The organism is Sphingobium sp. B11D3B (assembly GCF_025961735.1).
GTDB lineage: Bacteria > Pseudomonadota > Alphaproteobacteria > Sphingomonadales > Sphingomonadaceae > Sphingobium.
This window is the reverse complement of record NZ_JAOQOF010000001.1, coordinates 2338876-2454218: the sequence shown is the minus strand read 5'-3', so window position 1 is coordinate 2454218 and position 115343 is coordinate 2338876. Positions and strand designations below refer to the sequence as shown.

Annotated in this window: 88 protein-coding genes, 1 tRNA gene, 2 pseudogenes and 1 riboswitch (2 of these 92 only partly in view); of the genes and pseudogenes, 66 read left to right on the top strand and 25 right to left on the bottom strand. The window is 64.0% G+C overall.

The features are described 5' to 3' along the window. The 8 genes from M2333_RS11455 to M2333_RS11420 form a co-directional block, all read left to right on the top strand. On the top strand, positions 1 to 156 hold the 3' end of the coding sequence (locus M2333_RS11455; RefSeq protein WP_264611837.1) for an NAD(P)/FAD-dependent oxidoreductase. 747 nt of this gene lie to the left of the window's left edge; 156 of the gene's 903 nt are visible here — the last part of the coding sequence; its start codon lies off the left edge, out of view; its stop codon occupies positions 154 to 156. Between the two features lie 739 nt (positions 157 to 895). After that, a complete protein-coding gene (locus M2333_RS11450) occupies positions 896 to 2035 on the top strand; it encodes an MHYT domain-containing protein (protein WP_264611836.1) in 1140 nt (379 codons plus the stop codon). 238 nt (positions 2036 to 2273) lie between these two features. Next, on the top strand, positions 2274 to 2792 hold the full coding sequence (locus M2333_RS11445; protein WP_264611835.1) for a spore coat U domain-containing protein: 519 nt from the start codon (positions 2274 to 2276) through the stop codon (positions 2790 to 2792). A 36-nt stretch (positions 2793 to 2828) separates the two neighbouring features. Further along, a complete protein-coding gene (locus tag M2333_RS11440; protein ID WP_264584170.1) occupies positions 2829 to 3368 on the top strand; it encodes a spore coat U domain-containing protein in 540 nt (179 codons plus the stop codon). Positions 3369 to 3392: 24 nt separating this feature from the next. Then, positions 3393 to 4145: a molecular chaperone gene (locus M2333_RS11435; protein WP_264584171.1), complete on the top strand. Its 753-nt coding sequence runs from the start codon at positions 3393 to 3395 to the stop codon at positions 4143 to 4145. 96 nt (positions 4146 to 4241) lie between these two features. Next, entirely contained in the window at positions 4242 to 4805 is a 564-nt protein-coding gene (locus tag M2333_RS11430; RefSeq protein ID WP_264611834.1) for a hypothetical protein, read from the top strand. 168 nt (positions 4806 to 4973) lie between these two features. Next, positions 4974 to 6503, top strand: coding sequence for a fimbria/pilus outer membrane usher protein (locus M2333_RS11425; RefSeq protein ID WP_264611833.1), 1530 nt, complete (start codon positions 4974 to 4976; stop codon positions 6501 to 6503). After that, entirely contained in the window at positions 6494 to 7486 is a 993-nt protein-coding gene (locus tag M2333_RS11420) for a spore coat U domain-containing protein (protein WP_264611832.1), read from the top strand. Before M2333_RS11425 ends, M2333_RS11420 begins: the two co-directional genes overlap by 10 nt. A 436-nt stretch (positions 7487 to 7922) precedes the next feature. Here the strand turns inward: M2333_RS11420 and M2333_RS11415 are convergent, their stop codons facing one another. Further along, a complete protein-coding gene (locus tag M2333_RS11415) occupies positions 7923 to 10358 on the bottom strand; it encodes a sulfite reductase flavoprotein subunit alpha (RefSeq protein WP_264611831.1) in 2436 nt (811 codons plus the stop codon). 147 nt (positions 10359 to 10505) lie between these two features. Between M2333_RS11415 and M2333_RS11410 the strand changes: the two genes are divergently transcribed. The 3 genes from M2333_RS11410 to M2333_RS11400 all read left to right on the top strand — a co-directional run bounded on the left by M2333_RS11410 (position 10506) and on the right by M2333_RS11400 (position 18279). Continuing rightward, positions 10506 to 12701: a TonB-dependent receptor gene (locus M2333_RS11410; protein ID WP_264584175.1), complete on the top strand. Its 2196-nt coding sequence runs from the start codon at positions 10506 to 10508 to the stop codon at positions 12699 to 12701. A 422-nt stretch (positions 12702 to 13123) separates the two neighbouring features. Next, positions 13124 to 16303: an alpha-L-rhamnosidase gene (locus M2333_RS11405; RefSeq protein ID WP_264611830.1), complete on the top strand. Its 3180-nt coding sequence runs from the start codon at positions 13124 to 13126 to the stop codon at positions 16301 to 16303. Between the two features lie 563 nt (positions 16304 to 16866). Then, positions 16867 to 18279, top strand: coding sequence for a DUF1593 domain-containing protein (locus M2333_RS11400; RefSeq protein ID WP_264611829.1), 1413 nt, complete (start codon positions 16867 to 16869; stop codon positions 18277 to 18279). Between the two features lie 255 nt (positions 18280 to 18534). Here M2333_RS11400 and M2333_RS11395 read toward each other — a convergent pair whose 3' ends face one another. The 4 genes from M2333_RS11395 to uxaC are packed head-to-tail and all read right to left on the bottom strand — an operon-like array spanning position 18535 to position 24551. Beyond that, positions 18535 to 20406 (bottom strand): sulfatase-like hydrolase/transferase, encoded by a 1872-nt coding sequence (locus M2333_RS11395; protein ID WP_264611828.1) that lies wholly within the window; start codon positions 20404 to 20406, stop codon positions 18535 to 18537. Between the two features lie 17 nt (positions 20407 to 20423). Then, positions 20424 to 21707, bottom strand: coding sequence for an MFS transporter (locus tag M2333_RS11390; RefSeq protein WP_264605871.1), 1284 nt, complete (start codon positions 21705 to 21707; stop codon positions 20424 to 20426). Between the two features lie 31 nt (positions 21708 to 21738). Further along, positions 21739 to 23145: a mannitol dehydrogenase family protein gene (locus M2333_RS11385; RefSeq protein ID WP_264611827.1), complete on the bottom strand. Its 1407-nt coding sequence runs from the start codon at positions 23143 to 23145 to the stop codon at positions 21739 to 21741. Further along, complete coding sequence (gene uxaC / locus M2333_RS11380; RefSeq protein WP_264611826.1) at positions 23142 to 24551, bottom strand: glucuronate isomerase; 1410 nt, start codon at positions 24549 to 24551, stop codon at positions 23142 to 23144. The genes M2333_RS11385 and uxaC overlap by 4 nt, the downstream gene beginning before the upstream one ends. 111 nt (positions 24552 to 24662) lie before the next feature. Between uxaC and manD the strand changes: the two genes are divergently transcribed. From manD to M2333_RS11365, 3 genes are all read left to right on the top strand, one after another. After that, the gene (gene manD / locus M2333_RS11375) at positions 24663 to 25871 is read left to right on the top strand and encodes a D-mannonate dehydratase ManD (protein WP_264611825.1); all 1209 of its coding nucleotides are present in this window, start codon (positions 24663 to 24665) and stop codon (positions 25869 to 25871) included. Beyond that, positions 25871 to 26800 (top strand): sugar kinase, encoded by a 930-nt coding sequence (locus M2333_RS11370; RefSeq protein WP_264611824.1) that lies wholly within the window; start codon positions 25871 to 25873, stop codon positions 26798 to 26800. The genes manD and M2333_RS11370 overlap by 1 nt, the downstream gene beginning before the upstream one ends. Before the next feature lie 76 nt (positions 26801 to 26876). Then, positions 26877 to 29201 (top strand): glycoside hydrolase family 3 protein, encoded by a 2325-nt coding sequence (locus tag M2333_RS11365; RefSeq protein WP_264611823.1) that lies wholly within the window; start codon positions 26877 to 26879, stop codon positions 29199 to 29201. Positions 29202 to 29232: 31 nt separating this feature from the next. Here M2333_RS11365 and M2333_RS11360 read toward each other — a convergent pair whose 3' ends face one another. Further along, positions 29233 to 29991, bottom strand: coding sequence for a FadR/GntR family transcriptional regulator (locus M2333_RS11360; protein ID WP_181558593.1), 759 nt, complete (start codon positions 29989 to 29991; stop codon positions 29233 to 29235). 265 nt (positions 29992 to 30256) lie between these two features. Here M2333_RS11360 and M2333_RS11355 point away from each other — a divergent pair, with 265 nt between their 5' ends. The 20 genes and pseudogenes from M2333_RS11355 (at position 30257) to M2333_RS11260 (ending at position 56564) form a co-directional block, all read left to right on the top strand. Continuing rightward, entirely contained in the window at positions 30257 to 32521 is a 2265-nt protein-coding gene (locus M2333_RS11355) for a TonB-dependent receptor (RefSeq protein ID WP_264611822.1), read from the top strand. 50 nt (positions 32522 to 32571) lie between these two features. Next, complete coding sequence (locus M2333_RS11350) at positions 32572 to 34221, top strand: carboxylesterase/lipase family protein (protein WP_264611821.1); 1650 nt, start codon at positions 32572 to 32574, stop codon at positions 34219 to 34221. A 55-nt stretch (positions 34222 to 34276) separates the two neighbouring features. After that, positions 34277 to 36982: a glycoside hydrolase family 2 TIM barrel-domain containing protein gene (locus M2333_RS11345; RefSeq protein ID WP_264611820.1), complete on the top strand. Its 2706-nt coding sequence runs from the start codon at positions 34277 to 34279 to the stop codon at positions 36980 to 36982. Then, positions 36972 to 37886, top strand: a complete 915-nt coding sequence (locus M2333_RS11340; protein ID WP_264611819.1) for a sugar phosphate isomerase/epimerase family protein — start codon at positions 36972 to 36974, stop codon at positions 37884 to 37886. The genes M2333_RS11345 and M2333_RS11340 overlap by 11 nt, the downstream gene beginning before the upstream one ends. Positions 37887 to 37916: 30 nt before the next feature. Then, positions 37917 to 39329 carry a neutral/alkaline non-lysosomal ceramidase N-terminal domain-containing protein gene (locus M2333_RS11335; RefSeq protein ID WP_264611818.1) on the top strand — a complete coding sequence of 471 codons (1413 nt, stop codon included), beginning with the start codon at positions 37917 to 37919 and terminating at the stop codon, positions 39327 to 39329. Between the two features lie 259 nt (positions 39330 to 39588). Next, complete coding sequence (locus tag M2333_RS11330) at positions 39589 to 42516, top strand: TonB-dependent receptor plug domain-containing protein (protein WP_264611817.1); 2928 nt, start codon at positions 39589 to 39591, stop codon at positions 42514 to 42516. A 35-nt stretch (positions 42517 to 42551) separates the two neighbouring features. Next, the gene (locus M2333_RS11325; protein WP_264611816.1) at positions 42552 to 44114 is read left to right on the top strand and encodes a carboxylesterase/lipase family protein; all 1563 of its coding nucleotides are present in this window, start codon (positions 42552 to 42554) and stop codon (positions 44112 to 44114) included. Positions 44115 to 44141: 27 nt separating this feature from the next. Continuing rightward, positions 44142 to 45125, top strand: coding sequence for a creatininase family protein (locus tag M2333_RS11320; protein WP_264611815.1), 984 nt, complete (start codon positions 44142 to 44144; stop codon positions 45123 to 45125). 120 nt (positions 45126 to 45245) lie between these two features. Beyond that, on the top strand, positions 45246 to 46151 hold the full coding sequence (locus M2333_RS11315; RefSeq protein ID WP_264611814.1) for a LysR family transcriptional regulator: 906 nt from the start codon (positions 45246 to 45248) through the stop codon (positions 46149 to 46151). A gap of 198 nt (positions 46152 to 46349) precedes the next feature. After that, entirely contained in the window at positions 46350 to 47465 is a 1116-nt protein-coding gene (locus tag M2333_RS11310) for an FAD-dependent oxidoreductase (protein ID WP_264611813.1), read from the top strand. A 12-nt stretch (positions 47466 to 47477) separates the two neighbouring features. Continuing rightward, positions 47478 to 48380, top strand: coding sequence for a VOC family protein (locus tag M2333_RS11305; RefSeq protein WP_264586491.1), 903 nt, complete (start codon positions 47478 to 47480; stop codon positions 48378 to 48380). A gap of 3 nt (positions 48381 to 48383) precedes the next feature. Next, positions 48384 to 49544 carry an alpha/beta hydrolase family protein gene (locus tag M2333_RS11300; RefSeq protein WP_264611812.1) on the top strand — a complete coding sequence of 387 codons (1161 nt, stop codon included), beginning with the start codon at positions 48384 to 48386 and terminating at the stop codon, positions 49542 to 49544. Between the two features lie 356 nt (positions 49545 to 49900). Then, positions 49901 to 50092: a hypothetical protein gene (locus tag M2333_RS11295; protein ID WP_181558605.1), complete on the top strand. Its 192-nt coding sequence runs from the start codon at positions 49901 to 49903 to the stop codon at positions 50090 to 50092. A 57-nt stretch (positions 50093 to 50149) separates the two neighbouring features. Further along, positions 50150 to 50415 (top strand): annotated as a pseudogene (locus tag M2333_RS11290) (DksA/TraR family C4-type zinc finger protein). A 335-nt stretch (positions 50416 to 50750) separates the two neighbouring features. Further along, positions 50751 to 51845, top strand: a complete 1095-nt coding sequence (locus M2333_RS11285) for a helix-turn-helix transcriptional regulator (RefSeq protein ID WP_264611811.1) — start codon at positions 50751 to 50753, stop codon at positions 51843 to 51845. Between the two features lie 240 nt (positions 51846 to 52085). Further along, complete coding sequence (locus M2333_RS11280) at positions 52086 to 53354, top strand: hypothetical protein (RefSeq protein WP_264611810.1); 1269 nt, start codon at positions 52086 to 52088, stop codon at positions 53352 to 53354. Between the two features lie 67 nt (positions 53355 to 53421). After that, a complete protein-coding gene (locus M2333_RS11275; RefSeq protein WP_264584195.1) occupies positions 53422 to 53769 on the top strand; it encodes a hypothetical protein in 348 nt (115 codons plus the stop codon). Continuing rightward, a complete protein-coding gene (locus tag M2333_RS11270; RefSeq protein ID WP_264611809.1) occupies positions 53769 to 54464 on the top strand; it encodes a C39 family peptidase in 696 nt (231 codons plus the stop codon). Before M2333_RS11275 ends, M2333_RS11270 begins: the two co-directional genes overlap by 1 nt. 2 nt (positions 54465 to 54466) lie before the next feature. Further along, positions 54467 to 55207: a hypothetical protein gene (locus tag M2333_RS11265; RefSeq protein WP_264611808.1), complete on the top strand. Its 741-nt coding sequence runs from the start codon at positions 54467 to 54469 to the stop codon at positions 55205 to 55207. A gap of 13 nt (positions 55208 to 55220) precedes the next feature. Beyond that, on the top strand, positions 55221 to 56564 hold the full coding sequence (locus M2333_RS11260) for a transporter (protein WP_264611807.1): 1344 nt from the start codon (positions 55221 to 55223) through the stop codon (positions 56562 to 56564). A 29-nt stretch (positions 56565 to 56593) separates the two neighbouring features. Here the strand turns inward: M2333_RS11260 and M2333_RS16935 are convergent. Then, positions 56594 to 56812, bottom strand: a pseudogene (locus tag M2333_RS16935) (integrase); the annotation flags it as partial. Positions 56813 to 57211: 399 nt separating this feature from the next. Here M2333_RS16935 and M2333_RS11255 point away from each other — a divergent pair. Next, positions 57212 to 58630, top strand: a complete 1419-nt coding sequence (locus M2333_RS11255) for a recombinase family protein (protein ID WP_264611806.1) — start codon at positions 57212 to 57214, stop codon at positions 58628 to 58630. Between the two features lie 255 nt (positions 58631 to 58885). Here the strand turns inward: M2333_RS11255 and M2333_RS11250 are convergent. Then, positions 58886 to 58972: transfer RNA gene (locus M2333_RS11250), tRNA-Leu, on the bottom strand. Positions 58973 to 59126: 154 nt separating this feature from the next. Beyond that, the gene (locus tag M2333_RS11245) at positions 59127 to 60881 is read right to left on the bottom strand and encodes a PAS domain-containing protein (RefSeq protein WP_264611805.1); all 1755 of its coding nucleotides are present in this window, start codon (positions 60879 to 60881) and stop codon (positions 59127 to 59129) included. Positions 60882 to 61094: 213 nt separating this feature from the next. Between M2333_RS11245 and M2333_RS11240 the strand changes: the two genes are divergently transcribed. Then, positions 61095 to 62660, top strand: a complete 1566-nt coding sequence (locus M2333_RS11240; RefSeq protein WP_264574361.1) for a carbon-nitrogen hydrolase family protein — start codon at positions 61095 to 61097, stop codon at positions 62658 to 62660. A 24-nt stretch (positions 62661 to 62684) separates the two neighbouring features. On the opposite strand, the gene M2333_RS11235 is transcribed toward M2333_RS11240, so the two are convergent. The 5 genes from M2333_RS11235 to M2333_RS11215 form a co-directional block, all read right to left on the bottom strand. Next, positions 62685 to 64286: a GMC family oxidoreductase gene (locus tag M2333_RS11235; RefSeq protein ID WP_264611804.1), complete on the bottom strand. Its 1602-nt coding sequence runs from the start codon at positions 64284 to 64286 to the stop codon at positions 62685 to 62687. Between the two features lie 32 nt (positions 64287 to 64318). Continuing rightward, positions 64319 to 64831 (bottom strand): nuclear transport factor 2 family protein, encoded by a 513-nt coding sequence (locus tag M2333_RS11230; protein ID WP_264611803.1) that lies wholly within the window; start codon positions 64829 to 64831, stop codon positions 64319 to 64321. A gap of 3 nt (positions 64832 to 64834) precedes the next feature. Next, positions 64835 to 65305 carry a DUF3237 family protein gene (locus tag M2333_RS11225; RefSeq protein WP_264611802.1) on the bottom strand — a complete coding sequence of 157 codons (471 nt, stop codon included), beginning with the start codon at positions 65303 to 65305 and terminating at the stop codon, positions 64835 to 64837. A gap of 116 nt (positions 65306 to 65421) precedes the next feature. Beyond that, positions 65422 to 67026, bottom strand: coding sequence for a ShlB/FhaC/HecB family hemolysin secretion/activation protein (locus tag M2333_RS11220; RefSeq protein WP_264611801.1), 1605 nt, complete (start codon positions 67024 to 67026; stop codon positions 65422 to 65424). 110 nt (positions 67027 to 67136) lie between these two features. Continuing rightward, positions 67137 to 68246, bottom strand: coding sequence for a hypothetical protein (locus tag M2333_RS11215; RefSeq protein ID WP_264611800.1), 1110 nt, complete (start codon positions 68244 to 68246; stop codon positions 67137 to 67139). 203 nt (positions 68247 to 68449) lie between these two features. After that, positions 68450 to 68527, bottom strand: a riboswitch (cyclic di-GMP riboswitch). Between the two features lie 171 nt (positions 68528 to 68698). Between M2333_RS11215 and M2333_RS11210 the strand changes: the two genes are divergently transcribed. From M2333_RS11210 to M2333_RS11185, 6 genes are all read left to right on the top strand, one after another. Then, entirely contained in the window at positions 68699 to 69301 is a 603-nt protein-coding gene (locus M2333_RS11210; RefSeq protein ID WP_264574370.1) for a TetR/AcrR family transcriptional regulator, read from the top strand. Positions 69302 to 69626: 325 nt separating this feature from the next. Next, positions 69627 to 70031 carry a hypothetical protein gene (locus M2333_RS11205; RefSeq protein ID WP_264611799.1) on the top strand — a complete coding sequence of 135 codons (405 nt, stop codon included), beginning with the start codon at positions 69627 to 69629 and terminating at the stop codon, positions 70029 to 70031. Beyond that, positions 70028 to 71287, top strand: coding sequence for an efflux RND transporter periplasmic adaptor subunit (locus M2333_RS11200; protein ID WP_413716490.1), 1260 nt, complete (start codon positions 70028 to 70030; stop codon positions 71285 to 71287). Before M2333_RS11205 ends, M2333_RS11200 begins: the two co-directional genes overlap by 4 nt. 126 nt (positions 71288 to 71413) lie before the next feature. Beyond that, on the top strand, positions 71414 to 74590 hold the full coding sequence (locus M2333_RS11195) for an efflux RND transporter permease subunit (protein ID WP_264578095.1): 3177 nt from the start codon (positions 71414 to 71416) through the stop codon (positions 74588 to 74590). A 17-nt stretch (positions 74591 to 74607) separates the two neighbouring features. Further along, a complete protein-coding gene (locus M2333_RS11190) occupies positions 74608 to 76014 on the top strand; it encodes an efflux transporter outer membrane subunit (RefSeq protein WP_264611798.1) in 1407 nt (468 codons plus the stop codon). A 117-nt stretch (positions 76015 to 76131) separates the two neighbouring features. After that, on the top strand, positions 76132 to 77370 hold the full coding sequence (locus M2333_RS11185) for a GGDEF domain-containing protein (RefSeq protein WP_264611797.1): 1239 nt from the start codon (positions 76132 to 76134) through the stop codon (positions 77368 to 77370). Positions 77371 to 77428: 58 nt separating this feature from the next. Here M2333_RS11185 and M2333_RS11180 read toward each other — a convergent pair whose 3' ends face one another. Next, entirely contained in the window at positions 77429 to 79654 is a 2226-nt protein-coding gene (locus M2333_RS11180; RefSeq protein ID WP_264611796.1) for a TonB-dependent receptor, read from the bottom strand. Positions 79655 to 80071: 417 nt separating this feature from the next. Here M2333_RS11180 and M2333_RS11175 point away from each other — a divergent pair, with 417 nt between their 5' ends. After that, positions 80072 to 81850, top strand: a complete 1779-nt coding sequence (locus M2333_RS11175; RefSeq protein WP_264611795.1) for a tannase/feruloyl esterase family alpha/beta hydrolase — start codon at positions 80072 to 80074, stop codon at positions 81848 to 81850. 562 nt (positions 81851 to 82412) lie between these two features. Continuing rightward, positions 82413 to 82793 (top strand): hypothetical protein, encoded by a 381-nt coding sequence (locus M2333_RS11170; protein WP_264611794.1) that lies wholly within the window; start codon positions 82413 to 82415, stop codon positions 82791 to 82793. 126 nt (positions 82794 to 82919) lie between these two features. Here M2333_RS11170 and M2333_RS11165 read toward each other — a convergent pair whose 3' ends face one another. The 4 genes from M2333_RS11165 to M2333_RS11150 form a co-directional block, all read right to left on the bottom strand. Then, on the bottom strand, positions 82920 to 83390 hold the full coding sequence (locus tag M2333_RS11165) for a DUF4126 domain-containing protein (protein ID WP_264611793.1): 471 nt from the start codon (positions 83388 to 83390) through the stop codon (positions 82920 to 82922). Between the two features lie 108 nt (positions 83391 to 83498). After that, on the bottom strand, positions 83499 to 84320 hold the full coding sequence (locus M2333_RS11160; RefSeq protein ID WP_264611792.1) for a hypothetical protein: 822 nt from the start codon (positions 84318 to 84320) through the stop codon (positions 83499 to 83501). Beyond that, the gene (locus tag M2333_RS11155; protein ID WP_264611791.1) at positions 84320 to 86935 is read right to left on the bottom strand and encodes a TonB-dependent receptor; all 2616 of its coding nucleotides are present in this window, start codon (positions 86933 to 86935) and stop codon (positions 84320 to 84322) included. Before M2333_RS11155 ends, M2333_RS11160 begins: the two co-directional genes overlap by 1 nt. Before the next feature lie 155 nt (positions 86936 to 87090). Further along, positions 87091 to 87558 carry an SRPBCC family protein gene (locus tag M2333_RS11150; RefSeq protein WP_264611790.1) on the bottom strand — a complete coding sequence of 156 codons (468 nt, stop codon included), beginning with the start codon at positions 87556 to 87558 and terminating at the stop codon, positions 87091 to 87093. 70 nt (positions 87559 to 87628) lie between these two features. Between M2333_RS11150 and M2333_RS11145 the strand changes: the two genes are divergently transcribed. The 11 genes from M2333_RS11145 to M2333_RS11095 all read left to right on the top strand — a co-directional run bounded on the left by M2333_RS11145 (position 87629) and on the right by M2333_RS11095 (position 97397). After that, positions 87629 to 87970 carry an ArsR/SmtB family transcription factor gene (locus M2333_RS11145; protein ID WP_264611789.1) on the top strand — a complete coding sequence of 114 codons (342 nt, stop codon included), beginning with the start codon at positions 87629 to 87631 and terminating at the stop codon, positions 87968 to 87970. A 281-nt stretch (positions 87971 to 88251) separates the two neighbouring features. Further along, positions 88252 to 90258, top strand: coding sequence for a threonine--tRNA ligase (gene thrS, locus M2333_RS11140; RefSeq protein ID WP_264611788.1), 2007 nt, complete (start codon positions 88252 to 88254; stop codon positions 90256 to 90258). Positions 90259 to 90298: 40 nt separating this feature from the next. Further along, positions 90299 to 90742 (top strand): acetyltransferase, encoded by a 444-nt coding sequence (locus M2333_RS11135; RefSeq protein WP_264584216.1) that lies wholly within the window; start codon positions 90299 to 90301, stop codon positions 90740 to 90742. A 223-nt stretch (positions 90743 to 90965) separates the two neighbouring features. Continuing rightward, a complete protein-coding gene (gene infC / locus M2333_RS11130; protein WP_181558636.1) occupies positions 90966 to 91502 on the top strand; it encodes a translation initiation factor IF-3 in 537 nt (178 codons plus the stop codon). 125 nt (positions 91503 to 91627) lie between these two features. After that, complete coding sequence (cysS, locus tag M2333_RS11125; protein ID WP_264611787.1) at positions 91628 to 93103, top strand: cysteine--tRNA ligase; 1476 nt, start codon at positions 91628 to 91630, stop codon at positions 93101 to 93103. Beyond that, a complete protein-coding gene (locus M2333_RS11120) occupies positions 93093 to 94058 on the top strand; it encodes an NAD(P)-dependent oxidoreductase (RefSeq protein ID WP_264611786.1) in 966 nt (321 codons plus the stop codon). Before cysS ends, M2333_RS11120 begins: the two co-directional genes overlap by 11 nt. A gap of 9 nt (positions 94059 to 94067) precedes the next feature. Beyond that, a complete protein-coding gene (locus M2333_RS11115) occupies positions 94068 to 94706 on the top strand; it encodes a YoaK family protein (RefSeq protein ID WP_264611785.1) in 639 nt (212 codons plus the stop codon). Positions 94707 to 94816: 110 nt separating this feature from the next. After that, a complete protein-coding gene (locus tag M2333_RS11110) occupies positions 94817 to 96190 on the top strand; it encodes a class II 3-deoxy-7-phosphoheptulonate synthase (RefSeq protein ID WP_264611784.1) in 1374 nt (457 codons plus the stop codon). Positions 96191 to 96310: 120 nt separating this feature from the next. Beyond that, positions 96311 to 96745 (top strand): RrF2 family transcriptional regulator, encoded by a 435-nt coding sequence (locus M2333_RS11105; protein ID WP_181558641.1) that lies wholly within the window; start codon positions 96311 to 96313, stop codon positions 96743 to 96745. A gap of 32 nt (positions 96746 to 96777) precedes the next feature. Continuing rightward, positions 96778 to 97128: an arsenate reductase gene (locus M2333_RS11100; RefSeq protein WP_264611783.1), complete on the top strand. Its 351-nt coding sequence runs from the start codon at positions 96778 to 96780 to the stop codon at positions 97126 to 97128. Positions 97129 to 97208: 80 nt separating this feature from the next. Continuing rightward, complete coding sequence (locus M2333_RS11095) at positions 97209 to 97397, top strand: YMGG-like glycine zipper-containing protein (protein WP_181558643.1); 189 nt, start codon at positions 97209 to 97211, stop codon at positions 97395 to 97397. Between the two features lie 18 nt (positions 97398 to 97415). On the opposite strand, the gene M2333_RS11090 is transcribed toward M2333_RS11095, so the two are convergent. After that, positions 97416 to 98213, bottom strand: coding sequence for an inositol monophosphatase family protein (locus tag M2333_RS11090; protein ID WP_264611782.1), 798 nt, complete (start codon positions 98211 to 98213; stop codon positions 97416 to 97418). Between the two features lie 114 nt (positions 98214 to 98327). Here M2333_RS11090 and M2333_RS11085 point away from each other — a divergent pair, with 114 nt between their 5' ends. The 4 genes from M2333_RS11085 to M2333_RS11070 all read left to right on the top strand — a co-directional run bounded on the left by M2333_RS11085 (position 98328) and on the right by M2333_RS11070 (position 101775). Next, positions 98328 to 98588 (top strand): hypothetical protein, encoded by a 261-nt coding sequence (locus M2333_RS11085; RefSeq protein WP_264611781.1) that lies wholly within the window; start codon positions 98328 to 98330, stop codon positions 98586 to 98588. Between the two features lie 42 nt (positions 98589 to 98630). Then, positions 98631 to 99440: a bifunctional DNA-formamidopyrimidine glycosylase/DNA-(apurinic or apyrimidinic site) lyase gene (mutM, locus tag M2333_RS11080; protein WP_264611780.1), complete on the top strand. Its 810-nt coding sequence runs from the start codon at positions 98631 to 98633 to the stop codon at positions 99438 to 99440. Between the two features lie 8 nt (positions 99441 to 99448). After that, the gene (locus M2333_RS11075; protein WP_184117289.1) at positions 99449 to 100069 is read left to right on the top strand and encodes a Pr6Pr family membrane protein; all 621 of its coding nucleotides are present in this window, start codon (positions 99449 to 99451) and stop codon (positions 100067 to 100069) included. A 200-nt stretch (positions 100070 to 100269) separates the two neighbouring features. Further along, positions 100270 to 101775, top strand: coding sequence for a sensor histidine kinase (locus M2333_RS11070; RefSeq protein ID WP_264611779.1), 1506 nt, complete (start codon positions 100270 to 100272; stop codon positions 101773 to 101775). Between the two features lie 6 nt (positions 101776 to 101781). Here M2333_RS11070 and M2333_RS11065 read toward each other — a convergent pair whose 3' ends face one another. Beyond that, a complete protein-coding gene (locus tag M2333_RS11065) occupies positions 101782 to 103572 on the bottom strand; it encodes an aminopeptidase P family protein (protein ID WP_264611778.1) in 1791 nt (596 codons plus the stop codon). Between the two features lie 168 nt (positions 103573 to 103740). Here M2333_RS11065 and M2333_RS11060 point away from each other — a divergent pair, with 168 nt between their 5' ends. From M2333_RS11060 to M2333_RS11045, 4 genes are all read left to right on the top strand, one after another. Continuing rightward, positions 103741 to 104187, top strand: a complete 447-nt coding sequence (locus M2333_RS11060) for a PAS domain-containing protein (protein ID WP_181558649.1) — start codon at positions 103741 to 103743, stop codon at positions 104185 to 104187. Positions 104188 to 104278: 91 nt separating this feature from the next. After that, on the top strand, positions 104279 to 106051 hold the full coding sequence (locus M2333_RS11055) for an SLC13 family permease (RefSeq protein ID WP_264611777.1): 1773 nt from the start codon (positions 104279 to 104281) through the stop codon (positions 106049 to 106051). A gap of 40 nt (positions 106052 to 106091) precedes the next feature. Beyond that, positions 106092 to 108203, top strand: coding sequence for a S9 family peptidase (locus M2333_RS11050; RefSeq protein ID WP_264611776.1), 2112 nt, complete (start codon positions 106092 to 106094; stop codon positions 108201 to 108203). Next, complete coding sequence (locus M2333_RS11045; protein ID WP_264611775.1) at positions 108196 to 108591, top strand: acyl-CoA thioesterase; 396 nt, start codon at positions 108196 to 108198, stop codon at positions 108589 to 108591. The genes M2333_RS11050 and M2333_RS11045 overlap by 8 nt, the downstream gene beginning before the upstream one ends. A 15-nt stretch (positions 108592 to 108606) precedes the next feature. On the opposite strand, the gene M2333_RS11040 is transcribed toward M2333_RS11045, so the two are convergent. From M2333_RS11040 to hemC, 3 genes are read right to left on the bottom strand one after another with little or no spacing between them, the layout of a single operon-like run. Beyond that, positions 108607 to 109527, bottom strand: coding sequence for a hypothetical protein (locus M2333_RS11040; protein ID WP_264611774.1), 921 nt, complete (start codon positions 109525 to 109527; stop codon positions 108607 to 108609). 17 nt (positions 109528 to 109544) lie between these two features. Continuing rightward, entirely contained in the window at positions 109545 to 110228 is a 684-nt protein-coding gene (locus M2333_RS11035) for a uroporphyrinogen-III synthase (RefSeq protein ID WP_264611773.1), read from the bottom strand. Next, a complete protein-coding gene (gene hemC, locus M2333_RS11030; protein ID WP_264612612.1) occupies positions 110225 to 111163 on the bottom strand; it encodes a hydroxymethylbilane synthase in 939 nt (312 codons plus the stop codon). Before hemC ends, M2333_RS11035 begins: the two co-directional genes overlap by 4 nt. Before the next feature lie 52 nt (positions 111164 to 111215). Here hemC and tsaD point away from each other — a divergent pair, with 52 nt between their 5' ends. From tsaD to M2333_RS11015, 3 genes are all read left to right on the top strand, one after another. Then, positions 111216 to 112253, top strand: a complete 1038-nt coding sequence (tsaD, locus tag M2333_RS11025) for a tRNA (adenosine(37)-N6)-threonylcarbamoyltransferase complex transferase subunit TsaD (protein WP_264576601.1) — start codon at positions 111216 to 111218, stop codon at positions 112251 to 112253. Then, the gene (locus M2333_RS11020) at positions 112250 to 113236 is read left to right on the top strand and encodes an NAD(P)H-dependent glycerol-3-phosphate dehydrogenase (RefSeq protein ID WP_264611772.1); all 987 of its coding nucleotides are present in this window, start codon (positions 112250 to 112252) and stop codon (positions 113234 to 113236) included. The genes tsaD and M2333_RS11020 overlap by 4 nt, the downstream gene beginning before the upstream one ends. An 85-nt stretch (positions 113237 to 113321) precedes the next feature. After that, entirely contained in the window at positions 113322 to 114848 is a 1527-nt protein-coding gene (locus tag M2333_RS11015; protein ID WP_264611771.1) for a lipopolysaccharide biosynthesis protein, read from the top strand. 67 nt (positions 114849 to 114915) lie between these two features. Here M2333_RS11015 and M2333_RS11010 read toward each other — a convergent pair whose 3' ends face one another. Next, positions 114916 to 115343, bottom strand: partial view of a DUF4136 domain-containing protein gene (locus M2333_RS11010; RefSeq protein WP_181558658.1) — the 3' portion only. It continues 217 nt past the right edge of the window; the window shows 428 of its 645 coding nt (coding positions 218-645); its start codon lies beyond the right edge, outside the window — the gene reads right to left on this strand; the stop codon is at positions 114916 to 114918.

The following is a 115343-nucleotide window of genomic DNA, read 5'->3' as shown; positions in this document are numbered from 1 at the left end:
GAGGGACGCGTGGTAACCGCTTCTGACATGCAGACCTCTGTCCCGGGTTGTTTCGCTGCAGGCGATGTCCGCTCCGGTTTCGAGGGTCTGATCGCAACTGCTCTAGGAGACGGCGCAAAAGCAGCGCAGTCAGCCTCGCACTTCATCAAGATATAAAGCGCAGCATGTGTTCGGATATGAGTTTGTAAACGCGCCGTGAGGTCCTGACTGGACTGCGCGCCATGATCTGCAACATCTCTTCCACTAGGGCTGACTGTCGCTCCGGTGTCTCGTTTGCAGAGACGCCCGGCGTCCCTGAATGAGATCATGGCGGACGCTTCCATTTCGACCTTCGAGGGCGATGTCCAGCGCGCGCTTAGCAGTTGATGAGCAGGGGGCTTTCGCCGCCATCTCGGACGTTCAAATCGTTGAACGAGCATCACGAAAGCGGCCATTCGTTCAGTTCCGTTTTAATGACGCGAACTGGCACTCACCTGCCTTCGTGGGTTAGCAGTCGAATGGTAGGTTCGGCTAAAAGCGGAGGACAATTCGCAAGCCTCCGATGGCCTCAATTACGACGATCTGAAAGGCAAATTATCGCCGCAAAAATGGAGTAGCAGAAACTCGGATAAACGGTGTCGTCTTACGGGTTCGACCCTAGTAACTTTGGCTAGTGGAAGTCGACTTAACGAATGCGGCGGATGGTCTGTGGTGGTGTATGTCGACAAGAGGTCACCGGAAGTCGTCTCTAGCAAACATAATTCGATCTCAGTTAGGCGGCGCACACTCGCCAACGTCACTCGCCGAAAAATTATGAAGAAATTTAATTAGGCTTGTCCTGCAGTATTCGGTCTCGTGGTCGAATTTACCACATATAAACCCGATCATGCCTTTTTTTGCGACGTAAGGGGGGCGTATGTTTCAGGTAATCGAGTGCATCTGGACAGAGCATGATCATCTAGTCATCGGAGTGGCCGCCGGGATCTGGATAATCGGAAGTCTCGCGTTCTTTCTCGCGCTCGAACGCGCGCAGGAGTGCCAGCAACAACGGCGTGCAGTTTGGCTATTAATAGAAGCCATCGCTGGAGGACTGGGTGTTTGGGCGACACACTTTGTTGCGATGCTTGCATACAGGGGTCGGTTGCCAATTGGGTATGCCTCCGCCCCGACGATAATATCTGCGGCGATTGCCGTCGCTGGATGCTGGATCGCGCTCATGGTTCTGGGAACGTTTTCTCTAAGTCGGTGCGTCGTGGCGGGCATGACACTCACCGCTGCTGTAGGCGTCGTGCATTTCACAGGCATGGCGGGAATTCAGGTTCAGGCGAACATCCAGTATGACTGGACGACAGTTGGCGTGAGTGCCGCTGTAGCAATGGCGCTCTTCACACTCGCATTTTTTGCCTTCAGCCGCATGCCTCGATTTTGGCATATTCTAGGCGCTGCCACTGCATCGATTGTCGGCGTTTGCGCCCTTCACTTCACGGGAATGTCCGCGACGACGCTCATATTCGATCCGACTCTCCCGTCGGTCGAGGTTGGCTCAAGTCGGGCCTGGCTGATTGGAGCGACGGCAGGCTCAACCTTAATCGTTATCCTGTTTACGGGTTTCGCAACACTGATCGATCGCTATCTGACCGATCTAAAAGGCTTCGCCGATGCGACACTCGAAGGCATTGTGATCATGCGCGAAGGCAGGGTCGTCGAGGCCAATCACCGCTTTGCAGAATGGGTAGGGGTAAGCGTTGAGGATTTGTTTAACCTCGACCCCGATAGATTGATGGTGGCGGAGGACGGTTGCCCGGTAAGCGAACTCAGAGAAAGTCCCGTTGAGGCTGTGCTGCGGGGGCAGGGTTCAAACAGGGTGTTCGAGGTTGGAGTTCATGAAATTGAGTATAGAGGACGCCCGTCGAAAGTTCTGGCCGTCCGGGATCTGACTCACGCCAAGGCAGCGCAGCGCCAGATCGAACACATCGCGCGTCACGATAGCCTCACTGGATTGCCCAACCGTACATTGTTGAGTGAACGCCTGGACCATGCAATTGCATGTCTCTAACTCTTGCCGGGCTCAGATCGAGTAAGCGTCGTGAGAATATGAGCTTGACCATGTATTAATGCCGACGCAGAAAATATCAGACGGAAGCCGCCTTTCGATTTCTCCCTATTTTTTAGCCGCTTAACTGATAATTTACCTATTACTCTGACAATAGGCGCTAGGAGAAACCGCTAGCTGAGAACGGCGCGGCCCTTTGTTAGGGAGAAGGCAGATGTGGAGACGTTGCTTTCACGGTTTGATGTCCGCAGGTCTTATCGGCGCGGTTGCTGCGCCGTCCTTGGCGAACATCAACGGCACGATCGATGCAAATATCACGCTTGAAGCCGGGTGCGTCATCAATGGCCAAAGCCATGATGACGGATCGAGCGCCGCAGATTTTGGATCGCTCAACTTCGGTTCGCACAATACGCTGTTCACACAGGCTGACGGACAGGTGATGAACGGCGGCAGCGCCTTTGAAATTCAATGCAGCTCGGGCATCGCACCGGTTCTGACTTTCAATGCCGGTCAGAATGATGGCGAGGGCGCTGGCGCGGGTCTCCGAGCGATGGCCAATCAGGCGCAGGCCGGGCAATATGTGACCTACAACCTCTATTCAGATGCGGGACGCAGCACGGTCATCCCCATCGGCGACTCGATCACGCTTGCGAGTACCGGGGCACTGCAAACTGTGAACGTCTACGGCCGGGCCTTCGGGGAGGCGGGACTTCTTCCGGGTGCCTATTCCGATGTGATCACGGTCACGCTGGAACTGTAACGGTTCAGTCAGCGAGCGGAGATGGAGTGAAAGCCCATGCAACGCCAGCCGATCAGAATCGCTCTATCCCTCCTCGGGGCCGCGCCATGCTGGTTTCAGCCTGCGACGGCTGAAACCACTGCCCAGTTTCAGGTGGCCGCTACAATCACGGCAGGATGTCTCGTCAGCGGTCTTGGCGGCAGCGGGTCTGCGAGTGCTGTTGGCCTGCTCGATTTCGGCGAGGATTCAACCTTCTCGATGGCGACACACACAGCCAGCCTGGGGGGTAGCCAGTCCATTACCTTGCGCTGCACGCCGGGCGCAAATGTCACCATGTCGATTGACGGGGGGCATCATGCTGCAGCGGGTTCGCGGCACCTTCAGCTCGGCGGCAACAACGCTGCGCGCATCGCTTACGTCGTTTGTTCCGACGCCACTTGCAATCAACCCGTCGCCATTGGTGCAGGCACCGCGATGGTCGTGACGAGCGGAAACAGCAATGACGTTCACTTGCCCGTTTACGGGCGGCTCATGCTCCCAGGCGGACTGCCCGCAGGAGACTACACTGACACATTGACGGTCACCTTGCAGTGGTGACCCGCGTTTCAGGAACGATTGATCATGATCAGGACATTATCGGCTTTTGCCCTGGCAGCGGTTTCGCTTCCCGCGATCGCTCAGCAGCCTTCATCGGTCCTGCTGTGGCCGGTCAATCCAGTGATCGAGCCAGACAAACAGGCTGCAGCGCTCTGGTTCGAGAACCGAGGTGATGCCCCGGTGACGCTACAGGTTCGCGTTTTCGCATGGGCCCAGCAGCAAGGTCGCAATGTCTACGCGGCGCAAGATGATGTGATCGGCACGCCCCCCATCGTCACGATTGCACCGGGGCAGCGACAGCTTGTGCGGCTGACGCGGACCACGCCGCCCCCTGCCCAGCCCGAAGCATCCTACCGCGTGATTGTGGATGAAATCCCTGTCGTCCTGTCAATCGGGACGCAGCACGTCGGGCAATCTCTCAGTTTCCGGATGCGCTATTCACTCCCGCTTTTCTCCTATGCGTCAGCGACGAAGGTCCTTCCGGTCACGGAAACGAGGTCGCCGGAGACTATGCCGGATTTGCATTGGCGGGTCGGGCAGGACGACGACGGCCGCTTTCTGGAAGTCACGAACCGGGGTGACATCCACGCCCGCCTGCTCGACGTGGCATTCGTGCACGGGGCGCTCCCCTCCTCGGTGTCGAAAGGCCTGCTAGGCTACGTGTTGCCGCGTTCGACCGTCCGGTGGCCCTTGGATGAGACGATCGAAGTGTCCGACACACTGGTGGCATCCCTGAACGGCAGATCGCCCACGCAACTCGCGCTTGCGGACGATTAGAAACTTCATAGGCTCATGCTTTTCCTAACCCCCCGGAGCAGACGCGGCCCGTGGCACACATGTCTGTTAACCATGTTTGCCTGGGAGGGCGCAGGTATGGCCGAGCCGGCTCAGACCTTCGGCGATTTGCCACCGCCCCCAACCGCCAGGATTGTTCCGGATGATCAGACGCTGCTGCTGGAACTCGTCATCAACGGCCGGGCAAGCGGTGTGGTCGTACCCGTTTTGCAAAGTGGAATGCGCTATGCGGTGAGGACGGATGACCTGCGGCAGCTTGGCCTGCCCGTTACCGACAAAATCGAACCGCGGATGTTCCTGGACGCACTTCCCGACGTGACTGTGCACTATGATGCAGCGCAGCAGCGCCTGAGCATAAACGTTCCGCCCGGATATCTCCCGGAGCAAAAACTCTTTGGCCGCGCGCCGGCTCATCAACCGGCAAGCAGTGGGACCGGCGCGCTCTTCAATTACGAGATCTTTGCCGCCGACGGCGCGCGCACCGCACCGCACGCTTCGCTCTGGCACGAGGCCAGAGTGTTTGGACCTTTTGGAACCGTTTCGACCACGGGTGTGGCGCGCAGCGAGGGCAAACCGTATATTCGATATGACAGCCGCTGGGCGACCTCCAGCGAACAGCACATGACAACCTTGGAGGTTTGAGATTTCATCACGCGCGGTCTTCCCTGGGCATCGGCGGTCAGGCTCGGTGGCGTTCAGTACTCGCGCGATTTCCTTGTTAGACCGGACGTAATCACCTACCCGGTTCCCGGTTTTTCCGGGTCTGCCGCGCTCCCTTCCACCATAGACCTGTTCGTCAACGACCAGAGGGTGGCCGGCGGGGCTGTTAACCCCGGACCGTTCTCTCTCGAAACTCTGCCTCCGATCAGCGGCCAGGGAGAGGCAAATCTGGTCGTGACGGACATGCTCGGTCGCAGCATCGCGACCACGATGCCCTTTTACGTGAGCAGCGCCCTTCTCCGGCCCGGATTGACTGACTACGCAGGTGCCCTTGGCCTTTTCCGGCGCAATTACGGCTTCAGCAATTTTGACTATGGCGGCATGGCGGCGACCGCTGCCGTGCGCCACGGGCTGAGTGATGCCCTCACGCTCGAAGGGCGTGCCGAGGCAACAGCCGGGTTCGTCTTGGGAGGCTTGGGCGGTGTGCTGCGCGCCGGCCGCTTCGGCATTCTGAGCGCATCCTACAGCCTGAGTGATCGGGGCGGCACCCGCGGCAGCGAGATAAGTCTGGGTTATGAATATCAGGCGCGAAGCTTTTCAATCGGCGTCAGACATAGTCGCCGCGATGCAGACTTCGCTGACCTTGGCTCGCTCGAACATCCCATCTCATCACATGCTCGCCAGCTGTTCTCCGCAACATCCAGCGCGTCGCTCGGGCGGGCCGGCAGCCTCGGCTTCGCTTATATCGATGTGAAGTCAGGCTCCGTCCGCCATGCGCGGCTCGCGAACGTCTCCTGGTCGGTTCCGCTTGTCCAAAGCAGCCGACTCCACGCGACGCTTTCAAGAGAAATTGGTGCGAGAGGTTGGTCCGGCGGTGTAACTCTCTCGTTCAACTTAGGCGGCCAGCGAGGAAACATGGCCGCAAGTCTCGCGAAAGACATGAGCGGGCCGGAAAGCTGGCAAATCGACTACGCGCGACCGATCATGAGCCAAGGAGGTCTTGGCTGGAGTGGGAGCGCAACCGGACGACCGGGCGCGAGACCCTATCTGCGGGGAGACCTGACGTGGCGCGCATCAATGGCAGAACTTCGTGGCGGCATTTATGGCGCCGATGCCGTGAGGGCATGGCTGGGAATAAGCGGCACCGTGGTCGTGATGGACGGCGCGTTCTTTCCTGCAAACCGCATCGCCGATTCATTTGTGCTTGTAAGCACGGAAGGCGAACCCGATGTGCCGGTGCGGTATGAAAACCAGCTTGTTGGCCATACCGATAGCCAGGGCCGTCTCCTGATCCCGTGGGTCAGCGCCTATTATCAGGCGCAGTACGAGATCGACCCTCTCTCCCTGCCTGGCAACATGCGGACCCCGACGGTGTCACAGCGCGTCTCGGTCGCTCGGGGTAGTGGCACGGTGATCACCTTCCCTATCCGCCAAGTGCGGCCCCTCTTGGCGAAGCTGACCAATGCTCGGGGGCTCCCTGTTCCGGCAGGCTCTGTCGCCAGCATCAACGGTGCAACGACCAGCTATATCGGCTGGGATGGTTTGCTGTTCATCGAGGACGCCGCCGACCAGAACCGCATCGTCATCACACAAGCAGGCGGTGAAACATGCACGCTCGACATCCGTGCCGGCGCGCACACTCAGAGCATTGCCGACGCGGGAGTGCATGTATGTCGATGATCAAAAGGCTTTGCTGCTTTGCGATTCCGGCTTGTGCGGCGGTCACGGCGATACCAGCGCAGGCCTGCACGGTCGGGGCGACCACAACGAACCTCGGCAGCCGGTCTTCTTATACCATTGCCGCTTCATCGCTGACGGGTAGCGGCGCGGCGGGCCTTTCTTGCGACGTTGTGCTCGCGGCACTGACCACCCATTATGTTGGCCTCAATATCACCGCATCGAGTTTCCAGTTGACCGGCCCGGGGAACAGTTCGATATCGTTCTCGGTATCGAGCACGTCGGGCGGAGTCGCCCTTGGTGTGGGAACATTCTACAATCTTTCCTCGCTCAGCCTCGTCAGCCTGTTTTCCGGTGTAAACAGTTCCATCCCGCTATACTTCCGCACTACCCCGACCGCAGGCTTGCGGGCTGGCCTTTACAAAGGTTCGCTCAATCTGCGCTGGTACTATTCGGTCTGCTCGCTCGGAGTCGCTCTCTGCCTCGACTATTCGAACAGCCCAGGCTTCATACGCCCTGGCCCATTTGCTTCGCTCAACTGGGGCAGTGGTACAGCGGTCACGGTGAACATCGAGCTGACTGTCGAAAATGACTGCATCATCAATGCCCCCAGCGTCGATTTCGGCTCTGCCCCGATCGTCAGCGCCTTCAATCCTGTCACGCGCACCATCCAGATTCGCTGCAGCGCCGGGTCTGCCTACTCCGTCGGCCTTAACAACGGCGGCAACCCGGATAATGGCGTGCGCCGCATGAAATCCGGCAACAACTTTCTCCGCTACGAAATCTACAAGTCGGCATCATCCGCGGACCGCTGGGGAGACCAAGGAAGCGCGAGACGCAGTAGCAGCCAAGCCGATGCTAATGCAGGAACTTACGATTCATTGACATCACAGAGCTTCACCTATCGCGCCGAAATCGAAACGTCGCAGACGGCGGTGCCAGTCGGCACCTATGAGGACACGATCACGATCGACGTCGCCTTCTAGACCAGAGAGTGAAGACGACAGTCACCTGAATTAACGGCCAAGTAGTGCCTTCCTTCAACTTTACTGTGACGATCCGATTTTTCAGGGCGACAAACGATAACTCAATACAAGTGGGCGTGAATGGATGCCGCGCGGAATAGCCGTCGATAGCGGCAGGCCCCCGCACTGTTCGTGCGCATCATCGCCGACCAGCGTTCGTCCCATCGCCGCTGGGATTGGAGAACGATCACGGAGATGCCTGAAGCCGAAACCGCCCTTACCAAGCGCCAAGCCTGGAATGCCGGACGAACCATGGGCGCGAAGCGGGCCGAGCTGCCACTGAATGGCCCCTTTCGTGGCCATAGGAGACCCGTTGGAACTACCCTCGTAATTTGCCATATACTCATCCGTTCCGACTGAGCTGGGAATGGCCAGTATGAGAAGTCGCCCCGGTTCTCTAATAAATGTCGCGGCGATATCGGCCTGAATCTGCCATTGCTTCCAGCACGTCGTCGCCCACGATCTCGACAAGCGCTTCATGCACAGCCGGCGCCATGCCCTTTATGCTGCCGCAAACGTATATGGCGGCGCCACCTGTGATGAATGCCCTTAGAGCAGCCCCTCGAGCAGCAAGCCTATCCTGCACATAGGCCCGTTCGGATTCTTGGCGCGACCACGCGAATTCGGCATGCGCGATAACGCCCAACGCCTTAAGGCGGTCGAGCTCTTCGCGGTGGAATGCATCATGGTCCGGATGTCGTTCACCCCAGAACAACCAGATGGGAGCGCCGCCTTCCGCCTCACGGGCGCGCAGATGTGCCAGCAAGCCGGCCAGGCCGGTGCCATTGCCGATCAGCAGCAGCGGCGTCGAGGGATCCGCCTGCGGATGGAAGCCGGGATTTGTCCGCACGCGCGCCTCGATGACGTCGCCGATCGCCGCACCGGCAGTCAGCCAGCCTGATCCAAGGCCGGGCAGGCCATCCTCAGCCACGCATTCGCGCACGATCAGTTCCACTCGGTCCGAAGCGGCGATTGAAGCAATCGAATATTCGCGGTGGGGCAGCGGCCGCAGCGCCTCGACGGCGGTTGCACCTTCCGTGCGGGGCGACAAGATGCGCGTGGAGAGGAACGCGGTCAGTGTTTCCGTCAGATCCAGGCCGGCGCATTCGGCGTAGCGCATAATGCGATGCGAATTCTGTCGCGGCACGATCTCCAGAATATCCCCCGCCTGCCAGCGGGATACACCGGGCACAGGTGGGGCAAGCGCGATATGCCAGGCCGGGGCGCCGTGGCTGCCGGGATTGAGCACCCGCCGTTCGATCAGTCGCCAGGGTTCCATTGGCGCTGGTGCCCAATCCGGTTGATCGACGCGCGCTCCGAGCCCGCCGAGTTGTTGCTGCCACTGGCGTTGCGCGTCCTCGTCCTGCCCGTCCATCTCCACCAGATCGAACAGCCGCGCGGCCTTCCCGTCATGCAGCCATCGGTCGACATGATGGCCAAACGCACAGAAATCGGGGTATTCGCGATCGCCCAGCGCCAGAACGGCATAACGCAGATGCGATAGATCCCGCGCCGGCCGGCGCATCCAGCGGGCGAAGCTGCGCGCCGGATCAGGCGGTTCCCCTTCGCCATAGGTGGCGGCGACCACCAGAAGCGTTTCTGTGCGAGCAAGCCTTACCGCATTGAGAGAACGGATGGGCAGGACGGAAGCACCAGGGAGCGCGCTGGCGGTGAGCCGCGCGAGCCGTTCCGCCGTGCCTGTCTGGCTGGCGAAGGCGACGATGGTGGACGAGCCCTCCGCACCCGGCAGAGCAGGTGCGCCGTTCTCGGTTCCAGTCACGTCCTGAATCGTTGACCATAGCGCGCGCTTGCGCCGTCGCCGCGTGAAATAGAGCAGGAAGCCGGTGATCGTGAACAGCGGCATCAGAAGGCTGGAGATCGTCAGGCCGATCCGCCCGATCAGCCCGAAATAAGCGCCGCGATGAATCTCGTAGATGCTCACGATGATGTCCTGCCCCCATGATCGCTGGGCATAGGGGACATCGCTGATGACGGCGCCGGTGACGCCGTCGATCACCAGTTCGTCAGACACGCGATGATGCCGCGCGTCATGGTGCCTCGCGCGGAACTGCACTGTCCCATTCGAGCGCAGGCTGGCGGTGACCGTGGCATAGGAGGCACCTTGCGTCGCCCGTTCGAACCCGCGCCAGGCGAGAGCGATATCGGGCTCGGCGTGGTCCGATCGGGACTGAGGCAACGATTGTGCCTGTTCAGGCCCCGCCAGCAGCCGCGTCAGTCCGTCGCTGTACCAGCCATAGGACCACCACAGTCCCGAAAGCGCCGACACCAGATAGAACAGGATCAGCCAGCTTCCGACCACGGCATGAAGAGCGCGATAGAGATTTCGCCCTGACATGCGCAGGTCCAATACCAGCCACGCGCGCCAGTCCACGGGACGCTTCGGCCAGCGTAGGTAGAGGCCTGAAAGGGCGAAGAAGACCAGCGAGAGCGCTGCGAATCCGGTAATCTGGCGTCCCCAGCCCTTGCCTCCGTCGGGCAGAGCCATATAGCGATGGATGTCAGTCACCGCTTCAAAGAAGCCGTCGCACCGGCCAGACCCGAGTAGCCTGCCGGTAGTGGGTTCGACATAGTTGGTCTGTCGTTCGCCCCCTTCAGTAAAGCTGATCCACGCGGCCCTGCTTGGATCATCATGCACGATGATGCGGCCGATCTCAGCGCTTGGCCGCTGGCTCAGAACCTTTTTGGCCAACGCCGGGGCCGGCAGCAGCGGCCGACCATCCGGCACCAGGGTGACCACGCCGGGGCTCAGCAAATCGACGATCTCATCCCGGAAACTGAGCGTGGCGCCCGTGATGCCCATGATGGCCAGCACAATCCCGGCCGTGATGCCCAGGAACCAGTGCAGTTGAAAAATGATCGAGCGGGCCACGGCGAACGCACTTCCTCTACAGAGGGGTTGTTATTGATAATTATTCGCGTTAACGGCGCGCCCTGTCCTGGTCAAATGACAAAAAGGGGAATGATCATACGTACCGCTCTTGCCAAAGGCGTCAGCCTTTTCGCGCTTATCGCTGCGCCTGCAGGTTCGGCACTGGCGCAGAATGACAGCGCGCCGGCCCATGCGGATATGGCAGCCAGCGACCAGATCGTCGTAACCGCCGCGCGCACCATATTGCCGCCTAATGCCCTGCCGCTCACCATTGACGTGATCGACAAGCAGGCACTGGACCAGCAACTCGCCATGTCCGGCTCGGTCACTGATGCCGTCGCGGTTCTGACTCCCAGCTTCTCGCCCACGCGCGGCAAATTGTCGGGCGCAGGCGAAACGCTGCGTGGGCGTTCGCCGCTCTATGCCATTAACGGCATCCCGCAATCCACGCCGCTGCGCGACGGCAGCCGTGACGGCTTCACGATCGATGGCTTCTTCATCGATCGGGTGGAGCTGATCTACGGATCGAACGCTCTGCAGGGCATCGGCGGCACTGGCGGCATCGTCAATCAGGTGACCGTCGGCGCACCGAAGCAGCAGGGCTGGTCGGGCCGCGCCTTGCTTCAAGGCACGTCAGCGGACGGCTTTGAACACGCAGGGATAGGCGGCAAGGTCGCCGCGCTGGTGCAGAACAAGTCCGGCATCTTCGACATCACGCTCGGCGTTTCCTTCGAAAAGCGCGGCGTGTTCTATGATGCGCAGGATCGCCCGATCGGCGTCAACGTTACGCAGGGTGAAACCCAGGATTCCAAAACGCTGAACCTGTTCGCGCGCATTGGCATGGAAGTGGGCGATACCGGCAGGCTCGACCTCACCGCCAACCGCTATGAATTGAACGGCTATGGCCGCTATGTGCCCGTGGTGGGGAATCGCGCGACCGGCGTACCCACCAGCGCGACACGCGGTAATCCCCCGGGCAAGCCCGCCGCAAATCGAACTGAAAGCGTCGCTTTGTCATACACCGACAGCGATATGTGGGGCGGCAATCTGGTGACGCAGATTTTCTTCAATCGCACCTATGATACATTCGGCGGTGATCCCAATCCGATCGCGTCGTTTCAGGATCCCGCTCTTGCGCCAATCGGCACGCTGTTCGACCAGTCGGAGAATCGCTCGCGCAAACTGGGTGCCAAGTTCAGCTATGAACGCGCTTTCCCGGGCTTCGAGGCGCTTACAGCCACGGTCGGCGTCGACGCGTTGTATGACAAGACAGAACAGCGGTTGATCGCCACCAATCGCATCTGGGTGCCGCCCAGCGAATTTCAGGGCATCGCTCCCTTTGGGCAGGCAAACCTGAAGTTGCTCGACGGCAAGCTGCGCCTCGCGGGCGGCCTGCGTTGGGAAAATGCAAAGGTGAAGATCAGCGATTATCACACGCTCGCCGCCAACACATATGATGGTTTGAACCCTGCCACATATGGCGGTGTCGATGTGGCAGGGGGCAGCCCGAGCTTCAGCGAGATGCTGTTCAATGGCGGTGTGATCGTGGAGCCGGTGCCCGGTATCCGCGCTTATGCCAGCTACGCCGAGGGCTACACCATGGCAGATATCGGGCGCATCACGCGATCGGTGGACGAGCCTGGCTTTGATGTGAATGGCCTCGACATCAGCCCGGTGATCTCAAACAACCGCGAGATCGGCGCGGAGGTGAAGCGCGGGCCGCTCGATGCGAGCGTCGCCTATTTCTGGTCGTCCAGCAATAAGGGGCAGGTGCTGATTGCGGCGGGGAATGGCATCTTCGAAGTTCAACGCCAGCGCGTCGAGATCCAGGGTCTGGAGATCAACATGGGTATCCAGACTCCGATCGACGGGTTGAAGCTGTCGACAGGTTACGCCCATCTCATCGGCCGCTACGACAGCGACCGGGTGGACGGCATCGTCGATACCGATCTGGACGGAACCAACATCTCCCCCGATCGCATCAACGTGGCGATAAACTACGCCAAGGGGCCGCTGTCCGCGCGCGTACAGTCTCAATTCTATCTGTCGCGTAACTTTCATGGGAAGGCGAACCCAGATCAGCGCAACAATTTCGGCGGCTACAACGTCACCGACGCCAATGTCCGCTATCAGACCCGTTTGGGCGGGCTGAGCCTGAGCGTCCAGAATCTGTTCGATAAATTCTACATCGACTATAGCTCTGACACCCGCCTCCCCAATGACAATTTCGCGTTCTTCGCCGGCCGCGGGCGAACCTTCACTCTCGGATGGGACTTCCGCTTCTGACGAGACGCACATCCCGCGCCGGTAACCACAAGGCTATCGGTGCGGTGAGTCATGCTACGGTTTTGGACTGCTACTTATTGTAGCGAAATCATAGCAGCGCTTTCACGGCTGCAGCGATGTGACCAAATGGTGTGTCCGCCATGTGTCGTGTTGCATCGCTGCGATTTGAGCTTCTAGCTTTAACAAGAACTTAAGTGCATCATGTGGCGATGTGCGTATTAATGAACGCACGACTGAGGCGGAAAAGCGTCACGGGGGGAAGTGGCGTTTTTGGGGGCGTCGACCAATAGCTAACTTTTGCTGTGGCGGGCGGCTGGTTTCATGCCAGTGCCTATTCGAGCCGTTGAGGTTCATCTTTTCCAATGACGCTGTCATGGTTAGCGCAAATTGGACGGCTGCGTGCCGCAAATAAGGACGTCCCTATGACGATTGTTAACCGACGTGGATTTCTTGGTTGTTCTGTTGCAGGTGCCGCCGCCTTGGGATCGTTGGAACTGGCCGCAAAGACCCAGGAACTCTTAACGGTCACAGCCTTGCGTGCAGCCCAATTACCGAATCCGATCGGCTTGACGGATGCAGCGCCGAGCTTATCGTGGCAAATCGTTGGCAGCCGCCGGGGAGTAACCCAGCAGGCTTACCGCATTCAGGTTGCCACCAGCCTCGCTGCGCTCAAAGCCGGCAAAGCCGACCTATGGGACAGCGGCAGAGTGTCTTCCGCAGAATCGATCGGCATTCGTTATGGCGGCTTACCTCTTGCCTCCCGCCAACGGGCTTGGTGGACCGTGAGCATCTGGGACGACAGCGGTGCAAGAGCGACGGCCGTCGAAAACGCCTATTGGGAAATGGCGCTGTTAGAGCCGACCGATTGGTCGGCAACCTGGCTGGCTGCAGAGCGGGTCGTCGACAAGGCGGATCGAGAGGCTGGACTGCCGTCCTACGGCGCGCCAGTCCCTCCAGAAGGGCAGCCCCGCCTCTTTCGATTGCCTTTCGCGACTGAAAATGCCGGAGACGTGGTCATCACCTTGCTCTCATCGGGTTTTCTCTCCGAGGTGACGATCGACGGCAAGGCATTGGAGATGCCAGCCCATCCTAGAAGTTCCTTCGGTCCGCCAGGCGCCGCCCGCTTTGTTGTCTCGTTGGAAGCCGGGGCTCACATGCTCGCCATGCATGCGCTGCCCCCGCGCGATTTTACGCCGGCAAAGGAGATCAGTGTCGCTGCGCAGATAAGGGTGCCTCGCTCTGAAAGCACCTTGTCTCGGATAACCGCCGGCTGGGAGACAGCGCTCGGTGCTCCCGATGGCTGGCGGCTTCCCGGATCGTCTAACGGATGGGATGCGCCGATCTTGCTGTCGCCACAGCCTCACGCGGCATGGCCAGCCACGCCAGCCATTCAGATGCGGCATATGTTCAAGGCCACGCGCAAACCAAAAGTTGCCCGGCTCTATGTGGCCGCCCTGGGCGCTTACGAGATGCGGTTGAATGGCCATGCTGTCAGCGAAGATCGCCTGCAGTCTGAAAGCAGCGATTACCGCAAGACGATCCTTTACCGCTGTTATGATGTGACGGACCTGATCGGGCGGGGCGAGAACGTTCTGGGCGCGCTGATAGGCGACGGCTGGTATGCGAGCTATATGGCACCTGCCGGGCGTTATGCCTTTGGCCCTGCACCACGGCGGTTGATCGCTCAGTTGGAGATTGATGGTGTAGTCGCGGCCCAGACAGGTCCGGGCTGGAGCATGGCGCCGTCTCCCATAATCGCGTCGGATCTCTATGACGGGGAAAGCTATGACGCTCGTCTGGAGCAGCCGGGTTGGGACCGGCCTGGCTTCAATGACGCGACCTGGACCAGATGCTGGGAGGCGGAGGCGCCTCAAGGCAAGCTGGTCGCACAATCCAGTCCCGCGATACGCATTACGAATATCCTTCAGCCAAAAGCATCTGTCATTTTGCCGACAGGTGCGACCGTCATAGATTTCGGCCAAAATTTTGCGGGCCTGGCTCGTCTGAAGTTGCGGGGCAAAGCCGGGCAAACTGTCACGATGCGCTTTGCCGAAATCCTCTACGACGACGGGAGCGTTGACCAGCGTAACTTGCGAGGGGCAGACGCCACAGATCGATACACGCTGCGGGGTGATGCGAAAGGCGAGGTCTATTTACCGCACTTCACCTTCCATGGCTTCCGATACGTACAAGTTGAAGGTGCGCCCGTTGAGTGGTCAATCGAGGGCATAGTCATGCGCAGCGAGTTGGCCGAAACGGGCATGATGAAGATCGACAATCCTGTCGTGCAGAAGCTCTGGCTGAACACGCTCTGGAGCCAGCGATCGAACTTTCTCGCGATCCCGACCGATTGCCCGCAACGCGACGAGCGACTGGGCTGGACGGGCGACGCTCAAGTCTTCTGGGATACCGCCGCCTTCAATATGGATGTGGCCGCCTTTACACGCCGCTTTTTGCGCGATCTGCGCGATGCTCAGACGCCCAAGGGCGCTTTCCCGATCTTCGCGCCCACCGTGAGTAGCGCGCCGGGTGCTTCACCGGGCTGGGCGGATGCTGGCGTGATGCTCCCTTGGATTTGCTGGCGCCGATATGGCGACACCACGATGGTGACAGAGCACTGGGATGCCATGTGTCGATACGTCGATGGCGTAATTGCCGACAACCCCGACCTTATCTGGCGCAAAGTGCTTGGCGCCAATTTTGGCGACTGGCTGTCGCTCGATGCCGATCAGCCCGCAGATGAGACGACGCCAAGAGCATTGGTCGCCACCGCGATGCTCAAACGATCGTTGGATCAGATGGTGGACATGGGTTTAGCGATCGGCAAGACCAAAAAGGCAGAACATTATCGCGCTCAGGCGCTTGCGGCAGCGCGCGCGTTTCAAAAGACTTTCGTGGAGGCGAACGGCCGCATCGGAAACGGTAGCCATGCGAGTTATATCCTCGCCATTCGGATGAGCATGCTGACGGCGGAACAGAAGGTCGCGGCCGGCGCCAGGCTCGTCGAAGATATCAGGCGGCGTGGCACATTACTGTCGACCGGCTTCCTCGCGACACCGGTGAGCCTGGATGCGATCGCCGACATCGGTGCTGTCGACCTCGTTTATGATCTGCTGTTGCGCACGGCATTTCCCTCTTGGGGCTATATGGTCAGCAAGGGCGCAACCACGATATGGGAACGGTGGAACGGCGACACCGGCGACGTGGCGATGAACAGCTACAACCATTATGCGCTCGGGGCGGTCGTGGCCTTCTTCTATCGCCGGATTGCGGGCATTGATGAGCTGGAGCCGGGCTTCCGAACAGTTCGCATTGCGCCCCTGATGGATCCACGGGTGCCCAGTGTCGGAGCCGAATATCGCAGCGCGCGAGGCCCTATTAGCGTGAACTGGACGCAGCGCCCCGATGGAAGTTTTCGCTTGGATGCCTCGATCCCCGCCAACATGCGGGCTGAGATACATCTGCCGCTTGCCGCGGGGCGCCGCGTCCTGAGCGACGGGCGAGATGTTGCCCTAGACCGGTCGATACGCATCAAGTCCGGGCAAGAGCCCATAGCAGTATTGGAAACGGGCAGCGGACGCTATCGCTTGGACGTCGCTTGACCTGGGGGACCACCTAAACAGGGTGGCATTGGATTTTGATGTTGCCTCCGATCCACCGACTGATTTTGGCTCTATCGAGGCTCGGTCGGCGGCGCCCAGCGCTTTCGCGCAAGACAAGTGACATGAGAAAGGCATCTATGTCGATTAGCCGGCGAACGGGACCGGGCATCTCAACCTGGTCACTTCTCGGAGTGCTAATGTGGGACCGATCACGGGCCGCGCGCAGTGGTCGCGGCGCGGCGGTTCCCCGATTCCATACAATGCGCTGCATCCCGTGCGGAATCCTAGGACATCGTCGATCTTTACTTCACTTGGGATTGAAGGGCCTCTCCTTCGCTAAGCAGACGCAACTCACTTCGAACGTGGATAATGTGTCCGATCAGGGTTCTCCCTACCTGACCACTGGCAATGGCTATGGTAACGGGAATACGCTCGGAAGGCTGGTTCAGCCCGGCATTCGTACGCGCTTCTGATCCGCCGGGTCGCCCGTCCGCCAACGGCGCCATCATAGCGGACGGGGCATCGATATTGAGGTAGGAGAACTGATGGTCACTCGATTTAGCATGGTGCTCGCCGCCGCTGCGGCGCTGGCAGTTTCGGTTCCGGCGACCTCTGCCGAACCTTTGCATACAACGAAGTCGCGTGTCCTGATCTTGTCCGACATCGGAAATGAACCCGACGATTCTGAGTCTCTTGTGCGCTTGTTGCTTTATGCAAACGAGTTCGATGTCGAAGGCCTTGTTGCGACGACCTCCACCTGGCAGCGTACCAGGGTTCAGCCACAGCTTATGCGCGAGCAGGTGGAAGCTTATGGGAAGGTGCTTCCCAATCTCCGGAAACATGCCCGCGGCTATCCGGATGCCAGCACGCTGATGGCCGCAATCGTCAGCGGCACGCCGGTTTATGGCATGGCTGCGGTGGGCGAGGGCAAGGATACCGAAGCCTCGCGCCGGATCATCGAAGTAGTCGATCGCCCCGATGACCGACCGGTTTACATCCCCGTATGGGGCGGCAGCGCGGATCTTGCGCAAGCCCTGTGGACCGTTCGCGAAACGCGCACGCCCGAACAGGTGAAGGCCTTCGTTTCCAAGCTTCGGATCTATTCCATTTCGGATCAGGACGATACCGGCGCTTGGGCGCGACGGACCTTCCCGGACCTGTTCTGGATCGCCAGCGTCCATGGCTGGGGCCAATATGGCCTCGCCGCATGGATCGGCATTGCTGGTGACCTTTTCCGCCGTGACGACAAGTGGCCGAATGCGGACATGGTCACCAATGAGTGGCTGGAGGCCAATATTAGGCGCGGGCCGCTGGGCGCATTATATCCCCCGCATGAGTTCATCATGGAAGGAGACACACCGTCCTTTTTGGGCTTGATTCCTAATGGCCTGAATAATCCCGAGCGTCCCGAATGGGGTGGCTGGGGAGGGCGCTATCTGCCGATCTACAAAGGTGCCGGCCACCGGGCCGACGCATCTGACAGGTTTGTGGACGCAAATGGCAAGGTCTGGGTCAGCAATCAGGCGACGGTGTTTCGTTGGCGCGAGGCTTTTCAGAACGATTTTGCCGGACGGATGGCCTGGACTCTTTCGCCCGACATGCGCCGCGCCAATCACCATCCCGAGCTGGTGTTGAACGGGGTCGCCGGAAAGGCGCCCGTCACCTTGTCGGCGAAGGTCGGCGCAACCGTGCGCCTCTCCGCCGCCGGCACGCATGATCGGGATGGCGACAAGCTGACCTATCGCTGGTGGCAATATGCAGAGCCAAGCCAGGCGCCCGGCGTCATGGTGCCGCCCCTTGAGATTACCGGCGCGGACAGCACGGAGGTGAGTTTCACTCTGCCGATGTACCGGATGACGAACACGAACGTCCCTGTGCCCGAGGACACCGCCTATCACATTATTTTGGAGGTCACGGATTCGGGATCTCCGCCCCTGACCAGCTACCGGCGGGCCGTGGTGACTTTGGAACCATGACGGGGCTGTGCCGCAATGGTCGATCGGGCCTGCATTCGATCGGCCATTGATGTTTTCTGGAAGGGCCTGTGGCAAATGGCGTGCTGGAGAGCAATGTAGCGGACTTTCACAGACAAGCGATCGCGAAAGTAGACGTTCCCGATCATCGAGCGAAGCGGATGGCTGCGTGGACCAGTGCAGCTTACGCTAAACAACCAGCCCTAACTGATATCTCGCGGAACGTTTGACTGGCTCCCCGCACTTACCTTTGACTCTTCACATGCCTCGTGGGGGCAGAAGCGAAACTGAAGGATCGTAAATGCCCTCACTCACGCGTGTGAGATAGCGTGTCGCGCGCCCGACATAGCCGGGATCGGTCTTCCATCTCGCGAGCATGTCCATGGGCCGATAGACCGGCTCGATATAAGTAAGAGCATTAAGAGTCTGCAGTGCGACCATTTCCGGAGGATTTGCGGCGAGCAACTCGGCCAAAATCTGCTTGGCCTGCTCCCCTTCACTCAGATGCGTGAGGGCTTCCGCCATGACCACGCGGACCTGCGCCGACGTTTCGCGCTTGCTTGCGCTGAGTAACGTCTCTCGCGCCGGCGCGGCCTGTGCTTTGCGGATCAGCAGACCCGTTGCTGCCCAGTAGCGCATCACTTCGTTATCGTGTGTCAGGGCCCGGGTGAGATCCGGCAGTGCTGACGGGTCTCCGGTCGCCGCCTGCGTGGCCAGAGCCATAATGTCCGTCAGCGGATAGGCATGGGGCTCGCGGCTGGCTTCATAGCCCTCTAGCGGCGAGCCTTCGGGGATGAAGCCGTTATCGTTTATATCCAGCATGTGCTGGTCGAGCGCTGTACGTAAAGCGCTCAGACGGCGGCTCTGCTGCGGCTCGGCGGCAAGGTTTTGAAGCTGATCAGGATCAGCTTCGAGGTCGTACAGTTCCTCATAGGGCCGGGGCTCGAAGAAGCGCGATTGCACGGCGTTAAGCTCTCCGGCGGCATGGCGGCGATACCAGTCCTGATAGCTGCGCAACATCATAGGGAAGGCATTGACCTGACCCATGGGGCGGTGCGGCATGTAGTTGCGAATGTAGCGGTAATGGCCGTCCGCGACGGTGCGGACGAAGTCGTAACGCTCATCCATGCGATTGCGCATGCCAAAGGCATAGGATTTTGGTTTTGCGATCTTCCGGCCAAGGAAGGCCGTGCCCGGCATGGTCGGGGGCTGGGGAATGCCCGCGATGGACAGTAGCGTGGGTACGAAATCGATGAAGCTGACCGGCGCCGCGATCTCGTCGCCCATCGCGGCCGGCGCATAGTCCGCCCATTTGTCGGGCACATGGACCACCAGCGCGCAACGCAGCCCTTCCTCATGGCAATGCCGTTTGGAGCGGGGCATGCAGCCGCCATTGTCCGAAAAGTAGAAGATAATTGTGTCCTCGGCCAGCCCGGCATCTTCCAACTCGGCCAGCTTTTCGCCGACCTGTGCGTCCATCCGCTCCATGAGGTTATAATAGCTGGCGAAATCCTGCCGCACGGCGGGGCTGTCGGGGAGATAGGGCGGGACGCGGACCTGTTCGGGCTTCACCTTGCCTTCGGTGATGCCGAATAGCCGCGATTCATGCGTGGTTTCAAAGTTGAAGACAGCCATGAACGGCGTGTTCGCCGGCCGGTTGCGGTAATGCGCCTTGGCGCTCGATTCATCCCAGATCGACGCTGGATTGACGGCGGCATTGTAATCGGTTTTCTCATTGTTCGTGCAGTAATAGCCCGCCGTGCGCAGGAGTTGCGGATAAGTCTTGAGGAAATCAGGCAGGCTTGCGTCGGCGCGCATGTGGTTCGCCGGCGCATTCGATTCCGGATAGATGCCGGTCAGAAGGCAGAAACGTGCCGGGGCGCAGACCGGCGCGTTTGCGTAGATCTTCCGGTAGAGCAGCCCTCGGTGCGCCAGCGCGTCGATATGTGGCGTATGGGCAATCGAGTCGCCATAAGCGCCGATGAAGGGATTATTGTCTTCGCTCACCAGCCACAGAATATTGGGCCTGCCTCTCGGGTCGGGCCGGCTTGTCTGCGCAGTTGTCGTGCAGCCGGTCGCGACGCTGGCCGCAGCCAGGCCCCCGAGCATATCCCTGCGACTGATCGCCATCTTCGCGTATCCTTATCTTAATTGAGGGCGGCCTTTGCCTTCCCGGACCGAAGCAATCCCCACAGCACCAGCGCGCCGATCAGGTCGAAGGCGGCGAGCATGACGAACAGCGGATTGTAGCCCACGATCTCCGCGAGCCCGCCGACGATCAGCGTGAAGATGGCGCCGCCGATCCATCCGATCGATCCAGCCATGCCGGTCGCGGTGCCGACCGCGCGCTTGTCGAACAGATCGGCCGAGAGGGTGAGCAGGGCGCCGGAAAGCATCTGGTGTGCGAAACCGCCGACGCAGAACAGCGCGATCGCCATGGCCGGGGATGTCGCCAGCCCGATGCAGGCCGGGCCGATCATCAGGGCTGCGCCCAGTGTGACGGTCAACTTGCGCGAGGTGAGCAGGTCAACGCCGAACCAGCGGATAAGCGCGGGAGCTGTGAGGCCGCCCAGCATGGAGCCCGCGTCCGCTGCCAGAAATGGCAGCCAGGCCCACAGAGCGAGATCTTTCAGATTAAAGTCCCACACCGTGACCAGATAGAGCGGGATGAAGAAATTGAAGGTCTGCCACGCCGGCTCCGCGAAGAAGCGAGGGATGGCGATGGACCAGAAGCCCTTGGTGCGGATCACCTCGCGCCAGTGCGCCGGGCGCGCGATGACCCCGGCATCGTCACCGGCGGTCTGGATATGGGCGAGTTCCGCTTGCGTCAGTCGCTTGCTCTGCTCGGGGCTGCGATAAACGAAATACCACAACAGGGCGAAGAGCAGGCTCAGGCCGCCGGTGATGAGGAAGGCCGACTGCCAGCCGAAATACAGGATGCAGAACGCGACGAGCGCGGGTGCGATCATGTTGCCGATGGAGGCGCCCATGTTGAACACGCCGGTCGCCACGGTGCGCTCGCGCGGCGGAAACCACTCGGACACGACTTTGAGGCCGCCGGGAATGGCGGCGGCTTCAAAGCTGCCCAGCAGCCCGCGCCAGAAGGCGAGGCTGAACCAGCCGGTGGCAAAGGCGTGGCACATATTGGCAAAGCCCCAGCCCACCACGAAGATGGCGAAGCCCAGGCGGGTGCCGAGCCAGTCCAGGATGGCGCCGCTGAACGTCTGCATCACCGTGTAGGTGGCCTGGAAGGAGAAGACGACCCAGCTATATTGCTGGGTGCTCATGCCGAACACTTCCATGAGCGTTGGCGCCGCAACGGAGAGCGACGAGCGCGCGAGATAATTGAGGATCGTGCCGATCGTGACGAGGCTGATGATCCACCATCTCAGGCCCATGAGGGGCATGCGCCGCTTGTCATTCACCGTCATTCTCTCCCTAGGCCTTTTTTGGTTGGCAAAGTCAGTCCGCCATCGTCTCCAGATGACGGGACAGCGCGGCCAGTTCATCGCTCGTCGGTTTCCACGAGGAGGCGATCAATCCGCCCTCCGCGAAAAGGGCGGTGGCAATCCCGTCTTGGCCCGCCTGCTTCCAGACCAGCGCCAGCGTTTCCGCGCGCGGGTCGCTGACATGGGGATTGTCGCCCCGCACATGCATGATCCACGCCGCGAGGGCTTTCAGGATCGCGGGCGAGGCTTTCCCCTGCGCCTGCCGGTCGGCGAGCGTCGCCAGCCAGCGCTGGGGTATTTTCTGCGATCCATCCATGGCGATCTGGGCGAGCCGGTGGGGCAAAGCGGGGTTGGCGAAGCGGGTTTCGAGCGAGGCTGCATACGCCTGCAGGTCTTGCCCTGCGGCCGGCTGGAAGCTGCCGGCGGCTTCGTCCCGCATCAGGCTGCGGACAAGCGCGCCAATGTCTGGGTCGGCCATGGCCTGGCTGACCAGCTCATGCCCCTTGGCAAGGCCGAGATAGGCGAGCGCCGAATGGGCGCCGTTGAGCATCCGCAGCTTCGCCGTCTCATAAGGGCGCACATCCGCTACGATCTCGGCGCCGGCAGCTTCCCATCGGGGGCGCGGGCCGGCAAAGTGATCCTCGATCACCCATTGGCGGAACGGCTCGGTGAACACTGCCGCCTCGTCGCGCACGCCGATCTCGTTCTGCAGCCCGTCGATGTCACCGGGCTGCGTCGCCGGGACGATGCGATCGACCATCGAGCAGGGGAAGGTGCAGTTATCCGCGCACCATTGGGCCAGTTGCGGGTCGGCGCCGGTCAGCACCGTGAGCAGCATGGCCCGCAAGCGGATGCCATTGTCCGCGAGATTGTCGCAGCTCAGGATTGTGAGGCCCGGCAGGCCCTGGTCCCGGCGCTGCTGCAGGCCCTGCGCGAGATAACCGTAGATGGTGCGCGGCGCCGGGTTCGCGGGATCGTCCTCCAGTAGCGGGTCGAGCGCGTCGTCCTGACTGCCAGAAAGGTGATAGCCTTTCTCGGTCACGGTCAGCGTCACGATATGGGTCTGGGGATCGGCGATGGCGGACACCAGACGGGCCGGGTCTTCCGGGGCGACAATGACATTGCTCAGGCAGCGCACCAGCCGCGTCGCAGGCGCGCCTTCGCCCTTGGTGGTCACGGTGAACAGGCAATCCTGCGGCGCGAGCTGATCGCGCACCGTGGCGCTGCGCATCGAGACGCCGATGATGCGCCAGACCTCGCCCGAGGCCGCAATGGCATCTTCGGTAAACACGGCCTGATGCGCCCGCGTGAAGGCGCCCAGGCCGAGATGGACGATCTGCTTGCTGCCGGCGGCGCGATCATAAGGCACGCGGGTGACGCGCGGATCGAGCGAGGCGAGGGTCTGCTCGGAGAGCCTCATAGTTTGTACGCTGCCTTGGCGAAATTATAGGCGAGATCCTGCGCGAGTTCGGCAGCTTCCCAGTCCTCCAGCCGATGCTCGGCGACCAGCCGCGCGAGAAAGGCGCAATCGACCCGGCGCGCGACATCGTGGCGCGCGGGAATGGACATGAAGGCGCGCGTATCGTCGTTGAAGCCAACCGTATTGTAGAAGCCCGCTGTCTCCGTAACATTCTCCCGGAAGCGCCACATGCCTTCCGGGCTATCGTGGAACCACCAGGCCGGGCCGAGCTTGAGTGCCGGATAGTGGCCGGCAAGCGGAGCCAGTTCCCGGCTGTAGGTCGTTTCATCCAGCGTGAAGACGATGAGGGACAGGCGCGGATCGCGGCCATATTTGGCGAGCAGTGGCCGCAGCGCGTGGACATATTCGGTGCGCACAGGAATGTCCGCGCCCTTGTCCCGCCCGAAATGCTTAAACAGCCAGGGATTGTGATTGCGGAAACAGCCAGGGTGGATTTGCATGACCAATCCATCCTCGATGCTCATGCCGGCCATGACCGTCAGCATGTGCGCGCGGAACAGTTCGGCATCCGCGGCGCTCACGTCCGGGGCAATGACGCGCGCGAAAAGAGCGCGGGCCTGCGCGTCGTCAAGGTCCGCCGTCGCAGCGGTTGGGTGGCCGTGATCGGTTGAAGTTGCGCCCATCCGGGCGAAAAACGCTCGGCGGTTGCGGTGCGCGGCGAGATAGCCCCCATAGGTGAAGCAATCTTCGCCGGCCAACTCGCCAAAGCGCACCAGATTGTCGCGAAATCCCTCGAATTCGGGATCGACCACCGGGTCCGGGCGATAAGCCGTAATCACCCGGCCGGACCATCCGCTGGCGGCAATCGTGCGGTGATGGTCGAGACTGTCGAGGGGGGACTCGGTGGTGGCGATCACTTCGATATTGAAGCGCTCGAACAGCGCGCGAGGGCGGAACGCCTCCTGCGCCAGCTGCTCTGCGATGGCATCGTAATATGCGTCGGCGCTGTTCGCATCCAGCCGCTGGGCGAGGCTGAATACTTCGGCGAACACCCAATCCAGCCAGAGCCGGGAAGGAGTGCCACGGAAAAGATGATAATGGGCTGCGAAGATGCGCCATGCCTCTCGCGGCGCCGTCTCCGCCGCTTCGCCGCGCCGCCGCACGCCCAGCTTCTCCATGGGAATGCCCTGGCTGTAGAGCATCCGCAGGAGATAATGGTCCGGAATCAGCAGCAGGTCTGCGGCATTGGTGAATGCCTGATTGTCCGCGAACCAGCGCGGGTCAGTATGGCCATGGGGGCTCACGATCGGCAGGTGCGCAACCTGCGCATAAAGGTGGCGAGCGATTGCGCGCGTGGTGGAGTCCGCAGGAAACAGCCGATCAGGATGCAGTTTCAGTGGACTCATGACCTTCTCCCTGACGACCGGAAATGACCCCTTGCCATACAATGCCTGACCAATCTAGTATTGATTGTCAGGCGAAAAATGCTTGGACACTCATCGGGAGCTTTGCCTGCAATGAAGATAACTGCCGCTCGGGTCATCGTCACCTGTCCCGGACGCAATTTCGTGACGCTCAAGATCGAGACCGATCAGGGCGTTTATGGAATCGGCGATGCCACGCTCAACGGGCGGGAGCTTTCGGTCGTGTCCTATTTGCAGGACCATGTGGCGCCCTGCCTCATCGGCATGGACCCGAGGCGGATCGAGGACATCTGGCAATATCTCTATCGCGGGGCCTATTGGCGGCGCGGACCGGTGACCATGCGGGCCATTGCGGCGGTGGATGTCGCGCTCTGGGACATCAAGGCCAAGATGGCCAATATGCCGCTATACCAGCTTCTGGGTGGGCGTAGCCGCGATGGGGTGATGGTTTACGGCCACGCCAATGGCTCGGACATCGAGGAGACCGTCGATGCGGTCGGCGAATATATCGACATGGGCTATCAGGCGATCCGCGCGCAGACGGGCATTCCCAATGTGAAGGACGCCTATGGCGTCGGGCGTGGCAAGCTCTATTATGAGCCGGCCGATGCCGCGCTGCCCTCCGTCACCGGCTGGGATACGCGCAAGGCGCTCAACCATGTGCCCAAGCTGTTCGACAAGCTGCGCCAGACCTACGGGTTCGACCATCATCTGCTGCATGATGGCCACCATCGCTACACGCCGCAGGAAGCCGCCAATCTCGGCAAGATGCTCGAGCCCTATCAACTGTTCTGGCTGGAAGACGTCACGCCTGCGGAGAATCAAGAAGCCTTCAAGCTGGTCCGCCAGCACACAGTCACCCCGCTGGCCGTTGGCGAGATCTTCAACACCATCTGGGATGCCAAAGATCTCATCCAGAACCAGCTGATCGACTATATCCGCACGACCATTGTGGGCGCGGGCGGTGTGTCGCATCTGCGGCGCATCGCCGATCTGGCCTCACTCTATCAGGTCCGCACGGGCTGCCACGGCGCGACCGATCTCTCGCCGGTGACTATGGGCTCGGCGCTGCATTTCGACACCTGGGTGCCGAATTTCGGCATTCAGGAATATATGCGCCACACCGAGGAGACGGACGCCGTCTTCCCCCATGATTACCATTTCGAGCGCGGTTTTCTCTACTGCGGCGAGACGCCCGGTCATGGTGTCGACATCGATGAAGCCCTGGCCGCCAAATATCCCTACAAGCCGGCCTATCTGCCGGTCGCGCGGCTGTCCGACGGCAGCATGTGGAACTGGTGATGCGCGTTCTCGCGATCGGCGAGGGCATGGTCGAGTTCCGGCGGGAGGATGCGTGCTGGCGGCAGGCCCATGGCGGCGATGTGGTCAACACGGCCATCCACCTCGCCCGCTTCGGTATCGAGACCGAGTTTGCGACGGCCATCGGTCGCGATGACTTCAGCGATTTTCTCGCGGCACAGTGGCAGGGCGAGGGGCTGGACCTTTCATGCGTGGCGCGCAGTCCGGCGCATGAGTGCGGCATCTATTTCATCGCGACCGACGAACGGGGCGAGCGCTCCTTCACCTATCGGCGCAGCGACAGCGCCGCTCGGCGGCTGGTGCCGCTCATTGGCAAGGATCGGCTCGCGGCGGCGGCACAGGCTGCGCAACTCATTTACACCTCGCTGGTGACGCTCGCGATCCTCCCGGATCAGGACCGGTCGAGCCTGCTGGACATTTTGCAGAACTGTCGCGAGGCGGGGGGGCAGGTCGCCTTCGACAGCAATTATCGGCCTGCGCTATGGGAATCCCCAGAGACTGCAAGGCGCTGGCATGAGGCGGCACTGGGCGTCGCAACGATTGGTCTGCCGACGCTGGAGGACGAAGCTGCGCTGACCGGCGTCGATCGTTGCGAGGATGTCGCGGCGCATTGGCGCGCGCGGGGCGTGACGGAAGTCGCTGTCAAGATGGGGGCGGCTGGGGCGATGATCGCCGGCGCTATGGTGCCGCCGCAGGTCGTCGTCAGCCGCCCGCTCGATACCTCGGGCGCCGGGGACGCCTTCAACGGCGCCTATCTCGCGCATCGGCTAGCAGGAGCATCGGCAGCAGAAGCCGCAGCAGCGGGCAATCGCCTCGCCGGATGGGTGGTCCAGCGGCGGGGCGCTATTCCCGCAGCGGAAGCGGAACCCTATGGTCGGACACAGCCGGACCGGGCTGGTTCGATCCTCTAAGAAACGATGTGGGAGTAAGGCGATGGGCGGGTCCGGAATCATGCTGCGTTCGGCATCTTTATGTGCACTCGCTGTCATGATGAGCGGCTGTACCGGTTTGCAAGCGGCGGTCGGTTCATCGTCGGCAAGCACGACGGCGCAACCGGATATCGCAGCGCGAACCAAGCCGATCCTGACCCTCAACGGCCTGCGGTTCAAGGATCTGAACGGGTCCGGCACGCTGGAGCCCTATGAGGACTGGCGCCTGCCCGCCAACATGCGTGCCAACGATCTGGTCAAGCGCATGACGCTGGCCGAGAAGGCCGGCACCATGCTCATCGCGACCCAGAATCCGGATTGCGACGGGTCGATCACGGCGGATGGCCGCGCGCTCATCCAGCAGGAGCATATGAGCCGGTTCATCCTGCGCGCCACGGTGGCGACAGAGCCGGCCGATTGCTCCGTCCGCCTGACCGGTTTTCGCCTGCGGGGCGGCTATCGGCAGACGCCGCTGCAGATGGCGCGGTTCACCAATGCGGTGCAGGAAATGCGTGAGGCAAGCCGGCTCGGCATCCCCGCGCTGTTCAAGGATAATGCGCGGAATCATGTCGAGGTCAGCCCGACGTTCGGCATTGGTCAGGGCGCCGGCGCTTTCACAGAGTTTCCGAAAGAGGCGGGGCTGGCGGCCGCAGCGCTCGGTGCCGCGGCGCCGCTCAGTGCGGCCGATGGCGCTCCGCCCGCCAATCTGCGGGGCGACATGTCCGTCATCGCCGGATTTACGCGTGTCATGGGCCAGGAGTGGCGGGCCATCGGCTTGCGCGGCATGTATGGCTATATGGCGGATCTCGGCACGGAGCCGCGCTGGTCACGCTTCCATGAGACGTTCAGCGAGGATGCCGATCTGGTCGGCGATATCGTGACGGCGCTCGTCAAAGGGCTGCAGGGCGAGAAAGGGCAGGGCGGCCTTGCGCTCTCACCAGCCACCGCAGTCAGCATGACGCTCAAGCACTTCCCCGGCGGTGGGCCGCAGCAGCTCGGGCTGGATGCGCATTACACATTCGGCAAGGACCAGTTCTACACCGATCCGAGCGGACGGTATGGGTTCGATTATCATCTGCGCCCCTTCCAGCGAGCCATCGACGTCGGCGTGGGTTCGATCATGCCTTATTATGGCGTGCCGGTGGATGCGCATCATGGCGGGCGGGCGGTCGAAAGTCTGGGCATGGCGTTCTCGCGGCATATCGTCACGGGTATTCTGCGGGATGAGCTGGGCTTTCGCGGCTATGTGAACTCGGACAGCGGCATCATCGAAGAGCGCGGATGGGGTCTGGAAGACAGTCGCACAAATCCGGCGACTGGTAAGGGGTACACCGTCGCGGATCGCACCGCGCTCGCCATTCGCGCTGGCACGGATATTCTCTCCGAGTTCCGCAGCAAGAGCACGATCGTCGATCTGGTTGCCCAGGGCGCGCTCAGTGAAGCAGGCGATATCGATCCGGCGGTCAAGCGGCTGCTGACCGAACAATTCGCGCTGGGCCTGTTTGAAAATCCCTATGTCGACGCCGAGGCAGCGCCGCAGATGATCGGCACGGCTGAGCATCGCGCGCTGGGGCTGGATGTTCAGCGGCGGTCGCTCGTGCTGCTGCACAATCAGAAGGTGTACGGCTCGGCTGTGTTGCCGCTCCGCCCGGGCAGTCGCATCTACACCATGGGCTTTGCCGGTGCTGATTTCGCCGCGCGGGGATTTGCCGCCACTGACGGCAATTATGACGTTAAAAAGGGGCAGGCCCGTCCGGCCGTGCCGGCGGGCACGGACTATGCCGTCATCAATGTCCGCGTGAGCATGGACGGGGCGCGGCGCTATTCCAGCAAGTCAACCGAAGCCGGCGGGCGCGCGGTCGATCCGGCTATCAGCATCGCCAACCGCGTGACGGGCAAGCGGCAGGCAAGCTGGGGTGAGCAGGACCCCTGCACGGCGCCCGGTGTCAGCAAGGACGTCACCTGCGTGGACGACAATCTGATTTTCGGCGGCGCGTTTCCCTGGGAAGCAGGGATGCTGTCCTTTTCCGCCATGGCGAAGGCGCAGAGCTGGTCGGTCTATCCATCGCTGGCGGACATTCAGGCGGTCATGCGCGAAATCGGCGATCCGCGCCGCGTGATCCTCAATATCTATTTCCGCCAGCCTTACGTGCTGGATGAAGCCAGCGGCCTGCGCAATGCCGGGGCGATCATCGCCAGCTTCGGGGCGAGCGATGCGGCCCAGATCGATGTGCTGACCGGCAAGCAGGCCCCGGCCGGGCGCCTGCCATTTGCCTTGCCTGCCTCACTCGATGCTGTCGACCGGCAGCATTCCGACGCGCCCGGCTATGCCGAGACGCCGGGCGGCACGCTCTATCCGTTCGGCTTTGGCCTGACCTACTGAGTGGGCATGCCGGGGGCGCCCGGCGCGTTGCTCAGGCAATCGCCCTTTCATAGCGGGCGCGCTTCGATGCCGATGCCTTGCGCGCTTCCTCGATTGCCTTTTCCTCGGTCGCGAAGAGCAGACTGTCCAGAACCGCGGTCAGATGCGCGCGCATGGCGGCGCGGGCCTTGGCGGGGTCGCGCGTCCGCAGCGCATCGAGAATGACCTGATGCTCGTCGATGACAGGTTTGACATTGGCCGATCGCGCCTTGGCATAGAGGAGCGCGGTCTCGGGGGATTTGGCGCGCAACGACCAGAGATTGTCGATGAGGTTCACGATCGCCGAATTGCGCGTCGCCCGCGCGATGGTCAGGTGGAACTGGTGGTCCGCGTCTTCCGTGCCGGCGTTGCGTTCATTCTCCGTCGCGATCTCGTCGATCAGCTGCGCCAGCGTGGCGAGCTCCTCGTCGGTGATCTGCGCCGCCGCAAGCGCGGCCGCCTCGCCTTCCAGCAGCAAGCGCGCTTCGGTCAGTTCGAAGGCGCTGACATTGAATGCCGCAGGATCGCCCGCGCTGGGCAGGCCTTTGAGATAGGCGCCGGAGCCGACGCGGACTTCGACGATGCCCTGAACCTCCAGCGCGATGATCGCCTCGCGGATGGTCGGGCGGCTGACATTATACTGGATCGCGAGTTCCCGCTCCGTGGGTAGCCGGTCGCCAGGCTTGTAGCGCCCGCTCCCGAACACCTCCAGCAACTGGTGCGCGATTGCCTGATAAAGTCGGTCTCTGCCGCTGATCGGTTCGGATGCCATGACCACCTGTTCTATGTCGACCCTCTGCCAGAGGAAAGCGGCGATGCTATCGCGGATTGAGCGGATTGGCCAGACACCTTTGCGCGGTTTCTTTACAACAGTCGAATGTGAAAGTGGCGGCTGAAATTAGCCGTTTTCGTTCAGCGTGCTGATTTTTCCCGTCACAACCATTTATATTCTGCCTACAATGTGGCATGACCAATTATCCGCAGTGACTTGGCCAAGTCCGGTTCGGTTCCGAGTTTTGGTAAGAGGATCTCCCTAAATGCGTTCTTTCCTACGTTTTTCCGTTGCGTCTGCTGCGTTGGCGGCGGCCTGTGCGGTCGCAACGCCTGGCTTCGCCCAGAGCGCCGCGCCCGAAGCCGGTGCAGGGTCTGAGCCGGAAGCGATCATCGTGACCGCCCAGAAGCGGGAGCAGGACATTCTTGAAGTTCCGGCGGCGGTCAGCGTGATCAACTCGGCGGTGCTGAACACCGCGCAGGTCACCCAGTTTTCCGACATCACCCGCGTGTCGCCCTCACTGACAGTGAACGAGCAGGGCAATTCGGCGTCGTCGTCCGTCTCGATCCGCGGCATCGGCACCTTCTCCTTTTCGACCAGCACCGAGCCGGCCGTCTCGATCGTCGTGGACGGTGTGGCACTGCTTCAGCAGGGCCAGGCGTTCGGTGGCGGGTTGAATGACATCGCGCAGGTTGAGGTTCTGCGTGGGCCGCAGGATTCCCTGTTCGGCAAGAACGCGTCTGCCGGCGTGGTCAACATCACGACCAAGAACCCGACGCGTGACCTGAGCGGCTATGTCGAAGGTGTCCTGACCAATGATGACGAGACGCGGGTATCCGCCATGCTCTCCGGTCCCATCGGCCAGAACGCCGGCTTCCGGCTGAACGGCTTCTATTCGGACCGTGAAGGCTACATCAACAACCTGACCAACGGTCATCGCCTCAATGGCGCGGAAAGCTACGGTTTTGGCGGCAAGTTCACTTACGGTGCCGGCAACCTCGATCTCACGCTGTCCGGCAATTACAGCAACACCAAGTCGAACGGCAACGCGCCGACCTATTATTATGTGACCCCTGGCGCGACCCAGAATGGCGCGGCGATTGACCTGCGCGGCATCCGGCCGGGCGTCGGCAACGACAATGTCCGCTTCGATGGCGATCCGCGCGCTGACAGCTTCCAGTATCTGCTGTCGGCCAAAGCCGATCTTGACCTGGGCTTTGCGACGCTGACATCGGTTTCCGCCTATCAGCGCTGGAAGCTGGAATCCGGTCAGGATCTCGACTTCTCTGCCGCGCCGACCCTCTATCAGGGCGGCCCATATGATGCGACGATGTTCAGCCAGGAACTGCGCCTGACCTCGCGGGGCGCCAGCCCGTTCGAGTATATGGTCGGCCTGTTCTATGCCGATGGCAATACCGATCGCCGCTTCATCCGTTCGGCGCCGTCTTTCCTGTCGTTCCTCCGTCAGGATTGGGATTCGACCGCATCGACGGAAAGCTATGCCGCCTTCGGTCAGCTCGGCTATAATTTCACACCGACAACCAAGCTTACGCTCGGCGGCCGCGTGAATCGCGAGACCGTCGGCGTGTTCTATCGCGATAATCGGCCGGCAACGCCTGTCGTCTACGAAGATCAGCGTAGCGATACGGCGGTCACCGGCAAGGCCTCGCTGCAGCAGTTCGTGAGCGACGAAGTGATGGTCTATGCCGCCATCGCCAAGGGCTATAAGGGGCAGGCCTACGACATCTCGTCGGGCTTCAACCAGTCGCGGATCGACAATCTCGTCAAGCCCGAGCATTCCGTATCTTACGAAGTCGGTATGAAGGGTCGCTTCTGGGGCAACCGTGGATCGTTCGCGATCACCGGCTTCTGGACCGACTATGACGACTTCCAGGCGCAGAGCGCGGAATTCATCGCCGGTGCGCCGCAATTCATTCTCAAGAATGTCGGCAAGCTGCGCACCAAGGGTATCGAGTTCGAGGGCTCCATCCGGGCGACTCCGAACCTCAATCTCTATGGTTCGGCCGCTTACGTCGACGCGAAGATCCGCGAATTCCCGGGCGCGAGCTGCTATCCTGGTCAGACGGTCGCGCAGGGCTGCGTCGCCATTCCGGGCACGACCACGTTCGTGCAGGATCTGGCCGGCGTTGGTCTCGCCAATTCGCCGGACTTCAAGTTCAACGTCGGTGGCGTATACGAGGCGCCCATTCAGGGCACCGAGATCAACGCCTATATGAGCGCGAACTATGCCTGGCAGGATGATGTCAACTTCTCGCTGGATCGCAACCCGCTCACCAAGTTCGATGCCTATGGCATCGCCAATGCCAGCATTGGCCTGCGCAGCACGGGCGCTGTGAACTGGGATCTGTCGTTCTTCGTCAACAACCTGTTCAACAAGGCGTATCTGACGTCCATCACCGATTATACGGGCAATGGATATTCGGCCCCGACGCTGATCCAGCAGGTTCCGCGCAACTATCAGCGCTATGTCGGCGTCCGCCTCCGGGTCGGTTTTGGAGCCAGCAACTAAAACCGTTCCGATCAACGGAACGAAACAGAACTGAAAGAGAGGACAGTACCATGACGATTGCCCGTTTGAGAGGGTTCATTCAGCAATGGCGTGGTCCTGGCCTCTTTTTCCTCGGCGCGTTATCGGCGGCCTCCCCGGCATTGGCTGGGGAGGCCGTTGGCGCCTCCGAGCCGCGGGTGACGACGCAGGCGGGGGCGATTGAGGGACGGATGCTGCCCTCCGGCGTTCGCGCGTTTCTGGGCGTGCCTTATGCTGCACCGCCGGTACGGGATTTGCGCTGGCGGGCGCCCCAGCCGGTGACGGCCTGGAAGGGCATCTATCATGCCGACCGGTTCGGCCCGCAATGCATGCAGCAGCAGCGCGGCATCCTGACCAACCAGTATTCCGGCGCGGAAGTCACTAGCGAAGACTGCCTTTATCTCAATATCTGGGCCAAGCCGGGACTCAACAAGGCGCCCGTGATCATCTTCCTGCATGGGGGCGGCTTCTTCATTGGGGCGGGCAGCATGGCGCTGTACGGTGGCGAGACTGTCGCCACGCGGGACATTGTCTTCGTCAATCTCAATTATCGCGTCGGCCCGCTTGGCTTTTTCGCGCATCCCGAACTGACCTCTGAATCGGGGCATAAAGCATCGGGCAATTATGGCTTCCTGGACCAGATCGCCGCGCTGCGCTGGGTGCAGGAGAACATCGCGCAATTTGGCGGCGATCCTTCCAATGTGACCATTGCTGGTCAGTCGGCCGGGTCGATGTCGGTTCTCGCTTTGCAGGCCAGCCCGCTTGCCAAGGGTCTTTTCCAGCGCGCCGTGGGCATGAGCGGTGCGCTCATCGGCTCGGCGGGGCCGGGTGCCATGCGTCCCCTGGCGCAGGCCGAGCAAGATGGCGTGCGGCTGCAGGTCATCTGGAAGGGCAGCAACCTCGCTGATCTTCGCGCCATGCCCGCCGACCGGCTGGTCGTGCCGCGCGTGCCCGGATCTCCGCCGGTCGGCCCGATCGAAGATGGCTATGTGCTGCCTTACCCGATTGACGAGGCCTTCAACCGCTCTGCCCAGAGCGATGTCCCGCTCGTGCTCGGCTTCACGCGCGATGAATCGCTCGGTGGCCTCGGCCCTGTGCAGACGCTGGCTGACTATAAGGCGCGGGCTGCGGCCGTCTTCGGCGATCGTGCGGACGCCTTCCTGAAGCTTTACCCCGCGGCGACCGATGCTGAAGCGAAAGCGCAGGCGCGGGTTGCGGACCGGGACGGGACGATGGCGGCGGCGATGGATGCCTGGGCGCGGGCGCAGGTCGCGAAAGGCAAAGCGCCGGTTTACAGCTATATGTTCGCCCGCCCGCATTCCTACCCGGCCGGGGTGCACATCCCCGACCTCGATCCCGCGACGGCCGGCGCTTACCACACCTCGGAAGTGCCGTTCTGGCTCTCCACGATCGAGAGCTTCAATCGCTTCCGCCCCATGCGGGACTGGTCCCAGGCAGACCGCGCGTTCAGCAGCGCGATGACGGATTCGCTCGTCGCCTTTGCCCGCTCGGGGAAGCCGGACACGCAGCAACTCAAATGGGTGACGTTCGACCCGGCCCGTCCGCGCCTGCTCGAACTCGGGGCTGATGCACATATCTCTGCCTGGCCGGACGAGCGCAGGCTGGCGTTCTTCCGTGCCGCGCCCGCCCAGCGTCCCGCAGGTGGCGCGGCGCGCGACTGACCGGCGAACTCCTGCCTGAAGACGCGCACTAGGACATGAAGAAGGCGAGATAGATATGCGGATGATGACATCGATGGCGCTGGTTCTAGCGCTCGCTGCAACGAGCCATGCCTCCCCATCGCTTGCCCGAGACGCGGTGTCGTCCAGCGATCAGGCCAGCGAGCACGTGCGCACCAGAATGGCGCTGGCGGACGGCTGGCAGTTTAATCTGGTCGGCGAGGCCGGTCCCGCCGCGCATGACCCGAAGCCGGAGAACTGGAAGCCGGTCTCGGTGCCGCACAGCTGGAATCGCGTCGGCTATTATCTCTCCGATCCGGAAACACATGTGAACTCGGCGGAGACAGTCAACAAGACCCAGGGCGTCGGCTGGTATCAGCTGACCTTCACGCCCGCCGCGGCGAATGCGGGCAAGCGCGCCTTTCTGGAATTCGATGCAGCCAGCCGGACGGCCGAGGTGTGGCTGAATGGCGTGCGCTTGGGTGAGCATCGCAATCCGTTCGGTCGCTTCCGCCTGGATGCCAGCAGCGTGATCCGCTTCGGCGAGCCCAATTCGCTCTACGTGAAAGTCGACAACACCCAGCCGCGTCTGGGGAACAGCACTGAGGACGTGCTGCCGATGACCGGCGATTTCTTTGTGCGGGGCGGGCTGTATCGGCCGGTCAGTCTCGTCATGACCAATCCGGTCCATATCGACATGCTCGATCATGGCGGGCCGGGCATCTACGCCGCGACCCGCAGCGTTGAGAGCGGCCGGGCGACTATCGATCTGCTCGCGCGGCTCAGAAACGACAGCGCCTCCGCGCAGCCGGTGACGATCGACGCGCAATTGCTCGATCATCGCGGCAAGGCGGTCGCGACATGGCGCGAGACGGCGCAGCTGGCCGCTGGCGCGGTCAGGGAGATGCGCGGTGCGCTGGTCGTCGCCAATCCGCATCTGTGGAACGGCACGGCCGATCCCTATCTCCACACGCTGCGCTTCGAGATGCGGTCTGCCACCGGCGAATTGCTCGATGCACTGGACCAGCCCTTCGGCATCCGCACGCTGAGGCTCGACCCGAAGGAGGGCTTTTTCCTCAACGGCAAGCGTACGCCGCTCGTCGGCGTGGGGCTGCATCAGGACAATGAAGCCGCCGACTGGGCCATGACGCCCAAGGACGTGGCAGAGACGGTGGACATCATGCGCGATATGGGCGCCAATTCCCTGCGCCTCGCCCATTATCAGCACGGCCAGCCGATCCACGACCTCGCAGACCGCTATGGCCTCATCCTGTGGGACGAGATCGCGCTGGTGACGGCTTGGACCAATGCGCGCGACCAGACCGAAGCGCCGGCGGGCATTCGCGAGAATGCGCGGATGCAATTGCAGGATCTCATCAAGCAGAATTACAATCACGCCTCGGTCGCGGTGTGGGGCATCGCCAATGAAGTGGATTTCGGCCCGGGCCGGCCGGACTTTCTGGGCCGCCCACCGGAGGTGCTGGCCAATCCGCGCCCGCTGCTTGACGAGCTGAACGCGCTGGCCAAATCGGTCGATCCGCTACGGCCGGTCGTGCTGGCGCAATGCTGTGAAGGGCGAGGCATGCCCGACGTGCCGCCCGTTGCGGAGTCGGTCGATGCCGTCGGCGCCAACCGTTATTATGGCTGGTATTATGGCGAGCCGGATCAGCTTGGCGCGCATCTCGATGAACTGCGCGCCAAGCGACCCGATCAGCCGATTTCGATCAGCGAGATCGGGGCTGGCGGCGCGGCCAACATGGCATCGGACAATCCGCTGGGCGGCCCGATTGAATCTGCTGGGCGGACCCAGCCGGAAGCCTTCTTCTCCTGGTATCATGAGCAGAGCTGGAAGGTGCTCAAGGATCGGCGCGATCTTTGGGGCATCTGGCTGTGGAACGGCTTCGATTTCGGCTCGACGGTGCGGCGCGAGGGCGATGCGCAGGACATCAATACCAAGGGCATCGTCACCTATGATCGCAAAATCAGAAAGGACATTTTCTACTTCTATCGCGCGAACTGGTCCGACAAGCCGACCGTCCACATCAACGGCCGTCGCTATGTGGACCGCGCCTATCCCGTCACCGACATTCGCGTTTACAGCAATGCCCCGGAGACCCTGCTCACGGTGAATGGCCGCACGCTGGGCGGTCTGAAGGATTGCCCCGACAGTGTATGCGTATGGCCGGCCGTGCGCCTGAAGCAGGGCGGCAATGTCATCGAAGCCCGTGGCGTGTTCCCGTCCGGCCCGGTCATGGATCGGATCGACTGGACCGTCGCGCCGGCGCAGGCCCGCAGCTTCCGCATCGACAGCGGCGCGCTCGTCGCCGCGCGCGCGCACGTGAAGTTCGGCTCGGATGAATTCTTCGTCGGCGGTACGGCAGGCACGACCGATCAGCCCGGCGGACGCGGCCGCCAGGCCGTCCTCGCCGAGATTAGCGGAACGGATCGGCGCGATGTGGTCGCGAGTTTTCGGCAGGGGAAGGCGTTCCAATACCGAATCCCCGCCGCCGATGGCCGTTACCGCGTCACGCTGAGCTTTGTGGAGCCAGACAAGGGCGTCGGCGAGCGGCGGTTCAGCGTCACCGCCAATGGCAGGCCGGTCCTGCAAGCCTATGACATTCGCGCCCAGGCTGGCGCCGTCCGCGCGGCCGTGCGTGAGACGTTCGAAGTCGATGTGACGGGCCAGATGCTGACGCTGCAGTTCAAGGCTTCCGTTGGCGAGGCGCTGGTGTCCGCCATTGAGGTCGAACCGGTTGGCAACTGAGTCGGATTCTGGCGTTGCCCGTCGCGCAGTGGTGGCGGGCGCGGTGTCTGCGTTCGCGGCAGGATGCACGCCTTCGCTGGTTCGGCCCGCGGCAGAAGCCGGGCCGCTTGGACTGGCGAGTATCACCGTCGCGCAGGCGCTCCAGCGCGACTATGCGGGGACTCTCAAGGCCGCCAAAGCGATGGGGTACACCCATTTCGGTTTCCCGCTCGCCGCGCTCTCCCCCCGCCAGCCGCCGGCGCCCGATCCGGTCGAGGTCGCCGCGATGGTGCGGGATGCCGGTCTGTCGGTCGGCGTCGTGCGGCTGGGTTACGGCGTGGCGCCGGCAATGCAGATGGCCACAGCGCGCAAGATCGGCGCAACGATTGTCGCGCAATCGGCCGCGCCGGTGTTCTTCGAGGGCGCGGTCCCCGGCAAGACGATGCGCGCGGCGTTCGAGGCGTGGCTCCCGCGACTGAACGACCTTTCCCACGCGGCACGCGACGCAGGCGTGCGTCTGGCTTTCCACAATCACGGTTGGGATCATGTTCCACTCGAGGGAGAGACCCCGCTCGCGTTGATCGCGGAGCGGTTTGCACCCGGCGAAGTAGATTTCGAGATCGATCTGGCATGGGCCGTCCTGGGCGGCGCGGACCCGCTTGCGCTAATCCGCACGCTGGGGCCGCGCGTCCTCGCCATGCATTTCAAGGATGTCGATCCATCGCGCGGGCCATCGGAGCATGACCGGCTGGTCCCGCCGGGCGATGGCATATTGAACTATGCGCGGCTGATACCGCTGCTCGATAGGATGACCAACGCGATCGGCTATGTCGAAGTCGATGCGCCGGAGGACGAGATCGCAGCCGCCGGCCGGGGCGCGGTGTTCGTGCAGCGCGTGCGGCGAGGCTCGGTCTCGGACCGCTGATAGCCGACACATTCAGGGGAGGGGTCTGTGATGAAAGTTCTGGTTCGCGCGGCTTTGTTTGGCGCCACCGCCTTTGCGGCATGGGGGCCGGCCGCCGCTCAGGATAGCGCGTGGAAGGCGGGGGCGGCGAAAGTCGAGACTACACCCGATGCGTCCACGCTCAGCCCCGGCGACATCATTCGTGATCCCCTCTACGTCCGCGCCCTTGTCATCGCCAATGACAAGAACTGCGCAGTCCTTGTCGGCGCCGATCTGATCGGCATATCCGACGCGGTCGCGGAGCAGGCGATCGCCCAAGCGGCAAAGATCGCGGGGTGCCCGCAAGAGAATTTCGTCGTGTCGGCCACTCACACGCATAGCGCATCCGGCTCGTCGCGCTTGCGCGCGGGTGCGGGGCTGGACGCGGGCACGGCCATCGTCAAGGCGGTGACAATGGCCAAGACCGCGTTGCGGCCTGCCACAATCGGCTTTGGCACGACGCAGGTTGACCTCAACATCAATCGCGACCTGTTGCGGGACAACCGCTGGACCCAGGGGCCCAATCCTGACGGACCATCCGACAAGACACTGGCAATTCTTGAAGCGCTGGGGGAGGATGGCCTACCGATCGGCGTCTATCTCAACTACGCCATGCACCCGATCAATTTCTACATGTCGGGCGTGGTGAGCGCGGACGTGCCGGGCGAAGCCTCGCGCTATATCGAGCGGCGCTATGGCGACGCCACGGTGGCAATTTTCGCGCAAGGCGCTTCCGGCGACCAGAACCCCAGATTCACGCGGGCGCAGAATAGATTGAGTCGCGTGCGCACGGGCGTGCCCGGCGCGTCGGACATGCGCGTTCTCGCGCGACTGGCAGAGGGCCAGCCGAGCGCTGGAGTGTCGATGGCAGACCGTATGGCCGCGTTGGGCAGCCCTGTGCCAGCACAAAGGCAGGCGGACTATCTTGCTGCGGTCGAGGACGTCAGCCAGATCGTCGCGGCAGGGGGAGCGCTTCTCGGGGAGAGCGCCATTGATCTCATGCATTTCGGCAAGTTGGCGCGTAGCCGGCAGGGGATGATTGCGGGCGCGGTCAGGCAGTTGCAATGTCCGGGGCGAGACCGGCTGGACCGGGACAATCCCGTCCGGGAAGGCGCCGCTCCGCCTTATGCCGACGGGGAACCGGTGACGATCCGCGCGGGCATGCTGAAGATCGGCCCGGTCTATATCAGCGCGATCAATGGCGAGGTCTACAGCGAGATCGGCACGCGTCTCAAGCGTTCCACCCCTGGCTTGCAATTGATGATGACCTCGCTGGCCAACGGATCGGCCAATTCCGGCTATATTTATTCCGACGCTGCGCGCTCGCATTTGACCTTTCAGGTCATTGGGTCTCGCCTGCAGCCGGGCTGCGCCGAAGACGCCATCGTGAGATCCGCACTCGAGATGATCGACGAATTGAAATGATGGGGTGGGCGAGTCGGCGTTCATTGAACCCGATTTATTGGTCAGGCAAATGTCGGTCGGTATCCCGTTGGCCGTGCCGTTCCACCGGTCCTGCAATAAAATCCGAGTAGAATCTGATATTTGGAAAGCTTTTGGTCCTACAGTTCTCGGCTGCGCAGTCATCATTTCTCTGTCTGGCATGCTGACCAAATTGTCATTGCAATTGCTATATTGTCGTGCAAACTGGTAAAACCAATAAGGGCAAACAGGGAGAGGGAATGTGCGCCTTAAAGCATGGATGCTTGCCGGTGGCAGCGCGATAATCATCGCCACGCCCATGGGGGCAATAGCTCAGTCTCAAACATCATCTACGGCTGCGCCGCAGTCTTCGGCATCGTCGCAAGAAGAAGGTGGTGTCGAGCAGATCATCGTCAGCGCTTCGCGCATCGATCGTGCAGGGTTTATTGCGCCCAGTCCGACCGTCGTCATCGGCGCGGAGCTGCTGCAGGACAGGGCCGCCGTCAACGTCGCCGACGTCATCAACGAGGTTCCGTCCTTCCGGCGCAGTCAGGCTCCGGAAAGCGGCGGCATCGGCAATTCCGGCGCGAACAATGCCGATCTGCGTGGCCTGGGCGCGGTGCGCACGCTTGTCCTCCTGGACCGGATGCGCTTGCCAGCCGTCAATGTGCCGGGCGCAGCGGTGGCTGGGGCGACCGACCTCAATCTCATTCCCTCGGCCCTGATCCAACGGATCGACGTCGTGACGGGCGGCGCGTCGGCGGCTTATGGTTCGGATGCCGTGGCGGGCGTGCTCAATCTGCAGCTCAATACCCGCCTGGAGGGCGTCAAGGGTTCGATGCAGTGGGGGCAGACGAAATATGGCGACGCCGATGACATGTTCGCGTCGCTCGCGTTCGGGACACACTTTGCCGGCGGTCGCGGCCGTTTCGTTATCGGTGGCGAATATGGCAGCAATGACGGGACGGATCTTTTCAATGACAAGCGGCCCTGGGGCCAGCGCAACGTCAGCAGCGTCACGCTCCCGACCAATCGTGCTGCCGGACTGCCGGCCAACCTGATAACCGACAATGTGATTTTTGGCATGTTGACGACAGGCGGCCTGATCAGCCCGACTGCCGCCAGCAATCCAGCGGCGCTGCGCAATCTGCAGTTCGTCGTCGGGCCGAATGGGACCGTGACGACTGCGCCCTTCGATGCCGGGCTGTATCAGGGCCAGATCGGCACGAACATGGTCGGCGGGACCAACGTGTCGCCCTATCAGGTGCTCCGCGCCAACACGCAGCGCTACAATCTTGCCGCGCATGCCGAATATGATCTCTCCGACAGCTTGACGCTATGGGCGCGCGGACTCTACTCCAACACCGAGGCGCAGAATATCAGCGCCCAGATTAGAGCGGCGACGGGCGGGACGACCGGTTTCCTTTCGATCAGCCGCAACAATCCCTATCTGCAGCAGGCGCTGACGCCAGCCCAGCTCGCGCTCATCCCCGCCAACGGGTCGCTGACGGTCGGCTATCTCGGCAATGATTTCGGCCCGCCGATCCTGCGCAACGCCAGCAAGACCTACAGCCTGTCCAGCGGCTTGCGCGGGGAACTGGGTGGCTCCTGGCGGTGGGATGCGGCCGTTCAATACGGCCGTAACAGAAGCTCGCTGGACCAGGCCAATACGCCCATCACCGCGAATTTCCTGAACGCGGTCAATGCCGTCACGTTGAACGGGCAGATCGTCTGCGCAAATGCCGCGGCGCGCGCAGCCGGCTGTCAGCCGATCAACATCCTCGGGCGTGCCAGCTATTCGCCGGCAGCCTACAATTACGCGTTCGGCACGACCCACGCAGTGGCGGAAACAACCTTGTTCGAGGCGAATGCCAACCTCAACGGGGATCTGTTTTCCCTTTGGGCGGGGCCGGTTTCGGCGGGCGTTGGCGCCTCTTACCGGCGTGAAACCTTCGTCACCGACGCGGACGATCTGAGCCAGGCCGGTGCCTTCATGGCGCGCGCACCCCGCGATTTTCCGAAGGCGAGCCAGTCGGTCAAGGAGGCCTATCTCGAGACGATCGTTCCGCTGTTGAGTGCGGACTGGGTCACAGGCTCGCTTGAATTCAACGGCGCCATCCGCCTGACGGATTATAGCGTCTCGGGCGAGGTGACGACGTGGAAAGCGGGTCTGGTCTGGAAACCGATCCCCGACATTCTGTTCCGGGGCACGCTCTCGCGGGATATTCGCGCACCCAGCCTGACGGAGCTGTTCACAGCGGCCGTGGCGACTGTGCCCCGCCCGATCTATGCCGATCCCCGCGCCGGGTTCGCCGGACAGCCCTCTTATGCGTATGACGTCGTCACGGGCGGCAATGCCGGCCTGACCCCTGAAATCGCCAAGACGTTTAGTGTAGGCGCTGTGTTCAACCCGCAATTCCTGTCGCGGCTGAACATCTCGGCGGACTATTTCCAGATCAAGATCCAGGACGCCATCGGCGCAACCGGAGCGGGCACGTCGCTGACCAACTGTCTGGGCACGGGCACGGCGGATCTGAGCAGCCCCTATTGCTCGCTGATCACCTTCGCCAATAACGATCCTGCGAACGGCGCTGTGCTCTCGGTGTTGGCGCAGAACGCGAACTTTGCGGAATTCAAGACCCGCGGCATCGACATGGCGTTGTCCTACATGCAGCCGGTCGATGAGATATTCGCCGGTGCGCAGGGCCGCATCACGCTCAGCGCACAAGCCACCCGCACGCTGGAATATCGCTCGACCTTCGACGTTTCGCTGGCCTACCCCAATGGTGTGAACCGTGCGGGGCAGACCGGTGCGATCTTCGGCGGGACAGCTGGCGTGCCGAAGTGGGTGGTGAACACCTCTCTCGCCTATCGCGGCACGCGGTTGGAAACGAGCGTCAACTTCCGCTGGATCAGCCGAAGCAAGTTCAACAACGCCTTCATCGGGCCGGACGAGCCGGGCTACAGCCCGACGCTGATCAACAGCATCAACAACAACATCGTCCCGGCGCGCGGCTATGTAAACCTGAGCGTGGCCTACAATGTGGGTTCGCAAGACCGGAAGGTGCAGATCTATGGCACGGTCAACAATCTGTTGAACCAGGAGCCGCCGCTCCCCGCCGTCAATAACAACGCCTGGTACGATCTGCTGGGCCAGAGCTTCAGGGTCGGGGTCCGCTTCGATCTCTAGAGGTTCTGAAAACTGACTGCAGTGGGGAGGGGCAGATGCGCGCATTGGCAGGGATGAAACGGCTCGGCACGAGCCTGACAATTCTGGGTCTGGAGCTCTCATCTGCCTCCCTCCTTCACGCTCAGGTGCCCGGGCCGGCGGCATTGCATGTCGCGACGGCACAGGGGCAAATTCAGGGCGTCGCCACCGAAACCGGGGCAGCCTATCTGGGCGTGCCCTATGCTGCGCCGCCGGTCGGAGAGCTGCGGTGGCGATCACCGGCCCCGCCGCGCGCCTGGGCCGGCGTGAAGCAGGCCGACCATTATGGTCCACCCTGTGCTCAGGCGCCGCTGCGCGGGCAAACCGCGGTATCCAGCATCAGCAGCGAAGATTGCCTGACCCTCAATATCTGGGTGCCACGTGCGTCGGCGGAGCCAAAGCTGCCGGTCATGGTCTGGGTCCATGGCGGCGGTTTTCAGAACGGCATGGGCAGCAGCCCGACCTATGATGGCGTTGCCCTCTCCCGGCACGGGGTCATCGTGGTCACGCTCAACTATCGGCTCGGCGCGTTCGGCTTCTTCGCGCATCCACAGCTGACAGCAGACTCGCTCCATAAATCCTCCGGCAATTTCGGATTGGAAGACCAGATCGCCGCGCTGCGATGGGTTGCGGCGAACATCGCGCAATTCGGCGGCGATCCGGCCAATGTCACTCTTTTTGGCCAGTCGGCCGGCGGCGCCAGCGTTCTTGATCTGATGACATCCGATGTGACGGACGGGCTGTTCGCGCGTGCCATCATCCAGAGCGGCGCGGCGCGTAGCAGCATTGCGCCCATCAATCTGGCTGATGCGGAGCGGGAGGGCGAGAGCTTCGCCAACGGCCTCCCGTTATCGGCCTTGCGTGGCCTGGATACGGCGACGGTCATCCAGATGACGCAGGCGGCTGGCCGATCCGGCGCGCGCTTCTCGCCAGTGCAGGATGGCTACATCATCACCCGCGCCGCCACGGACGCCATCTCTGACCAGCGGCGCAAGCCCATCCCGCTGCTGATTGGCAGCAACGCGCGGGAAGGGCTGGCGGTTCTGCCGCCGGAAAAGCTCGATGCTGCGGTGGCCGGCGCGTTCGGTGCGAATGCGGCTGCGGCCCGCGCGGCTTATGGCTTGTCCGCCGCGATGCCGCCGGCGCCCGATCGCCTGATGGGGACGGTGGCGGAGCAATTCTCGACCGACAGCAGCTTTCGCTGCGGCGCCGTGCAGATCGCAGCGGCATCGACAAGAGCGGGAGGGCCGGTCTGGCACTATCAGTTCGAGCAGTTCGTGCCCGGCCGTGAGGCGCGGGGCGCTGCGCATTCGTTCGAGGTGCCCTATGTGTTCGGCAATCTGCTGACCACGGGGTTTTCGGCTGCCGATTACAAGGCGGCCGACCGCCGTCTCTCTGATCTGATGGTCGAATATTGGACCAATTTCGCCAAGACCGGAAATCCAAATGGCGCAAAGCTGCCCGTTTGGCCGGCCTACCAGACGGATAGCCGCGCCTATGCGCGGTTCTCCTCGGATCACCCCGGCGCGGTGGAACTCGGGACGGATCTGCGCGGCGAGATCTGCCGGCTTTTCCCCTGATCGATATCAACGAGGAGCAAGGATGTTATGAAGAGACCATTTGATCCTGCCGTAAGAGCGCTGTCCCTGGCCGGTCTGGCCGCGCTGCTTTTCTCGGGAGCCGCGCCTGCGCTGGCCCAGAGCCAGGCCGGCGCGCAGCAGACAGCAGCAAAGCCGGTACCCAAGATGCGCTCGCGTTTGATGACGACGCTGACCGGGTGGGAAGTGGAAGACTATCTCAAGCGCAACGATGTCATCTTCGTGCCAGTTGGCCCGGTTGAGCAGAATGGCGGCAATCCGACGGATGTCGAATATGTCATCCCACTCGCTTATGCGCAGGAACTGGCCGAGAAAGCGGACGGGCTCGTGATGCCCTACCTCGCTTATTTCTATCCCGGCGGGACGACGACCAGTCGGGGCACGGTGTATGTCTCGACATCCGACAGTCTGCCCTACCTCAAAGCGTTGACCCGCTCGCTCATTCGTCAGGGGTTCCGTCGCATTATTTTCCTTACCTCGCACGGCCCGTCCCAGCAGACCATGCTGCCGCTGGTCCGCGAAATCTTCGATGAAGAGCATGTCCCGGTGCTGTGGATGGGGACGGACATGGTCCGCAAGTCGGAGCCGGGTCAGCCGCGCCCCGGCTTCGGTGACGGTCCGCCCAATGGCCGCAATCTGGTGAGCTATGGGGCCTATCAGCTGGTCGGCCGTCTCAATGACATGCCGGTGGGCCTTGCCCAGCCCGAGCATGAGATCGAGCGCGATCCCAGTGCCGTGTCGCGCTATGTCCCTCCGTTCAGCGGCACGCCTGCCGGCAGTTTCTATCCCGATGCGGTGCTGCACGGGGGCTTCGTCAAGCCGGTGACCGAACAGGAGCGGGCGCAGTGGGGGCGGGAGGGGGCCGACCTTATTCGCTCCCAGGTCGCCTCCTTCGACGTGAACGGTCTTCTCACCGAATTGCGCAAGCGCGACGAGTTCACCAAGAAGCTCGAGAAGAAATATGGCGATCTTTTGCCCGGCAGGGGTCGCTAAAGGCGGACGGCATCGCCCCGTCTGAGAACGGCGGGGCGATCCTCAATCAAATGCGCGCTGTCCAACAATTGTCAGGGATTGCGCTGGCCAGCGCGCTGCCGACATGAGATGGGTCCGGCCATGCGGTTCAAGGGCCTTGATCTCAACCTGCTCTACGCGCTCAGCGTATTGCTCGATGAACGCAGCGTCTCGCGCGCCGCCGCGCGGGTCAATATCAGCCAGCCGGCCATGAGCGCGGCATTGACCCGTCTGCGCGAACATTTTGCGGATGACTTGCTGGTCCAGGTCGGCCGGCGCATGGTCCCAACCGCTTATGCCGAGAGCCTCCAGCCGCTGGTCTCTCAGTTGATCGAGCAGGCGGACCAAATCCTGTCGACCTCCAGCACGTTCGATCCGGCCATTTCTAACCGTCGGTTCCGCATCAGCGTGTCGGATTATATGATGACTGTGCTGATCGGCCCGCTGATGCGCAGCCTCGGGACGATCGCGCCGGGCATCCGCATTGATGTCTATCCGACAGGGCCTGATGCGACGAGCTTTCTCGAGAAGGGCGAGGTCGATCTGGTCATCTGCCCCGAGCAATATCTATCCCCCGCGCACCCGAGCGAGATGCTGCTGGAAGATGAGCATGTCGTCATCGGCTGGGCGGGCAATCCGGCGCTGGCGGGGCCGCTGGATCGCGAGACGCTGTTTTCGCTGGGCCATGTCGCCGTCCGCTTCGGCCAGTCGCGTGAGAGCACTTTTGCAGAGCAGCAGGTTTTTCCGCAGCAGGACAAGCAGCGCACGGAACTCACGACGAACAGCTTTTCGAGCGTACCCAGCCTGATCGTGGGGACGATGCGCGTGTCCTTCCTGCAGAAGCGGCTCGCGGATGCCTTTATCGATCAATTGCCCATCGTCGTACGCCCGGACCCCGTTGGCCTGCCGCCGCTCCGGGAAATGGTTCAGCACCATACCGCCCGCTCGAATGACGCCGGGATCCTCTGGCTGGTGCGGCAGATGCACCATATCCTCCACACCGAATGACCTATCCATAATCTGGATGGAACTGTATCTGAACAATTCATTTTTCAGATTTTCTACGCGGCGATAGAACAGGCCTGAGGCCCGCTTCAGGGCTGCCATGCGCGCGGAGAGGGAGGTCGAAAGCTGCCGCACATGCTGTGCCTGCATCCGCGCTTCGCCCCTCGCCCCTCTCATCAACAGAATCATCGGACATAGACCATGCAGAGCCTGAACATTCTCGTCATCGGCGGCGGCATTGGTGGCCTGACCTCGGCCATCGCGCTGCGCAAGCAGGGGTTCTCCGTAACGGTGATCGAGCGTGATCCCAGCTGGAGCGTCTATGGGGTCGGCATCATCCAGCAGGGCAATGTCCTCCGCGCGGCACACATGCTGGGCATATTGGACGACTATGCCGCAGCCGGCGTCGGTTTCGATGCCGTCGAGGTGTTCGCGGCCAATGGCGTTCAGGTGGCGCGGGTGCCATCGCCGCGCCTGCTGCCGGATTATCCCGCCAATCTCGGCGTCGGCCGCCGGCAGCTCCAGAAGGTGCTGGGCGATGCGGCACAAAGCGCCGGCGCCGAGATTCGCCTGGGCGTGACGGCGCAAGCGATCAGCGACGGGGATGACGCCGTCGAGGTGGCGTTCTCAGACGGCAGCGCAGGCCGTGTCGATCTGGTGATCGGCGCGGATGGCGTCTTTTCCAAGACGCGTGAGATGATCCTGCCGGACGCAGAAAAGCCGCAGTTCACAGGGCAGGCCGTGTGGCGCTATAATCTCCCGCGCCCGGCCGATCTCGATGCGCTGCAGGTCTATAACGGGCCGATTGGCGCCGGTCTCGTGCCGATCAGCCCGGACCTCATGTATCTGTATGTCACCACACCGGAGCCGGGCAATCCCTGGTATCCGCGCGAGGGCCTGGCTGCAGCGATGCGCGCCAAGCTCGCCGGCTGCGCCCCGGCCTTGCAGGCGCTGGCCGAGCAGATCGTCGATGACGAGGAGGTCGTCTATCGTCCGCTGGAAGGCATGCTGGTCGAAGGCCCGTGGAGCAAGGGGCGGGTGGTGCTGATCGGCGACGCCGTCCACGCCACCACGCCGCATTTGGGGCAGGGCGCCGGCATGGCGATTGAGGACAGTATCGTGCTGGCCGAGGAACTGGCCCGTCACGCCTCCGTCGAAGAAGCGTTCGCGGCTTATCATGATCGCCGCTTCGAGCGCTGCGCCTACATCGTGCGCGCCAGCCTCGCCATTTGCATGGGCCAGATCGGAAAAGGCCCGCCTGTCGACAACGCCAAGGCCACCGCCGAAATGTTCGAGCGCACCGCCGAGCCGATTTGAAAGGAACTGAAGATGAGCCGCGTCACTGAAATTCGCTATGTCGGCTATGCCGTCACCGATTTTGCCACTGAGTCCAGCTTCTATGAGGGCCAATGGGGCCTTGAGCGCGTGCCCAGCGACGATGGCATGGCGTGGTTCAAGACGCAGGGGCATGACGAGCATCATGTCGTCCGCCTGCGGCCGAGCGAAGAGAACCGTGTCGATGTGATCGCCCTGGCTGCCGACAGCCGCGCCGATGTCGATGCGCTGTGCGAAAGGGTGCGGGCCTCGGCGGCCAAGCTGGTGAGCGAGCCGCAGGATTTGACCACGCCCGGCGGCGGCTATGGCTTCCGCTTCTTCACGCCCGATGGCCTGCTGATAGAGGTCTCGTCCGATGTCGCGCGTGGCGAGGCGCGCGAGATCACGCGCTGGGAAGGCCTACCGGTCAAGATCAGCCACATCGTGCTGCATTCGCCGGATCATCAGGCCGCCGTGCGCTTCTTCTGCGATGTCCTGGGCTTCAAGGTTTCCGACTGGCTTGGCGACTTCATGTGCTTCCTGCGCTGCAACAGCGCGCATCACCGCATCGCGCTGCTGCCTGGGCCGCCCTGCCTCAATCACGTTGCTTACGACATGACCGATGTCGACGGCATGATGGCGGGCATCAGCCGCCTCAAGCAGAACAAGACCGATATTCGCTGGGGACCGGGGCGCCATACGGCCGGCGACAATACCTTCTCCTACTTTGTCACGCCCTCGGGCTTCGCGGTTGAATATACGGCTGAACTGGAAGACGTGGACTTCGAAACGCATGAGCCCAAAGTCCATGTGCCCGCGCCGCGCGTGATGGATCAGTGGGGGATCGGCGTCGGCGGTCCGCAGACCATGCCCCATCCGGAGGCCAATCCCGGCCTGTTCGTGGCAGTGGAGGCCTGATCGGTGGCGTTGTTCGAATATTTCCCCAATTACATCTGGAACCTCTCGGTCGCCATCGCGCTGGAGAGCGGCGGGCGCATCGGCGAAATCGTGGATATGTGCCAGCCGATCAAGGATGCCGCCGCCAGCGGCGCTGACGCCGGTACGCCGCAGTTCATGGCGCAATGGGTACGCGTGGCGGATACGCTGGTCAGCCTCGCCGATGAGGATATCGCCAAGGGCCGGGCCATCTCGGCATCCGAGAAGCTGGAGCGGGCCGCGCTCTACCTCTTCGTGGCGGAGCGGATGCAGGGCCATGGTTCCCCGGGGCGCGAGGAAACCTACGCCCGGGCGTTGTCGATCTTCGCCCAGTCGACCGATCTCGGCAAGATCAACCGCGAACGGGTGGAGATCCCGCTCGGCGATGGCAGCATGATGTCGGCGCTCTACACGCGGGCGCCCGGCGAGGGGCCGCGGCCGGTGGTCGTCTACTGCAATGGCCTCGATAGCTGCAAGGAACTGCTGTACTGGTCGCGCCTGCCCGAGGCGCTGGCCCGACGCGGTGTCTCCACGCTCTGCGTCGATCAGCCCGGCACCGGCGAGGCGCTGCGGCTGCACAATCTGCCGGTCGATCCGCACAGCGAAAACTGGGCATCAAAAGCCGTCGACTGGCTGGAGACCCAGCCGGATGCCGACCCCAAGCGCATCGGCATGACGGGCATCTCGCTCGGCGGCCACTTCGCGCCGCGCGCCGTCGCCTTCGAGCCGCGCTTTGCCAGCGGTGCCTGCTGGGGCGCCAACCACAATTGGCGGGAAGTGCAGGACAAGCGCATCCGCCGCGAAGGCGAGAACCCCGTACCGCACTACTGGGCGCATGTGTTCTGGGCATTCGGTGCGACAGACATGGAGGATTTCCTCGCTAAATCCGAGGACATGAACCTCAATGGCCGCATGGATGGCGTGCGCGTGCCCTTCCTGGTCACCCACGGCGCACATGACCGCCAAATCAGCTTGGAATATGCCCATGACTGCTACGCGCAACTGGTCAACAGCCCCCGGCGCGAACTCAAGATCTTCACCGAGCGCGAAGGCGGGGTGGAGCATGTCGGCGCCGACAATATGTCTTACGGGCGCGATTATATTGCTGACTGGTTCGCCGAGACGCTGGGTGGCCATACCGATTGATCGAAAAAAAACTTCGTCGGGTGCTGACGTCGCTTCCCGCCGCCCGTCGTTTTCGCAAGTCGCCATACCTCCTGTTAGAATGTCTTGTTTCCGCCTCCAGCAGGTTGGGAGCGCGATAAGGGGACTAAGTTCTGCGAGGTACGGCGGGTCGGTCTATTGTCGGTGCAAATCGTTTAAGGTTCGAGAGCGGACCGGCGCAGGCTCGCCTCCTTTCGGCACGGCCGAGAGTCAGGAAGACATCGTACGCATTTTATCCATGGTTTCCATTGCGGATGCATCCCACAATATGAGGACTATCGAGCGCGCGCGGAATGTTTTGCGTGACGCAACGGCCGCGAAGGGCAAGGTGGAGACCCGTGGGGGTCGCGCTCGCGCTGTGGGTGCTGCGCGAGCGCTGCCCGGACGGATGGCTGGTCGCGTTCTGGGAAGTGGCAGGATCGGACCATGAGACTGGGCGCAATGAGGGATTGCACGCCGCCTATAATGGCATTGTGAGACTGCTGCGCACCAGCGGAGGACTGTCCGAAGACGCTGCGAGGATGAAATGAGGCCGCTGCATTCCTATAACGGTCCCTCAACCTCCAATTGCGCAGGATCGAGTACGCATGGCCAATGGCTGGGCGCTCGAGGGCGCTGTTCAGAACCAAATCGAGGACAGCGTGAAAGACGCGCTGGCAACAGCGCGTGCTCGTATGCCGGCAGGTTCGGGTCGCGCCGATTGTGAGGGAAGGTGGAGAGCCAATCCCGCAGGCACGCCGCGAAGCTCTGCCCGGTGCCCGGACATGCGTGGCCTGCCAGTCTGGCCGCGACAAGCACCGGGCTTTTTCCTTGCATCAACCGGCGCGGCAGTAAGGATAGCCAACTGCGCTGATGGTGAGCGGTCAAAATCTCACGCCATCGGGGCACTGCTGGCCGCAGTCGCCAATTTAGCAAACATTTAGCGTACAAATGCTGGAGTTCAGAAGCGGCCGTTCATTAATAACCCAAATGTCGTTTCGCCGAATTGTAGCGTCCCCAATACCGGATGGTCGGCTATTGATGGGCATTGCCGGCATGAAATCCTCAAATTTCAGATATGTACCAAATCGGGGCAGTCTCAATCCCGCGATAGCGGAGCCAAATCAGCCCCCCACGCATTGTGGTTAACGCGCATGCCATACAATGGTGGGCTGAGGGGGAGGAATGGTCACAATATCGAAGACCGAGGTGGCCGCAGACCACATATTTGCAGAACCGGACGGTGGGCGCCCGATCGATCAGGACGGACAATCTGACCGGGTTGCAGACGATCTGGACTGGATTTTGAGCAAGTTCGCCGGTCGCGTCTTTGCGGACGAGGCGGTTCTTTCCCTTCATCGCGACGACAACAGCCCAGAGCTGCTTGCGCGAGTGAGCCCCAATCGCGCCCTGCTCTCCGATCCGCACTTGGCGGTGGCGATCGCCTGCCAAGATACCGACGCGCTTCATTACACCGGCCAAGGTGCGCGTGTTGCTTGGCACGAACTGACGCAGGTCGAGGAAGCGAAGCGTGCGATGACCTTGGCCGTGGCAGAACATGGCGGGCTGCGCCTGATCCTCACGGCGCTTTACCGCCATGCCAACATGGTCCAGCGGCTCGCCGCCGAACAGATGGCCAAGAAGCTGCAGCCCGTGCTTGCGGGCTATTTTCGTCTCTGGCTGCATGCGCGAAGCCAGCAGCGCGCCTTGATCGCCTATAAGTCGGCGCTCGACCTGAGCGACGTGGCGATTATCATTCTTGACGGCCATGGCGCGGTGATCGGCGAGAATGCCGTCGCCACGCTGATGTTCCAGAAGCGGGATGTGGTGCACAAGTCGCGCTATTCGCTTGTTGCCGTCAATCGCGGCGAGACCACCAAGCTGCACGCGGCCATGGACCATGCGTCGCACGATGGCGAAGCGGTGCTGATCAGCCTGAGCCGGAAGAATTATCGCCGGCCTCTCATGGCCCTTTTATCGCCGACATTCACGCGCCCGGAAATTTCCGCGGATCCTTCTTTCGTCCTGTGCATTTATGATTCGGACACGGACGTAACCCTGGCGCTCCAGCGCTGTTGCGACGCCTATCGGCTCACCAAGACCGAGGGTCAGCTGGTCCACCATCTGGTTTGCGGCCTCGCGCTGAGTGATGCTGCGGCCCAGATGAAAATAGCGGAAGCAACCGCCCGAAGTTATTTGAAACAAATCTTCGGAAAAACGGCCACAAACCGGCAATCTGATCTTATCAGAGTGATGTTATCGAGTATTGCCCGAACATCATTGGGTCATTTCTCGACGCTCTGATTTACATCCAGATTCCCCTATAACTATTGTTAGGCTTTCGCTCGTCTTCACAATTATCACATTCACCCCCAAATGAGGGTTGCTCATACAGCGCTATGAGGGGGGAAGAGATAGTTTGGTGGGGGTGAAGGTTAATTCGCCGTTAACCTATTCAGGGTGGGTCTCCGCGGAGGCGGAGTCGATGCGTCGATCGGGGAAAGCCCCGAGGGCGGCGTGGGAACCCTGAAAGGACGACAATCGATGAAAACTCTACTGATCACGGCCTCGGCCGCCGCGCTTATCGCGGCATCGCCCGCGCTGGCGCAGGACGGCAACACCGTCAACGATAGCGGCAACAACAGCTGGATGGCCGAATCCACCACCAGCGACAGCGGCAACAGCGCCTGGACCGCAAACACGTCCACGAACGTGGCCACCAACACGGATAACAGCGTTGCCGACAGTGGTAACGATATGTCGAACAACTCGGTCAACACCGCCGACAGCGGCAACACGATGACGTCCGACAGCGGCAATTCTGCCTGGACGGCCAACACCACCACGAACACGGACAACAGTGTGGCGGACAGTGGCAACAGCGCCACCACAACCACCACCAGCGACAGTGGTAATTCGGCATGGACCTCCAATGCCACCACCAACACCGACAACAGCGTCGATGTGGCAGACAGCGGCAACGACATGTCGAATAACTCGGTGAACACCGCTGACAGTGGTAACACCACAACCACAACCACGACGAGCGACAGCGGCAACTCGGCCTGGACGTCCAACGCCACGACCAACACCGACAATAGCGTCGATATTGCCGACAGTGGCAATGACATGTCCGACAACAGCCTCACTGTCTCCGACAGCGGCAATGATATGTCGAACAACTCGGTGAACACCGCCGACAGCGGTAACACCAGCACGAGCGACAGCGGCAACAGCGCCTGGACGTCGAACACCACCACGAACACGTCCACGGACAACAGCGTCGCCGATAGCGGCAACGACATGTCCAATAATTCGGTGAACACGGCCGACAGCGGCAATGACTCGTCCACGCACGACATGTCGGACAACAGCTCCGCTTCGGGCGCGCAGGTTGCGGCCAACAATGGCGGCACGGCAACCGACAGCCGCGACATGTCCTCTCAGGATGACAGCTCGACCAACACCGTGGCCAGCAACAACAGCTGGGAAGACAATTCGGACAATTCCGATCACAGCTGGGCCTTCAGCGGCGGTGATACCGCAGCCGGTTCCGCCAAGTCGGATTCCGTCTTCGGTGACAGCGCCCTGGTCGCCAGCGCCAACCTCTCAAGCTATGTCACGGGCGTGAGCGTCAGCTTCGACGGTCGTGGCGGCGAGTCCCCGGTGGCTGATAACAGCATCCGCACGGGTGGCAGCGCATTCCAGAACTTTGCTGGCATGCAGGCGGTCAACCAGAACACCGGCGTTGGCGCATCGCAGAACGCGTCGGTGAGCGTGGCGGTCTCCGCGGGCGACATCACGCTTCGCTAAGCCTCTCCAACTGGCCGGCGATCTCCACCGCCGGCCAGTCTTTTTACATCATAAAGGGAGAGGATGCATGAACCGATTTCTATTCCGCCGGGCATGGCTTGTGACCTTGTCGGGCAGTTTTGCCTCGGCTGCCCTTGCGCAACCGCCATTTGAGGGCGCGGCGCCGCCCGTCGATGTCGCCACGCTCGAGCAGGTGACAGGCCGCGCGGATCTCAACCAGATCGCCCAGTCCGAGCATGTTGCCGCCGTATCGGACAGCAGCGTGAGCGGCAATTCCGTGACCGGGGCGGTGGCCATCGATGGGAACGCATTCCAGAACCTTTCCGGCCTGTCGATCATCAATGCCAATTCCGGCAACAACGTCGCGATCAATGCTTCGATGAACGTCAACATCGCCCTGCTGCCCGCACAATAATGGCGCGCATGCTCCTTGCCGCACTCATGCTGCTCTCCGGCTGCAGTGCGCAGGTGAGCGGAGGGCCGACGTTCCAGCTCGGAGCGGCGGGTCTCGGCGATGTCACGCCGCCTGTCACGTCGTTCGAGGACCGGCGTTTTTTGACGGTCGTTCGGCAGCAATTTGATTTCAGTTGCGGTTCGGCTGCGCTCGCCACGTTGCTGACTTATCATTATCGCCGGAGCAGGGCGGAAGCCAACGTGTTCAACGGCATGTGGCGCGTGGGAGACCGTGCGCAGATTACCCGGCTCGGCTTTTCGTTGCTCGACATGAAGCGCTACCTTGCCAATGCCGGCCTCAGCGCGGACGGATACAAGGTCTCGCTCGACCAAGTCGCTGCGGCAGGCGTGCCCGGCATCGCGTTGATCGAGGCGAACGGCTATCGCCATTTCGTCGTGGTCAAAGGCATCAGCGCGGAGGAACTGCTGATCGGCGATCCGGCGCTCGGTCTGCGCACCATGTCGCGACCTGCGTTCCAGCGCGCATGGAACGGCATCTATTTCTTGATCGGCGAGGATACCGCGGTGGGACGCAGCGCCTTCAATGGGGATCGGCAGTGGGCTGCCTTCTCCCGCGCACCGGTCGGCGCCGCATTCGTTCAGCCGCTCAGCCAGCAAGCACTGGCTTTGACTGCGCCCTTCATGAGGGACTTCTAGCCATGAACCGCCATCTCATCTCGGCCCTTGCAGCGGCCGTCCTCTGCAACCCCGTCTTCGCGCAACCGCCGGTCGGTGCACACGCGCCGGTGCCGGAGGATGTTCTTGCCGAAAGCCGCGGCAAATTCCTCCTCCCCAACGGTGTGGAAGTCGCCATGGCCGTACAAACCGATACGAGCGTGGACGGGCAACTGCTCCTGCGCAGCGTCTTCACCGTCGATCAGGGCGCGCCGCGCCTTGCCATATACGCGCCACAAGCTACGAGGCAGCCCGATGCCCCAGGCGCCGGCGGCCCCTCGCAACAGGCGGCCAGCCCGGGTGACGTCTGGGTCAGTTTCGACCGCGAGAGTGGCGTCTCGCTCGTTGAGCGCAGCTATCGTCCGAGCGTCGGCGCCGTCACCGTGAGTACGGGCGAGCAGGCGGAGATCGGCCTCAGCCCCGATGGATCGACACCACTCCCGCTAGGCCCGGGCGATCGCGCGCAGACCCAGAACGGCACGGTCGGGCTCGACCGGCTAGGCAGCGGTTTCAAGGTGACCTTGTCGAAGCAGGATCTGGAGGTCAGCCACGTGTTTGGGCAGGCCTTGGGCAGTGTGCTCCTCAACAGCGGTAACAACCGTGCGATCGAGACCAGCACGACGATCAACCTCGATCTGATGAACGCCACGCCCGCGACCGTCGGCTCGGCCATGCCGAGGATCGACAGCATGGCGCTTGACGCGACGCGGGATCTTATTCGTTGAAGGAAGGACACAAATGACCAGAATAGGTCGGCTCCTGGGGGGAGTGGCAATGCTTGGCGGCGCACTGGCTGCATCACCGGCATGGGCCCAGCCAACGGGCACCGCGCTGCCACAGTCGAGCAATGCTAGCCCCGAACTGAAGCAGGCGCTCAGCCTCATCGCCCGGCAGCAACAGCAGTTGGAAGCGCAGGAGGCGCGCATTCGCGCGCTGGAGCAGCGCCTTGCCATGGATGCGCGACCAAGTGGCGCAACGGCGGCGCCATCGGCAGCAAATCCGCCGCAAACTGTTCAGTCCGCCAGCAACGCTGTCCCGCCGCCGCGCGCGCCCAATGGTGCGCCCCAGGCCCCGGCTGGCCCCGTGGGGGAAGCGCCACCGGATATCGATCGCCCCCCCGAGGTCGCGGTGCTGGGAGAGCAAGGCAGCGTCGTGACCCGGCGCGGTCAGCTCACCGCCGAGCTTCAGCTCGATTATGCGCGGGCCGACCGCAACCGTGCGCTTTTCCGCGGCATCGAAGTGGTGGAGTCCGTGCTCGTTGGCGTGTTCGACATCAACGAGAGCCGGCAGGACGTGCTCACGGCATCCGCCGGCCTGCGTTATGGGCTCCTCGGCAATGTCGAGATCGGCGCCCGTCTTCCGTTCGTCTATCGCAATGACAAGTCGGTGCTGGCCCCGATTCAGGGCACGACGGGCGATCCCGATGCGGCGACCATCGATAGCAGTACCAGCGGCCGGGGGATTGGCGACCTTGAGCTGTCGGCGCGCTATCAGCTGAGCTCTGCGCGGGGCGGCTGGCCGTTCCTGATCGGCAATTTGCAGGTTGTGGTGCCCACCGGCACCGACCCGTTCGACATCTCTCGGGATACGCTGGGCCGCGCGACCCGTGCGGCCACGGGGTCCGGCTTCTGGGGTGTGACGCCGAGCCTGACCGCAATTCTGCCCAGTGACCCCGCCGTCCTGTTCGGCTCCATTGGCTACACCCGCAATTTCGGTCACGGGGTCGATACGGTCATCCCGCCGGTGCGTATCACCTATGTGAAGCCGGGAGACGCGATATCCGTCAGCATGGGGATCGGCGTATCATTGAACCAACGCACCTCGTTCAACCTGGGTTATGCGCACAGCTGGTCCTTCGGCACGCGCACCACGCAGCGCCTGCTGATGCCCACGATGGACTGGGGCGACCCGCAGGTGCAGACGGCGCGCGATCTCCAGATCGGCCGCCTGCTGTTCGGCGTAAGCTACCGCGCGACGGACCGCACGACGCTGAACTGGTCGGTCGAGGTGGGGGCGACCGAAGACGCCACCGATCTGCGCACGGTGCTGCGCATCCCGTTCGTGTTGTCGAGGGGCAGGTGACGCCGCGGAACGTAGTCGTTCCAGCGCGCCTTGCCTGTTTTCTGCTGCATTACAATGGCCCGCGTTCGGATCTGCCCGCTGCTGACTAGGTCGCCAAATCTTCATTCGCACCTGGTCGCGGCCCCGGAGTTTGCTGTTCGATCGCTAGACCGAACAACGTTCGATCTCATAAGCGGCGTCGCTGATCGAGGTAGAAGTGAATCTCCCAAATTTGTTTCGGCTTCAGGGCACGCTTTCACGCCGACTATCCTTCCTGCATTCTAGGTCCGATGCTTGGTGTTGGGTTCTGTTTCAGGCATCTCCATGATCATTCTCCAATGGCCGGAATGGCCATCTGGAGAATGCTCGACCTATTGAGGGGATGAATTCAGCAGGGCACCTGGCGACCAGTGTCGGTCGTTCCCATCAGCCAGGATGAATGACCGCTCGCGGCAAAACCTGCTGTTAGTGTGAATCTCATAGGCCAAGCAAGTTTCGCCCTTATACCGGCCGTTAAGACACCAGACCGCGCTTCCTAAGACCAGCCATTTATTTGCTGAAACAGGGGAGCCCACCGCCTCGGCCAACAGTAAGATCGAGGTGACACGCTAGGCTGTGAGGGGCAGCTCCGGATCATTTGGAATGATGATGTCGGGCTGCTGGCAGATGTGGAAGCCGGGAAGATCGACGTGATCGTGGTCTACAAGGTTGACCGCTTGACCAGAGCCCTCTCGGACTTTGCCCGCATCGTCGAGATCCTCGATGCCCGGGGCGCCAGCTTCGTCTCGGTCACGCAGGCGTTCAACACCACCAGCAGCATGGGGCGGCTCACACTCAATGTGCTGCTCTCCTTTGCCCAGTTCGAGCGCGAGGTCACCGGCGAGCGAATCCGCGACAAGATCGCCGCGTCGAAGAAGAAGGGCATGTGGATGGGCGGTAACCCCCCGCTTGGCTATGATGTGAAGGGCAGGGCGCTGGTGATCAACCAGGCCGAAGCGAGCCAGGTCCGCCACATCATGAACCGCTATATCGCGCTGGGCTCCCTGCAGGCCCTGGTCGAAGAACTGTTGCGCGATGGCTATCGCACCAGGCAGCTTCAAGGTCGGGGCGGCATTGCGTTCAGCCGCGGCGCGCTCTCACACCTGTTGGGCAACGCTATCTATCGCGGCAAGGTCGTGCACAAGGGGGCGGTCTATGACGGCCAGCACGACGCGATCATCAATGAGGCACTTTGGGATGCGGTACAGCGTCAGCTGGAAGAAGGACGCAACAACCCCCCGGCCAAGCGGTCTCCCAGGCGCAGCTTGCTCACCGGCCTGATCCACGATGGGGAAGGCCGAAAGATGTCGCCCAGCCACACGGCCAAGGCGGGCAAGCGCTATCGTTATTATGTAACCCATCCCAACGCGCTCATCGGTGGCAGCGAAAAACCATGGCGGGTCAGCGCGCCGGAGATCGAACGGATCGTCATCGAGCGCCTGAAGGGCTGGCTCATGGATCGCCGGGCGATCGTCGACCTCGTTGGCGCCCAACATGCCATAAGCGCACTGACCAGAGCAGCCCAGGCTGCAGCCGATCTGGACAAGGCATCCAGGCGTCCAGCGATGCTGACGATGCTTCTCTCTCGGATCGACATGGCGGAGGAGAGCATCACTCTCACACTCCACCGTGACAAGCTGCTGGCCCTCCTGCGTGTCGATCAGCTGGTGCACGATCACCCGGTGCGACTGACCAGCCGGGCAATCCGCATCCGGCAAGGCAAGGATGTCCGTATGATCATTGGCGACTCGCAGGATCGGTCAGCGGATACGATCAACAAGCCACTGGTCGCGTTGATCGCGGAAGCCCGAGCGCTGCATCAAGCGCTGCTCGGCGCCCCGGAGCACAGTCTGGCATCGCTTGCCGATGCGCAGGGCAAGTGCCGCAAGCGTTCTGCACAGCTGATGCGGATCGCGATACTTGCGCCGGACATCGTTGCCCAATGCATCGAGGGCAGTCAGCCAGTATCGCTTACGACCAAAAGACTGCTCAGCGCCGATCTGCCGATGAGCTGGAGTGAGCAGCGGGCTTTGCTCGGCTGCAGCTAACTTCCGTCATCCATCTAAGAAATGAGCAGGCCGGATATCCTCCGGCCGTTTTTGTTTGATGCCGCGCAGCGCCGACCGGTCATGAGGTCTGGAAAGTGACAACTGAGATAAAGGGGCATAAATGGCCGACGGTGGCCGCGTGCTTGGTCTGCAGACCTCAGTTCGCGAAGTGCCAGCGCCAAAACGGCGCAGTTCTGCGCCATTTTTGCCAAGGCCAAAGCGCGGGTCACAAATTTCTGAGAATTACGGACTGTCTGGTGCGGGCGGTCGGACTCGAACCGACAAATCCTTGCGGATGGCGGATTTTGAGTCCGCTGCGTCTACCAATTCCACCACGCCCGCACGGCGCGAACCCCTTGATGCAGCGCGCTGCGGGGATGGCTGGCGCGCCTATATCTCACCTTTTTAGGAAACGCCAGATGCTCGGTGGCGTTCATGGGCCGCGCGTGAGAATAGATCGTCTCACGCCCGCGCCCTGGTCAGCCGGCCTGCGCGATCAGGCTTCCGCGTGGCCGTAATCGGAGCGGTGCCGGCGGGCATCGCCGGCGGTGGCCCGGTTCTTGAGCGCCTGCTCGACCCTGTTGAGCAGCTCGGCCGGGCGATAGGGCTTGCCGATCACATCTTGCGAGATGGTCTGCGGGCCATCGGAGACGAGCTGCTCATTATAGCCGGTGGTCATGAGGATCGCGATGCCCGGCACCAGCTTCACGGCTTCCTCCGCTAGCAAAATACCATTCAGGCTGCCGGGCATGACGAGATCGGTGAAGAGAAGATCGACGGGGTCGGCCTCCATCAGGGTCTTCAGCGCCTTGAGACCCTCATCGCCCGAGATGGCGGTCGAGACGCGGTAGCCGGCGCTTTCGAGAATCTCGCGGGACAGGGCCATGACTTCAGGGCTGTCTTCCACCACCAGAATATGGGCCTTGCCGGAGGGGCCATCGGCGGGCGCGGCCGCGGTGATGGGGGCGGGGTTGCCGGCGCGGTCATCCTCGTCATTCTGCACGGAAACCGGGAAGAGCAGGCGAATCGTACTGCCGACGCCCTGTTCGCTCTCAATCTCCAGCCGGCCCCGCGATTGCTGCAGGAAGCCGCTGGCCATGGCGAGGCCGAGGCCCGTGCCCTGGCCGGTGGGTTTGGTGGTGAAGAAGGGCTCCGTCGCGCGCTGGGCGACGTGGGCGGGCATGCCTTCGCCCTCATCCGTCACCTCAAGGCTGATATAGTCGCCGGGCGGAAGCTGGCGGGCGGCGGCATCGCCATTGAGATGCAGCTTGCCGGTCGTGATGGTCACCAGCCCACCGGCGTCGCGCATCGCGTCCTTGGCGTTCATCACGATGTTGAGCACTGCCATCTCGAACTGGTCGGGATCGACATGGATGCGCGGCAGGCCCCGCCGCAGGCTGAGGTGCAGCTCGATATCGCTGCCGAGCGCGCTCTCCAGCACATGCACGAAGCTCTGCACGCAATCGCTCACGTCCACTGATCGGGGCGTGAGGCGCGTCTTGCGGGCGAAAGCGAGCAGCTGGCCGGTCAGCTTTGCCCCGCGCGCGGCGGCGTGCTGGGCATTCTCGATATGCCGCCCGGCCCGCTCATCCTCGATCCGGTTCGAGGCCAGCTCCAGGCTGCCGCCGATCACCTGCAGCAGATTGTTGAAGTCATGGGCAAGGCCAGCGGTCAGCTGCCCGATCGCTTCCATCTTCTGCGCCTGGCGCAGCACCTGCTCGGTTTCGCGCCGCTTAGTGACGTCCAGCTGGCTGGCAAAAAAGTAGAGCAGCTTGCCGGAGACGTCATAGACCGGGCCGATGAACACCGCATTCCAGAACGGCGTGCCGTCGCGCCGGTAGTTGAGGATTTCGAGCGCGATGGACTCATGCCGCGCCACGGCATCGCGCAGTTCGGCGATCCGCTCGCGGTCCGTCTCGGCACCTTGCAGAAACCGGCAGTTGCGGCCGATGATTTCGCTCTCTTCGTAAAGCGTGAGGTCCAGAAATGCCTTGTTGGCAAAGACGATGGGATTGTCCGGCAGATTGGGATCGGTGAGGATCATCGGCATCCGCGTCATTTCGATCGCGGCGAAAAATACGTTGCCCCGTTCGCTCAGGCCCGGCGCGGTGATGGTGCGCTCACGCCAGTGATCCTTGCCGCGCACGGTCACCCGGCCTTCGGCTGCTTCAGTGCCCTGATTGTCATCCGAAGCGGCGGTATCCCCGTTTTCAGCCGCGAAGTCGTTGTGATCGCCCGATTCAATCGCCAAGGTCGCATTCCCTGTGGTTGCCCGCTCCAGCCGTCCGCGACTTTGAAGCCAGCATAACAAACGCTTCAGGACCGAGTGGTTCCCGAAAACCGCCCAGACTGCCCTTGCGTCCAGGGGGTGGCTAGTCGTCCGATTGCCGGGGTGCAAGACAATGTGGGGACAGCCGGACTGCACGAACATGGACGCTGGGCGCGATCGCGCTATATCGCCTGCATGGCTCATACACAGGCAAAGCTCATCGTCCGTCCCGCGCTCGCCAAGGATGCGCGCGCGATCGCCCGGCTCTCCACCAAGGTCTATGGCAAGGCCGAGGCCATGACCGCTGCGCAAATTCGCGGCCAGATCAATAACTTCCCCGAAGGGCAATTCGTCGCCGATTATGAGGGCACGATCGTCGGCCACTGCGCCACGCTCATCGTCTCGCAGGAGATCGCGTTCGCGCCGCACAGCTGGGGCGAAATCACCGGCGATGGCTTCGGCACGCGCCATGACCCGGAAGGGGACGTTTTGTACGGCATGGAAGTCTGCGTCGATCCCGATTTCCGGCGTCTGCGCATCGGCCAGCGCTTCTATCGCAAGCGGCAGGAACTGTGCCAATATTTCGAGCTGAAGGGCATCGCCTTTGGCGGTCGCCTGCCGGGCTATGCGCGCCGCCGGCGGGATTATCCCGATCCGCAGGCCTATCTCGATGCCGCGATCGAGCGCAAGCTGCGCGATCCGGTGATCAACTTCCAGCTGGGGCAGGGCTTTCAGGCCAAGGGCATCCTGCCCGATTATCTGCCCGGCGACCGGGACAGCGCGGGCAATGCGGTGCTGATGTTTTGGCCCAACCCGCTGGCACCCGAGGAGGGGACGGGGCGCGCGCACCATGGCACCCTCAAGCTGCCGTCATCGGTGCGGGTTGCCACGGTGCAGTTCCAGATGCGCGGCATTACACGGATCGAGCAGTTCGAGGAGCAGGTGGAGTATTTCGTCGACGTCGCGGCGGATTACCGCGCCGACTTCGTGGTGTTTCCCGAGCTCTACACGCTGGAACTGCTCTCCATCTCGCGCGCGAAGCTCGCACCCAGCGAGGCCATCGGCAAGATCGCGGAATATACCGAGCGCTATTGCGCGTTCATGGAGAAGCTGGCGGTCAGCTACAATATCAACATCATCGGCGGCTCCCACCCCACGCGGGTGGAGAATGGGGATATCCGCAACATCAGCTATGTCTTCCTGCGTGATGGGGCGATGTACACGCAGGAGAAGCTGCACCCCACGCCATCCGAGCGGCGCTGGTGGAACATCAAGGGCGGCTTCGGCGCCGATGCCATCCCCACCGATTGCGGGCCGATCGGCGTGATGATCTGCTATGATTCCGAATTCCCGGAGCTGGCGCGGCATCTCGTCAATCAGGGCGCGCTGCTGCTGTTCGTGCCTTTCTGCACCGATGAGCGGCGGGGCTATCTGCGCGTGCGCTATTGCTGTCAGGCGCGGGCGGTGGAGAACCAGTGCTATGTCGTGACGTCCGGCGTTGTCGGCAATCTGCCGAATGTCGAGAATATGGACATTCACTATGCCGAAAGCGCGATCCTGACGCCCTCGGACTTCCCCTTCGCGCGCGATGGCGTGGCCGCCGACACCGCGCCCAATACCGAGACGATCGCCATTGCCGACCTCTCCCTCGACGATCTGCTGACCAGCCGGCAGAGCGGCGCGGTGCAAAACCTGCGCGACCGCCGCTTCGACCTCTACGGCGTGCAATGGAAGGAGCCGCGCACCAAGCGGGCGCGCTGAGGCAAGCCGGGGACGGGGACGGCTCTAGCCTGCCTTCACCAGATCGGCGCCTTTCTCGCCGATCATGATCACGGTCGCATTGGTGTTGGCGCCGGGCACGGTCGGCATGACCGACGCGTCGATGACGCGCAGGCCGGTGACGCCCTTCACGCGCAGCGCGGGGTCGACCACGGCGTCCGGCCCGGTGCCCATGGTGCAGGAGCCGACGGCGTGCTGGCCGATCTCGACCACCTGGCGCACCCAGTCTTCCATCTCGTCGTCGCTCTGCACCTGCTCGCCCGGCAGCAGCTCCGTGCCGGTCAGCGCGGCTTGCGGGGCGGTGCGGTAGATGCGGCGGGCCTCGCGGATGCCGCGGATCATGGTCTGCATGTCCCAGCGGTCGTCCATCAGGTTGAGGGTGATGGCGGGGCGGTCGTTCGGGTCGGTGGAGCGCAGCGTCATCCAGCCGCGGCTGCGCTGGTTGAGCACCACCACGCCGCAGGCCAGCTTGTGCGCCGGTGCGGGGCGGAAGGGCGGCATCCAAAGCCGCGCGCCGAAGGTCACCGGATTGCACATCAGCTGAATGTCCGGCTGCGCCAGCGCAGGGTCGGTGCGCAGGATGACATTGCAGCTGTTGAGCTGCGTCGCGAACTTGCCGGTGCCGAGCATCAGCCACTGGACAAAATGGCGCGCGGCCCGGTCGAGCCGCAGTTCTTTGACGAAGGTGACCGGCTTGGTCGCCGCGAATTCCATCATGCAGCAGGGATGCTCGGAGATGTTGCGGCCGACGCCGGGCACATCGGCCTTCACCGCAATGCCCATCTCGGCAAGCTGTGCGGCTGGCCCCACGCCGGAGAGCAGAAGCAGCTGCGGGCTGTTATAGACGCCGCCGCTCAGAATGACCTCGCGGCGCGCGCGCACCTGGCGGGTCTGGCCGTCCACCGAATATTCGATGCCGACCGCGCGATTGCCGTCGAACAGGATGCGGTGGGCGAGCGCCTTCAGCCGCACATCCAGGTTCTGGCGGCCAAGGGCAGGGCGGATATAGGCTGCCGCAGCGCTCGCCCGTCGCCCGCGCTTGTCGATGGTGACCTCGCCCAGTGCGGGGCCTTCCGCATCCGCGGCATTGATGTCGTCGGTCGCCGGATAGCCGGCCGCCAGCGTCGCCTGCCGCAGCGGCTCGTGGAGCAGATGCCCGGTCTGGATCGGCGCGACATGCAGCGGGCCGCCCACGCCATGATAGGCGCTTTCGCCCCGCCAGCTATCCTCCATGCGCCGGAAATAGGGCAGCACATCGTCATAGCTCCAGCCGCGCGCGCCCATCTGCGCCCAGGTGTCGAAATCATTGGGGTGGCCGCGCATGTAGAACATGCCATTGATCGAGGATGAGCCGCCGAGCACCTTGCCGCGCGGAATCCAGATCCGCCGGCCATTGAGATGCGGCTCTGGCTCGCCCATGTCGCCCCAGCTCAATTTGGGGTCGGCGATGGTCTTGAGGAAGGCGAGCGGCATGGCGATGTCCAGCCGCTTGTCGCTGCCGCCTGCTTCCAGCAGCAGGACCGACGTGCCGGGGTCTTCGCTTAGCCGCGATGCAACCACGCACCCGGCCGATCCAGCGCCCACCACGATATAGTCGAATTCATCCATCTCGTTCGGTCCGCCTGCCTGAAAAAGCTGTTTCAATCCTGCCTGTCGTACAGCAGCCCCTTGAGCGGGGGCGGCAGCGGTCGACCTTCCCGCGCGCCCGTCTGCCCCGCGAAGGCCGCGAGGATCGGGCCGGACCAGTCGCGGATCGTGCGGTGCGCCATGCGCCACACGCCATCCTCCTGCCGGAAGATGTCCTCATAATAGCCCATCACGTGCAGGGCGTGCGGGCCATCGCCCTGGCGCAGGGCGACGGCGCCATAGGAGATCGCCCGCGCGCCGCCCTCGCAGGGCGTGACGATGATGTTGGTGACGTGATGCTGCCGCCCCGCCGAAGCGGGCTGATCGCGAATGAAGGTCGCGAAATGGCGGATGGCGTCCGCGCCCTGCCAGCGCAACGGCGTCTCGAACGCATCCCAGATCAGCAGCCCGTCACGGGTGAAGCAGCCCACGAAAGCCTCGACATTGCCGGTATCGAGCGCCCAGGCATAATGCGCGATGGCATCGCGGATGCCGAACTGATCGTCGGCGGAAAGGCGGGTGGTCATGCTTCAGGTCACCGCATAATAATCGAAGAAGGTCGAATTGCCCCGCCGTTCGGCAATGCCGACGAAGACAGTGCGGTTGAGCCAGGCGTGCCGCCCTTCCGGCGCCTCGAAGCGCGGCGTGATGCGGCAATAATGGTCCTGCGGCTCGACCTGTTCGCCCGCCTCGATCCGCGCCGTCATCTCCGGATTGGCGTAGGCGATGCCGCGATTGTGGATGTAGATCATGGCGCCATCATCGGCTTCCAGCATGTAATGCGCCTCGAATTCGACAAGGCCGCTGGACCACAGCCGGGGCCAGTCCCCGCCGGAATAGGGCACGACATGGCCGGAAAGGCGCGGGCCGCTCACCACCCCGCCGGCGAGCGCGACAAAGCCGCGCGTAAAGCTTTGCAGGGCCGGCTGGAACCGCGTGCGCGGCCCTTCACCGAAATCGAGACGAACGTGGAAAGCCAGGTCGAGCGCCGGAACGTGCACATCATCCTCCCCCGCGAGCGTTCATGCCGCTCGTCAGATTGATTTTGTCTGCACGCTTGTGCCGGAACCCGCCTGCGAATGCCAAGGCAAAAAAAAGCAGGTGCTGCGCGTTTCGCTTATCGCCGCAATTTCAGGAACCAGCCGATGTTGAAACGCCAGCCGTCCCCGGCATTGGGAAAGGGCGCCTCGATGACGCGCGCGGCTTCCAGCGAGAGCGAGGCGCGGGTGGTATAGTTGAGGCGCAGGCCACCGCCGGCCGAGGCCATGGAATAGCTGGCTGCCGGCAGGCCGGTGCGGGCGTTGAGACGCACGCGGGCACCATCGACAAAGCCGTAGACTTCCGACCCCTGCAGGCGCGTGGGCAGTTTGGGACGCAGGGCCAGTTCGAAAAGGCCGGCCATGCCCTTGTCGCCGCTGAGCAGCGCCGTCTCGAATGCCCGCCCAATCTCCGGTCCACCGACCGAGAAGCGCTCGTTGCCGCCGAGCCGGTCGCCGCTATACTGGCCGCTCAGCCGCAGCCGTCCGACAAGGCGCTTGCCGATCATCCGATCATAATTGGCGCGCCCGGCAATCTTGGTGAAGTCGATATCGGTAAAGCCCGGCACGCCGCGCGCGCCCAGCATATCGAGGCCTCGGGTGCCGGTGAGGGCAAGGCTCAAGGCGCTCTTGTCCGCCAAGATCGAGTAGCCGGCGGCCGCGCGCACTGCCCGGATGCGGTCGGAGGAAATGACCGATCCGAGATAGGCCGCATCGCTGTTCAGCCCGTCGATGCCGGCGCTGACGGTGAGGTTGCGTTTATATCCGCGAATGACCGGGTAGGAGAGGCTGAGCCCGAGCGTCTGTGCCTCGCCGACGATCGCGGGCGCCTGCAGTCGCGTATCCAGCCAGGAGGCCGAGAGGCCGAGAGTGAGGCCGTCCGTGCCGAGCGGCGTCTGGTGGCTGAACCCGGCATAGCGATAGCGCTTCAAATCGGCGGCGCTGAGCAGGGTCAGGTCGCTGCGGTCGCCATCGCGCAGCAGGCTGTAGAATTTGGCCGATGCGCGCCACTGGCCGCTGCCCAGCCCGCTCTGGGTGCGGTTATCGAAGCCGAAGGAGAAATCGCTATACTCCCGCTCCGGCGTAATCGCGAGGCGAATGCCGCCGGCCTGCGCGCCGCGCAACATATTGGCGTCGATCTTCGCGCCGGGAACGTCGCGCATCAGCGAGAGGCTGCGTTCCAGCGTGCGGCGGCTGAGCGGGTGCTCGCGCGCCAGCGGGGCTGCATAGGCCTGGATGAGGGGTGAGGCGCCCTTGGGATAAGCGATATCCTCGATAAACCCTTCGGCCAGCAGCACGCGGACATGGCCCTCGGCCAGATCCTGCTGCGGAATGGCGACCGTATAGAGCGCGATGCCGGTCTTGGCATAGGCATCGGAAATCCTCTTGGCGAGGGCGCCCAGAGTCTCGCGCGTGGCCGGCTGGCCGATGAAGGCCCAGGCGGCCTCGGCGACCGGCGCCGGCGCGTCGACGCCGGAAAAGGTCACGCTGCGGATCGGCGCTGCGGTGGCCTGCGCCTCAACGGCGACCTGGCCTGTCGGATCATCTGCGGCCGGCCGCTCCTGTGCGGGCAGTACCGGGGCGGGTCCGGGCTGGCTTTGATCGATGAGGGGCGGTGTCAGGCCGCTGCCCGTGGGTTGGGCGATGGCGATCAGCGCAATGGCTGCAGGCAGGAGCGCGACCATATGGACCTTTCGGAATGGGAGCGGTGAATGCGCGGCGGGTCTTGAGACCGCCCGCCGCGCACCGGAAGGAACGTTGCGCCGAGGTTGGCGACTTGAGGCGGGGTGGCTGTTTAGCGGCCCAGTCCCAAAGAAGTGCCGACCGTGTTCAGCGTGCCGGTTACCGGCGCCAGCAAGCCGCCATTGGTCGTCGTGCCGGCCCCTGCGCCTGCACCGGCTTCGACGCTGCCGCCAACGCCTAGCGCACCGCCGACCGAGCCGACCGTGGCACCGACCGTGCCGAGCACGCCGCCATTGACGTCGCCGCCCGTGGCTGTTCCACCGCCAAGCACGCCGCCGCCTGACACGTCACCGCCCACGCCCACGGCGCCGCCGACAGACCCGACGGTCGAACTCACGGCGCCGAGCACGCCGCCCACGGCCCCCGTGCCCCCGCCGGGCAGGGACGCGCCGTTCGGGAGGACATTGGCGTTGACCAGCGCCGGATCGCCGCTCCCCAGCAGCTGATTGCCGCCGAGCGCGACGTTCAGCAGGTTGTCGGAAATGCCGCCGGTGGGTGCCGTAATGTTGGTCACCCGTACATCGGCGATGCCGTTCACGGTGGCCAGCGCGGTATTGCCTGCGTTCAGCACGCCGGCGGATGCGAGCGTGCCCGTCGGCTGGGTGTCGCCAAGCACGCCGACGCCGATCGCGCCCGCTGTGCCATCAAGACCGTTGGTCACGGTGCGCCCGCCAACGTCAATGGACACGACATCGCCGACCACGCCTTGCGCGCCCTGCAGCAGCAGCGTGCGGCCTTCGCCGGCATCGACCAGCACCGTGCCTGTATCCTGCAGCACCCGCGTGATCGTGCCGGTCACGGGCTGTGTGACAGGCAAGGCAGCGGCGATGGGAGTGGTCACGCCTTGCTGGCCATCCGCGACGCCGAGCACGGCATTGCCGGCCGTCGCCAGAACCGGGGAGACCTGCGTGACGACGCCCCCAGCCAGACCGCCACCGGTGCTGCCGCCACCATCGGCCGATCCGCCGCCGCCGGTATTCCCGCCGCCAGTGTTTCCACCGCCCGTGTTCCCGCCGCCCGTGTCAGTTCCGCCCCCGCCATTGTTGCTGCCGCCACCCGACCCGGGCGCCGGCGAGCCGACATTGGCGTAGCGGGAATAACCACTGGTCTCGCAGGCGCTGAGCAGCATGGCCAGCGCAGAGCAGGCAGCTATGGCGGGCATGGCCCGGCATAGTCGTGACGTTCTGTTGGATCGTAATGTCGTCGTGGAAAGAACCTGAGCCATTGCGTCATCTCCTGTCAGGCTTGCAGCCGGGCTGGAGACGGGAGCTATCCGATGGCAGGCCCACGTAGCGCGGAGCGGTGTGGAGCGATCATAGCCAGAGCGAGGCGTAGACACGCACACACAGCTCCGACCTCGGCTCCTTCGGCAACCCCGCTACCTTGAACCCAAGGCCGGAAGCTTTGCGTCACGGCGTTACCACCGCTTTGCCATTATCGGGATCGGAGTGATCCTGCGCTTGAAATGTCAAGCTCTGGAAAAGGTTCATGGAAAAGAGTCTGAACTTAACTTTTATCATGCCTGGGAGAACGTGCCGCTCGAGCGGGACCATCTTGGCTCCCTTCGTCGCACCGGACTCGACAAGCCCGGCGAGGAATTCTATACCGCCCGATATGGAACAGACCGCCATCAGGGGTCGGCCCCGCGAATTTTGCTGCGAGCAGGCGCTTGCGGCCGCGTTGCGTGTGTTCTGGACAAAGGGTTATGAGGGCGCGTCGCTCAGCGAATTGACGGACGCGATGGGGATCACCCGCCCGAGTCTCTATGCCGCGTTCGGCAACAAGGAGGCCCTGTTCCGCCAGGCGCTCGATCTCTACGAGCGGGAAAAGCTGGCCTATATCGGTCCGGCGCTGGATATGCCCACCGCGCGCGGCGTGGCGCAGCATCTGCTCGATGGCGCACTCTCCACGATTGCCGGCAATGGCCAGCCCACCGGCTGCCTCAGCGTGATCAGCGTCACCGCCTGTGGCGCGGAAGCGCAATCGATCCGTGAGGAAGTGCTCAAGCGCGGCGAGACCGTGAAGCGAGCATTGGTGGCCCGGATGCAGCGCGCCATCGATGAGGGCGAGTTTGTCGGGCCCGCCGATGCGGAAGCGATCACGAAATATCTCATCGCCGTTTTGCAGGGCATGGCGGTTTTGGCCGGCTCCGGCACCACGCGCGAGGAGCTGGAGCGCGTTGCCGAGACCACCATGGGGATGTGGCCCAGCCGCTGAAGCGCCCGGAGACCCAAGACCGATTTTGCGCGCTGCAAAATAAAATATCGGTCGGTACAAAAAACCGGGTTGACGGCTGAACGTCTCATTAATATACCAGTCGGTACAGAAGGCGTGGGAGTGCGTGCGGCTTGGTCGGGCGCGTTCTGCTTGCCCGACTTGATTTGACAGCAATTTCATAGGTTCTGGTTTCGGGACGGACGCGCCGGTCGCGCACCGTCTTTCCCGGATCGATCCCTGGCATCCGCGATGCGCGCGCCCGGCAGCACTGGCTGTCCGGGGCTGCCCCGTCGTGCCTGCCGGGGAAGCAGGAGGAGACATGGTGATGGCATATCTGGATCTGCGAGATGGCGGGGCACGGGCGATGGTCCCGGGTGTCACTGCATCGGAGGCTGCTAGCCTTCAGGTGCAGAATGGCCACCTCCTTCCAGTCGAGTGGACGATTGTCCGACTTGCGCGGGAGGACGGGCTGTCTTCCCTCCGCGAGGAGAGCCGCCTGGGCCGCCTGCTGCGCCTCGTCTTCGGCTTCCGCCGGGCCATGCCGCTGGCGAGCGCTCGCCTCGAAGCGCTGCGGCGCATCGCGGTGCTGAGCTGGCACCATGGCTACAACATCGCCCCGTCCGAGCTCGGTCGCTTTTACGAGGCCGGCTACACGACCCATCAATATGAGACGCTGCTCCGCCACATCGGCGCCCTGCGTCTGTCGATCAAGCGGAGGAACCGCGCATGAACATGCTCAAGAAACTCAGCCCGGCGGAAGCCACGCCCGTCGAGGCCGGCACGACGCGGCGCCGCTCGCTGACCCGTGCCGCCTGGGTGGCGCTGCCGGTGCTCGCCATTGCCGGCGGTTATGCGCTGATGCGCCCGTCGCCCCCGGCCCAGGCCGCGATGGCGGCACCCACTGTCACCGTCTCTGCGCCGCTCGCACGCGAGATCATGCTGTGGGACGATTATGTCGGCCGGTTCGAGCCGAGCCGTGCGGTCGAGGTGCGTCCGCGCATTTCCGGCCAGATCACGGCCGTGCATTTCACGGACGGGCAGATGGTCCGCGCTGGCCAGCCGCTCTTCACCATCGATCCGCGCCCCTTCCAGGCTGCGCTGGCCGAGGCGCGCGCTGGTGTCGCCACGGCCCAGAGCGATCTCGCGCTGGCCCGCAGCGATCTTGAGCGCGCCGAACGGCTGGTGGCGGTAGAAGCCGTTTCCAAGAGCGAAGTCGACCGTCTTCGCGCCCGTGTCTCGGCGGCATCGGCTGCCCTGGCCGGTGCGCAGGCCCGCGCCCGCAGTCGCGCGCTGGATCTTGAGTTCACCACCGTGCGCGCGCCTATTGGCGGCCGCATCTCGGATCGGCGGATCGACCCCGGCAACCTCGCATCCTCGGGAGAGGGCGCATCCGGCACGTTGCTCACCACCATCAACGCGCTCGATCCGATCTACTTCACCTTCGAGGGGTCCGAAGCGCTGTTCCTCAAGACCAAGCGTGATGCCGATGCCGACGCCACGCCGGTCGAGATCAAGCTGCAGGACGAAAATGCCTATCGCTGGAAGGGCAAGCTCGACTTTACCGATAACGGCCTGGATCCGCGCTCGGGCACCATTCGCGCCCGCGCCGTGCTGCCAAATCCCGATCTGTTCCTGACGCCCGGTATGTTCGGCAACATGCGTCTCTCCACAGGCTCTGCCACCCGCGCGCTGCTGGTGCCGGATACGGCCGTGCAGACCGATCAGGCCCGCAAGACGCTGCTCGTCGTCGGCAAGGATGGCACCGTCGCCGCCAAGCCGATCGAGCTTGGGCCGGTCGTCGATGGTCTGCGCGTCGTGCGGGCCGGGCTCGATCCGGCGGATCAGGTGGTGATCGTTGGCACCCAGCTCGCCATGCCCGGCGGCAAGGTGCAGGTCCGCAAAGGCCGCATTGTGCCCGAGACGCAGCCCGCGACGCCTGCCGCCGCGACCGCGCTGATGTCCGGCCAGGCCACGTTTACGCGCTAGATCATGACCGGCTTCGCCTGAAGCCGATCCTGATCCGGTCCCTTTTGCTTTCCGCATGTCCGAGCCGTCAGGTGCAGCCGCCTGACCCGAACATGCTCTGAGCGCTGCCCCCGAGGAGAGCTCCTCATGCGTCTGTCCCGTTTCTTCATCGACCGGCCGATCTTCGCGGCCGTCATCGCCGTCATCATCACGATCATCGGCGCGATCAGCTATTTCTTCCTGCCCGTCTCGCAATATCCCGAGGTGGTGCCGCCGACGGTGACCGTCTCCGCCATGTATCCCGGCGCCTCTGCCGAGACCGTGGCGGAGACCGTTGCCAGCCCGATCGAGCAGGAGATCAACGGCGTCGAGAACATGCTCTATCTCTCGTCGCAATCGACGGGGGACGGGCGCGTGGTCGTCACCGTCACCTTCAAGCAGGGCACGGACCTCGATGAGGCGCAGGTTCTGGTGCAGAACCGCGTCGCCATTGCCGAGCCGCGCCTGCCGCAGGAGGTGCAGCGCCTCGGCATCGTCACCAAGAAGACCTCGCCGGACTTCCTGCTGGTGGTGAACCTCATTTCGCCCGACGGTTCGCTCAATCGCGAGTATATCTCCAATTACGCGCAGACCCGCATCAAGGACCGGCTGGCCCGCATCGAGGGCGTGGGCGACGTGCAGCTGTTCGGCTCGCGCGATCTCTCCATGCGCGTGTGGATCGATCCGCGCCGTGCGGCGGCGCTGGGTCTGACGGCCGGCGACATCGTCTCCGCGCTGCGCCAGCAGAATGTGCAGGTCGCTGCCGGCACGCTCGGCCAGCCCCCCTCGGGCGGATCGGCCTTCCAGCTCAATGTCGAGACGCAGGGTCGCTTCACCGATCCGCAGCAGTTCGCAAATGTCGTCATCCGCACCGACGATCAGGGCCGGCAGGTCCGCGTCTCCGATGTCGCCCGCGTTGAGCTGGGCGCCGAGGATTACGGCACCTCGGCCTATCTCGGCGACAAGGACAGCGTCATCATCCCCGTCTTCCAGATGCCGGGATCGAACGCGCTGGCCGCCGCCGAGGCTATCAAGGCTGAGATGAACGTCCTGGCGAAGGACTTTCCGCAGGGCCTTGAATATCGCATCGTCTACAACCCCACCGAGTTCATCCAGAAGTCCATCGACGAAGTCGTGAAGACGCTGGTCGAGGCGGTGATCCTCGTCGTGCTCGTCATCATCGTCTTCCTGCAGAAATGGCGGGCGGCGCTGATCCCGGTACTGGCGATCCCGGTCTCGCTCATCGGCACCTTCGCGGTGCTGGCGGGCATGGGCTATTCGATCAACAACCTGTCGCTGTTCGGCCTCGTGCTCGCCATCGGCATCGTCGTCGATGACGCCATCGTGGTGGTCGAGAATGTCGAGCGCAATCTGGAGAACGGGATGACCCCGCTCCAGGCGGCGCGCACCTCCATGGATGAGGTGGGCGGGGCGCTGATTGCCATCGTGCTGGTGCTGTGCGCCGTGTTCGTGCCGACCTTGTTCATCGGCGGCATGTCCGGCGCCTTCTACCAGCAGTTCGCAATCACCATCTCGGCCGCGACGATCATCTCGCTGGTCCTCTCGCTCACTTTGTCGCCCGCCTTCGCGGCGCTGCTGCTGCGGCACCGCCATGCCCTGCCGGAGGGCGCGCCGCGCTGGCGCCAGCTCACCGAGCGGGCAGGCGATGCGTTCAATCGCGGGTTCGACCGGTTCAGTGCCCGCTATGCGACCCTGACCGCGCGGCTGGTCCGCCAACCCAAGAAGATCATGGCGGCTTATGTCGGGCTGATCGCGGTGACCGTCGCTGCGCTGGTCTACACGCCGTCGGGCTTCATCCCGGCGCAGGACCAGGGCTATTTCTTCACGATCATCCAGCTGCCGCCGGGCTCTTCCACCGCGCGCACCGATGCGGCGATGAAGAAGGTCGCTGAGCGGATGCTGCCCATTCCGGGCATCACCAACGCCGTCATGCTCTCGGGCTTCGACGGCGCCTCGGAGACGCGCAACGCCAGCTCGTCGGCGGCCTATTGGGTGCTCGATGATTTCGACGAGCGGGCCGCCAAGGGCCAGACCATCGACAAGCTGATGGAGGAAGCCCGCAAGGCGACCGCCGACATCAGCGAGGCACGTCTGATGATCGTCAAGCCGCCGCTCATCCGCGGCATTGGCTCGGCGGGCGGCTTCCGCCTGATGGTGCAGGATCGCGAGGGCGCCGGCTACAAGGCGCTCGAGCAGGCGGCCTACAGCGTCATCGGCCCGGCCAACCAGACGCCCGGACTCTCGTTCGTCTACACCTTCTTCGACACCGCGACGCCGCGCATCTTCGCGGATATCGACCGCGAGAAGGCGCAGATGCTCGGCGTACCGCCGGAACGGGTGTTCGAGACGCTGCAGATCTATCTGGGCTCGGCCTTCGTCAATGACTTCAATCTGCTTGGCCGCACCTATCGGGTGACCGCGCAGGCGGACGAAGCCTTCCGGCGCACCACGGCGGACATCGCCAGCCTGCAGACGCGCTCGGACTATAACCAGATGGTGCCGATCGGCTCGATCGCCACCTTCCGGGACACCACCGGGCCCTATCGCGTGCAGCGCTACAATCTGGCGCCCGCTGTCGCCATCGATGGCGATACCGCGCCCGGCGCATCGTCGGGTCAGGCGCTGGATGCCATGGAGCAACTCGCCAATGCCAATCTGCCGCGTGGCTTCAGCCATGAGTGGACCGGCATCGCCTATCAACAGAAGACGGCCGGCAACACCGCAGGTCTCGTCTTCGGTCTGGCCGTGCTGCTCGTCTTTCTGGTGCTGGCGGCGCAATATGAGAGCCTTGTCATGCCGCTCGCGATCATCCTGATCGTGCCGATGTCGGTGCTGGCGGCTCTGGTGGGCGTCAACCTGCGCGGCATGGACAATAACGTCCTGACGCAGATCGGCATGATCGTGCTCGTGGCGCTGGCTGCCAAGAATGCGATCCTCATCGTCGAGTTCGCCCGCCAGGGCGAGCAGAACGGCATGAGCACGCTGGATGCCGCCGTCCACGCCGCCGGGCAGCGCCTGCGGCCGATCCTGATGACCAGCTTTGCGTTCATCCTGGGTGCGGTGCCGCTGGTGCTGGCCACCGGAGCAGGCGCGGAACTGCGGCAGGCTCTGGGCACAGCGGTGTTCTTCGGCATGGCCGGCGTCACCATCTTCGGCCTCATCTTCACGCCCACTTTCTACGTCGTGAGCCGCGCGCTCGGCGACCGGATCGCACGCCTGCGCGGGCGGTCCGGTGGCGATGCCGTGCCGGCCCCCGCCGAGTGAGTGAGGAGGACCCTATCATGACTGCTCATCGCATCTTCGCACCTCTTGTTTCCGCGCTGGCGCTTTCAGCGTGCGCGGTGGGGCCGGACTACGTCGCCCCCACGCCCCCCTCGGCGTCCTCCGGCCCCTTTCTTTCCGCCGCGTCCCCGGCCTTTGCGCCGGCCCCGGTCCAGCCGGACTGGTGGCGGCTCTACAATGACCCCGTGCTGGACGGGCTGGTCACCGACGCGCTTGCCGCCAATACGGATGTGCGCATCGCGCTCGCCCGGCTGGAGAAGGCCCGCGCCGGGCTGCGCGGTGCCCGGGCGGATCGCCTGCCGCGCACCGATCTCTCGGCCAGTGGGGATTATGGCCGCCTGCCCGCAAGCCAGCGCGCGCCGGGAGCGCCGCGTGAGGATTGGGCGCTCGATGCCGGACTGTCGGTCTCCTATGAGGTCGATCTGTTCGGGCGTGTGAGCCGGGGCGTCGAAGCTGCGCGCGGCGATGCCGATGCGGCCGCCGCCGATGCCGACGCCGTGCGCGTCGCCGTCGTCGCCGATACCACGCGGGCTTATGCCGATGCCGCCTCGGGCGCGGCGCAACTGGCCGTCAATCGCGAGATCGTGGGCCTGCTCGACCGGTTGCTGGACCTGACCGGCAAGCGGCGCGAGGCGGGCCTCGCGACCACGCTCGATGTCTCGCGGATCGCCGCCTTGCGCGACCAGCGCGCCGCCGACATTCCGCTCATCGAGGCGCAGCGTCAGGCCGCGCTCTTCCGCCTCGCCACGCTCACCGGCCGTACGCCGGACGCCTTGCCCGAGATTGCCGGTCAGCGCAGCATCGGGCTGGAAATCCGTCAGGCCATACCGGTCGGGGAAGGGGCTACCTTGCTCGCCCGCCGCCCGGATGTGCGCGCGGCCGAGCGTCGTCTCGCTGCCGATACCGCGCGCATCGGCGTCGCCACGGCGGACCTTTATCCGCGTATCAGCCTGGGCGGTTCGGGCGGGTCGACTGGCAATGATATCGGCGCGATGTTCGGCGGTGGCCCGCTGCGCTGGCTGCTGGGTGGCCTTATCAGCTGGTCCTTCCCCAATCAGGAGGCCGCCCGCGCGCGCATCGCCGGCGCACGGGCGGACAGCGATGCCGCGCTCGCCGCCTTCGACGGCGCAGTGCTCAACGCGCTGGAGGAAACCGAGACGGCGCTCTCGACCTACGGTCACGCGCTGGAGCGCCGCCAACGCCTGCAGGCCGCCCGCGATTCCGCCGGCGCCGCCGCGCGCATCACCCGTGCCCAGCAGCGCGAGGGGGCCATCGACTCCCTCCAGCTGCTCGACACCGAGCGCACCTTTGCAGAGGCAGAAGCCGCGCTCGCCGCACAGGATGCCGAGGTCGCGCGCGCGCAGATCGATGTGTTCCGGGCGCTGGGCGGGAGCTGGGCGAGCTGAGCGAGGCTCAATGGTCCCCGGACTGGCGATGAGTCGCGCGACCGACGCTGAAATGCTAATGGCATCTTAACATCCGCACCATAGCCCGTGCGGCTGAGAAGCTGTTGTGAGTCAGCAATGGACGAAGGTCAGGTTTCCAGCGAGCGGATCGACGCAATCGAACGCGCATTGTCGCGGCCTGTTGGCCAGATCGCTCTGGAGCCGTCCCTCGAAACCGCCTATCTCGACCGCACTGACCTGAAAAGGCGCACAACCATTGCCAGCTGGCACGTCGGGGCGCTGATTGCCAATCTGGCGTGCCTGCCTCTGGATTATATCGTCGGTCAGCTGCAGCTGGGGCTGGCATTGCGGTTGGGCATCACGACTCCGGCCTATCTGCTGGCCATGGTGATCGTGATCCGGGGCCCGAAGCGGTTACAGAACGCCGCCATCATCCTGCCCATGGTGCTCTTTGTCGCGACCGTGACCTATCTCGGGCTTCAGGTGGGGCAACCGCATAGCGATCGCTATTTGATGGCCGCGGCTCTGCTGCTGATCTTTAAAAATCTCGCAATCCCTACCTCGGTGCGGCAGGCGCTGGCGACCACGACGCTGTCGATCCTCTCCATGTTCGGTCTGGCCTTTCTACTGCGCGGCCCGAACATCGAATCCCTTACCCTCTGCGGATTCATTACTCTCGCGTCGTTCCTGCCGCTCGTTATGCGCTGTCAGGCAGAGCGCTCTGCGCGAAATGCGTTTCTCATCGAACTGAGGGACGAACTCAAATCCGCCCAGCTTGTTGCCTTGACCCAGGCGTTGGCGGAGCTTGCCGAGACGGACCCGCTGACCGGCATGCGCAACCGGCGGAGCCTTTCGGAGACGCTGAACGGCAAATGGGCGGCGGCAAGCGTGGACAATGCCTGGTTCGGTATCCTCATGATCGATATCGACCGCTTCAAGCTGTTCAATGATACCGCAGGGCATGATGCCGGCGACCGCTGCCTGGAGCGGGTGGCCTTGGCGTTGCAGAGCGAGGTTGACCGGCAGGGACATTATATCGCGCGCTTCGGCGGCGAAGAGTTCACCGCGATCACTTATGGCCTTGCGCCCGAACCGGCCCTCGCCTTTGCCGAGACGCTCCGGCGCGCGGTGCTCGATCTCGCCATTCCACATCCCGGCTGCGAGGATGTCGCGCCGGTCACGGTCAGCATTGGTGTGGCGGTGTTGCAGCCTTCGGCTCAGGACTCCGTGGAGGATGTCATCGGCGCGGCGGACGGCGCACTGTACAAGGCCAAGGCAAACGGACGGAACTGCGTTGTCGGCTCGGCGGGCATGTCCGGCTACATTGCGCGCACGCTCATGAAAGACGCTGGCTAGGGTCTGGCAGGAGAGGAGCGGGGCCGGCCACAGCGAGTGAACCAGCCCCATCTCTCAATCAGAAGTCGTAACGAACCCGCACGCCATATTCGCGCGGAGCGCCGTAGAACTCGTTATTGCCGAACTGGCCGGAGACATAGGTCTCGTCGGTCAGGTTGGTGCCATAGGCTTCGACCAGCAGATTACCCTTCTGCACGCCGAGCCGGGCACCGAGCAGACCCCGTGATGGCAGCCGGTCGCTAACGGGGGAGTAAAGGATATAGGTCCATTGCGGGCCGACATAGGCGTAGCTGACGCTGGGGGTGATCTTCACGTCGCCCACCCACAGGTCGTAGCGCGCACCCAGATTATAGGTCCATTTGGGCGAGTAGAGATTGGTGCCGCCGCCGGTGTTTCGCAGAAACGGCGTATAGTTGATACAGGTCGGAAGGTTGGTAGCCTGGTTCGCCGGGCATTGCTGGACCGGTGTGACCCCCGGGAAGGCGAGGGCAAGGGCGCGCGTATCGACGAACGTGGCATCGCCCAAAGAAGAGTCGACGAAAGCCACGCCGGCATCGAATGTAAAGCCAGAGACGCGCGCCTGAATTTGCGCCTCTACGCCTTTCACCGTTGCGCCGGTAAGATTGGTCACCCCCGTCTGACCCGTTGACGTATCCAGCGCGTCGAACTGGAAGTCGTTATAGTCATAATAGAAGGCGCCGAGCTGGGTGCGAACCGCGCCGCCTAGCATCGTCGCTTTCCAGCCGATTTCATAATCGATCACCGTTTCCGGATCGAACTCGGAGACCAGCGAGTTAGAACCGCCCGGCTTGTAACCACGCGCGACGAAGGCATAGAACAGGTTGTTCTCGTCCGGCGTCCAATTGAGCGAGACCTTGCCGGTCATCCGCCCGTCCTTGTGATCGCCGCTCAGATCCGCCACCTGCAAGCCGTTTGGCGGGAAGGTGGGGATGCCCCGACCGATCGAGACGCTGCCGCCGCCGGTCACCGAGAAGTGCGAGTAGCGGGCGCCCACGTCCAGCGCGAGTTGCGGCGTGATCTTGTACGTCACCTGGCCGAAGACGCCGGTGGTGGTCTTGTCATTGTCGATCAGAATGTCCGTCGGGAAGCCATTCGAGCGGTTCTCGATGATCACGTCGATCCGGTTGCGTTGATAATAGCCGCCGACAATCCACGAAAGATCCTGATCGGTCGGCGAGATGATGTTGAACTCCTGCGTCCACACCCGCTCGCGCACGAACTGCTGCTGCGTCGCCACCGGGAAGGCTGCGGTGTAGCGCGCGGCATTGGTCGCATCGCTGTCGTAGAGGTTGAAGATGCGCTTGTTCTGGTAGCCGCTGAGCGAGCGCAGGGTAATGCCCGAGCCCAGCTCGTAGCGCAGTTCCAGCGAGGCCTGGATCGCCTTCTCGTCATTCTGCGTCGGCGTATCATAGTCGATCAGGCGCGGATCGCTGGTGCGATAGGCCGCATAGGCGGTGCCGGTAATGGGGCGGTAGGCATAGCCGCCGGTTTCCTTGTCCGCGGCTTCGAGCTTGAACAGCGCCTGGAAGCTCTCGGTCGGCTTCCACAGCGCACCAAAGCGGCCCGATAGCTCATCGAGCCGACCGGCCGAGCTGCCGGCGGGACCGATGTCGGTGTAGAAGGAATCGCGCGTGCGCCATTTGCCGGCGCCGCGAATGGCCAGCGTGCGCGAGAGCGGCAGGTTGAGCACCGCTTCCACGCTGCGGGCGTCATAATTGCCGATCGAGCCCTCGATGGAGCCTTCCACGCCCGCAAGATTGGGGTTGCGGGTGTTGATGAAGATCGCGCCGCCGGTCGAGTTGGAGCCGACGAACGTGCCCTGCGGCCCGCGAAGCACTTCCACCGTGGCAATGTCGTAGAAGCTGGAGGTGGTAACGATGGGCGGCTGGAAGATGCCGTCCACATAGGTCGCCACGCCGTTGGCCACTGCGGGTGATCCGCTGGCGAGGCCGATGCCGCGAATGTTGACGTTCTGCGTCAGCCCGGCGTCGGTAACGGAGAGCGAGGGCACGACCGTCTGCAACTCGTCCACCCGGGTGACGCCCTTCTCCACCAGGCCCTGGCCTGAGAGCGCGGTAGCGGCGACGGCGACCTTCTGGAGATTTTCCTCGCGCCGTTGAGCGGTGACGATGATCTCTTCCAGACCCTCGCCTTGCTGTGGGTTTTGCTGCGCCAGTGCGGGTGCCATCGCAACGATGCATGTCGTTGACGAAAGCAACGTCAGCAGTGCGCGGACGGCATAAACCTGTCGATTGGCTTTCATATCCTCCCTCTCCCTTGTCTGTTTCCCCGGCCCTTTGGCTATTGTGCCTTCAGGTGCGCGCGAGGCTTCTCATTTTCATTTTCAGTTCGCCGACTGCGCCTTTGCCTCATCCATTTTTGGCGGCTTCCATGAGCCTGGCAGAGGATCGCGACGTGCTGTGCTATTGGTCTATGAGGTTTCGTTTGTTTCGGCGAATCCTTTCATTTATATGAAAAAGAAAATAGTCTGCCTGTGGCGCGCGGTCCACAGTTACCGCTGAGCGAGAATGGGGAGGGGCGTGCAATGGAAATCAACATCGCGGCCACACCCCGACAGTTCCCGGACAGAGTCATTCTGCACGAAATTTGTAATCGATTGCTGATTCGCTGTCACGCGTTTACTGTGAGGGCGCCTTGTGGAGAGGAGCGGAAGACCGTCATGACCATGCATCGCCTTATGCTTGCGCCGCTTGCGGCCATCCTCGCGCTTCTTCCTCATCAGCTCCGGGCGACCGAAGCCCCGCCCTCGGGCACGACCTCCGCAATGCCCGCCGCGACCATCGCGGACGCCACCGCCCGATGCGCCGCGCTCGGGGCAAGGATGGCGGGTCACTGGCCGGATGCCTCCACCCACCTGCTCAGCGCGACCTTTAATCCCGCCGGCCCCGCGCCGGTGCCGCCCGGCCCTCCCGGCATGACACCGCCGCCGGTCGAGCTGCCGGCCCATTGCGCCATCGTCGGTGCGACGCGCGCGCATACCGGCGTCGATGGCCAGGCCTATGCGATCAGGTTCCATCTGCGCCTGCCGGTGGCGTGGAACGGGCGGTTCTTCTTTTCGGGCGGGGGCGGCACCAACGGCGAGCTGGGCGACGCCATTGGCCGGCTGACCGCCGCAGCGCCGGCCCTGGTGCAGGGCTATGCCGTGCTTTCGCAGGATAGCGGGCACGATAATGCGACCAATAGCGATCCCGCCCGCGGCGGCGCGAGCGCCTTCGGCTTCGATCCGCAGGCGCGCGCCGATTATGGCGGCACCTCGCTGCCGGTCGTCACCCATGCGGCCAAGGCGGCGATCCGCCAGTTCTACGGCAGCGACCCCCGCCAGAGCTATTTCGTCGGCTGCTCCAAGGGCGGGCAGGAGGGCATGATGCTCGCCCAGCGCTACCCGGATCTGTTCGACGGGATTGTCGCGGCCGCGCCCGGCTTCTCGCTGCCCAAAGCCGCGATTGCCGAGGCGTGGAATACGCAGGCCTTTGCCTCCGTCGTGCAGGCATCGGGCAAGCCGGTGACGCTTGCCAATCTGCGCGCAAGTTTCAGCATGGGCGATCTCGCGCTGGTCGGGCAGGCCGTGCGCACCGCCTGCGACGCGCTCGACGGCATGACCGATGGCCTGATCGGCGCGGTCGGCCAGTGCACCTCTGCCAGGGTGCTCCCGCAGTTGCGCGCCAGCCTGTGCAAGGGCGACAAGGCCGAGGGCTGCCTCTCCCAGCCACAGCTCGACGCGCTGGTGCGCATTCACGAGGGCGCGCGGGACAGCAAGGGCGCGCAAATCTATCCTGGTTTCCCGTGGGATGCCGGCTGGGCGGACATGGGCTGGCGTATCTGGATGCTGGGCACGCCCGATGGCAGCGTGCCGCCGATCAATGTCGCCATGGGCCTGCCTTCGCTTGCCGCCGTCTTCATGACGCCGCCCGCTCTGGCCGGCGCCACGCCTGACGAATTGCTGGCCTGGGCCATGCGCCTCGACATGGATCGTGCTCGCGCCGGCGTGGAGGCGGTGGTGCCGCCGTTCACGCGCTCGGCCTGGCAGGATATCGGCGCGCGCTCGAACGACCTCGATGCGTTTCGCGCGCGGGGCGGCAAGCTCATCGTGCCGCATGGCATGTCGGACCCGGTCTTCTCGGTGAACGACACGCTGGCTTGGTGGGGCGAGGTCGATGCCCGGTACAAGGGCGCCGCGCGCGAGTTCGTGCGCGTCTTCCCAGTGCCCGGCATGGGCCATTGCGCCGGCGGCCCGGCGACGGATCAATATGATGCGTTCGGTGCCCTCGTCGCGTGGGTGGAGCAGGGCAAGCGGCCCGATCAGTTGAGCGCAACCGCCGGGCCGATGTCCGGCCTCAACGGCATCCAGCGCCCTATCTGCGCGGCGCCCGCCATCGCCCGGCGGGCGGGCGACACATCGGATCAGTCTGCGGCGCAGATCAGCTGCACGCAGCCATGAGCACCGACGGCCGCGCCATCTCCCCCGTCCGGGCGCGGCCGTCGTTGCAAGGATAGGCGCGACGTCCGTCTGCCAGACCGTCGCGGCGCGCACCTGCCATGTTGGATGAGGGGCAGCGCCTCCCATCCCGCGTCCGTCGGCATTTTTATTGAAATGCTCTGCGGTGCTGTGGACAAATTACTGTGCGACGGAACATCTGCGAAGGGCGGCCGGGGTCGCTGGGTCGACGTCGAAATGCGATCTTTGCCGATTTTCCCCGTTCGTGCTGAGTAGCGCCGCAGGCGCGTATCGAAGACCCGTATCGAAGCATCGCAGCGCACAGGCCAGCCTTCGATACGCCGCTTCGACAAGCTCAGCAGCTACTCAGGACGAACGGAGGGAATGCCGGCAATGGCGTCGCGCCTGATCAGTCCGCGTTCAACACCAAGGTTGGACCACAGCCATAGCCGCTTTGGAGAGGTGACGAAGGATGGATGAGCGGCCAGTTTGGCGTGGGGAGCGGACATCCCGATTGTGGTCTTCTGGCTTGAACCGCAGATGAGAGCGGCGGTAGCATCACGATATGACCATCGCTTCGTTTAAGCATCATCTTCAAACAGCGATGCCTTTTGGCTGTCTGCCTAGCGCCCTTCTCTTTGTCGGGATGGGATTCGCTGTGTTTGTTGGCAACATCATGGGCGATTGTGAAGCTGGATCGGGTTGCCACGATAACGATGGCTTTCACATCCTGAACGGGGTCATGTGGACGCTAGTCATCGCGATGTCGATTGGAGTAGGGACCTGGCTGGCGTCGGCGGTTTTGAAAATGGCCTTGCGACCTTTGATTGGCTCGGTCGCGACCAATCTTCTTCTAGTAATTATGTCGCTGCTTGTCGTGTGGCTTTGCTTCACTCCGGCAATGGACTTCGTCCTCAAAACCACAACCCTCGCCGGTAATCTGTAAGGCGCCTTCAGGACATTCCAGCGCTAAGAGAATGTCCGCAAAGTCGTCGTACCGGGAATGGCAGCTCACCAATCGAAATATCGGACAACGGCCACCCAGCGCGGCATTCAACCTTTCCCTCGCCGCCTAGGCTGATCGTTCAGCCCCGGCTACACTTGGGCTCGCAATCGCAAGGCCGCTGCCGAGCACGAGGGCGTCCTCGACAAAGCCGGTCGCGGTCTGCCCATAACGCCGCATCGCCGCGCAGCGCAGGCGCCAGCCGAGATAAGATGAGGCCAGCGCCGTCCCGACTGCGACCGCCGCGCCCAGCCCGCGGCGGCCACGCGGCGCCAGGGCGGCGCCGGCATAGGCCGCCGTCACGCTGCGCACGGCGAGGCCGATCGGCACGATCCGGTCGGGTGCGCTCTTCATCTTGTCGCCGGCCATCTCCGCCGCCGCCAGCGACGCCGTGCCCGCCGCGATCAGCGGATTGCGCAACAAGCCCTGCAAAGGCAGCACCACCGGAATATCCCCCTTGCGCGTGCCCGTCGCCACTGCCGCCAAGGGCGTCATGCCACGCTGCCCGGCCACCAGGCCGATGAGGAAGGATCGGATCATGTCGCGTTCTCCGTAGATGGGTTCGTCTTGAGAACCGACGCGATGCGGGGATCGTTCCGGGGCGTGAGTATTCTTGGGCGGCGTTGCGCGAGGGGCGCCGCCGCCGCCCTATTTCTGCAGCGGCGGCACGCGCATCTCCAGCATGGCGCGGGTCTTGCGGCTGATGCCCCACAGGATGCCGGGCCGGTTCTCGTCCCAGTCGATCGCCTGGCCTTCCGCCTCCATTGGCACGGTGGCGATATGGTCTAGCGTGGCGCCGCCCTTGGGTAATTGCGTCACATAGAGCTCGGGATTGTCATGGCCGGAGAGCCACAGCCGCCCGTCGGGGCCGAACCCGCCGCCCGAGATGCTCATCGGCGCGATCCGCTCGAGGATCGTGGCGGGCAGCGCCCAGCTTTGCGTGCGGCGCCAGTCCGTATCGAACTGGACGAGGGTGGTGTGGCGGTGGTCGCGCGGTGCCTCGCCGCCCTTGCCGTCATAATTGGCGAACAGCCCCCACCAGTGTCCGGCATGCCAATCGACCCAAGTCAGCGAGCCGGTGCCAAGGCCGAGCGAGACGGTGCGCTTGTGGGCGAGGGTGACGGGATCGAAGATCTCGACCGAACTGGCCTGTGGCACGCTGGGGAAGTTGGAGGCCGCGCACACCAGCTCGGCCTTGATGAGCGCGCAGCTGTTGATGTGCGGGTAGCGCGCCGGCTCGCCGGTCCAGACTGCCCGCCGCGCGCCGGTCTTGCGATCGTAGCGGGCGATGGTCCAGTTGGCGACGGCATAGACATCGTTCGGGCCGACCGCCACGCCCTGCCGCGCTTCCTCGGCAGGGATGCGGCGCAGCGTTTCGGCCGGCTGGCCCTGGGGCGGGGCGGCAGCGGGTGTCCCCGCCGCCGCTGCCGCCGCAGCGGCACTGGCCGCCAGAGCGAGAAGCAGGCCCATCAGAAATTCGCCGCCACGCCGAACCAGAAGGTCCGGCCATATTCGGCGGATTCCTGCAGGTAGGTGCGCCCGGGCCCGACCAGCTCGCGCCGGCCCTGATTGTTGAGGTTCTGCCCCTCGGCATACAGTGTGATATTGGAGGTGACGCGATAGCTGATATTGGCATCCAGCGTGCCACGGCTCTTCCAATATTGGTCGGCATTGGGGATGGTGTCGTTGATCGTCTCCAGGAAGCCGCCGATATAGTTGTACGACAGGCGCCCCTCGAACTTGCCCTTCTGATAATAGACCGAGGCGTTCCACACCGTGTCCGGCTGGAGGAACAGGCCGGTCACGCGCGGGCCGGCCGTGGTGAGGAAGGTGAAGCGCGTATCGAGGAAGGTCGCGTTGGCGCTCACGCCCAGTCCGTCGAACGGATCGGGCAGGAAGGTCAGCGCCTGCTGCAGGTTCAGCTCCAGGCCCTTGATGGTCGCCGTTTCGGCATTGCGCGGTTCGGAGACGAGCACGCTCTCCGGCCCCCGGCCGACGTCGATCGTTTCCACATTGGAGAGGGTGAAGATCTCGTTCTTGATCTTCTTGTGGAACAAAGCGGCGGAGATCACGCCATCCTTCGGGTAGAACTCGAAGGAGAGATCGAAGCCCCGGCTCTCGCGCGGCTTGAGGCCCGGATTGCCACGGGACAGCGTTGGCTGGCTGCCATCGAAGCTGAGCGTCTCGCTGGCCGCGATGGAGGAATAATCCGGCCGGCCGATGGTGTTGGTATAGGCGCCGCGCACCACGACGCGATCGGTCACATCCCAGCGGATGTGCGCGCTGGGCAGCCAGTTGCCATAGCTGCCGTCCGTCGTGATCTGGGTGAGCGCGCTTCCGAGCGTGCGATAGGCATCCGAGGAGACGTCCGTGCGCTCATAGCGCAGGCCGCCGAGCAGCGTGACATTGCCGATCCGGGTGCTGCCCTGCACATAGCCGGCATAGACGTCCTCGTTGACCTTATAGTCGCCCGCCTTCGAGGCGACGGTGGTGGTGAAGCGGCTCTGATTGGCCTGATAGAAGGCCGGAAAGGCCTGCGCATCGATGCGGATCGGAATGTAGAATTTGTCGCGGATCGCTTCGCTCGGCCCGGCGGTCACCACCTTGTCGAGCGTATAGGTGAAGCCGCTGGCAGCCTTGTAGTCGGTCCGCTCGACTTCGTTCTTGCGGCTCGTGAGGCGCAGCACGGCACCGGTCTTGAGCTTGATGCCACCATCGATGCTGTCATCGCCATAAGTGAAGTTCAGGCGGAACTGGCCGCTCTTCTCCAGCGACTTTTCCAGATTGCTGCGCTGCTGTTGGAGATAGAAGTTCTGCGGGTTCACCGCTGCGGCGGCGTTGGTCGGTGTGAAGACGGGATAAAAGTCCGACGTGTCATAGCTGAAGGCATAGCGGGTCGCGTCGGCATCGCGGGTGCGGAACTCGATGCTTTCATTGGGCACGCGCATCCGCCCGAGCGAGAACACCGCGTCACCATCCAGCTTCCATTGCTCGCCGCCATCCCAGGCGAAGGCGGTGCGGCCGAGCGCAACGAGGCGCCGCGTAATCGGCTGGTTGAGCTGCACGATGATGCGCCCGCGCGCGAACTGGCCGCTCGTCTCCGTCTGGTTGGCGACATTGCCGACCGGCTCCATGCGATATTCGATACGCTCCTCATCGTCCTCGGTGCGAGCGACGACGCCGGACAGCTCCCAGCGGAACGTGTCGGAGGGGCGCCATTCGAGCTTGGCGTTGCCGCCGGTGCGCTGCTTGGTGTTGTTGTACCAGAAGAGGCGGTGCTGGGTCGGCACCTGGATGCCGTTACCGGTCGCCGCGCCGCTGTCCACCGGGGCGCCGGCGGCGGTATATTCGCGCACGGAGGGGCTGGCGACTTCGATCTGCGGAATGTCGTAATCGAGCTGCTCCTGGCTCGCGCCGATCACGATGCCCCATTCGTCGTCCGCGCCGAAGGTGGTGCCGGCGGCAAAGGCCAGCCGGTAGGAGGGCTTGCTGTTGCGCACCTCGCCATGCTGCTCATAAATGCCATAGGACGCGATGCCGTTGAAGAACGGCCGGCCGGCATCGAAGGCGCTGCGGGTGGTGATGTTGATGATGCCGCCGACGGCATTGGCGTCATTCTCCGGCGTCACCGTCTTGATGACCTCGATCCGCCCCGCCATCACGGAGGGCACGATGTCCAGCGGCACGGTGCGCCCGCCCGAATCCACGCCCGCCACCAGCGCGCCGTCCACCGTCGTGCGGTTGTAGGTGGATTGAAGGCCACGCAGCACCGGGAAGCGCGGCTCGCCCTGATCCTCCTGCACGGACAGGCCCGGAATGCGCCGCAGCGCCGCCGCCGTATTATGGTCCGGCAGCTTGCCGATATCGTCGGCTGAGATCGCATCCATCACCGCAAACGCCTCGCGCTTCTCCGCCGTCGCCTCATATTGCGCGCGGCGCTGGCCGGTGACGACAATCGTATCGCCATCCGCACCAGCCTCGCTCTCGGCCTCCGGCACGAGTGCGGATTGCGCGAAGGCAGGCGTGGCAAGCAGAATGGCCGAGCACAGCAAAGCGGCCCGGAAAGTCGGGTAAAGCGGTTTCATTGTGGTGAGTCCCCAAAAGCAGGTTTTGTTCTGGGGGCGGCAGATAGGGAGGCCTTGCGTCAGGGAGGTGACGGAACGGCGTCATGCACATGAAGGGAGGATGACGGATTGGTGACGGGGTGGGTCTCGTCAGGTCAGTGGGCAGGGACAGCTCGTCACTTATAAAAGCCGTCGCGCAGATTTACCCCATGCTCCAGCCATATGCGCATGGCGCAGAGCATGCCGGTCCAGCCTTCGCAATTGCCGTAGGACGCTTTGAGGCCCGCCGCATTGTCGCGCCAGCCTTCCTCGCTGATCTGCACATGGGTTCGTCCGCCGTCCAGCGCGGCGAAGGTCATGGTTACGGTGGTGAGCGCGCGGCCCTGCGCGTCCGGCGTCACGGCGTCGTCCGCACCGGCCCAGCGCAGCACGATGCGGGCATTCTGCTCCACCTCGACCACCTCGACGGGGAAGGCGCCGGGAAAATCATGAAAGTCCCAGGTCACCGTTGCGCCGGGTTCCAGTCGCCCCTGCGCCCCGCCCGTGGTGAAGAATTGGGAGAGGTGGGCCGGGTTCACCACGGCCTCAAATGCCTCATGCACCGGCTTGTCGATCCGCCCGCCGACCGTGAACTTCAGCTCCATGCTCTATCCTCTCGCAAAGGAAGCACCACCGACTCTTGATAGGGCGACTCATATGTTATAAAAACATAACATGTCAACGCAGGCTGAAATCGCAAAGCCCGAGACGGACAATGAGGATGGCGCCGACGCGCTGTTCAAGGCGCTGGGTCACCGCGCCCGCCGCCGGATGCTCGATGCGCTCAAGGGCGGCCCGCAAACCACCGGGATGCTGTGCGCGCTCCTGCCGGAGCTGGATCGCTGCACGGTCATGCAGCATCTTGGCGTGCTGGAGAGCGCCGGGCTGGTGATCGCCGAGAAGCGTGGGCGCGAGCGCTGGAATCACCTCGATGCACTGCCCATCCACGCGATCCACGAGCGCTGGATCGGCCCTTATGCGGCATATGCGGCGTCGATGCTTGCTCGGCTGCGCTGAATCGACGACGCTGTAAGGGATGCCCGCCAGCAGGTGACAAACCTCCGCGCTCCCCTTATGAAAGCCGCCATGCCTCGTCTGCGCTTCACAGCCGCGACTACGCCCACCACCCGGACTAGCACCGGGGTCGTCGGCACGCGCCTCATCGATTGAAGCGCGCAGGACCGAAGGCCCCATCCCAGCAGCGGATCGGGGCGGTCATGCGCATCCGGCCTGTTCCGCCTCTTCCCAAGTCTTCCGCACTTGCCTAAGCGGCAAGCCGCACAGCAGGAACCAGACCGATGACGCAACAGGTGACAATCACGCTCCCCGATGGCTCGCAGCGCGAGGTTGCGCGCGGCACCACGCCGGCGGAGATCGCCGCCGCGATCGGCCCCGGCCTCGCCAAGGCGGCGCTGGCTGCGCGGGTGGATGGCGAGCTGGTCGACATCACTCGTCCGCTGGAGGCCGATGCGCAGCTGGCGCTGGTGACGGCCAAGGACGAGGCGGACGCGCTTGAGCTGGTCCGCCACGATTATGCGCATATCCTCGCCGAGGCGGTACAGGCGCTGTTCCCCGGCACGCAGATCACCTTCGGTCCCTCCACGGACGATGGCTTCTATTATGACGTCGCGGCGCCGGCGGATCGCGGGCCGTTCACCGAGGAAGACCTGCCCGCCATCGAAGCGAAGATGCGCGAGATCATCGCTGCCGACAAACCGCTGCGCCGCGAGGTCTGGACCCGCGAGCAGCTGGTCGAGCGCTGGACAGGGCAGGGCGAGCGCTTCAAGGCCGAGTGGGCGGCCGAACTGCCCGGCGACGAGGATCTGACTGTCTACTGGTCCGGCAGCGATTGGCTGGACATGTGCCGCGGGCCGCATCTCGCCTCCACCGGCAAGGTCGATCCGCAGGCCTTCAAGCTGACGCGCGTCTCCGGTGCTTATTGGCGCGGCGACCAGAAGAACGCGATGCTCTCGCGCATCTACGGAACCGGCTGGCTCAACAAGAAGCAGCTCGATGCCCATCTGCTCCGGCTGGAGGAAGCCGCCAAGCGCGATCACCGCAAGATCGGGCAGGAGATGGACCTGTTCCACCTCCAGCAGGAAGCGCATGGCAGCGTGTTCTGGCATCCGCAGGGCTTCGTCATCTGGCGCCAGCTGGAGGCCTATATGCGCCGCGCCATCGATGACGCGGGCTACAACGAGGTGAAGACCCCGCAGGTGATGGACGCGCGCCAGTGGGAGCAGTCCGGCCACTGGGGCAAGTATCGCGAGAATATGTTCGTCATCCCGGACGAGGTGCCGAATGTCGAGGACGAAGGCCCGCTGGTGTCGAACGATGCGCAGTGGATGGCGCTCAAGCCGATGAACTGCCCGGCGCATGTCCTCATCTTCCGCCAGGGCATCAAGAGTTATCGCGATCTGCCGCTGCGCATCTACGAGAATGGCTGCTGCCACCGCAACGAGCCGCATGGCGCGCTGCACGGCCTGATGCGCGTGCGCCAGTTCACGCAGGACGATGCGCACATTTTCTGCCGCGAGGACCAGATCGTCGATGAAGTCCGCGCCTTCTGCGCGCTGGCCGACCGCATCTACAAGGACTTCGGCTTTACCTATTCGATCAAGCTTGCGCTGCGCCCGGAGAAGCGTTTCGGCTCGGACGAGATGTGGGATCTGGCCGAGACGGAATTGCGCAACGCCGTCATCGCCGCTGGCCTTGCGACGGACGAGTATGGCTGGGAGGAGCTGCCCGGCGAAGGCGCCTTCTATGCGCCCAAGCTGGAATGGCACCTCACCGATGCCATCGGCCGCACCTGGCAGGTCGGCACCATCCAGTCCGATCGGGTGCTGCCCGAGCGGCTGGACGCGAGCTATGTTGGCGAGAATGGCGCCCGCCACCGCCCGGTGATGCTCCACCGCGCGATCTTTGGCAGCTATGAGCGCTTCATCGGCATCCTCATCGAGCATTATGCCGGCAAGTTCCCGCTGTGGCTGGCGCCGGTGCAGGCGGTGGTCGCGACCATCGTCTCGGATGCGGACGGCTATGCGAGCGAGGTGGTCGAAAAGCTGCGCGCCGCAGGCATCCGCGCCGAGACCGATCTGCGCAACGAAAAGATCAACTACAAGGTGCGCGAGCACAGCCTTGGGCGCGTGCCCAATCTGCTGGTCGTCGGCCGTCGCGAGGCGGAGGAGGGCACCGTCGCTCTGCGCCGCCTCGGCAGCGACGAGCATCAGAAGGTGCTGAGCGTGGAGGAGGTCATCGCGCAACTAGTGGCGGAAGCCACGCCGCCGGATTTGGCCAAACCTTAGCCCCTCCCCTGAAGAGGAGGAGCTAGACGATGAGAAGCCGATGAGCATCCACATCCGCAAGGCGACTCGGGCCGATCTGCCGCGCGCGCTGGCGATCTGGCGGGCAGCGGTCGACGCGACGCATGGCTTTCTCACGCCGGAGGACCGGGTTGAGATCGACCGGATGGTTGAACACGAGCATCTTCCCTCGGTCGACCTGTGGGTCGCGACGGATGCGGCCGGCACCGTCCAGGCCTTTCTCGGCATGGGGAAGGACGAGATCGATTCGCTGTTCGTCGATCCGGCCGTGCATGGTCAGGGCTATGGCAGCGCTCTTGTCGCGCACGCTCTCGCGCTGGTGCCCGGCGCAAAGGTGGACGCCAGCGAGCAGGCGCCTCAGGCCATCGCGTTTTACGAAGCGCGCGGCTTCGTGCGCACGGGGCGCTCAGAGACCGATCCGGCAGGGCGGCCCTATCCGCTCATTCATTTCCGCCATCCGGGCTGAGGGATGCCGCAAGGCCGAGCTCGTTCATCATCGGCCTCGCTGATGATGGCCCTTGCCGTGAGCGGCTTGCGATCCTAAATGCACGGTGCACGCAACTGTGGCCTTCGCGCCGCAGTTCGCCTCGTGTCGCGCTACGGCCTCTTTCCGTTCTCATGGAAAACCGGTAAGGTGCGCATCTCGCATATGTGAATTGGCAACAGGAGAAACTGCTATACGTCCCCCGATGATGCGCCGCCCGATGGCGCCACAGCCCGCGAACGGCCCCCGCTACAATGAATTCATCAGTGTGCCCAAGGTGCGCGTCATTGATGAAGAGGGCGAAAATCTGGGCGTGATGTTCACGCGCGAGGCGATCGAGCAGGCAGCGGACGTCGGTCTGGACCTGGTAGAGGTCTCTCCCAATGCAGACCCGCCGGTCTGCAAGTTCCTGGACATCGGCAAGTATAAGTACGAGGCCCAGAAAAAGGCGAATATCGCCCGCAAGACCCAGAAGACGCAGGAGATCAAGGAGATCAAGATGCGTCCGAACATCGACGATCATGATTATGATACGAAGATGAAGAAGGTCGTCGATTTCATCGGCGAGGGCGACAAGGTGAAGGTCACGCTGCGCTTCCGCGGCCGTGAAATGGCACACCAGCAGCTCGGCATGCAGCTGCTCCAGCGCGTCGCCGAGAACACGGCCGAGATCGCCAAGGTCGAATCCTATCCGCGCCTCGAAGGCCGGCAGATGCTCATGGTGCTCGCGCCCAAGGGCTGAGATTTTCGGTCAAGGGGGCGGTGCCTGCGCCGCCCTCGACCATTGCTATCGCTTTCCCCGTCAGCGCATCCCCGCCTTTCGTGCCCTGTTGACCCGCGCGCTGGCTGCGCTCACATGGGCGCGCCATGATCCAAGCCCCGTCTCTCCAGCTCTTCAACAGTCTTACGCGCCAGCTCGAGCCGTTCGATCCCGTCCACTCCGGCGAGGCGCGGGTCTATAGCTGTGGGCCGACGGTCTATAATTATCCGCACATCGGCAACATGCGCGCTTATGTGTTCGCGGATACGCTGGGGCGCACGCTGAGCTTCAAGGGCTACAAGCTCACCCACGTCATCAACATCACCGATGTCGGCCATCTGACCGACGATGGCGATGCCGGCGAGGACAAGATGGAAAAGATGGCCGCGCAGCAGGCGCAGTCGATCTGGGACATCGCCAGGCACTATACCCAGGCCTATTGGTCGGACGTGGCGGCGCTGAACATACGCCAGCCGGCGCACTGGTCGATTGCCACGGATTTCGTGCCGCAGATGATCGAGTTCGCCAAGAGTATTGCCGACCAGCACTGCTATGAGCTGCCGACCGGGCTCTATTTCGATACCAGCACGGTCGCCGATTATGGCCGCCTTGCGCGTGCCGCGACGGACGAGGGCGAGAGCCGCATCGATCCGGTCGAGGGCAAGCGCCACGCCGCCGATTTCGCGATCTGGCGCAGGACGCCGCCGGGCGAGACGCGGCAGATGGAATGGGACTCGCCCTGGGGCAAAGGGGCGCCGGGCTGGCATCTGGAATGCTCGGTGATGAGCCGCGCGTTGCTGGGCCTGCCGTTCGACATCCACACCGGTGGCATCGATCATCGCGAGATCCATCACCCCAATGAAATCGCCCAAAATCAGGCGATCCAGGGCTATGATGCCGATCACGGCCATCTCGATTGCGCGGCCCATTCCGGCGCACGGCTGTGGATGCACAATAATTTCCTGATCGATCGCACCGGCAAGATGAGCAAATCATCGGGCGAGTTCCTGCGGCTGCAATTGCTCATCGACCGGGGCTATCATCCGCTTGCCTACCGCATGATGTGCCTGCAGGCGCATTATCGCTCGGAGCTGGAGTTCAGCTGGGACAATCTCGGCGCGGCGCTGACCCGGCTCAAGCGCATGCTGATGAGCGCGGCACCCCTGCGCGATGTGGCGGCGGCTGACGCGGTGGCGCATCCCAAGCTGACGCCCTTGCTGGAGCGCTTCGATGCCGCGATCAGCGATGATCTCAACACGCCGGTGGCGCTCACCGTGCTGGACGAGGCGCTGGCGATGAAGAAGGTGCCGGTCGAGGAGAAGCGCGCGCTGGTCGAGGCGATGGAGAGCGTGCTCGGCCTCGGGCTGTTCGCACTGGAGCGGGAAGCACTGCGCCTGCGTCCGAAGACCACGGCCATCGATGAAGGCGCGATCGCGGCGCTGATGGACCGGCGCAAGGCTGCGCGGGCCGACAAGGACTTCGCGGCCTCGGATGCGCTGCGCGACGAACTGCTCGCCGCCGGCGTCGAGGTCATGGACGGCGATCCGCTCGGCTGGGAATGGAGGCTCGATCATGGCGCATAAACCGCTCATCGTTCTGCCGGAAGCGCAGCGGGAGAGGCTGGAAGCCATGCTGGGCGCCGAGCTCGCCGGGCGCGTCATATTGCGTGGCTTCTCCACGGCCGAAGAGGCGATGGCCCTCGCGCCGGAGGCGGAGATTGGCTGGTTCGACGAGTTCGCCGGCAATGTCTACGCCAAGGGTCCGCGCGCGGCGATGAACGCCAAGTGGATTCACACGGTGATCGTGGGCTTCGATGCGTTCCCGATCGAGGACATGCGCGCGCGCGGCCAGATCTTCACCAATGGCGCCGGCCTGATGCCGGACGTGATTGCCGATTATGCCGTCATGGGCGCGCTGGTGCTCGCCAAGCGACTGGACGAGGTCGTGCGCGCCCATGACCGGCAGAACTGGCTGGCGCGACCGCCGGGCAATTTCGAGCTGCTGGGCGCGCGGGCGCTGGTGATCGGCTACGGCGCCATCGGCCGGGAGATCGGCACCCGCCTGCGCGCCTTCGGCGTTCAGGTGACCGGCGTGCGTCGCTTGGCAGACAGTGCCAATGCGGTGATCGGTCCGGATGACTGGCGTCCGCGGCTCGGGGAGTTCGATTTCGTCATCATCGCCGCGCCCAACACCAGCGAGACGCGGGCGATGATCGGCGCCCCGGAACTGGCCGCGATGAAGCCGGGGGCTCGCCTCATCAACATCGCGCGCGGCGATCTGATCGATCAGCCGGCGCTCATCGCCGCGCTGGAATCCGGGCATCTGGGCAGCGCGTTCCTCGATGTCGCGACGCCCGAGCCCTTGCCGCCCGAACACCCGCTGTGGCGCGCGCCGAATGTGCTCGTCACCATGCATCTGGCGGGGCCGAGCCAGACCAGCGCCTTCCAGCGCGGCGCCGAGCGGTTCGCGCGGAACATCCGCCACTATCTGGCCGGCGAGCCCTTGGAGCATGTCGCCGACCTCAATCGGGATTATTAGGCGTTAGCGATGCTGAGGTCCGACGCCCGCCTGCTCAACCTCGCCATCGCGCTCTCCGCGCTGGCCGGTTTCGTGGACGCGCTGGGCTTCCTCACTGCGGGCGGCTTTTTCGTCTCGTTCATGAGTGGTAATTCGACGCGGTTGGCGGTGGGGATCAGCGAGGGCTCCAGCGCCGCGCTGACCGCCGCGGGCCTGATTGCCGGGTTCGTTACGGGCGTCGTGCTGGGCGGACTGGTGGGGCATCGCGCGGGCGCGCATCGCCGTCCGGCCGTGCTCGGCCTGGTGACGGCGCTGCTCCTAATGGCCGCGCTCGCCGCACCCTTTTCCCCCACTCTGGCACTGGCCGCCATGGTCATGGCCATGGGCGCCGAAAATGCCGCGCTCGCTGACAATGGCGAGGTGAAGGTCGGGCTCACCTACATGACCGGCGCGCTCGTCCGGTTGGGTCAGGCGCTCGCCAACCGCCTGACCGGCAAGGATGCGAGCCACTGGCGAGTCGATCTCGGCCTGTGGAGCGGGCTGATGACCGGCGCGATTGCCGGGGCTTTCGCTTATGCCAGGCTGGGCTCTTCGGCGTTGTGGATTGCGGCGGGGCTGGCGATGGTTCTCACAGTTTTGGCCGCACGGTTCGTCCCGGCGCCGCGTTAGGAGCGCCGTGCCCAACCGCCTTGCCTCAAAGCCCTCAAACGCGTAGGGGCTTGCCCCTTGTCCGCCACACCCCATGTTGTGGCGCGAACACGCTTGGAGTCTGGAATATCATGACGGCGAAATGGTCGCCCGCGAGCTGGCGGGATCATGAAGGGTTGCAAATGCCGATCTATCGCGATGCTGCGGCACTCGCGGCAGCCGAGGCGCAGCTTGGGACTTTTCCGCCGCTCGTCTTTGCAGGCGAGGCACGCAACCTCACGGCCGATCTGGCCAAGGTCGCCAATGGCGAGGCGTTCCTGCTGCAAGGCGGGGACTGCGCTGAATCCTTCGCCGAGTTCCACCCGAATAACATCCGCGACACGTTCCGCGTGCTGCTGCAGATGGCGGTGGTGCTCACCTTCGCCAGCAAGCTGCCGGTGGTGAAGGTGGGTCGCATGGCCGGCCAGTTCGCCAAGCCGCGTTCAGCCGGGACCGAGACGATCGATGGTGTCGAGCTGCCGAGCTATCGCGGGGATAATGTGAACGACATCGCGTTCACGGCGGACGGCCGCGAGCCCGATCCGGCGCGCATGATCCGTTCCTACAATCAGTCGGCCGCCACGCTCAACCTGCTGCGCGCTTTCTCGACCGGCGGCTATGCCAGCCTCGACAAGGTGCATGGCTGGATGCTGGATTTCATGGGCCGCAGCCCCTGGGCCCAGAAGTTCAGCGAGATGGCCGATCGCATCGGCGAAGCTCTGGACTTCATGAAGGCCTGCGGTCTCTCGCCGGACACGGTGCCCCAGCTTGGCGGCACCAGCTTCTACACCAGCCACGAGGCGCTGCTGCTGCCTTATGAGCAGGCCCTGACCCGTCAGGATTCGCTCACCGGCCAGTGGTACGACACCAGCGCGCACATGCTGTGGATCGGCGACCGGACGCGCTTCGAAGGCTCGGCCCATGTCGAGTATCTGCGCGGCATCGGCAATCCCATCGGCATGAAGGTCGGGCCGAGCCTGCAGCCCGATGTGCTGCTGCGCCTGCTCGATGCGCTGAACCCGCGCCGCGAGGCAGGGCGGATCACGCTCATCACGCGCTATGGCCATGACAAGATTGAGGGCGCGCTGCCCCCGCTCGTGCGTGCCGTGATGCGCGAAGGGCATCCGGTGGTGTGGTCGTGCGACCCGATGCACGGCAATGTCATCAAGGCGGCCAATGGCTACAAGACGCGCCCGTTCGAGCGCATCCTCGCCGAGGTGCGCGGCTTCTTCGCCGTGCACCGCGCCGAGGGCACCTTCGGCGGCGGCATCCATGCCGAGATGACCGGCCAGAATGTCACCGAATGCACCGGCGGCGCGATCGACATCACCGAGCAGAGCCTCGCGGATCGCTACCACACGCATTGCGACCCGCGCCTCAACGCGGCGCAGAGCCTTGAGCTCGCTTTCCTGCTGGCCGAAATGCTCAACGACGAGCTGGCAGAGCGGCGCAAGCAGGCCGCTTAACAATCGGAAGGGCCGTGGCGCGGGTCACGGCCCGCTCCGGGCACTGAAAAAGAACCGCTATCGAGCGATTGCACGGGCTTGCCCCTTGCGCGGACGGCATTCTCTGCCAAATAGGTTGGTATGCTTTCGCAACGCACGCGATATTCCATCCGCGCTCTCCAGCACCTCGCGCGGCATTATGGTGAGGGGCCGATCCAGCTCACCGATATTGCGGTCGCGCAGAATATTCCCGCCAAATTTCTGACCGTGATCCTGTCCGAACTCAGCCGTGCGGGCCTCGTGGCGACGCGGCGCGGGCGGGAAGGGGGCTATTGGCTGGCGCTGCCACCGATCGACATCCGTTATGGCGACATCTTCCGGCTCACCGATGGCGCGCTGGCGCTCGTGCCCTGTGCCAGCCGCTATGCGCACCAGCCTTGCAAGAACTGCCTGCCGGAAGATGAGTGCGAGCTGCGGCGCATCATGCTCAAGGTCCGCGACGAGACCGCCGCCATCCTCGACCGCCTGACGCTGGCCGACAAATTCGAGGATGCCGAAGTCGGCGCGCCGGCCTGATTGCGGCTGGTCTGTATTCCAAGGAGAGAGCTTTGTCCCTGACCCTGCACGGCATCCCCAATTGCGACACGGTGAAGAAGGCCCGCAAGTGGCTCGACGATCAGGGCATCGCGCATGATTTCCGCGATTATAAGAAGGCCCCGCCGACGCCGGCAGAGCTGACCGATTGGTCAGAGCGGGCGGGGTGGGAGGTGCTGCTCAACCGCGCCGGGACGACCTTTCGCAAACTGCCGGAGGATGCCAGGACCGGGATCGATGAGGCCAAGGCCATCGCGCTGATGGTCGAGCATCCATCCATGATTAAACGCCCGGTGGTGACGGGGGCGAGCGCCTTGCTGGTCGGTTTTAAGCCCGATCAGTGGCAGGCGGTTCTCAAGGCCTAGGCCCGGGCGCCGCAGCGCTCGGGAACGACGCGGAGGCTTTGCGCATTTGTTCAGCAGGAATTTGCTGGAAGGAATGCATCATGAAACTCGTTCTGATCGGCCTCATCACGGCCAGTGCGTTGGCTGTCTCGGGTTGTTCGACCCTGAAGGGCGCCGGCATCGGCGCGGCGGCGGGCGCCGGTACGGCTGCCGTGACCGGTAATGACGTCGGCAAGGGTGCGGCTGTCGGTGGCGCAGCTGGCGCCGTGGTCGGGACGGTCGTGGACTAAAATCGCGGCCCTGGCCCGTCAGTCGTGATGATGGGACAGGGCGCCGATAACATCTTCGAGGCGGGCGGGGTCGCCCATGGCGATGACGTCGCCGGCGCTGGCTTCATGGAGCGGCTCGCCTGACCAGTCGCACATGTGCCCGCCGGCACCCTCGACCACCGGGACGAGCGCTGCGAAGTCGTGGAGTTTGAGGCCGGTTTCGCAGACGATGTCGACATGCCCGCTCGCCAGCAGACCGTAATTATAGCAGTCGCCGCCGTAGATCGGGCCCTGACCCAGTCGGTCGCCGGCAACGGCTGCGGCGAGCGCGAGATAATGTTCGCCATCATGCGCGCTGAACAGATGGGGGCTGGTCGTCGCCAGTTGCGCGCCTTCCAGAGCCCGGCATCGCCGGGTGCGCGCAGGCTTGCCGTTGAACAATGTCGGCCGGCCCATGGCGCCGACCCAACGTTCTCCACTGATTGGCTGATCGATGATGCCCAGGATCGGCCAGCCGTCCTGCATCAAGGCGATCAGCGTCCCGAAGATCGGGCGGCCCGCGATAAAGCTGCGCGTGCCATCGATGGGGTCGAGCACCCACTGGCGTGATGCCCCTTCGCGGACGGTGCCGAATTCCTCGCCGATGATGCCGTCTGCCGGCCGCTGCGTCTCCAACAGGCCGCGCATCGCCAATTCCGCCGCGCGATCGGCTTCCGTTACCGGCGAGGCGTCGGCCTTGGCTTCAATGTCATAAGGCGCGCGGAAAAAGGGGCGGATCGCGGCGCCCGCTGCATCGGCAAGGGCGTTGGCGAGGGTGATGTCATCGGGAAGAGCCATGGCGTTTCGCTAAGGAGAAAGCCGCCGAAGAGCCAGCGGTTTTCGTGCACCTCCCGCGCTAAAGAGACGGCGCTTCGATCCGTTTTTCGAGGGCATGAGCAAAGAGCCCCGACCATGCGCCTGTTGATGTGGGTCCTGACCCTCGGCTTTGCCTTTGGCGCGATGGGGCTGTGGCTGGACGGCGCTTTTCTGGGGGCTCGGCTGGTAGCTCTGGGGCTGGGCACGCTGGCTTTCCTCGCCTGCCCGTTCCTGTGGGCGCGGCCCGATGGGTTGGTGCCCGATGAACTGGCGGTGCCCGGCAAGGCGCGGCTGATGCTGGCGCTGGCGCTGCTCTTCTGCGGGCCGCTGCTCCTGCCCTGGCAACTTTGGCTCTGATGCCTGTTGGCGCCGGCCGCGCCTCGGCCTATGCCTGCAGGAATGCCTGAACTTCCCGAAGTCGAAACCACCGTTGCCGGCCTGCGTCAGGTGCTCGACGGGGCGCAACTCACGCTGGTCGAGCCGCGCCGGGCGGACCTGCGCTTTCCCTTCCCGGTCGATCTGCGCCAGCGGCTCACCGGGGCGCGAATCACCGGGCTGGGCCGGCGCGCCAAATATGGCCTGATCGATACCGATCGCGGCGACACCATGATCTTCCACCTCGGCATGTCCGGACGCTGGCGGATCGACCCGAGCGAAGTGGGCAAGCACGATCATCTGCTGCTGGAAACGGCCAGCCACCGCCTTGCCCTCAATGACCCGCGCCGGTTCGGGTTCGTGCACCTCACACCAACCGATGCGCTGGACGCTTATCCGCCTTTCGCGGCCCTTGGCCCCGAGCCGCTGGGCGATGCGCTGACTGCCGACTATCTGGCGCAGGCACTGGAGGGACGGGCGGCACCGATCAAGGCGATGCTGCTCGATCAGCGGATCATCGCCGGGCTGGGCAATATCTATGTGTGCGAGGCGCTGAACATCGCCCGCATATCGCCCACGCGCGCGGCCGGGTGGATCTCGCGGGCGCGGCTCGCGCGGCTGGTCGAGGCCATTCGCGCGGTGCTGGTGGCCGCCATTGCCGCCGGTGGCTCCACCCTGCGCGACTATGCGCGGCCGGATGGCGAGCTCGGCTATTTCGCCAAGGACTGGCGCGTCTATGGGCGGGAAGGACTGGCCTGCCCCTGCGGGGGCACGGTGAAGCGCCGGGTCGATTCCGGCCGCTCCACTTTTTACTGCCCCACTTGCCAGAGCTAGGCCGAGAGATGCGCTCACCCACCAAGACGCTGTCCATGTCCGCGCGCATCGCGGCGCTGCTTGTCGGCCTCATCGCCTTTGCCGGACTCTCGATCCGCTTTGCCGTCTCTCTGGAGACGACAGGCTCACCCCAGGCGGCGGCGTGGACGATGCTGCGCTTCTTCACGGTGATCGGCAATCTGCTCAGCTGCGTGGTGCTGTTCGGCGTCGCGCTGGGCGCGAAGGCACCGAGTCATCCCCGCCGGCTCGCGGGCGTGATGCTGGCCATGGGGTTGATCGGTATCGTCTATGCAGTGCTGTTGCGCGCGACGGAAAGCCTGAGCGGCCCCGCCGAGACCTCGAACCTCCTGCTCCATTACATCGCCCCGCCTGCGGTGGCGCTCTACTGGCTCGTGTTCGTGCCCAAGGGACGGCTGGTCTATGCGGACACGCTGCGCTGGGCGCTGCTGCCATTGGCTTATCTGGCCTATGCCATCGGGCGCGCGCAGTTCGATGGGCGCTATCCCTATCCCTTTCTCGATGTCTCCCGCCATGGTTGGGCGCAGGTCGGCGTGACCGTGGGCCTCATCGCTTTGGGCTTCATGCTTGTCGGAGCCGTGGTGGTGTGGATCGACCGCCGGTTGGGGTGATTCATGCGGGGTGTCGCCGGCGCATAAGTGATTGAGAAGGCGCCGCCTGTGCCGAAATCGCGCAGATACGGTAAACACCGCATGGACTTCCGCCTTCGCGATACTACATTGGCGCTTCCTCATGACGATGACGCTCCTCACATATTGGCCCTTTTCAAGCGCGCAGCCTTACGTCTGTCGAGGCCGGATCGTGAGCGCCCATGGCGAGCGCTGAGAGCAACCGCGACGCTGTTTCGCCCGAAGAGCGCATCACGCTTGAGGCTTATGAGATCGATGGGCTGTTTGGCGACGAGGAACTGACCCGCATCGTCGAGTTTGCCGGCCAGCTTTGCGACTGCCCCATCGCGCTGGTCAGCCTGGTTGAAGAGCATCGCCAGAGGTTCGTGGCGAAGACCGGGATCGACGCCACCGAGACGCCCAGGAGCATGTCTTTCTGCGCGCACGCGATGCTGGGCCATGATGTCATGGACGTTGGCGACGCGACGCACGACGCTCGTTTTCAGGATAATCCGCTCGTCACCGGCGAACCGCATATTCGCTTTTATGCCGGGGCGCCGCTTGTGTCCAAGAGTGGCGAAGCACTCGGGTCGCTATGTGTCATTTCACCCGAACCGCGCGCTGGCCTGACCGACATTCAACGGCAGGGCCTTACCGTCTTGGCGGAAGCCACGATGCGGCGGCTGGAGGCCCGACGGGTCATGCTGGCGCATCGGGCTTGGGAGAATGCCGCCGAAGCCGATCTGGCGGCAAGCGAGGAGCGCTTCCGGGTGCTCGCCGATGCCATGCCGCAGATGGTCTGGTCCACGCGGGCCGATGGCTATCATGATTATTACAATGCGCGTTGGTACGAATTTACCGGTGCGCAGCTCGGCCGGACCGATGGGACCGGCTGGAACGGCCAGTTCCATCCGGACGATCAGGCCAGGGCGTGGGAGGTGTGGAGCCATTCGCTGGCCACCGGCGATCCCTATGAAATCGAATATCGCCTGCGCCGGTTCGATGGCGAGTATCGCTGGACGCTCGGGCGCGCATTGCCGATCAGGGATGATACCGGCAACATCGTGCGCTGGTTCGGCACCTGCACGGACATTCACGATCAGCGCATCATGCGCGAGCAGAAGGAGCTTCTCTCGCGCGAGCTGGTCCACCGCATCAAGAACATCTTCACCGTCATCGGCTCGCTGCTCTACCTCTCCAGCCGGGGTGTCCCGGAGCTGAAGGGCTTCAGCTCGAAAATGAGCGACCAGATTGCCGCGCTGGGACGGGCCTATGATTATGTGCAGCCGCGCGAGGGCGCGCAGACGCTGACGCTGCAGGGGCTGCTGGGCGAATTGTTCGCCGCCTATAATCTCGAGGGCATCGAGCGCATCCGCATTCGCGGCGACGATGTGCTGCTCGCCGAAACCTATATGACGCCTATCGCCCTCGTGTTTCACGAACTGGCGACCAACGCCGTCAAATATGGTTCGCTCTCCTCGCCGGAAGGGTTTGTGGACCTGATGATCTCAGGATCTTCCGAACAGCTCAGGCTGGAGTGGCAGGAGAGCAAGGGCGAGAGCGCGCCGCCCGGCGATCATCAGGGCTTCGGGTCCGATCTCATCCGGCTGAGCATCGAGCGCCAGTTGCGCGGCACCTTCGTGCGGGAATGGTTGCCGCGCGGCCTCAAGGTCACGACGACCATCCCCTATCGCCTGCAGGCGGCCTGACCCCCGTCAGTCAGCAGTGAGTGGCGCGCAGGCAGCCTGCAGCCATGCCAGTTCCTCACCATCGAGCTGCGGGCCGATGATCGCCAATGTGCGTACGTGATAGGCGTCCACCCAGGCCCGTTCAGCCGGGGTCAGCCCGTCGACGGAGATGAGGGCGCGGTCGATCGGCGTATGGCTCAGCGTCTCGAAGGCATAGAAGGGCCGGTCGTTTTCGCCGGTGCCGCTGTCCACCACCAGCACCAGATTCTCGATGCGGATGCCATATTCGCCGGTCTTGTAATAGCCCGGCTCGTTGGAGAGGATCATGCCGGGTTGCAGCGGTTCGTCTCCACCGCCGAAGGTCGCGATGCGCTGCGGCCCTTCATGCACCGAGAGGAAGCTGCCGACGCCGTGGCCGGTGCCATGGGCATAATCCAGCCCTTCGGCCCACAGGAATTGCCGGGCGAGCACGTCGAGCTGGCTGCCGCGCGTGCCGGCAGGAAAGCGCGCGCAGGCGAGCGCGATATGGCCCTTGAGTACCAGCGTGAAGCGGTGGCGCATCTCCTGCGTGGGCGTGCCGATGGCCATGGTGCGGGTGATATCGGTCGTCCCGTCACGATATTGCCCGCCTGAATCGACCAGCAGAAGTGTGCCGCTTTCGACGGCCCGGTTCGTCGCCTCGCTCGCCTTGTAATGGACGATGGCGCCATTGGGGCCGGAGCCGGAAATCGTGTCGAAGCTCAGGTCCACGAGAGCGCCGGTTTCTTCACGGAATGCCTGCAACCGGTCCGACACGCTGATTTCGGTCTGCCCGCCCTTGGGGCCTTCGATGGACAGCCAGTGGAGGAACTTGACCATCGCCGCGCCGTCCCGCGCCTGCGCGGACTTGTGGCCGGCAATCTCGGTCTGGTTCTTCACGGCCTTGGGCAGAACAGCGGGATCGCGCAGCGGCTTGATCAGGGCGCCGGCCTTGTCCAGCGCCTCGAAGATCGCGGACACAGCGCGGTCGGGGTCGACAGCGACGGCCTTGCCGGCAAGCCCTGCCAGCGCATCGGTGAAAGCGGCTCGGTCCAGGATGTCGACCGAATTGCCGAGATGCGCGCGCACATCGGCATCGATCTTGGCGAGGTCGACGAAGAGCTGCGCCTTGCCGTCCGCATGGAGCAGGGCATAGGCCAGCGCGACCGGCGTATGGGTCACATCCGCGCCGCGAATGTTGAAGGTCCAGGCGATGGAATCGAGCGCGGTGAGGACGGTGGCGTCCACGTCCTGCGCTTTCATCCAGTCCGCCATGTCGGCGCGCTTGGCGGCGCTGCTCTGCCCGGCATGACGCTCATCATGCGGCACGAGGCGGGCCTTGCTGGGATCGGGCCGATCGTCCCACACGGCATCGACGGGATTATGGTCGACCGGCACGAGCATGGCGCCTTTGCCGGCAAGCGAGCGTGTCGCCTCCTCGACCCATCGGCGGGTGTGCAGCCAGGGATCATAGCCGATCCGTCCGCCAGCCGGGGCATGGACCCCGAGCCAGGTGGCGACGCTCATTTGCGGCACGCTCTCGAACTGCCAGTGCGCGCCATCCACCTGATCGCGCACCTGCAAGGTATAGCGCCCATCCGTGAAGATTGCGGCTTCCTCCGGCAGGACCACCGCGCTGCCCGCAGAGCCCAGAAAACCGGTGAGCCAGGCAAGCCGCTGCGCATAGCCGCCGACATATTCGGACAGATGCTCGTCGGTGAGCGGCACGACGAATCCGTCGAGCGACTGGCGGGACAGCTGGGCGCGCAGGGCGCGCAGGCGATCTTCATGGGTAGACATGGACAAGCGTTCCTGTTCGCGCCCGCATTCGTTCATTTTTAAGGGGCGCTCGTTAATCTCTGCCGGACAGCATAAGCGTTTCCAGACGGCTTGCCAGCATTTGCCGCCACTGCTGGCAAACAAGACCGGGAACGCTCATGCGATCAGGACCAGAGCAAAGATCACCCTATGACCACCGGGCAAACGCCTTTTCTCACCCATAGCTGGCCGGTTTACGAGGCAAGCTGGCGCCTGCCGATCATGCCCATGGTGAATCGGGAGGAGAGCGCGCTGGACAATCAGGGCATTGGCCTGTGGAGCTGCCGGCTGACCGACGAAAGCCTGACATGGTCCAGAGCCGTCTACGATCTGTTCGGCATCCCCGTGGAAGAGAAGCTGACACGGTCACTGGCGACATCGATCTATCTGGCGGACTCGCGGGCGGCGATGGAGTCGCTGCGGGCCTATGCGATTCGCCATCGTCGCGGTTTCACCATGGATGCGCGGCTGCGCCGGCCGGATGGCGCCTTGCGCTGGATGCGGCTGACGGCCGTGCCGGTGCTGTGCGAACGACGTGTCGTGCGGCTCACCGGCACCAAGCAGGATGTCACGGCGGAGTATGAGACGCAGATGTGACGGCGGGGCTCCGCTCGCCTCGACAGGCCTGACATTGCCATAGCCGACGGGGCTGCTCGACGCGGTCCGACAGGGGCGTTAGGGGAGGGTGATGTTTGAGTGGCTCTCCGCGATCATCGATGCCAACCGGGCCCTTGTCGGCCTCGTCATCCTTGTGGGACTTTTCGTGGCGTTCGTGCGGGAGCGCTATCCGGCGACGGTGATCGCCGTGCTGGGCGTCTGCGCCTTCCTCGTCACGAGCTTGCTGGACAGCGCATCGCTGCTGCGCGCCTTTGCCAATCCCGCGCCGATCACCATTGCCTCCATGTTCGTGCTCTCGGCCGCGTTGACCCGCACTGGCATTCTGGATGTGATCGGCAACTGGATCGTCGCCCGCGCCAAGGCGCATCCGATCCGTGCGATGATCGAACTGGTCGTTGGTTTGCTGGCGGCGGCTGCGTTCATGAACAACACGCCGGTCGTGGTCATCATGATCCCCATCGTGTTGCGGCTGGCCTCGGCGATCAACGTTTCCGCCAAGAAGCTGCTCATTCCTTTGTCCTACATCTCCATGCTGGCCGGAACCCTGACGCTGGTGGGCACGTCGACCAATCTTCTGGTCGATGGCGTCGCGCGCGATCTGGGCGTCGCGCCGTTCAGCGTCTTCGAGATCACGCCTGTGGGCATCATCGTTGCGGCCGCCGGCACGATCGCCCTTGCGGTGCTGGGGCGCTTCCTGCTCCCGGACGGTGACGGCGCGCCCTATCACAGCGACGCGGACCGGGTGTTCCTGAGCGAGATCCGGATCGTGCGGGATAGCGGCCTGATCGGCAAAAACCTTTCCGAAAGCGGTCTCCTCAAGCGGGTTCGACTGGTGAGCATCCAGCGGGGGAGCCAGCTGATCGAGGCCATGGACGAGCCCTTCATGGCGGGCGACCGCCTCGTGGTGCGCGCCAAGTTGGCCGATCTGATGACTCTGCGCACGAACAAGGACATCGAGCTCGGCATCGCGACGGTCGGCAACACCAAAGCCGACGCGCCGCTGGTGGTGGAGGCGATCATTTCACCCGGTCACCCGAGCATCGGTAACCGGATGGTGGAAATCCCGTTCCTCAACGTGCTGCCGGTGCGGCTGCTGGGGATTACCCGGCATCGCCATGACGCCGGGCCGACCCTGGCCGATAGCCGCGTGCGCGCTGCCGATACGGTGCTGGTCACCGGGTCAGAGGCGGCCATCAATGCGCTGCGCGAGAACCAGAACCTCATCGGGGTGGAAGAGACCGAAGGCGTGGCTTTCCGCCCGACCAAGGCCCCCATCGCGGTCGCGGCGCTGGCGGGCACCATCGTCTTTTCCGCCTTGGGTCTCGTCCCGATCATGGTCGCCGGGCTGATCGCCGTCGGCATCGTCCTCGCCGCGCGCTGCATCGATGGCGATGAAGCCTGGGGCTCGATTAATGGCGATGTGCTGGTGCTGATCTACGGCATGCTGTGCGTCGGCACGGCGCTCGATCAGGCGGGGAGCATTACCCTGCTGGTTAACGCCATGCGACCGTTGCTGGAGGGCGCCAGTCCCCTGGTGCTGCTGTTCATCGTCTATTTTGCGTCGAGTGCGCTGACCGAAGCCGTCAGCAACAATGCTGTGGCGGTGATCATGACGCCGATTGCCATCGGTCTGGCGACGACCCTCGGCACTGATCCGCGCCCCTTGCTGATCGCGGTGATGTTTGCGGCCTCGGCGAGTTTCGCGACGCCGATCAGCTATCAGACCAACACCATGGTCTATGCGGCCGGCAATTATCGCTTTGCGGATTTTCTGCGCATCGGCCTGCCGATGAACGTCGTGGTCGGGCTGACGACATGCCTCGCACTGGCGGCGCTCTATTGACGGCATTGAGCGCGGCGGTGCGAGCGCCTATCTGGCGGGGATGACCGATACGCTCCAGCCGCCCCGCGCGGCGCAACGCCCCCACCGCTCCGTCCACCACAATCGCACGCTGGACGACCCTTGGGCCTGGCTGCGCGATCCCGGCTATCCCGAGGTGACGGATCGCGACGTGCTCGACTATCTGACGGCCGAGAACACTTACTTCCAGGCGCATATGGCGGCGCGCAAGAGCCAGGTCGATGCGCTGTTCGCGGAGATGAAGGGCCGCATCAAGGAGGAGGACGGCTCCGTTCCGCAGAAGGATGGCGCCTATGTTTATTGGAGTACCTTCGAGGCGGGCGAGCAATATCGCCGCCACTGGCGCCGCAAGGTCGGCGCGGCGGAAGACGGATCGGCGGACGAACTGATCGTCGATGAGCCGGCGCTGGCGGAGGGGAAGGATTATTTCCGCCTCGGCAGCGTCGCGATTTCCAATGATGACCGCCTGCTGGCCTATGCGATCGATGACAACGGGTCGGAGCGCTACACGGTGCGCATCCGCAATCTGGAAACCGGCGAGATGCTGCCCGACGTCATTCCGGACGTGCTCTCGGCGCTGGTCTGGACCCGCGATGATCGCGCGCTCGTCTATGCCCCGGCCAACGCCCAGTGGCGCACGGATCGCGCGATGCTCCACCGGCTGGGCAGCGATGTGGCGGAGGACGTCATGCTGTATCATGAGGCGGACGAAGGGTTCCGCGTCTCTGTGGGCCTCACCTGCGCGGAAAATTGGATCGTCATCGCCACCGGCGATCATGTGACGAGCGAGGTGCGGCTGGTGCCGGCCGGCGACCCGACCGCCGCGCCGATCCTCGTTTCGGCACGCGTGCCCGAACGCGAATATGACGTGGATGAGCATGAGGGCTGGCTCTACATCCGCGCCAACGACACCCACCCCAATTACCGCCTGGCCCGCGCGCGCATCGAGACGCCGGACCAGTGGGAAGAGGTCCTGCCTGCGTCGGACGCATTTTACCTGACCGATTTCAGCCTGTTCAAGCGCTTCTACGTGACCGAAGGGCGCGAGAACGGCTTGGATCAGGTCGAGATCCGCGATTACGCCACCAACACGCCCAAGCGCCTCGATTTCCCCGAGGCGAGCTATGTCGCCGGGCTGGACGACAACCCCGAATATGACGTCGATACGCTGCGGCTGAGCTATGAATCGATGGTCACGCCAGAGACGATCTTCGACTATCACCTGGCCGACGGACATCGCGAAACCCTCAAGGTGCGGGAGATTCCGTCCGGCTTCGATCCGGCGCTGTACGCCACGCAGCGCCTCACGATCACTGCACGGGACGGCACGCCGATCCCCGTCTCCGTGCTGCACCGGCGCGACCATCCGCTCGATGGCTCGCGGCCGCTCTACCTCTATGGCTATGGCGCTTATGGCATTGCCATCGAGCCGGGCTTCGGCACCACGCGGCTCAGCCTCGTCGACCGCGGCTTCGCCTTTGCCATTGCTCATATCCGGGGTGGCGATGACCTAGGCCAGCAATGGTACAAGGACGGCAAGCTGGAGAAGCGGACCAACACGTTCAACGATTTCGTCGATGTGGCGAAGGGGCTGATCGCCCTTGGCTACACCTCGGCGGGCAAGATCGCCACGTCGGGCGGCTCGGCTGGCGGCGAACTGATGGGCGCCATCGTCAATTCCGATCCCGATGTGTGGGGCGCCGTGGTCGCGCACGTGCCGTTCGTCGATGTGCTCAACACGATGCTCGATGAGACGCTGCCGCTGACGCCGGGCGAGTGGCCGGAATGGGGCAACCCCATCGAGGATGCCGCCGCCTATGACCTGATCGCCAGCTATTCGCCCTACGACAATGTGAAGGCGCAGGCCTATCCGCCGATGCTGGTGACGGCGGGCCTCAACGATCCGCGCGTGACCTATTGGGAGCCGGCAAAATGGGTCGCGAAACTGCGCGAGCTCAAGACCGACGACAATGTGCTGCTGCTCAAGACCAATATGGAAGCCGGCCATGGCGGCAAGTCCGGCCGCTGGGAATCGCTCCGGGAAACAGCAGAGGAATTTGCCTTCATTCTCTGGCAGCTTGGCATGGAAGAAGCCGGGCAGGGCGCGGGCGGCCATGGGGGCAGCCATGGGTAAGGCATTCGAGCAGCACTTCACGGCCAGCCCCGATGACATCGACATCATGGGCCATGTGAACAATGCGGTCTGGGTGCGGTGGATGGAGCAGCTTGCCACTGCCCATTGGGAATCGCTGGCGCCACCCGACGCGCAGGAGCGCTATGTGTGGGTCGTGACACGGCACGAGATCGATTATCGCGGCAATGTGACCGAAGGCGAGACGGTGCTTGCGCGGACCTGGATCGAGGAGCCGCCGCGCGGCGCCCGGTTCGATCGGCTGATCGCCTTCACCGGTGTCGATGGCACGTCCAAGGTGAATGCGCGGACGACCTGGGCGATGATCGACAAGGAGACGGGCCGGCTGGCGCGGGTGCCCGCCGATCTCGCGACAATCTTTCTGGCTTAACGAAGCACTGCGCGGTCAGGGCTGCGGACTTGCTTCAGTCTCGGTGGGCAGCGGGGCGGGCGCCACGATGGGCGCGGCGCGCGGCTCCAAAATAGCGGCGGCTTCGATGACATCGAGCGCGCGCCGGGCTTCCTTGTAGCGGCGGGCTTGCTCCAGCCACAGCTCGGCCTCCGGCTGGGCCGGGAGCGCCGCGATTTCATCGATGGCGGCTTCCATCTGTCCGGATTCAGTGAACATCCGCGCGCGCGTGATGCGCTCGTCCAGCTCTGGGGAGGGATCGCCGGCGTGGCGGATCACGGCCAGACCCCGCAACTCCTGCATCGCCGCTGACCACCAGCCCTGATTCGGGTCGCCGCGCTGCGCGGTGCTGCGGACCTGCTCCAGCCCCTGGCGCAGCGTGGTGAGCGTCACCGGCTGCGCTGCGGCGTTGACGATGGTGGCGACGGCCTTGGGCTGCGCATCGCCGAACAGCAGGCGGAGCTGGCCCTCGATATAGCCGAGCGGCTGGCCGGCATCGAGCGCGCGCCGGGCGGCGAAGGCGATCATCATTGCCTCGGCCCGGTTGGCATGGCCAGAGGCCGCAATGGCAGCAAGCGAGATGCGGTTGAGGCGCTGCTCCAGCGTCAGCACGCGATCTTCGGGGCGTTCGGTGACGTCGGAGAGACCGCGCGACCGCGCGGCATCCGGCGCCTGCCCATTCGCCCCGCTCTCGGCGCCGTTCTGGGCGGCATTCATATCGTCTGTGAGTGCCGCCGGATCGCCGCCGGGGCCGAAGGACAGCCGATCCCAATTGGTCATGATCCAGGCCATCGCACCGAGGCCGAGCAGGAAGGCGATCAGCGAGCAGGCGACGATCAGCCGCAATCGGCTCCGGCGCGGCGGTTGCGCTCGGTCCGTCATCTCACCGACACCGTTTTCCGGTGCGTTGCCGTCCATCTGTTCTGCCCGATCCCTCAAGAGGTGCCTATACATAGCGAGGTTGCGAGGCGCAGCAAGGCGCTATCGTTCGGCTCCGGCGCGACGCTCACCCGGCGCCAGCCCGATCCGGTGGCGTTAGCCGCGGCCTGGCTGATCGCGATGAGGAAATGGTTGCGGCAGGCAGGCGGCATCAGCGCGTTGAGGCGACGCCCGGCGGCGGGCGAATGCACGGCGATGACCGAGGGCGGCATGGTCACCAGCATCTTGGTGTAGCGCCGCATGTCCCGCGCCTCCGTGCGGTAGCAGATGTGGCGCGTGATGCTGAGGTCGAGCGGGTCGAACGGGCGCGTCTCTTCCCCGCACACATGCAGAATGCGCCGGTGGCCGGCCGCGACGATCATGGGGACGGTGGACGCCGCATCGCCGCCGCCGATGATGACATTGGGGTGGCCAGCCTCGCGCACGGCGTCCGCGCTGGCGTCGCCCACCACATACACCGGCAGGTCCGGGAAGCGCGCCAGCGCGTCACCGCCGTAGCGTGCGCCATTGGCGCTGGTGACGAGCAGGGCGTCGAACGGGCCTCGCAGGAGCGGTTCTTCCTGGACCGGTACCACCTCGAAGAAGGGCAACTGCACCACCTCTAGGCCGAGCGCGGCGGCTTTGGCGGCGGACGCATCATTGCCCGGTTGTGGGCGCAGGATGAGATAGGGGCGGTTCACGGCGTGAACAGGCTCCGCAGGGCTGGGGAGGCGCCCTCGAGCAATTGCGCGGCCAGCGCGGCGGCTCCGGCCGTGTCGCCGGTGGGCAACATGATCTCGCCGGAGACCTGCTCGCTGCCGTCCTCCAGCAGGATCTGCCCGCGCAGATGAACGCCAGCACCGGCCAGCCGCGCCAGCGCTCCGATGGGCGAGTGGCAACTGCCGCCCAGTGCGAGCAGCAGCGCGCGTTCGGCCAGAACACAGGTTTGAGTCGGCGCATCGCTGATCGCGGCGAGCAGACGGCGCATCCGCTCGTCATCGGCGCGGCACTCGATGCCGACCGCACCCTGCGCGACGGCGGGCAGCATCACCTCGGCGGGCACGGTGGCGCCGACCTCTGCCATGCCAAGCCGGTTGAGCCCGGCCGCCGCGAGCAGCGTCGCGTCAATCTCCCCGGCTTCCACGCTGGCCAGGCGCCGCGCGACATTGCCGCGCAGCAGCGTCGTGCGCAGGTCTGGCCTGAGCGCGCGGAGTTGAGCGGCGCGGCGGGGCGAGGCGGTGCCGATGAGCGCGCCTTGCGGTAAGGCCTCGATGCTCGGGGCGCCGATCAGCCGGTCCTCCACCGCAGCGCGCGGCAGCATCGCGGCGATGTGGATGCTCTCCGGCCGGATCGTTTCCACATCCTTCATCGAATGCACCGCGCAGTCGATCTCGCCCGCCAGCAGCGCACGGTCCAGTTCCTTGGTCCACAGCGCCTTGCCGCCCAGTTCGGCCAGGGCGCGGTCCTGAATGCGGTCGCCGCTGGTGGTGACGACGACGATCTCCAGCGCCTCACGGGGCAGGCCGTGGGCGAGCGCAAGCGCGGCCAGCGTCATTTCTGCCTGGGCCAGGGCAAGGGGGGAGCCGCGTGTGCCGAGGCGCAGCGGGGCGGTGGGCGAGGGAAACTGCTCGGGCATGATGGCGAATGCCGATAGACCCTGCGCGCGCACGTCTCTAGAGGAAAGTGCCATGCCCATCATCCTCGGTCTGGAATCAAGCTGCGACGAAACGGCGGCTGCGCTGGTCGCCAGCGATCGCACGATCCTTGCCCACCGTCTCGCGGGGCAGGAAGCCGCGCACGGTCCTTATGGCGGCGTCGTGCCGGAAATCGCGGCGCGCGCGCATGTCGAGGCGCTGATCCCGCTGGTCGAAGCGGCGTTGGCCGATGCCAAGCTCAGCCTCGCCGATGTCGATGCCATTGCCGCAACGGCAGGGCCGGGGCTGATCGGCGGGGTGATGGTCGGCCTTGTCACCGGAAAGGCGCTGGCTCATGCGGCCGGCAAGCCGCTGATCGCCGTCAATCATCTGGAGGGACACGCGCTGTCCCCACGGCTGGCCGATCCTTCGCTGGAATTCCCCTATCTGCTGCTGCTGGTCTCGGGCGGGCATTGCCAGTTGCTCGAGGTGCGCGGCGTGGGCGATTACCGCCGGCTTGCCACAACCATCGATGATGCCGCGGGCGAGGCGTTCGACAAGACCGCCAAGCTGCTCGGCCTCGGCATCCCCGGCGGGCCGAAGGTGGAGGCGCTGGCGGCGCAGGGCGATCCGCGCACAGTGCCGCTGCCGCGTCCGCTGGTGGGCAGCGGCGAGCCGCATTTCTCCTTCGCCGGCCTTAAGAGCGCCGTGATGCGCGCAGTCGAGAGCGGGCAGTGGGCGGATGCCGACATCGCGGCGAGCTTCCAGCAGGCAGTGATCGATTGTCTGGTCGATCGCACCAAGCGCGCTCTGGAAGCCATGACGGGCCGGCCGACGGCGCTGGTCGTCGCGGGCGGTGTCGCTGCCAATGCGGGTGTGCGCGGCGCGCTGGAGGGGCTAGCCGCTCAGCACGAGTTGCGATTCGTGGCGCCGCCGCTCTGGCTGTGCACGGACAATGCCGCGATGATCGGCTGGGCGGGGGCGGAACGGTTCGCGCTCGGCCTTGTGGACGATCTCGCCGTGGCGGCGCGGCCGCGCTGGCCGCTGGACCCGAGCGCCGAGACGGTGCGCGGCGCGGGGGTGAAGGCATGAACGCCGCAGGGCCGATCGGTGTACTCGGTGGTGGCGCCTGGGGCACGGCGCTGGCGCAGGTGCTGGCTGAAGGCGGCAGCGATGTGCTGCTCTGGGCGCGCAATAGCGACGTGGTGGAGGCGATCAATACGCGCCGCCAGAATGAGACCTATCTGCCCGGCCAGCCCCTCTCGCCGCGCATTCGGGCGACGCAGGCGCCGGGCGATCTCGCCGGCGCCGGGGCGTTGCTGGTGGTGACGCCCTCCCAATCAATGCGCGCCGTCCTCTCCCAGTTCGCGCCGCAGGGCCAGTCGCTGATTCTCTGCTCGAAAGGAATCGAGGCCGGGTCGCACTTGCTGATGCATGAAGTCGCCCGCGAGGTGATGCCCGGCTCGCCGGTGGCGGTGCTCTCGGGCCCGACCTTCGCGCATGAGGTCGCCGCCGGCCTGCCGACGGCTGTCACGCTCGCTGCTGAGGAAGAAGCGCTGGCGCGGCTGCTGGCCGATGTGATCGCGCGACCGACCTTCCGGCCCTATGTCTCCGACGATGTGGTGGGCGCCGAGATCGGCGGCGCGGTCAAGAATGTCCTCGCCATTGCCTGCGGCGTGGTCGAGGGTGCGGGACTGGGGCAGAATGCCCGTGCGGCCCTGATTGCGCGCGGTTTTGCCGAAATGACCCGCTTCGGCCTCGCGCGGGGCGGGCGGCCGGAGACGATGGCCGGCCTGTCGGGCTTGGGCGATCTGGTGCTGACCTGTTCCTCGACCCGGTCCCGCAATTATGCGCTGGGCTATGGGCTGGGGCAGGGGCAATCCCCCGATGCACTGCTGGCCCATCGCCATACGGTGGCCGAAGGCGCCTCGACGGCACCGGTGCTGCACGAAGCGGCGCGCGCACAGGGCATCGACATGCCCGTGACCGAAGCCGTTTGTGCGCTTCTTTCCGGCGCGTCGCGCGTTGACGATGTGATCGCCGCGCTGCTGGCTCGGCCGTTACGCGCCGAATGAGGGACCAAGAGACTTTGCGCACATCGATCGCAACGCCTATGGCTGGCTGGCGCGGCGCAACGGCCCGCGCCGGGGAGCGCCTTGCATGACCATAGCGCGTGGGGAGGCCGAGCAGGCCGAACGCGATGACATCTCGGCGCTGGCGCGGGGCGGCAGGGCCAATGTGCTGGGCTTCGTTCTGCGGCTGGCGGCGCGCATTCCCTTCCTGTTCATTGCCGGGCGGCTCTATGGCGCGGCGACGCTCGGGCGCTTCGCTTATGCCGTGCTGGTCATCGAATTTGCGGCCCAACTCGCCACCATGGGGCTCAAGCGCGGCCTCGCCGAGCAATTGGCGAAGGACAGCCGCCCGCAGGCCCATGTCGTTGCCGATGCCATGTGGCTGTGCATCCTCGTCAGCGCTGTGGCGGCGGGCCTGCTCATCGTCTTTCCTGAGGCGATGTTCCCCAATAGCGGCCTCAACGGGCTGGACCGGCTGCTGCCGCTGATCGTCATCGCCATTGCGACGACCGAGGTGGCGCTGGCAGCCTGTGCCTATCAATACAACATCGCCGCGACGGTGCGCGCGCGCGCGATTGTCGAGCCGTGGACGATCAGCATCGCGGCGCTGGCGCTCTATTTCTATTCGCCGCGCGACGGGCTGATCCTGGCTTATGTCGCCTCGATGGCGGCCGCGACGCTGGCGGCATTCTGGCCGCTGATGCGCCATTATGGCCTGCCGCGCGGCTGGCGACCGCATCCCGGGCGGATCTGGCATCTGGCCATGCGCAATCTGCCTCTGGCCGGTGCGGACGCCATCGAATGGGGTACGCGGCGTCTCGATCTCGCGATTCTGGGCCTGTTCGCGTCCCCGGCGATCGTCGGCATCTATTATGTCGCGCAGCAGGTCGCCTCCCTGCCGCAGAAGCTGAAGACCAGCTTCGAGCCGATTCTTGGCCCGGTGATCACCCGCAACATCGCGCTCGGCAATCATGAGGCGATTGGGCGCCAGGTGAGCCAGGTCGGCTTCTGGATCGTCGCGGCGCAGCTTGGGGTCGCCGTGGCGCTGGCGATGCCGGGCGAGGCGGTGATGGGGCTGGTCGGGCCGACCTTCGTCATCGGTGCCGCTGCGCTTGGCGGTCTGCTGGCGGCGGAAGTGCTGGCGAGCCCGGCGGTGGTGAGCGAGGCGGCGCTGGTGTACCTCGCCCGCCTGCGCAACCTCTACCTCTCGCTGGCCACCGTGGGCCTGCAGGCGATGCTGACGGTGGGCCTGCTCATCGTGGCGCGCCGTTATGAGTTGGCGGACGGCTATGTCGCCGCGATGCCGGCGGTGGCGCTGGCGATTGCCCTTGGCTGCGGCGCCATCGCCAAATCCCGGTTGCTCAGTGGTCTGCTGGGGATGCGCCTGCCGATCTGGCGGTCGAGCCTTGTGCTCTGCGGTGTCGTAGCCGGGCTTGTCGGGTTCGGCTTCACGCTGCTCCCGCGCCGGCTCGAATGGATCGAGCTGGTGGTTGGCCTGCCGCTCACGCTGGCTGTCTATTGCGTGCTGATGTGGAAGGTCGCATTCGGCGAGGCCGACCGCACACTGTTCCGCAAGCAGAAGCTCGGTGCCAGCGGGGACGACACGCCCGCCTGACGAGCCCCAAGAAAAAGGCCGGCGCCCATTGGGAGGGCACCGGCCTGTTCGATAATCTGCCGAAAGCTTACTTCTTCGGTTCGGGCGCCACGGTCACGCGGACCTCTTCGCCATTCTGCCCCGGGAAGCCCGTGAACAGCGCGTCGATGAGGTTCGGCACCAGATAGGTCAGCTTGTTGCTGAGCGACTGGGCGCGGGCGGTGCCCTCGAACAGCGGCTCGCCGCCGACCCGGTTGATCCGCATGTGCAGATCGCTCTGGTAGACCATGTAGCTCTCAATATCCGTATAGCCCGGTCCCCACATGAAGGGATCGTTCCAGCCCATCACATAGCGGCCGCGCCATCCACGATAGTAGCCGGGATAATAGAAGGGATCGTAGAAGGGCGAGCGGGCAAAGCCGGTCGAGCGGACGCGCTGCGTGCCGCGATCCACCCCATAGTCCAGTTCGACGACGAGTTGCGCGCTCGCCGGATCGGCCGCACGGGTATAGCCCT

What these genes read in the sequence shown, in the direction of transcription:
- M2333_RS11450 (WP_264611836.1), top strand. Translation starts at nt 896, where the DNA reads ATGTTTCAGGTAATCGAGTGCATCTGGACAGAGCATGATCATCTAGTC.
- M2333_RS11445 (WP_264611835.1), top strand. Translation starts at nt 2,274, where the DNA reads ATGTCCGCAGGTCTTATCGGCGCGGTTGCTGCGCCGTCCTTGGCGAAC.
- M2333_RS11440 (WP_264584170.1), top strand. Translation starts at nt 2,829, where the DNA reads ATGCAACGCCAGCCGATCAGAATCGCTCTATCCCTCCTCGGGGCCGCG.
- M2333_RS11435 (WP_264584171.1), top strand. Translation starts at nt 3,393, where the DNA reads ATGATCAGGACATTATCGGCTTTTGCCCTGGCAGCGGTTTCGCTTCCC.
- M2333_RS11430 (WP_264611834.1), top strand. Translation starts at nt 4,242, where the DNA reads ATGGCCGAGCCGGCTCAGACCTTCGGCGATTTGCCACCGCCCCCAACC.
- M2333_RS11420 (WP_264611832.1), top strand. Translation starts at nt 6,494, where the DNA reads ATGTCGATGATCAAAAGGCTTTGCTGCTTTGCGATTCCGGCTTGTGCG.
- M2333_RS11410 (WP_264584175.1), top strand. Translation starts at nt 10,506, where the DNA reads ATGATCATACGTACCGCTCTTGCCAAAGGCGTCAGCCTTTTCGCGCTT.
- M2333_RS11405 (WP_264611830.1), top strand. Translation starts at nt 13,124, where the DNA reads ATGACGATTGTTAACCGACGTGGATTTCTTGGTTGTTCTGTTGCAGGT.
- M2333_RS11400 (WP_264611829.1), top strand. Translation starts at nt 16,867, where the DNA reads ATGGTGCTCGCCGCCGCTGCGGCGCTGGCAGTTTCGGTTCCGGCGACC.
- M2333_RS11395 (WP_264611828.1), bottom strand. Translation starts at nt 20,406, where the DNA reads ATGGCGATCAGTCGCAGGGATATGCTCGGGGGCCTGGCTGCGGCCAGC.
- M2333_RS11390 (WP_264605871.1), bottom strand. Translation starts at nt 21,707, where the DNA reads ATGACGGTGAATGACAAGCGGCGCATGCCCCTCATGGGCCTGAGATGG.
- M2333_RS11385 (WP_264611827.1), bottom strand. Translation starts at nt 23,145, where the DNA reads ATGAGGCTCTCCGAGCAGACCCTCGCCTCGCTCGATCCGCGCGTCACC.
- uxaC (WP_264611826.1), bottom strand. Translation starts at nt 24,551, where the DNA reads ATGAGTCCACTGAAACTGCATCCTGATCGGCTGTTTCCTGCGGACTCC.
- manD (WP_264611825.1), top strand. Translation starts at nt 24,663, where the DNA reads ATGAAGATAACTGCCGCTCGGGTCATCGTCACCTGTCCCGGACGCAAT.
- M2333_RS11370 (WP_264611824.1), top strand. Translation starts at nt 25,871, where the DNA reads ATGCGCGTTCTCGCGATCGGCGAGGGCATGGTCGAGTTCCGGCGGGAG.
- M2333_RS11365 (WP_264611823.1), top strand. Translation starts at nt 26,877, where the DNA reads ATGATGAGCGGCTGTACCGGTTTGCAAGCGGCGGTCGGTTCATCGTCG.
- M2333_RS11360 (WP_181558593.1), bottom strand. Translation starts at nt 29,991, where the DNA reads ATGGCATCCGAACCGATCAGCGGCAGAGACCGACTTTATCAGGCAATC.
- M2333_RS11355 (WP_264611822.1), top strand. Translation starts at nt 30,257, where the DNA reads ATGCGTTCTTTCCTACGTTTTTCCGTTGCGTCTGCTGCGTTGGCGGCG.
- M2333_RS11350 (WP_264611821.1), top strand. Translation starts at nt 32,572, where the DNA reads ATGACGATTGCCCGTTTGAGAGGGTTCATTCAGCAATGGCGTGGTCCT.
- M2333_RS11345 (WP_264611820.1), top strand. Translation starts at nt 34,277, where the DNA reads ATGCGGATGATGACATCGATGGCGCTGGTTCTAGCGCTCGCTGCAACG.
- M2333_RS11335 (WP_264611818.1), top strand. Translation starts at nt 37,917, where the DNA reads ATGAAAGTTCTGGTTCGCGCGGCTTTGTTTGGCGCCACCGCCTTTGCG.
- M2333_RS11325 (WP_264611816.1), top strand. Translation starts at nt 42,552, where the DNA reads ATGCGCGCATTGGCAGGGATGAAACGGCTCGGCACGAGCCTGACAATT.
- M2333_RS11320 (WP_264611815.1), top strand. Translation starts at nt 44,142, where the DNA reads ATGAAGAGACCATTTGATCCTGCCGTAAGAGCGCTGTCCCTGGCCGGT.
- M2333_RS11315 (WP_264611814.1), top strand. Translation starts at nt 45,246, where the DNA reads ATGCGGTTCAAGGGCCTTGATCTCAACCTGCTCTACGCGCTCAGCGTA.
- M2333_RS11310 (WP_264611813.1), top strand. Translation starts at nt 46,350, where the DNA reads ATGCAGAGCCTGAACATTCTCGTCATCGGCGGCGGCATTGGTGGCCTG.
- M2333_RS11305 (WP_264586491.1), top strand. Translation starts at nt 47,478, where the DNA reads ATGAGCCGCGTCACTGAAATTCGCTATGTCGGCTATGCCGTCACCGAT.
- M2333_RS11280 (WP_264611810.1), top strand. Translation starts at nt 52,086, where the DNA reads ATGAAAACTCTACTGATCACGGCCTCGGCCGCCGCGCTTATCGCGGCA.
- M2333_RS11275 (WP_264584195.1), top strand. Translation starts at nt 53,422, where the DNA reads ATGAACCGATTTCTATTCCGCCGGGCATGGCTTGTGACCTTGTCGGGC.
- M2333_RS11270 (WP_264611809.1), top strand. Translation starts at nt 53,769, where the DNA reads ATGGCGCGCATGCTCCTTGCCGCACTCATGCTGCTCTCCGGCTGCAGT.
- M2333_RS11265 (WP_264611808.1), top strand. Translation starts at nt 54,467, where the DNA reads ATGAACCGCCATCTCATCTCGGCCCTTGCAGCGGCCGTCCTCTGCAAC.
- M2333_RS11260 (WP_264611807.1), top strand. Translation starts at nt 55,221, where the DNA reads ATGACCAGAATAGGTCGGCTCCTGGGGGGAGTGGCAATGCTTGGCGGC.
- M2333_RS11240 (WP_264574361.1), top strand. Translation starts at nt 61,095, where the DNA reads ATGGCTCATACACAGGCAAAGCTCATCGTCCGTCCCGCGCTCGCCAAG.
- M2333_RS11235 (WP_264611804.1), bottom strand. Translation starts at nt 64,286, where the DNA reads ATGGATGAATTCGACTATATCGTGGTGGGCGCTGGATCGGCCGGGTGC.
- M2333_RS11230 (WP_264611803.1), bottom strand. Translation starts at nt 64,831, where the DNA reads ATGACCACCCGCCTTTCCGCCGACGATCAGTTCGGCATCCGCGATGCC.
- M2333_RS11220 (WP_264611801.1), bottom strand. Translation starts at nt 67,026, where the DNA reads ATGGTCGCGCTCCTGCCTGCAGCCATTGCGCTGATCGCCATCGCCCAA.
- M2333_RS11215 (WP_264611800.1), bottom strand. Translation starts at nt 68,246, where the DNA reads ATGCCCGCCATAGCTGCCTGCTCTGCGCTGGCCATGCTGCTCAGCGCC.
- M2333_RS11210 (WP_264574370.1), top strand. Translation starts at nt 68,699, where the DNA reads ATGGAACAGACCGCCATCAGGGGTCGGCCCCGCGAATTTTGCTGCGAG.
- M2333_RS11205 (WP_264611799.1), top strand. Translation starts at nt 69,627, where the DNA reads ATGGCATATCTGGATCTGCGAGATGGCGGGGCACGGGCGATGGTCCCG.
- M2333_RS11200 (WP_413716490.1), top strand. Translation starts at nt 70,028, where the DNA reads ATGAACATGCTCAAGAAACTCAGCCCGGCGGAAGCCACGCCCGTCGAG.
- M2333_RS11195 (WP_264578095.1), top strand. Translation starts at nt 71,414, where the DNA reads ATGCGTCTGTCCCGTTTCTTCATCGACCGGCCGATCTTCGCGGCCGTC.
- M2333_RS11190 (WP_264611798.1), top strand. Translation starts at nt 74,608, where the DNA reads ATGACTGCTCATCGCATCTTCGCACCTCTTGTTTCCGCGCTGGCGCTT.
- M2333_RS11185 (WP_264611797.1), top strand. Translation starts at nt 76,132, where the DNA reads ATGGACGAAGGTCAGGTTTCCAGCGAGCGGATCGACGCAATCGAACGC.
- M2333_RS11180 (WP_264611796.1), bottom strand. Translation starts at nt 79,654, where the DNA reads ATGAAAGCCAATCGACAGGTTTATGCCGTCCGCGCACTGCTGACGTTG.
- M2333_RS11175 (WP_264611795.1), top strand. Translation starts at nt 80,072, where the DNA reads ATGACCATGCATCGCCTTATGCTTGCGCCGCTTGCGGCCATCCTCGCG.
- M2333_RS11170 (WP_264611794.1), top strand. Translation starts at nt 82,413, where the DNA reads ATGACCATCGCTTCGTTTAAGCATCATCTTCAAACAGCGATGCCTTTT.
- M2333_RS11165 (WP_264611793.1), bottom strand. Translation starts at nt 83,390, where the DNA reads ATGATCCGATCCTTCCTCATCGGCCTGGTGGCCGGGCAGCGTGGCATG.
- M2333_RS11160 (WP_264611792.1), bottom strand. Translation starts at nt 84,320, where the DNA reads ATGGGCCTGCTTCTCGCTCTGGCGGCCAGTGCCGCTGCGGCGGCAGCG.
- M2333_RS11155 (WP_264611791.1), bottom strand. Translation starts at nt 86,935, where the DNA reads ATGAAACCGCTTTACCCGACTTTCCGGGCCGCTTTGCTGTGCTCGGCC.
- M2333_RS11150 (WP_264611790.1), bottom strand. Translation starts at nt 87,558, where the DNA reads ATGGAGCTGAAGTTCACGGTCGGCGGGCGGATCGACAAGCCGGTGCAT.
- M2333_RS11145 (WP_264611789.1), top strand. Translation starts at nt 87,629, where the DNA reads ATGTCAACGCAGGCTGAAATCGCAAAGCCCGAGACGGACAATGAGGAT.
- thrS (WP_264611788.1), top strand. Translation starts at nt 88,252, where the DNA reads ATGACGCAACAGGTGACAATCACGCTCCCCGATGGCTCGCAGCGCGAG.
- M2333_RS11135 (WP_264584216.1), top strand. Translation starts at nt 90,299, where the DNA reads ATGAGCATCCACATCCGCAAGGCGACTCGGGCCGATCTGCCGCGCGCG.
- infC (WP_181558636.1), top strand. Translation starts at nt 90,966, where the DNA reads ATGATGCGCCGCCCGATGGCGCCACAGCCCGCGAACGGCCCCCGCTAC.
- cysS (WP_264611787.1), top strand. Translation starts at nt 91,628, where the DNA reads ATGATCCAAGCCCCGTCTCTCCAGCTCTTCAACAGTCTTACGCGCCAG.
- M2333_RS11120 (WP_264611786.1), top strand. Translation starts at nt 93,093, where the DNA reads ATGGCGCATAAACCGCTCATCGTTCTGCCGGAAGCGCAGCGGGAGAGG.
- M2333_RS11115 (WP_264611785.1), top strand. Translation starts at nt 94,068, where the DNA reads ATGCTGAGGTCCGACGCCCGCCTGCTCAACCTCGCCATCGCGCTCTCC.
- M2333_RS11110 (WP_264611784.1), top strand. Translation starts at nt 94,817, where the DNA reads ATGACGGCGAAATGGTCGCCCGCGAGCTGGCGGGATCATGAAGGGTTG.
- M2333_RS11105 (WP_181558641.1), top strand. Translation starts at nt 96,311, where the DNA reads ATGCTTTCGCAACGCACGCGATATTCCATCCGCGCTCTCCAGCACCTC.
- M2333_RS11095 (WP_181558643.1), top strand. Translation starts at nt 97,209, where the DNA reads ATGAAACTCGTTCTGATCGGCCTCATCACGGCCAGTGCGTTGGCTGTC.
- M2333_RS11090 (WP_264611782.1), bottom strand. Translation starts at nt 98,213, where the DNA reads ATGGCTCTTCCCGATGACATCACCCTCGCCAACGCCCTTGCCGATGCA.
- M2333_RS11085 (WP_264611781.1), top strand. Translation starts at nt 98,328, where the DNA reads ATGCGCCTGTTGATGTGGGTCCTGACCCTCGGCTTTGCCTTTGGCGCG.
- mutM (WP_264611780.1), top strand. Translation starts at nt 98,631, where the DNA reads ATGCCTGAACTTCCCGAAGTCGAAACCACCGTTGCCGGCCTGCGTCAG.
- M2333_RS11075 (WP_184117289.1), top strand. Translation starts at nt 99,449, where the DNA reads ATGCGCTCACCCACCAAGACGCTGTCCATGTCCGCGCGCATCGCGGCG.
- M2333_RS11070 (WP_264611779.1), top strand. Translation starts at nt 100,270, where the DNA reads ATGGCGAGCGCTGAGAGCAACCGCGACGCTGTTTCGCCCGAAGAGCGC.
- M2333_RS11065 (WP_264611778.1), bottom strand. Translation starts at nt 103,572, where the DNA reads ATGTCTACCCATGAAGATCGCCTGCGCGCCCTGCGCGCCCAGCTGTCC.
- M2333_RS11060 (WP_181558649.1), top strand. Translation starts at nt 103,741, where the DNA reads ATGACCACCGGGCAAACGCCTTTTCTCACCCATAGCTGGCCGGTTTAC.
- M2333_RS11055 (WP_264611777.1), top strand. Translation starts at nt 104,279, where the DNA reads ATGTTTGAGTGGCTCTCCGCGATCATCGATGCCAACCGGGCCCTTGTC.
- M2333_RS11050 (WP_264611776.1), top strand. Translation starts at nt 106,092, where the DNA reads ATGACCGATACGCTCCAGCCGCCCCGCGCGGCGCAACGCCCCCACCGC.
- M2333_RS11045 (WP_264611775.1), top strand. Translation starts at nt 108,196, where the DNA reads ATGGGTAAGGCATTCGAGCAGCACTTCACGGCCAGCCCCGATGACATC.
- M2333_RS11040 (WP_264611774.1), bottom strand. Translation starts at nt 109,527, where the DNA reads ATGGACGGCAACGCACCGGAAAACGGTGTCGGTGAGATGACGGACCGA.
- hemC (WP_264612612.1), bottom strand. Translation starts at nt 111,163, where the DNA reads ATGCCCGAGCAGTTTCCCTCGCCCACCGCCCCGCTGCGCCTCGGCACA.
- tsaD (WP_264576601.1), top strand. Translation starts at nt 111,216, where the DNA reads ATGCCCATCATCCTCGGTCTGGAATCAAGCTGCGACGAAACGGCGGCT.
- M2333_RS11020 (WP_264611772.1), top strand. Translation starts at nt 112,250, where the DNA reads ATGAACGCCGCAGGGCCGATCGGTGTACTCGGTGGTGGCGCCTGGGGC.
- M2333_RS11015 (WP_264611771.1), top strand. Translation starts at nt 113,322, where the DNA reads ATGACCATAGCGCGTGGGGAGGCCGAGCAGGCCGAACGCGATGACATC.